This window comes from Roseovarius sp. MMSF_3350 (assembly GCF_030733425.1).
GTDB lineage: Bacteria > Pseudomonadota > Alphaproteobacteria > Rhodobacterales > Rhodobacteraceae > Roseovarius.
This window is the reverse complement of record NZ_JASHIZ010000010.1, coordinates 55819-148762: the sequence shown is the minus strand read 5'-3', so window position 1 is coordinate 148762 and position 92944 is coordinate 55819. Positions and strand designations below refer to the sequence as shown.

Here is a 92944-nt window from a genome sequence, read left to right as displayed (position 1 = left end):
CCCCCGACGTCGAAACGGTGTTTCGACGACCCCCGGGATATTTATGGCCAGAAGAAGAGGGGGACGGTTTGAACCGGGTCTACCTCGATTACAACGCGACGGCGCCCCTTCGGGCCGAGGCGCGGGAGGCGATGGTTGCGGCGATGGATGTCGTGGGCAATCCGTCGTCGGTGCATGGCGAGGGGCGCAGCGCCAAGGCGCTGGTGGAGCGGGCGCGGGCTCAGGTGGCGGCCGCCGTGGGGTGCAAGCCGCAGGAGGTGGTGTTCACCTCCGGCGCGACCGAGGCGGCGCGGGTTCTGGCGGGCTTTGATACCGTGGAGGTGCAGCCGACCGCGCATGACGCGCTCTGGGCGCATCACGCGCCGGGCGAGAGTGGGCCAATGGTGCGCGCCATGGGGCTGGCCAATTCCGAGACCGGGGTGGTGACGCAGCCCGAGACCGGCGAGAACCTGCTGCTTCTGGATATCACGCAGGCGGTGGGCCGCCTGCCGTTTTCGTTCGCCTGGTCGGGTGCGGATCTGGGCGTGATGTCGGCACACAAGCTGGGCGGGCCGAAGGGCGTGGGCGCGCTGATCGTTCGGCAGGGGGTGGATATTCCGGCGCTCAGCCCTGGCGGCGGGCAGGAGATGGGGCGCCGGTCGGGCACCGAGAACATCATCGGCATCGCCGGATTCGGCGCCGCGGCGGAGGCCGCGCAGCGGGATCTGGAGGCCGGAACTTGGGACGAGGTGAAAAAACTTAGAAGGATTCTAGAAAACGCTATTGAGGAATCCTCCCCAGTGACTATTTTTGTCGGGAAATCCGAAGAAAGGCTGCCGAACACATCCTGCTTCATCACGCCCGGCTGGAAGGGTGAAACGCAGGTTATGGCGATGGATCTCGCGGGGTTCGCGATATCGGCCGGTTCGGCCTGTTCCAGCGGCAAGGTCAAGGCAAGCCGCGTGCTGGCGGCGATGGGGTTCGACGAGGTGGAGGCGCAGAGCGCCGTCCGGGTCTCGCTGGGCCCCGCGAACACGGAAGACGAGGTGCTGGCCTTTGCGCGAGCCTGGGTGAAACAGCATGACAAGTTCCGCGCCCGCGCGGCGTGAAGAGAAAAACCGAGGAGGTGGCCCATGGCGGCACTGGATGAAACCCAAGTCAAGGAAGGCGTCGACAAGGAAACGGTCGACGCGGTGCGCGACATCAGCACGTACAAGTACGGCTGGAATACCGATATCGAGATGGAGTACGCGCCCAAGGGGCTGACGCCGGAGATCGTCAAGCTGATCTCGGAGAAGAATGGCGAGCCCGAGTGGATGACCGAGTGGCGTCTGCAGGCCTACGCGCGCTGGCTGCAGAAGGAAGAGCCGGACTGGGCGATGGTCGACTATCCCGAGATCGACTTTCAGAATCAGTACTACTATGCCCGGCCCAAGAGCATGGAGGTCAAACCCAAGTCGTTGGACGAGGTCGATCCCAAGCTGCTGGAAACCTACGAGAAACTGGGCATTCCGCTGAAGGAGCAGATGATCCTGGCCGGCGTCGAGGGCGCCGAGGAGGCGCCTGCCGAGGGCCGCAAGGTGGCCGTGGACGCGGTGTTCGATAGCGTCAGCGTCGGGACGACCTTTCAGGCGGAGTTGAAGAAGGCGGGCGTGATCTTCTGCTCGATCTCCGAGGCGATCCGCGAGCATCCCGAGCTGGTGAAGAAATACCTCGGGTCGGTCGTGCCGGTGAACGACAACTTCTACGCGACGCTCAACTCGGCCGTCTTTTCGGACGGCTCGTTCGTCTACGTGCCGCCGGGCGTGCGCTGCCCGATGGAGCTGTCGACCTATTTCCGCATCAACGCCGAGAATACCGGCCAGTTCGAGCGGACGCTGATCATCGCCGACAAGGGTTCTTATGTCAGCTACCTCGAAGGCTGCACCGCGCCGCAGCGCGACACTTCGCAGCTGCACGCCGCCGTGGTGGAAATCATCGTCGAGGAAGATGCCGAGGTGAAATATTCCACGGTGCAGAACTGGTTCCCGGGCGACGAAGAGGGCAAGGGCGGCATCTACAACTTCGTCACCAAGCGCGCCGATTGCCGGGGCGACCGGGCCAAGGTGATGTGGACGCAGGTCGAGACCGGCTCGGCCGTGACGTGGAAATACCCCAGCTGCATCCTGCGCGGCAATGAAAGCCAGGGCGAGTTCTATTCCATCGCCATCACCAACAACTGGCAACAGGCCGATACCGGCACGAAGATGATCCACCTTGGCAAGAACACCAAGAGCCGGATCGTGTCGAAAGGTATCAGTGCGGGCCACGCGCAGAACACCTATCGCGGTCTTGTCTCGATGCATCCCAAGGCCAAGGACAGCCGCAACTATACGCAATGCGACAGCCTGCTGATCGGCTCGGAATGCGGGGCGCACACGGTGCCTTATATCGAGGTCAAGAACAACTCGTCCCGGGTGGAGCACGAGGCGACCACGTCGAAGGTCGATGACGACCAGCTGTTCTATTGCCGCCAGCGCGGCATGGACGAGGAAGAGGCCGTGGCGCTGGTGGTGAACGGGTTCTGCAAGGACGTGCTGCAGGCACTGCCGATGGAGTTCGCCATGGAAGCGCAGCAGTTGGTGGCGATTTCGCTGGAAGGCAGCGTGGGATGACCGAAGGGTGCCGGACACCCGAGGCGCCCCGGAGCCGGCTGCCGAGGCTTGGCCATTCGGGGCGCCTGCGGTCCGGCACCCGGACCTTTACCATGCTGCTGCTTGGCCATTTCCTGGTCTTCGTTCTGGCGATGAGCCATGACGAGATCGCGCTGCAGGCGGTCGAAAGCGGCTGGATCCGGCCCGGTCAGGCAGAACTGGCCGAACTTGGCATGGGGCTGGTCCTGTTCATGATCTGGGGGTGGCTGAGCGTGCGCGTGGTCGGAATCCTGAATGCGGCGCGGGCGGCTTCGCACGACAAGACGGAGTGATACCATGATCATCACGACGACGAACACCATCGAAGGGCGCAAGATCATCGATTACCGCGGTATCGTGGTGGGCGAGGCGATCATGGGGGCCAATGTCTTTCGCGATTTCTTCGCACAGGTGACGGATATCGTCGGCGGGCGCTCGGGCGCTTACGAGACCAAGCTGCAGGATGCCCGCGACACCGCCATGCACGAGCTGGAAGAGCGGGCCAAGGCTGCGGGCGCGAATGCCGTGGTGGGGGTCGACCTGGACTACGAGGTGTTGGCGGATTCCATGCTGATGGTTTCGGCCAGCGGGACGGCGGTGGTGCTGGACTGAGATGAACCCGACCGCCACCATATCGCGGCCCGAGCTGACGCTGCCGGAGGCCGAGGCGGAGGTGCTGCGCGCGGCCTACGCGGGTGCCGACGTGATCCTGGAATACGGGTCGGGCGGGTCGACCGTGATGGCGGGCGAGATGCCGGGCAAGCGGGTCTTCTCGGTGGAGAGCGACAAGGACTGGGCGCTGATGATGCGTCGCTGGTTCGACGAGAACGCGCCCGCCAAAGGCACCGAGGTGGACGTGATCTGGTCCGACATAGGCCCGACGAAGGAGTGGGGCTATCCGACCGACGCGGAGCAGTACATGCGCTACCCGCGCTACACGCTGGAGGTCTGGGACCTGCCCGAGTTCCGCCAGCCCGACGTGGTGCTGGTGGATGGGCGGTTCCGGACGGGCTGCGTCCTGGCGACGGCGCTTCGCACCGAGCGGCCCGTGCAGCTGTTTATCGACGACTACAAGCGGCGCAAGCAGTACCACGTGGTCGAGAAATTCATTGGCGCCCCAAGGATGACGGGGCGCATGGCGGGGTTCGAGGTTCAGCCGCTGACCCTGCCGCGGAACGAGCTGTTGAACGTGATCGAGATGATGCTGCGCCCCTGAGGGGGCAGCGACAGGAAAAAGGAGAGAAAGATGTTGGAGATCAAAGGCCTGAAGGTCGATCTTGAAGACGAGGAAAAGACCATCCTGAAAGGCGTCGACCTGACCGTCGAGGCGGGCAAGGTGCACGCGATCATGGGGCCGAACGGCTCTGGCAAGTCGACGCTGAGCTATGTTCTGTCGGGCCGTGAGGGCTATAAAGTGACCGGCGGCACGGCCACGCTGGAAGGCGAGGACATCCTGGACATGGAGCCCGAAGAGCGTGCCGCGGCGGGGCTGTTCCTGGCGTTCCAGTACCCGGTCGAGATCCCCGGCGTGGGCAACATGACCTTCATGCGCACCGCACTGAATTCGCAGCGCAAGGCGCGGGGCGAAGAAGAGATGAGTGCGGCCGACTTCCTGAAGCTGGTGCGCGAGAAGGCCGCCACGCTGGAGATGAGCAACGACATGCTGAAGCGGCCCGTGAACGTGGGCTTCTCGGGCGGTGAGAAGAAGCGCAACGAAATCCTGCAGATGGCTGTTCTTGAACCGAAAATGTGCATTCTGGACGAGACGGACTCCGGCCTCGACGTGGACGCGATGAAGCTGGTGTCGCAGGGCGTGAACGCGCTGCGCGACGCGGGCCGCGGGTTCCTGGTGATCACGCACTACCAGCGCCTGCTGGACCATATCAAACCCGACGTGGTGCACATCATGTCCGAAGGCCGCATCGTGAAGACCGGCGGGCCGGAACTGGCGCTCGAGGTCGAGAAGAACGGGTATGCCGATATCAAGGCGGAGGTGGCGTAAATGGCCTTGCCCCAAGCGAAACAGGACGCCACCGAGGCGCGCCTTGCCGCGCTGAGCCTGCCCGACGCGGCTGGCTGGTCCAAGGTGGCACGCGAGGACGCGCTGGCACGGCTGCGGGCCGCGGGCCTGCCGCAACGGCGCGACGAGTATTGGAAGTTCACCCGCCCCGACACGCTGGTCGAGGCGGAGGCGCCCAAGGCCGCCGTGTTCGAGAGCGACGAGACCGAGATGTTCGACGATGTCGACCGCCTTAAGATCGTGTTCCGGGACGGTGTGTTCGATGCCGAGGCCAGCGATAACCTGAGCCTTGAGGGCGTGAAGATCGACCGTCTGGCCGAGGCGGGCCAGGCCGATATCCATTGGGCCAAGGACCTGTACGGCGCGCTGGAAACCAATGGCCAGACGCCCGTGGCGCGGCCTTTGGCGACGCTGAACACCGCCGCCGCGAGCGATGGCGTGCTGATCCATGTGACCGGCAAGGCCAGCAAACCGATCAACCTGATTTATCACCACGAATCAGAGACTTCGGACGCGATCCTGCACCACGTCATCAAGCTGGACGCGGGCGCGGATCTGACCGTTCTGGAAAACGGGCCCGCCGCCGCGCGGTTCAACAAGGTGATGGAGGTCGACGTGGCCGACACCGCCGCATTCCACCACGTGCGCACCCAAGGCCGCGACCACGAGCGCCGCGCGGTGACGCATATCTTCGCGCGGCTGGGCCGGGAAAGCGCCTTCAAGTCCTTCACCATGACTGCCAACGGCGTGCTGACGCGCAACGAGTGCGTGATCGAGCTGACCGGCGACGATGCCATCGCGCATGTTGCGGGCGCCTGCGTCGGCGACGGTGATTTTCACCATGACGACACCGTTTTCATCACCCATGACGCCGAGAATTGCGAAAGCCGGCAGGTGTTCAAGAAGGTCCTGCGCAACGGCGCGGTGGGCGTTTTCCAGGGCAAGATCCTGGTGAAGGAAGGCGCGCAGAAGACCGATGGCTACCAGATCAGCCAGTCGCTGCTGCTGGATGGCGACAGCGAATTCCTGGCGAAGCCGGAGCTGGAGATCTACGCCGACGATGTGGCCTGCTCGCACGGCTCGACCTCGGGCGCGATCGACGAGGAGGCGCTATTTTACCTGCGCGCGCGCGGCGTGCCCAGGTCCATCGCGACCGACCTTCTGACGCTGGCCTTCCTGGCCGAGGCGGTGGAAGAGATCGAGGACGAGGGCCTGCGCGACGGGATCGTCGCGCGCCTTGAAGGCTGGCTGGTGCGGCGGCGCGGCTGATGCCGGTCACCACCGATATCGTGGCCGCCTATCGCGGCCCGCGAACGGTGTTCCGTCGCCTGCTGGCGATGGGCGCGAACGAAGGGCGTGCGCTGGCCATCCTGATGGCGGGCTGCGCGCTCTTCTTCATTTCCGAGTGGCCGCGCCTTGCGCGCGAGGCGCACCTGACCGGGCAGGAGCTGAACCCGATGCTGGGCGGGGCGCTCTTGGGATGGATCTTCATCGCGCCGCTGATCTTCTACGGCATCGGCACGCTCACCCAGCTTGTGGTGCGCATCATGGGCGGCCGCGCCTCGGGCTATGCCACGCGGCTGGCGCTGTTCTGGGCATGGCTGGTGGCCAGTCCGATCAAGCTGCTGCATGGCCTTGTGGCGGGTTTCATCGGCCCCGGTCCGGGCTTGACGGCGGTGGGCGCGATATGGCTTGTGGCGTTCCTGTGGGTCTGGGTCTCGGACCTGCGCGAAGCGGGATGGGGACAGTCATGACCGAAACAGCACTCAAGCCCCTGTTCGTGACCACCGTGCGAGACCCGCGCAGCGGGGCGGCGCGGATCCTGGGGATGAACCTGCCCGTGCAGGCGCTCTGGATCGCGGTGTCGCTGATCTCCGTCGTGACCTCGGGCGTCGTGGCCGCACTGGTTCAGGCCGCGCCCATTCCCGAGGGCGAGCTTGGCGATCTTCTCAGGACGTCGCCGGTCTACAGTTCGCCGCTGATCTTTGCGGTCATGCAATGGGGCAGGGCGGTTCTGTCGGTCTTCATGCTGTATTGGGTCGGTCGCGGCCTGGGCGGGCGCGGCAGCTTGCCCGAGGTTCTGGCGGTCATCACCCTGCTGCAGGCGGTCAGCTTCGTGCTGGTGGCGGGCTTTGTCCTTCTGGGCCTCGTCATCCCGATCCTGTCGTCACTGGGTCTGCTGGTCTTTATCGTCTGGTGGATGTGGGCGGTGTCCAACATGCTCGATGTGGCGCATGGGCTAGGCAGCCCGCTCAAGGCGTTCGGCGTGATGTTGATTGCAATCTTCGGCGTATTGGTGGGGCTGTCCATCATCACGGGCATCATCGGCGGCCTTTTCGCCACAACGACAGGAGCAGTCTGAGATGTACGATATCGACGCGATCCGCCGCGACTTTCCCATTCTGTCGCGCGAGGTGAACGGCAAGCCGCTGGTCTATCTCGACAACGGCGCCAGCGCGCAGAAACCGCAGGTGGTGATCGATGCGATTACCACGGCCTACAGCCACGAATATGCCAACGTGCATCGCGGGTTGCATTACCTGTCGAACCTGGCGACCGAGAAATACGAGGCCGTGCGCGGCACCATCGCGCGCTTTCTTGGCGTGGCGAACGAAAACCAGATCGTGCTCAATTCCGGTACCACCGAGGGGATCAACATGGTCGCCCATGGCTGGGCCATGCCCCTGATGGAGGCGGGCGACGAGATCGTCCTGTCGGTGATGGAACACCATGCCAACATCGTGCCCTGGCATTTCCTGCGCGAACGGCAGGGCGTGGCGCTGAAATGGGTGGACACCGACAGCACCGGCGCGCTGGACCCGCAAAAGGTGATCGACGCGATCGGGCCGAAAACCAAACTGGTGGCGATCACGCACCTGTCGAACGTGCTGGGCACCAAGGTCGACGTCAAGACGATCATAGATGCCGCCCACGCCAAGGGCGTGCCCGTGCTGGTGGATGGCAGCCAGGCGGCGGTGCACATGCCGCTGAACCTGGATGAGCTGGGCGTGGATTTCTATGCCATCACCGGCCACAAGCTGTATGGTCCGTCGGGGTCGGGCGCGATTTTCGTGCACAAGGACCGGTTGGCCGAGATGCGGCCCTTCATGGGCGGTGGCGACATGATCCGCGAGGTCAGCAAGGACGAGGTGAGCTATGCCGCCGCGCCGATGAAGTTCGAGGCGGGCACGCCCGGGATCGTGCAGACCATCGGACTGGGCGTCGCGCTGGAGTACATGATGGGGCTGGGGATGGAAAACATCGCCGCCCACGAGGACCGGCTGCGCGACTATGCCGTGGGCAAGCTCGGCGGGCTTAACTGGTTGCAGGTGCAGGGACAGACGCCGGACAAGGCGGCGATCTTCTCGTTCACGCTGGACGGCGCGGCGCACGCGCATGACATCTCGACCATCCTCGACAAGAAGGGTGTGGCGGTGCGCGCGGGGCATCACTGCGCCGGGCCGCTGATGGATCATATCGGGCTGACGGCGACCTGCCGCGCCTCGTTCGGCCTTTACAATACCGAGGCCGAAGTCGACGCGCTGGTCGACGCGCTGGAACTGGCGCACGAGCTTTTCGCTTGACCGAAAAAAGATTGAACGGATCATCCTGGCGTACCGACCCATGGCCGGAACACCAAGGAGATCATCATGTTCACGCTTCGCACAACCGCCTTTGCCGCCCTCATGGGAGCCACCCTGTCGGCCTGCACCGAGACCCCCACGACCCAGAGCCGGGCCGCGATCACGCCCGACCCGATCATGACCAAGTATGACAGCGACGGGGGCGGCGGTGGCTGTCCCGGTGGCGGAGGGCAAACCAGCGCCGCCGGTCGTGGTGAGTGCCTGCCCGACTACGATCCGCAGACGCCCCGTATTCCGGGCCAGCCCCAGTCCGGCGGCGGCACCGGTGGCGGCGGGCAGCAGGGCGGACGCCCCTGACATCGCACGGCGGCCTGCGCTGTCCGAGCTCGGTTTTTCATCGTTGCGACGGGGAAACGAACCGGGTATAGCACGGAGCAGGCACCTGTAGCTCAGCTGGATAGAGCGCTGCCCTCCGAAGGCAGAGGCCAAAGGTTCGAATCCTTTCAGGTGCGCCACTTACCATTACGTTCAATACTCTGCGTCGCGTTCAAAGCGCGTCAGATGGTATCAAGGCCGCTAATTCACGTCGCTGAGCGATGCCTCAGATGATCCGCGAGGCGAAAGGCGAGGGCGACAATCATCAAGGTCGGGTTCGCATGGCCGCTTGTGGGAAATACCGACGCGCCTGCCACGTAGAGGCCTTTTATTCCATGCACTTTGCAGTTCCGATCGACGACGCCGTTTCCGGGATCATCGGACATCCGCGTGGTGCCCGCCGTATGCCCCATATCGATGATCGACGCCTTTTCGAAGTCGTTTTGCCTGACCCAGTCCTCGAGAACCGGTACAGGCAAACCGGCCTTCTCGAACTCGAGACACATGAGTTCCGCAAAACGCATGATGGTTCGTCGCTCCAGTTCGCCTAGCTTCCATCGCACCTCTGGATAGGGCACACCGAAACGATCGACATGGCTGGACAGGGTGACCCGGTTTTCCGGATCAGGCGCCTGCTCGCAGATCACTTCTATCGGGAGCCTCACCAGCTTGTGCGGGACACCGCCCGTCATAAATTCTTCCACTGCCATGTTCGGCCTGAAGCGAATGACCTGATCGACAATGAACCGGGACAGACCCTGCGGAAACCTTGGGTTCTGGATCGCGAGGCGCCCCATGCCCCGGACGATCAGGCCAGGGGATTTGGCGACGGTCATCCCATCCGAGAGATAGCTTTCGCTTCGCCGTTTAAGGATCCGTTTCAGGGCATCCCACGGATTGTCGGGCGCGCGTTCACCCGGCATGTAAGCTGCGCAATTCAGCAGGCCTTCGGCTTGCTGCACGCTCTCGCTTGGGGCGATGCCACGCATGTACATGTTGACGGCACCATGGGTCTTCAGCCCGAAAAAACCGAACAGCTGCGCCATTCTGTCGATGTCTTGGCTCTCGAACCCCGCCACGACCGCTCCGGCGTGATCCATGAGAAATCGACCGACCGTGTCATGGGAGTTGGCAAGTCCGTGTCGATCATGCGCCCTGGAGTTGAGCAGGATACGCGCGTTTTCAATGGCGCTCGCGGCAAGTACGACTGTTCCGGCTTTCGCGATGAACGGTTTGCCGGATCTGCTCGCACCGCGCACGCCGGTCGCCATTTTGCCTGTGGCGTTCGTGAGGATCTCGATGGCGGTCGCATCGGTCATGATCCGGCACCCACGGGCCGGCGCATTCACGAATTCTGTCCCGACATGCATCACTTCCATCGGCCTGATCGTCGAGCGTGAGAACTGCCAGAAGAACGAGCCGAGCACGGCAGGATCGGGGCGTGGTTCGGGCGGTCTTCGCTTCATCAACGTCCAAAGATGGTCATCATAGCAGTTTGCGCCCAGGTTGAGGCTTGCGGCCGCGCGGTCCAGGTGGGGGCCGAGGTCATGATGATCGATCGGCCAACCGCTGCCGGGCACCCAGTCCCGTCTTGCATAGTCAATCCCGCCAAAGGCTGCGGACTTGCCGGCCCAGGCAACGGTCGATCCTCCCAAGGTCCGGCACCTGACGCCGTATCCCTGCCGCTCGTGGCTCCAGAATTTTGTCTGAGGCGCATGGTATTTCGTTCGCCTTCGGGCTTGCGCCTCTGTCCAGGTCGCGGAATCCACGATCACATGGTTAAGCGCATCTGCATCCGGCGTTTCTTCAAGCTGCCCGCTTTCCAGCACCAGCACGTCCAGGCCCGATCCCTCGAGCCCCCTGGCGACGGTCAATCCGGCGGGGCCTCCGCCGATCACGAGCACATCGCAAGACAGGCGGTTTTCGGCATCACCATCGGCGATCTGGGAAATCTCTAGCCCAGGCACGATCCCAATCTCAGTACCGCCCCTGCCGCAAATCGCATTGCCTTCTCCAAGTCTGGTCGTCGGAATACCGAAAGGGTCTGATCAGCCCATCGCTGCGACGGGCGCCATCGGACGGCTCGCGATTGCCTTGCGAATAACCCGCTTGCGCATTCGCATGAACGGAACCGGGAACTGCGCACCCAGGGCGACCCTGCAGGTCCGTGCGAGTATATCCAATGTCGTCGAATAATCCTCTGCACGGTACTGGACGTCGCGGTGCGCCCAGTTATGCGGGTTCATCTTCGGATTGAAAGCGCGTTTCGACAGCACCGCGTCCCAGTTCGTGAACACGTGCCTGTCAGTGTCGATCAGCCGTTCCATCCCACGGGTTCGCGCCGCGGCCGCCGCGTCGTCGGGCGTATCGAAAATGACGCTCAACGCGACCGCGTTCTCGGGATCGTTGTGCGGGGACAAGCGGCAATGATCCAGGTTGTCAAAAGCTTCGGCGACGATCGGATACCGCACGCGCATCCGGTCGAGTAGCGGGTCCAGCCGGGGCAGTTGGGCATGAAGCACCGCTCCGGTCAGTTCGGATACTCTGAAATTCATGGCCGAGAACAGCGGTTCGTCGGTTTTGTCGTGGCCCCGGATGAAGCTGCCGGGATCGTGATACATCTGGGCCCGCACGAAATATCGATCGTCGTTGGTGAGCACCGCGCCACCCTCGCCGGAGGTCATATTCTTGAAGTGGTTGAAGCTGAAGGCCCCAAGGTCGCCGATGGTTCCCACCCGGTTTTGCTTGTAGCGCACACCAACGCCTTGGCAGGCATCTTCGATCACCAAGAGATCATGACGTTTCGCGATCTCCATGATCGCGTCCATGTCACAGACGAGGTTCAGCATATGCACTGGAATGATGGCCTTGGTGTGCGGCGTGATCCGGCGTTCAATGTCGCGCGGATCGATGGTCAGGCTTTCATCTATATCGACCAGGACGGGCACGGCCCCTACCGCGAGCGGCGCCAGTGCAGTGGCCACCCATGTGTAGGCCGGCACGAGCACCTCGTCACCGGGACCGATGCCAGCCGCTGCCAGCGCCGTGATCAGCGCGCTGGTTCCGCTGTTGACAGTGAGAACGTGCTTGATCCCGATCTGCTCTGCGAGTTGCGCTTCGAACCTGGCAGTGTAGCCTTGCTTGCCCCGCGCATAACGCAGCAATTGCCCGTTCGCGAGAGTGCGACCCAGAGTATAGAATTCCCGTAATCCAACTTTTGGCATGTTTTCCCCCAGCCAAATACTTGTTATGCAAACAAAGGAATTAATTGCGGCCGATGGCCGTTCGAAAATCGTATCCGAATATGTTGCGGCCTTTCAAGATTTTTGTGGGCCGGCACAGGCTGAGACCAAGTGCACCTCAGCGCCTCTCGCCCGGTGTCACCTTCGCAAGAGAGTAGCACGCCGCTTGTGCACATCTGTGGTCCTGACGTGCTTGTGACTGCGCCGGATGGTGGCTTTGAGTCGCGCCGACAGTGCCGGGCGTGCTATCATGAAGCCAATTATATCAAGTTCCATTCCGGCACCTGCCGGGGTCCTTTATCAGATTGGTGAGCCCGATGAATGTTTTGCGACCATTGCTTTTGACATCCATGATGATCGCGGGAGCCCAAGGCCGTGCCGAGGAAAATTTGCCGGAGTTCCGGCTCGGGGTACAGGCCCATTTCGAGCAGGGCTGGTCGACGCAGTTGATCGAGCGCGCGGCAGAGCTTGGTGCAGTCTCGGTGCGCGACGAAATCAGTTGGCGCGAGAGTGAGACCACGAAGGGCATCTACGATTTTTCGATCGCCGACCAGTACATGCAGCCTTTGATCGAGGCGGGGATCAAGCCTTTCATCGTGTTTACCGGAAGAAACCCGCTCTATGATGAGGGGCAAACACCCTATTCCGATGAAGGTATTGCCGGCGTGGCAAACTTCATCAGTGCGATTTACTCCCACTATGGTGCGGAGAACATTGCAATCGAGATAGGGAACGAAGTGAATTCGGATGACTTCGTGACTGGTCCGTTCGCCGAAGACAAGCCTGGGAACCTTGCCGCGGTCGTACGGGCCGTTGACGAAAAACTGGCCCGAGACAATCCCGGCGCCGAGATTGTCTGCGCGGGATTGAATACGATCGCGATGGAGTTCTATCGCGATTTCTTCCGGGCAGGGGGCTTGCTGGCCTGCGATGGCATCTCGTTTCACCCCTATCGCGATTATCCTTATACGCTGCGCGTCGAGATCGATCGCCTCAAGCAGCTGATGCAGCTTTTCGGGGGGGAAAAGCCGCTTTATGCGACGGAATTCGGTATCTGGCTGGAAGATCCGGAAGAGGCGCCGGACTACATGAGCAAGATGGTGATCGAACTTGCATCCGCAGGCGTACGTGAGGCGCATTGGTATGCGCTGACGGACGAGCCGTGGTGGCCGAATATGGGGTTGCTGGAAGAGGACGGCAAAACCGAAAAGCCTGCGGCAGACGCGTTTCGCTTCCTGCAGGAGAACCTGTTGCCGTTGGGCCGACCGGTTTCACGCAGTGATCTTCCGTCTGTCCGGGTTTTCGAGTTCGGTTCAGACGGCAAGGCCTACGCGGTTTGGGGGGCGGGCGGCAGGCTGAAGGTCGACGAGGCGGCGGAGTTCTACGACACGCGCGGACGGCGCATCGACAGGGTGGACGTGTTGTCGGACACTCCGGTCTACGTGATCGGGGAAGGCATCGACGTAACGGTGGAGTCCGCAGGGCTGGTGGCCGACAGTCTATATCAGTTCAATCAGCCGCCCTGGAGTTACCTGGTCCTACGCGCCGGCAGGTCGCTGAGACCGTTGGAGATCATTGACTGGAACTGGACCAGCTACCGCGGTTCGCCCGAGCTGGCACCGCTGGCCGTGCGCGACACCGGCATCACGACGGCGCGTTTTCACGACAAGCCATACCATGCCATAGAGCGGTTCACCGCAAACGAGGCGGGCGCGTATCTCGTCGGGGGGTGGTGGAGGACATCAGAGGATTCCGAACCGTCCCGCCTTATCATCCGGCACAATCGGAACATTCTGCTGGAGGTGCCGGAGTTGCAGGCGGATCCCTATGAACTCGATCAGTTCGAACTGGTTCTGGAAGCGGGCGATGTCGTCGATTTCGAACTGGCCCCCGCAGGACCGTCCGGCGACAGCTCGGTTCGGCGGCGGATCCAGGTTTTTCAGTTGCCGGCAGAAGAGTGACGCGGAGGAGGGTCCCAGCCTAGGCGACGAAACGCGGGTTATATCGGTAAGGCAGAATGCGTGGCACGCGGCGTCGCGCTCTTGTGCAATCAACCTGTGGATGTTTTTCGATCGTTCTGCTGGGCGTGGCGATGATGTCCGGTTCATTTCCGGTACTGTCGAGACATACACGTTCCGGGCGACGCGCGTTGGGTATGATCAAGCCCCGGCTCCAAAGCCGATCGAAGGCAGATACGTTTTTGTTTGTCGGCATTTGAACGGGCGGAAACCCATCAAGAACGGCTAAGGGCGCTTGAATTCTCTTGAAAATTGTTGATTCGGTCTGGATTTTACAGGTGAGTGTAAGCCCCTCGTTCTTTGCTTTTGTCGTACGACGCGAGGCAGACGATTTCGACGGATTGCTTCTGAACACGGGTGGAGGCGCAACCTTAGGATTAAATTGTTTCCGGTATGGAAACAGTGGCGCTAGGCTTCGTATATTGTTTCCTTATTGGGAAATTCTGTTACTTTGCAGCCACTTAAAGGGCAAAGGCGAGAAGGATCAATGCCCAGGTCATGGCGCATCCGACGACAACCGAAATTCTGAGAGTGCGCTTTCCGAACGGAACACACTGCCGCGCGGATCGATCCAAGACCTGATCCTCGGAAGCCCAATCTTTTGGCTGTGTGTGGTCCTGTGGGTGCATGACGTGTTGTAACTCGCTTAAGAAACAAAATAACTACTTTTCGTCTTGCCGGCCATTTACCGCAAGATTTGGCCGATGGCGTGCTTCACAAGACGTGTTGCATTGTGAACCTCATTCCTGGGGCATCTCGGGAACGGGAACTGCACGATGCTGTCCGTTCCTGATGGTGCGGCTGGCCCTAAAGAATATAGTACTCAATTTTAGGTTGCAAGGCTCAGGCCTTGGTGTTAGCGCCGCGGTCTTTGCTGAACTGACTGACCAGCATTCGCCTGATGGTTCCGTCAAGCAAAAGGATCACGGGGATGTACAGGGCAATCATGGTCAGACCCAGGATGGTGAAGCGCAGCAGGGCAGGGAGCTGATGCGCAATTTCCAACCTTACCGCGAAGATGTACCCGGCGATCGCCAGTCCCAGCGCCGGCAGGATACGCCAGCATCCTTTGAGAATTCGGGTCCAGCAGATGTTCGCATGACGTCTCAGAACATGGGCGTTGATAGCGAAAATGATCAGCGCCGCAACAAGCTCGGAAATCGCGATCGCCACGATGCCATAGCTTGCTGCGATCAGGATGCAGGACACGGTGATGATCGAGAAGACAAAGATTATGCGGGGGAGCAGATCGGTTCTTCCGGCCAGCGACAGGATCGGGATCGACGCATGGCCCGAGAGCCGGACGAGGCCGGTCAATGCCAGGATCTGCACCACCGGTCCCGCTGCGGCCCATTCGTCGCCCACCAGTCCGACGATCAGATCCTGACCGAGGATTGCTATGACAACGAACACCGGCGTGGCGCAGTACAGCTGGACGCGGAAGAAGATCTGCGAGAGTTCATCGAACTTCCCGGTCCGGCTGCCTTCGTCGCCCTCGCGCGCCTTTCGGAACAGCGACCACGAGAGCACTCGGACGGGCTCGCTGAATATCTCTTCAAAGCCGTTGATGATGCGTTGTGCAGCCCTGAACAGGCCGACGGCCGTCGGCCCGACGAACCCGCCGATGATGAATGTAGAGGCGTAGAGGCGCAAATTATAGAGTACCTTGGTCAGGATGATGTGCTTGGAAAAGCTTGCCATTTCCCTGACGAGGGAGAGGCCTGTCGGAAGCCGCGGTCGTACTCTGGCACTTATGCCCGTTGACAGCGCCCAAACAATTCCGTCGGCCACACGGCCCAGGGCGAGGGCCAGGATGCCGTAACCGGCAAAGAGGCCCCAGACCGCCACGACGAGGCTTGTGATTTCGCCCAGTACGGCGCAGACCGCGGCAGATTCCAGCCTGTCCTGCCAGTTCAGCAATCCAGCGTAGGCGGTTGCCGTGGCGGAAAATACAACGCGGATCGACATGAACACGCCGAGCAGGACCAGGTCGGGGGTATCGAAAAGCGGACCGGCAATGATCGCGATCGCGACGCCCGCTGCGGAGGCGAAGCATCCGCTGGCGACGGCGATGAATACCGCGCTGCCGTGTTCTTCCTCTGCGGTTTCGCTCTGCATGATGTATTCGGCCCAGCCCGCCATGGCCAGCTGCTCGAGGATCACCACGCAGGCTGCGACAAGTGCAAACAGCCCGAACGCTGCCGGGTCAACCCATCGCGCGACGACGAGAAATACCACGAACTGAATGGCTTGGATAATGACACGCGATACAAGAGTCCAAGTTCCGCCCCTGAATGCCGAAGCTGATGTGGCGCTTGTCTGGCTCGGCCTGCTCATGAGAAATTGTCTATCATGATTCCCGAATCTAAATTCTTGTTTTTATTTAATAGTGTGCAGCTATTAACACTGTTAACGTCCGAAGGTCTTACGAAAGTATCGGTGCAGGTGCAAAAGCCCAGAGTTAGCTGATGCAAGCCACTGGCATAGACAGATCAAGTTGCTATCATCAGTTTCTTTATGGTGGATTTAATGATTCGAAATGTGCTTTAAATTGGGACGCCCTGTATTTGCCAGCTCTTCCGGACCCGGAGTCCAGTGCCTGGTATGGCTTGTTGCACTCGCAATGCTTGTTCTGACGACAGGTGTATCGGCGGCGACACCTGAAGACTATCTGATAAATGTTGGCGACGAACTCGAGCTGGACGTGCTCGACGATGCCGATCCACCGGAGCGTTTCATCGTCGGCCGCAACGGGGCTGTGCAGCTTCCTTTCATCGGCAGTTTGGTCGTGTCATCCAAGACTGTTGGGGAAGCACGACTGCAGATCAAGGAAGCGTACATCGAACGAGAGATCTTCGTGAACCCCTCGATCGAATTGTCCATCGCAGCGTTTCGGCCGATCTCTGTTCTGGGCGACGTGCGTGAACCCGGCAACTACGACTACCAACCGTTCATGACTGCCGAACAGGGCGTCGGCCTGGCCGGCGGGCCGACGATCGCGGCCAACAATGAGGAAGCGCGCGTGCTGGAGCGTCGCAACCTCGAAGGGGCGCTGAACAATCACGAATTCGATCTGGCGCTCGCGGCGGCGCAGTATGCGCGTGTGCAGGCGCAATTGCAGGGGCAAGACAGCGCCTCATGGTCGAACCTGCCCGAGGACGCCAGGGCCGACATCAACCGCGAATTGTTCGATGAGCACAAGATCAAGGAGGATCAGATCATCGCCCTGTCCGCGGAGGATGTCTCGAAGAGGCGGAAACTGCTTACGGATGCGGCGGAGGAGGCGCGCAATCGTATCGCATTGCTGGAACAGCGCGAAGTCATTCAGGGGCAAATCCTGGAGGTCACGGAAGCGGACCTGGCCCGGGTCAAGGACATGGCCGAACGCGGATTGGTCAAGACTTCGAGCGTCAACGCGAGCGAACTGGGATTTGCCCAGGCGCAGAGCGACCTGCTGAGGCTGAAGGAGCAGAAATCGGATGCCCGCGGACAGCTTGCGGATATCGAGTCCGAACTGTCGCAATTCGACTCTGATCTGAAGAAGCAGCATCTGAATGAATCGCAGATGTTCTGGAGTGATATCAAGAAGCTGAAGGCAAGCAGGGCGTCTATCGAAGACCGGATTCGTCTGCTGGACCAATGGATGAGCGCGGCATCGGGCCTGGATACCGAATACCTGCTGGAGTACCAGGTGCGCCGGCGTGAGAACGGCCAGTTCGTGAACGAGGTCCTGGAACCCTATGACGAGCTGTTGCCGGGCGACCTGCTCGTGGTCGTCGTCAAATCGCCGGATACGCTCGAGACCGAGGGATGAAACCGACACCCCATACGCGCAGCTGGCGGGATACTGCCTTAGAGGCAGGCACGAGCAGGCTTCAGCAGCCTTTTCAGTCGATCGATCTGATGGGGATGTACTCGGTTCTGGAGCGGAACCTGCGACTGATCCTGGCGATCGTGGTTTCGTTCACTGTTCTCGGCTACATTTACCTGCAATCGCTACCACCTGAATACTCTGCGCGTGCGTCGGTCATCCTCGATACCCGAGAGGAGCAGATAACCCCTGCGCAAGAGGTGATTTCGAACCTCAACGTGACGAGTGCGGTGCTGGCTGGGGAAATCATAACCATACGCTCGAACGTCTTGATCGGTCGGGTCGTGGACAGGTTGGACCTGACCAACCATCCCGAATTCGATCCCCGTTTGCCGCGTTGGCCGGGTCTCTGGCCGTTCATCAAGCGTTTGGTCACGGGAAGCGAGCCCAGTCATGAGGTTGCCCAGAGGCTGCCCGACAGCGTGCTTCGGTCATGGGTCGTGGACGCGCTGCGCCAACGGATCGCCGTAGAGCAGGTGGGTGTGTCTTACGTGATCGCCATCAGGGTAGACAGCGCGGACCCGGAACTTGCCGCGGAAATCGCGAACGCAACGACGGAAGAGTATATCGAGAGTCTGCTCGATACGAAGGCCGTGGCCACACAACGCGTCAATTCCTGGCTTGCTGAAAGGCTGAACGAATTGAGCGTGCAGGTGGAGGAAGCCGACGACGCGGTCGTGGATTTCAAGGCCGAGATGATAGATGCAGCCGGGGGCAGCGAAGAGAGCATCAATCAACTGCTTGCAGAGCTGAACATCAGGTTGGTCGCGAGTACGACGGAAAGAGCGGATTCGGAAATTCGCCTGCGCCAGGTCGAAAATCTGTTGGAGGAAGGTGGCTTGGACGCAGTGGGCGATGTCCTGACCTCACCGTTGCTTGAAACTCTCCAGCAGGACCTGGCGGAGTTCGCGGCCACCCGGGCGCAATTGCAAAGCTCGCTGGGGCCGCGGCATCCGGACATGATCCGGATATCGGCGCAGATATCCGACATCGACAGAAGCATCGAGGGCGAGCTGCGCCGCAGGGTGGAGGAACTGCGCAGCAACGTGCGTATCACCGGAAACAGGGAAACCGCGCTGAGAGATCAGATCCAGATCGTATCGGAGCAGGCCGACAAGCTGTCGAAGGACTCCGTTCGGCTTGGACAGCTGGAGCGGAGCGCGGCGGCAACGAGGCTTGTTTACGAGAACTTCCTTACACGCTTCAAAGAAACCAAGGCTCAGGCTGATTTCCAGACGCCCGAGGCCCGTGTGATTGGTACGGCGGTCACGCCTGTCGTCCCGTCCGGGCCGAAGAAGACGCTCTTTTTGCTGTCCACGATGATAATGGGGCTGGCCGCCGCGATCGGGTTCGTCTTCCTGCGCAATCTGGTTCGCTCGCCTGTTTCGAACTCGTCGGAACTCAGGGCGCTGACGAACCTACCGAACCTGGCGGTTCTGCCCTATGTCCGCAGCGCGTTCAAAGACAAGAATGCTTGGCTGAGACACGAACTCGTTGCAGAGCAGGGGTCGCCCTACCTCGAGCGGGTCAAGGCCATTCGCACGGAACTCTTCAATGTCGATCACGGAGACCAGCCCAAGGTCATCATGATCACCTCATCGGTCCCGGATGAAGGCAAGACATCGCTGAGTTGCACCCTTGCGAAAGTGCTCATCCAGCCGAGGAAATCCGTTCTTCTTATCGATGCTGATCTGCGCCGTCCGGATATTCGCCAAGCTCTGGACATGCCGAAAGACGGCAGTTGTCTGGTTGACTTCCTCGAGGGCAAGATAAAGCAGCAAAATCTGATCCAGAGGTCCGAGTTACTCGGGATCGATGTCATTGCACCTTGCCGAAGCACGGACAAAGCCTCCGATCTGCTGTCTTCTCCGGCCTTGTCGGGGCTGATTACGCGCGTGTCGCAAAAGTACGACATGATCGTCATCAACGCGACCCCGATCCTCCATCTTTCCGATACGCTGCTTCTGGCCGGTTTGTCCGATGCCACTCTGTTGGCGGTGAAGTGTGACAGCACGTCCTCCAAAGTCGTCACAGAGTCGCTGCATCGCCTTGAGAAAGCGAAGGATGCCAATGTGGTCGGGACGGTTTTGACGATGGTGCGTCGTTCCCATTCAAAGGGAACGGAACTCGACATGTTCAATTACGAGTACTAGGGCACATTGAACGGTGAAGGTCGCTATCGTCCATTACTGGCTGGTTGGCATGCGCGGAGGCGAGCGGGTCCTCGAGGAACTCGTCCGCCTTTATCCGCAAGCCGATTTGTTTACCCATGTGGCGGACCGCGAGAAGTTGTCCGATCTTCTGGCGAACCAGAAAATCGTGGAAACGTTCGTTTCCCGACTGCCGTGGGCCAAACGGCACTATCAGAAGTACCTCGGCTTCATGCCGCGGGCCCTGGAAGAACTGGACCTGTCCGGGTACGACCTGGTCATTTCATCGGAAAGCGGGCCCGCCAAGGGCGTCATCGTACCCCCGGGGACACCGCATATCTGTTACATTCACTCGCCGATGCGGTACATCTGGGATCACTACCAACTGCACAAGTGGCAGCTGGGGCGGTTGGGCCGCATGTATTATTCCCGTCTTTGCCATCGGCTGCGCATCTGGGACGTAACGACAGCGGCGCGGGTCGATCATTTCGTCGCCAATTCGACGTTCGTCGGCGCGCGGGTCAAGCGCTACTATCGCCGAGACGCCAGCGTGGTGCACCCGCCGGTCGATCTCGAACAATTCGGGCTGCCCGACGCAGACGCGGAGCGCAAGGCCTACCTGTTCGTGTCACAACTGGTGCCCTACAAGCGTGCGGACCTCGTGATCGAGGCGTTCCGTGGCTTGGACCAACAGCTGATTGTCGTTGGCGATGGAAGCCAGCGCGCGCAACTTGAAAAGAACCTGCCCGCGAACGTGACGCTGCTTGGAAGCGTGCCCGCTTTGGACCTGCGCAACCTCTATCAGACGTCGCGCGCCCTCGTCTTTCCGGCGGAAGAGGATTTCGGGATCGTCCCGGTGGAGGCAATGGCCTGTGGAACTCCGATATTGGCCTATGGGCGTGGCGGGGCCCTGGACAGCGTCGTGGATGGCAAGACCGGCCTGTTCTTCGACGCGCAGACGCCGGAAGCCATCCGTGAAGTGATCCAAAGGTTCGAGGATCAAACCGAGATGTTTGACCCTTCGGTGATCCGTGCGCATGCTGAAACTTTCGGAGGAGACCGTTTTCGACGCGAATTCACTGAGATCGTCGATGGAGTGCTGGCAGCAGGCGCCGCGTGACCTGGCAAGTCCTGCTTGGTTCACGCAACGCTCGGCCAAGACAACGATGCCGTTTGCGAGCCGCACTTCATGACCTAGCCGGGACGCCACAATGACTTTTGCCCCATTCGCTGCCATTTTCATAATAGCTTGGTTGTGGGTGGTTCTGCGCAACCTGGAGAAGGGGATCACCTTTGTGATCGCCGTCCTGCCTTTCGGGATGTTCGCGGCGATTAGCCTGGCCGGGCTGTCTCTACTTCTTGCGAACTTTCTGGCGATGCTGACCATAGCTGCATTGGTCGTGCGTCGGATGGCATCCCGGACCTCGGGTACGACGGTGATGTTGCCGCCTGAGAGCAGGTACCTGGTCTTTTTCGCCGGGTACGCGCTGTTTTCGGCGTTTATCCTTGTGCGCCTGTTCGAGGGTGACTTCCTGGTCTTCCCGCTGAACCTCAACGCCGGGACAACTCAGGTCAGCATCTCTTATCCGTCCGCCATGTGGCTATTGCGACCGAGCGGTTCCAACCTTTCGCAGTCGTTCTATATCCTTTTGTCCTGCGGCTTTTTCCTTGCTGCGATCAGTGCGGCGAAACGCTGGGGCAGCCATGTCATAGAGTTTGGGCTCGTCTGCGCAGCGTGGATCAACATCATCCTGGGCATCCTGGATTTCCTGGCTCTGGATGACTTGCTGGCGATTATCCGGACAGCCGATTATAGCCTTGCCAATCAGCAGCAAATGGCGGGCTTTGCGCGGGTCATCGGCGGGTTCTCCGAGCCGGCGAGTTTCGCTGCGGCGTCGTCCACTCTTACAGCCTATTTCACGATGTCCGCATTGATAGGCCGGAAGTCGCGCGATGTCATTTTGGCCATTGGCAATATGGTGTGCACAGTGCTCGCGTTCTCCTCGACCGGCACAGTGGCGTTGCTGGGGGCTGGCGTGCTGATCCTTCTGCACGCCCGCGGTTTTCTGACAAACACATTGTCCCGGACGTTTGCGCATGCGCTCGTCATCCTGGCCGCGGCCGTTGTTTTCGCGACATGCCTGTTCGTGCTTCTGACACCCGCCACGGATCTGATCTCGGACATGATCGAACGCCTGATCCTCGAAAAGCGCAACTCGATGTCTGGCATAGAGCGCCGCGCGTGGGCCTACACTGCTTTCGTCGCCTTCTGGGAAACATGGGGGCTCGGGGCAGGGGCAGGTTCGCTCAGGGGGAACGGGTTGTTATCCGTCCTGATGGGGAGTGTTGGACTGCCGGGCGTGATCGCTTTCGCGGGGTTTCTGTACTATGCGGTTCTAAAGCCGATCGGACACCAGGACGCAGAAATCCAGCGGATGTTTTACGCAAGCAGGGTCAGCAGTCTCACCTTGCTTTGCTCGATGCTTTTGTCGGCCACTACGGCAGATCCGACGCTATTGCTGATGTCCGTGGCCGCACTGGCGGCCGTCTCGCGCGACGCATCTGTGCGTGTCTCCAACAATCTCGGCCGTGACGAAGAAACGGCCCATCAACCAGGCATGCCGCTGCAAGGCAGAGATATGCGGAGTTAGAGCGATCAAGGAATGACCGTCGATCTGAAAAAAGACGTATTTTCAACACATTCTACGAAAAAATTAACAAAAAAAACCTTTAACCTCTGGCGGTTATGCCTTCCTTCTGCCGCAATTTCTTAATTTTCGGTAAAGATTTGAGGCAAAAAGGGCAGTATGATCTATAATTGAACGTGTCCCGATTCTCTAATCGGTCCAATTCGTTTTGTCTTTCGTACGGTAACCATCATGCTAGTCCCATTTAAGTCAGTGTCTGTATTATGAGCTCAAGAGATCAAGTTCATGGGGAAACAGATCTAAGGGCACTTCACCAAGGATATGTCGGCTCCCAGTTCCTCGCCCCGAATAAGATCAGAAGTGACCGTGTTCTGCGATCGCTTTTCGACAAGTGTTTCGCATTACTGGCGCTCTTGTTCTTTGCACCGTTCATCGTGCTTATATCGCTGGTCATCCTGCTGAAAGAGGGCGGACCCGTATTTTATGAACACAAGCGCGTGGGTAAGAACGGGAAACAATTCAAATGCTTGAAGTTCAGAACGATGGTCGTGGACGCGGATGAGCAATTGCGAAAGCTGCTCGAAAGCGATCCCGAGGCACGTGCGCAATGGGCCGCAAACCAGAAGCTGGACGACGACCCTCGGGTGAGCTGCATCGGAGAGTTCTTCCGCAAAACGAGCCTGGATGAATTGCCCCAGTTCTGGAACGTGCTGAGAGGGGAAATGTCCATCGTTGGTCCGCGCCCCATCGTCGAGGACGAGCTGGTCCACTATGGCAGTCATTCCTACGAGTATCTTTCCGTCCGTCCGGGCATCACAGGTCTTTGGCAGGTGAGCGGTCGCAGCAATACCACCTACGAGGAGCGGGTCGCTATGGACGTCGAGTACGTACGTCACCGCACATTCTGGGGGGACGTGCGGATCATTCTAAAAACCGTGAAGGTCATTCTTACGGTGGATGGAGCGAAATAGACGTTCAAAAGCTTTGAAATCTATACCGCAACAGTTCCGATAACCGCGACCCAGAAAGTGCCGCAACCGAGAACGACGGCCAGCCTAAGTGTGTTGCCGGAAATCGATTGCACAATACCACGGCACGCCGAACGGCCGGCAAAAACATAGGTTTTCATTATTGTCTGCTCGTTTCTTATTGCTCTTTTCCAAATGGTGGCGGACAGTTCGTAGCGTGTCAATATATGCGTTGGATCGTTGGTATTTTTTTGTGGTTTAGTGCGATGAGAAAGCGTCTTGCGATATGCGGTTGATAGTCGCAATCCCGTCTACGAACCGGTGTTCGATCCTGACGCCAACGGTAAAGGATCTGGAACGGCAGACCCGCAAACCGGACCTGACCCTGCTTATCGTGGCCGACGAAGGGGACGTTTGTACCGACGCCGTTTCTGACTTGCCGTTTCAGGTCGCCGTCATCCAGACCGAGAGGGGGCTTACGACCCAGCGGAACGCGGCTCTGGCCATGCTGCGAGAAGACGATATCGTGCTCTTTCTGGATGATGACTTCCTTCTCGCACCCGACTACCTCGCCAATCTGGAACGGCTTTTCAAAAACAATCCAGAGGTCGCCATGTGCACCGGTCACGTCCTGGCGGACGGAATTCATGGACCGGGGCTGAGCCATGACTATGGCCGTACGCTTGTTTCGGAACCTGCTGATGCTGACGATTTTGCCCTGACACCCGTGTATAACTGCTACGGTTGCAACATGGCGCTCAGGGCCAGGCCTGTCGTGCAGAACAATCTGCGGTTCGATCAACGGCTGAAAGCCTATTGCTGGCTCGAGGACGTAGACTTTTCCCGCCAGGTCGCCAGCTATGGAAAGATCGTCACCTCCCGTTTGCTGAGGGGGGTGCATCTCGGCACGAAGACCGGTCGAGGCAGCGGTCAACGGTTTGGCTATTCCCAGATCGCAAATCCTCTGTACCTCGCCAGGAAAGGGACCATGTCCAGGACTCGCGCCTTGAACATCATGTCCCGAAACCTGATCAGCAATGTCGTTAAATCGTTGAAGCCCGAGCCGGAGGTCGATCGCAGGGGGCGGCTCATCGGTAATTTTCGTGCCTTCAAGGACTTGGCGCGCGGGCGCCTGAGTCCTGAACAGATACTCTCGTTCGAGTGATGCAGGTGCAACTCGACCGTGTCGTCATCCTGAGCGATTTCTCCACTGTCCAAGGAGGGGCGTCGAAGCTGGCGCTGCTTCACGCGCGGTCTCTGGCGGACCGGACGGTGCCGGTAACGTTCTTTTCGGGAGATTCCCATTGTCTGTCCGAAAAAGGCGTCGACGCGGTTGCGGCGGGGGGCAGCAGGTTGTTGGAGCAGGGTAAGGTCAAGGCCGCGCTTGGCGGGCTTTGGAACGCGAATTCACTTCGGTTGCTGTCGAACTGGGTGGATGCGAATGACAGCCCGGGTACCGTCTACCATGTTCACGGCTATCACCAAACGCTCTCACCTTCGGTACTTGCCGCCCTGCGGCCTGTCGCCTCGCGAACGGTCATGCATGCGCATGATTACTTTCTGGCGTGTCCCAACGGCGCTTTCTTCGATTTCAGATCGGGAGAAACCTGCAACCGCCGGGCGTTGTCCTCGGGGTGCGTGCTGAGGAATTGCGATAAGCGCAGCTATGCTCAGAAGCTCTGGCGTGTGGCGCGCCAGTCGTTGCAGAACCGCGCCCGGAGGCGGCTGTCGGCCGGTGTCACAACGATCCTGATCCACGAAGCAATGGAGGCCCGCCTGTTTCCAGATGGGGCGGAAGGGCCGGTGCGCACTATTCCAAACCCGGTCGATCCGCTGTTGCACGCACCACTCGCGGCGGAACGCAACCGGGATATTCTCTACATAGGAGACATCCATGCCTACAAGGGCGTGTTCCTGCTGGCGGAGGCAGGCCGGCAGGCAGGTGTGCGTGTGACCTTCGTCGGCGAAGGACGGGATAGGGCAAGGCTTCTCGATGAATACCCCGAGCATGTCTACAGCGGTTGGCAGGATAGGGCAGGGCTGCAGGCAGCCATGAAGAAAGCGCGGCTGCTGATCGCGCCTACGCTTGGTCCCGAGCCATTCGGCCTGGCACCGGTAGAGGCGCTTTTGTCAGGTGTGCCCGTGATCATATCGGACAGCATGCTGCTCAGCCAGGATATCAACAGGCTTGGCATGGGCCGAAGTTTCACGGCTGGCAACCAAGAGGCGCTGGCCGCCGTTCTGCGGGAACTGCGTGGCAATGATCGCGCCGTCGCTGACATGTCGCAGGCCGCGAGAACCAGTGGCCGACACTTGTCGCTGAGCGCGGAGCAGTGGTGCGATGCGCTGTGCGACCTCTACAGTAAACTGCTGAAAGATACCGTGGCAGGTCAGGCAAGAGCGCGCCTTACGCCACGAGAGAGGGCAAATGCCACGCGGCCTTAGCCGGGGAAGTTTCGGTTCCGCCAAATCGCAGACTCGGCCCGAAACCATTTGCTGAGCGTGTATGGGCCAGGCTCCTTCAAAACCTGGTCCGGGGACGTGCCTTGGACTTGCTGCCGGGCACTTTCGCTTGACACTGACGTGGTGCAGAGGGTCGAATTCGCATGTGCCGCTTCTGGTTTTCGTCAAGCTTGGGTTTGCATGGCAGTGGGATAGGTTTCTTTCCAAAGTTTGGTTCAACGTGTTTTTTTACGGGTGATAGTCCAATGTTTCTTCGGCACTGCGTGGCCCTGATTTCCGTCTGGTTTGCTTTTGATCCACGCGTCTCATGGTGCGCCCTTGACCATGCGTGACGCTGGCAAGCAAGCGTCGAAGCCGCTGAGGTTGGCTCTGGTTTACACGCCCGGCATGGCGCTGACCGATGCGCAGGCCATGCTGATTGACCGCCTGAGTGCCTCGGGAGAGTTCCGGCTTGTCGGAAAGCTTGCGGGTCAAAAGCCGACTGCGATGCAGCGGCCGCCTTTTCCGCTTCGCTGGGTGCTGGCGGCAGAGCGATATATCATGCGCCGCCGTATTGCAGCCTACGACACCGCGGCAGCGACCGATCGGCTGGCGGAGCTGTCCGAGATCAGTCACGATTCTGCCCGGCCCGCCTATGACGTGGCTCTCGCCCTGAGCGACAGCACGCTTGCTCGAGAGCAATTGCAACAGGCGCGCGTCGGCGAGGTTTCTGTCACCTACGAGGGATCGGCGACGCCTGACTGGATCGGGACGTGCCGCACGGTCTTCGCGGCGCCCAACGTCAGGGTGGATATCGTTCTTCGAGCGGCGGGCAAGAGCAGTGGGCGAACCCTGCGCCGCGCAGCTTACAATCCGAAGCCGGGGGCCGTTCTGACCGGGGCATTCGTCGCAGAGAAGACCGTCCTTTTGCTTCTACGGACATTGAAGGACCTGCAATCCAACCCAGATCTCGGCCAGGACGCGGCGGAACCACTGCCACCGCGCGCCCCGTCGGGTTATGCTGATCTTCTGCCCTATTTGGCCAGTTTTCTTTCGACTGCCTGTCAGAGGCTTGCCCGGCGCCTGCCCGGAAAGCTGGCGCGCCCGAATCCGACTTGGAGGATCATGAGCGGCGCCTCCGATCCGACGGATATCGCTCTGCGTGACGCCTGGGATCTTCCGAATAACGCGTATTTCATGGCGGACCCCTTTCTGTTCGAACACGATGGCGAGACATGGATCTTCTACGAGGCCATGGGCCCGAACGACAGCAACGGTTGGATCGAAGCGGCGCGGTTGGGGGAAGGAACATTGTCACCTTCGGTGGTGGCGCTGAAACGTCCTTACCATCTGTCGTATCCTTACGTGTTTCGAGACGGCGCCGACATTTTCATGCTTCCTGAAACACAGCAGCAAATGCGATTGGAAGTCTGGAAAGCCAAGACGTTTCCCACGGAATGGGAACTGCACGCGACTGCGTTCGAGGGCGAGTATCTTGCCGATAGCAGCTTGTTCCGGGCAGAGGATGGACAGTGCTGGCTCCTGACCAATCTTTCGGACCATTATGCCTTTCAGGATCATTCCAGCGAACTTTACCTCTTTGCGGTGGACGGTCCTGATCTCACGACCATCGTTCCGCATCCGCAAAATCCTGTGGTGATCGGCTCTGATGTTGCGCGGAACGCGGGGTCCGTGATCCGCACGGAGGCGCGCATTTACCGCCCATCCCAGAACAACAGCTTCGGCGTGTACGGGTACGGGCTGAATATCATGGAGATCACGCGGCTCGATCCCGTCGCATACGAAGAAAGGCTGGTGCGGACGTTTACGCCCAAGGACAAGCCGGGCAGCATCGGTCTGCATCACCTCGACATGCTGCGGGACCGGTATGTGATCGATTGGTGCACGACCTCACCTGACAAGTAGACGCTCTCAGTGAAGAAGGGGGCCGCATGGCCTGCCGCGTCAACTCGACCGCATCTTCTTGCGGCCAAGCAGCCTGAGCGTGGTATTCCGGCCGGCACGAAGCACGGGGTACAGCAGCCCGGCGCGGGTCTTTGAGCGAAATACCCAGGCATTGAATCGATTGAATGCACCTTCCGGCGAACTAAGCAGGGACAACGCATGAATGCAGTCTTGCCCGTGATACAGCTTGCCTGACATCTTCAGCACCATGCCTTCGTCAAGATCCATGTCATGGGTTTTGACTTCGTCGACTTCGGGCCCGCCGTCCCGCGCGTTGACAAGGCGCAACGGACCGACGGCGTCACGGATGCGAACAAGCTCTACATAGCGACTGCAAAACGGGCACTCACCGTCATACAGCAGCCAGTTATCCGCTTTGTCCGGCGGTGAGCCGGTCCCGGGATCCGCGCCTAGTGAAGACAATAGGATAAATCTCCTTTAAAGACCGGGCGGAAATACAGGGCTTTTTGCAAAAAGATCGACGGAGCCACATCGAGATCGGGGTCGGCTTCGTTGTTTTCGCCGCGTTTGAAAGTCCGCTGCTCGCCGTTACGGATATAGGTAATCTCCAGATCCGGATCTTCAACGTTCGCGACGCTTCGGCGAAGTTCGAAGTAATTCACATATACGTCGAACTCCTGCCCGACATAGCCGTAGCGCGCCGGATGTGTCTTCAGCTCTTCGATTTGCTCGTTGTTCGAATCAACGATTTCCACAAGGTCGTCCTGGATATGGAACAGGGGCACCCTGGGCATAAACAGGTGATTGTTCGTGCCGCCTTCGGTCCTCATGTTGCTGTACATGGCGACGCTGGTCGTTGTCTTTAACCCTATGTAGGGTGACAGGGAATTTATCACCACGAGCACGAAGAAGACCCACAGAAAACCTGGTTTCGAGGTCCACATCGGCGTAACGCCGGTCCCGGCGAACAAGCCGTGCCGGATATGCTCACGTATGGTGGCATAGAGCAGGGCCGTCGCGACGCCGAGCGTCCAGATAAGCCAGACCCAACTGGGTTTGATGACCAGGGCGCAGGCCAGAAGCAATCCGCTCACGCATGCAAAGCCCAGAGACGGCGACACCCACGGCACGAGTTTGTTGCGCAGGCCGTCCGCCCAGTCCGCCACCTCGCGCAGAACCTTCAGCAGGGCCGGTGCGGCGACGAGAATGTACAGGGAAATCATGAAGGCGGAGAACGGCCAGTGACCCATCAAGCCAAGCAAAACGTGGAATGGGACACCGAAATAGAACGCAAGAAGTCGCGTCTTGCGGATCGCCAGCATCAGCGGAAGAAGAGTTTCCGCGACCATGAAGAACCAGAAGTAGAATTCGACGCTCGCGATCGAAAGAAGGGGCGACAGGATCGGGCGCCTGTCATGCACCTCCTCGATCATTCCCTTGAGGCAGCTTATATCGAGGTTGAAAAAGCCGGTGTTCAGCTTTGAAACGATGATGGAAAAATAAATGAAAGCGAAGGCGGCGCCGCACACCGGAGCGAATTTGTCGAACCAGGCGTTCGCCAAATCTTGATCGAACGGAACGTGTCGACGCCTGAAATACACGACCATCCAGATCAGGGCCGCCAGCATGGTGACTGACAGGAAAGTGTCGGTGAGAATGTGATTCACGACATAGGGCCACTGCGAAACGAAATAGGCGATACTGGCGACGATCATGGCGCCGAAGAGCCAGACCCGGCCGGGAAACATGAAAACCAGGATTGCTAGCGCAGCGAAAATGTAGCCGAGGATCAAGCCTTCCTCGAACCACACGATGTAGAACACCAGTTGGACCAGGCTTTGCGCGGCCCATGCATGTGAAAAAATGGTTAAGCCGTTCAGCTTGGGTAAGGAGCGCTCGGAATTCATTTGTCGATCATTATAAAATATCAGCAGAGCCGAAACTAACTATTGGCTAGAGATGATTGCAAAAGAGAAGCCGTTCCCGCAAGCTTTTTGACGCTCGATCGGACAAAATCTGACGTCGGACACGGGCAGTCATCATTACTTGTCGGTCAAAACATGCTGAATTGGGCCGATCAGTCCACGACAGCGGCTCCGGCTCGGGTCTTCTGCACGCGCTCGCGATCTATTCGATGATCCACAGAATCTCTTTTTCCGCCCAACCCACCGTACTCAGGATCGAGAAAACCAGGCCGCGTACCGCGTTGGCAGGCCATTTTATGCCTTCGCCCATCAGGTTGTCCCAGTCCACTGGCTCGGTTTCCCCGTCAGCTGACACCATTACGAGGTCTGACATTCCCGCCCAGCGAAAGCTGGTCCAGGCGCGCGGGATGTGAAAGCGGTCGGTGACGACAGCAAGCTGGCCGCTTGCCGCTTCCCCAAGTAACTGGTGGGAGAACAAGGCGTTCTGAAGCGTGGATCCCGAGCGGCCCTCGACGATGATCTTGTCGGACGGCACGCCCAGATCGACGGCAAAGTCCCTCATATCCTCGGCCATGCTGGGGCTTTCAGGATGAATGATGCCGCCGGACAGGACGAGTTTCGGGTCGTGGCCCGCCTCGCGCTGCGTGAAATACAGCTCGACCCCGGCCCGTGTGCGCATACCGGTTCGCCCCTCCCGGTCGTCTCTCACAGGACCGGAAGACAGGACCACGATGGCACTGACCGGGCCCTGTACCGGATCCTGCCGGTAGGTTTCCACATACACCCGCATGGCGCCGACCAAGAGGAGGTAGGCGACCACCACGAACAACAGCAGCTTTCCGAGACGGCGCATCGGGTCACTCTCTACAGACTTGAAGCAGGCCAACCCTTGCAGCGATGCCGGTTCCTGCAGATGTCACCATGGTGGCTGCATGTCCAGGTTCGCGGCCAGCTCTTCAAGTCTTCTGGCGGTCTCTGGCTCGATCTCGATCCCCTCACGCGAATTTCTATCGAATGCGTCCCAGCGGGCTTCGCCGGGCAAGCGAACTGAACCGTCCGGGTTGGAAGACGCAATCATCGCGGCCATGGTGTCGAATCGATCGTAATACGCGTCCACGGGCATCCAGTGCTTGATGTCGAACGCCAGGACGAAATGCCCGCTGTTTCCGGCCTGCGGTGCGTCTGCATAGAGCGAGCCGACCTGTTTCGACATCGCAGAGCCGCTCAGGACGCCGGCAAGAACCTCCACGCAAAGCGACAGGCCGAAACCTTTGGCACCGGCTGCCGGCAGCAACGTGCCCTTCAGGGCGAGGGCCGGGTCGGTCACCGGATCACCTGCATCGTCGATCACGAGCCCCGTGGGCAAGTCCAGGCCTTGCCTGCGGTGCGCGCGCAGCGTCGACCCGGCAAGTCCGGCGGTCGACATGTCCACGAGGAGGGCGCGCCCGTTGCGGCGGGGCGCTCCGAAGGCGATCGGGTTTGTGCCCAGCACCGGCGTCACACCGCCATGCGCGGCCACCTTGGCGAAAGAGTTGCTCATGACGAGGGCGATCATGTCGGCCTTGGCGGCTTGGACAAGGAATGCCGCACCGGTGCCGAAAAAGTTGCTTCCGGACACGCTTACGCCGCCGATGCCGGCGGCGCTGGCTAGATCGATCGCATGTTTCATCGCGCGCTGCCCGGCTATCTGCCCGAACCCATCGCCGGCATCCAGAGACCCGACGCCTGACCCCAATTGTTTGAATTGCATGAGGGACGGTGACCGGATCGCGCCCGACCGGACTTTGCTGCAAAGGATGGACAGCCTTTCGCAGCCATGGTTCCTGCGGTCGACGAGGTCGTTCCAGATCAGGTTATCTGCGACGCAACCGGCATCCCTGGGGTCTGCACCGGAACGGACCAGTGCGTCGCGCATGAACTCCGTAAGCATCGCGGGAGAGATTCTGCAGAGCTTGTCTGTCATGTCTGAATCACGCCCATCTTCCGGCGGAACATCGTTTCGAGGATCCGGCTGGCTACGGGCACACCTTCGTCGCGGTTGGCGATAAGGTAATGGTGATGCAATCCCGGTCCGATGTTCACCTCGTGGAAATAGGCGCCATTTTCCTGCATCGGCGCCGTGTGATCGCGCACCATGACGTCCAGCCCCGCAAGGCTGACGTTCAGGTTCCTGACGAGTTGCCCGCCCGCCTCGATGATTCCCGGATTGACAGCGTCACGCACCGAACGATTGTCGCGCGCGGCGTTTTCGTTCACGACATTCTTGACCGCGATCCGCTGCCCCGCACCGGGACGGCCCTTCAGGTCTAGTTTCTGCCGCTGCAGGAAACTGCGGCAATCCACATCCATGTTCAAAGGGTTGAGGGCGACAATTGGTTTTCGGGTCAGCCGATTTCGCGTTTCGCCGTTGATAAGCTGACGCAAGGTGGAGCTTCCGTCTCCGATGACGGTAGGGCGGTCGCGCAGCACGGCATCAAGAAACATGCCATCCAGGTAGAGCAGGCGGAGGCTTGCGCCCTCGAGGATTGGTTCGGTGAGAAGTTTCGAATTGAAACTGGAGGCATGTCTGGCCGCCTGGTTCAACATCTCGTTCGAACGGATGCCCACGCTGACGCCGTTTCCGCCGCCGGTTCCACGCGCCGGCTTGACCACGATTCCGCCCGGATGACGCGCGAGGAACGAGCGCGCCTTGGCCATTTCGCCCAAGGAAAAGACACAGTGATCCGGTACCGGATGCCCCAGCTTCGCAATCAGTTCATAGGTCATGGCCTTGTCCGCCATGACCCGCGTCGTAATCGCGTCGTCCAGCATGAGGTCGGAATGATGCAGGTAGGTGCGAAGCGAACCGGCTGTGATCTGCGTCAGCTCACCGGTCTTTTCGAACCTGGCACCAACATCCTGAGCGGCTTCGGCCCAAAGACGATCATAGAATTCATCGCGCAGGCCTCGAAACTTTCGGCGCTTGAGGACCGCGTCCAGATCCCGCAACTTCAGAATGCGGCGCCTGAGCCTCTCGAAATGGTACTGCACGATCTTTGTAGCCTTGTTCGATTGCTACGCTGGCGTCATTCGTTGAATTGGCAACCCTCGGCGTTCAATTGATCATCAACCCAGGCATTCGAGAACCTGCCGCGCTTGACGTCCGCAACATACTGGCTCATCCGGTCTCGGTTTTCTCTCAGCCGTGCGAGCGTATCGGCGGCGGCCCAACTGGGCACGACGACCACGCCACTCCGATCAGCGCTCACGATGTCACCGGCTTGGACGACAACGCCTCCGAGGCTAATGGGGTAGTTTATCTCGCCCGGGCCGCGGTGAAGCGGGCCAAAAGGCGTGACGCCGATGGCATAGATCGGCAGGCCGCATTCCAGGATGCCGGGCAGGTCGCGAATGAAACCATCGATGACGAAGCCTGCAATTCCGCGGGATTTCGCCTTGTTGGCGATCAGGTCGCCCACAACTGCGGCTGTCTTGCTCTGGCTGGCATCCACGGCGATGATATCTCCCGGCTTGGCGATATCGAGGGCCTTGTGGACCATCAGGTTGTCGCCGGGAAAGACCTTTACGGTGACGACCGTGCCGACAAGGCTGTCTTGGTTCGCCAGGTTCTGAATGTCACTGCCGGTCGTGTACATCCGGTTCAAGGCGTCGGAGACATCCGTCGTCTCGAATTCACGGAAGCCTTCGATGACGTCATCGTCGACACGCGGGAAAGATTTCCTGACCATGAAGCCTGGGCCCGGATTCATCTCGGACGACTTCGGCTTAGCTACGGCACCGTCTCCGGTTTCGAAACAATCCTTTTCCAATTTTCACCAAACTCTCAATAACATACTTGAAGTAGTTCACTAACGTGTCCATCACTGGCACGTTCACCAAGCTTCACCACAATTGCAAATAAAGCAATCAAAATGACAAAAAAAATATCCATTAAAATCTGGCGAGGAGACCACGATTGACCGTACCCAAAGCTGGTGTCCTTTTACTTGGCGGTGGCGAGAACGGCGTTTCTGTCGCGCGGAACCTCTCGGCCCTTGGTATTCACGTCGCGGCGTCCGGCGAACATGGTGCCTGGGTGCTCAACTCCCGTTATTGCGCGAAACGCTATCCAGTGCCCAAGGGGGTTGAATCGGAAAGTTTCTGGAAGGACCTGCTGCAGTCCAACAGCGAACTGGAAGGCTCCGTCATCTTTCCGCTTTGCGACGATTCGATCGGTTTCGTCTGCCGCAACAAGGACTGGCTGGAGCAGCGATACCTTCTGGAGGATTTCGACCCAAAGCTTCGCCTGGCCATGCTGGACAAGAAGGAGACGTTGGAAATCGCAAGGGCCGCGGGGGTGCCGACCCCGAATTTCTGGACCATCAACACCGTCGAAGACCTCGATGCAATTCGGGACAAGATCACTTTTCCCGTCATGGTGAAGCCAATCCACTCGCATCTGTTCACGAGAGTGTTCGGATGCAAACTGTTCATCATCAAAAGCGATTTCAAAGAGGCGCGGGACAAGATCGCACTGGCTCAGTCGCATGGGCTGAACGTCATGCTTGTCGAGATGATACCGGGTCCGGACTCGCTGCTGAGCAGCTACTACACCTATATCGACCAGCACGGCGAAACGTTGTTCGATTACACGAAATGCGTCATCCGGCGCTATCCGATCAATCGCGGCGGCTGCTGCTACCACAAGTCCGTCTTTCTGCCCGAAACCGCAGAGATGGGACGCAAATTTTTCGGCTCCATGCCATGGCGCGGCACCGCGAACATAGAATTCAAAAGGGACGAGCGGGATGGTCAGCTCAAGGTCATCGAGTGCAATCCACGTTTCACCGGCGGCCATGCCCTTGTCACGGCATCTGGCATGAAGATTGATGAATTCATTTATGCGCACCTGACTGGCCAGGAAAAGCCAGAGATGTTCCAGTCCAGCGAAGACATAAGGCTGTGGAACCCCTTGCGCGATACGTTTGCCTCGATCGAGCTCTACCGGCGTGGTGAACTCAGCTTGCGGGATTGGTTTGCGAGCGTCAGGGCCGGCCGGAAGATCTATCCGATGTGGAGCGTGAAGGACCCGCGGCCCGAATTGGCACGTCTGAGATATGTCTCAGGGCGGGTGATTTCCCGAAAGCTCTCGCGTTCGGACGGATAATGCGACCACCACCATTCCTTGTCTCGGCGCGCCCACCAGAAAATTCGTACGAATTTTCTCTACCATGATTCTTCGTACGAAGAATCTCAGCGGCCCTCGGCGCGCCTCAAGGACGGTAGCGCCCGCTCTTGGGATCGACCGCCATCCACTCCGGCAGCCCGATGAAATGCTCCGCCGCCACGATCATCAGGCAGATCCCGATGATCGCGAAGACGAATTTCACCCGCCCCGCGCTTGGCGGGTTCTGCGCCCAGCGCGACATGCGAAACAGCCAGCGCGGGTTCATCGGGCAGGGGCCTTGCCCAGGCGGGCCATGACTTTTTCGCGCGGCATTCCGTGTTTTCCTTGCATTTCGCGGGCCAGTTTACGACACAGACCTGCACCGCCACAAGCCAACGGACCGATCTGCCCGCATGCCTTCCCATTCCGAAACCCGGACGCTGCCCTATACCGCGCAGCAGATGTACGACCTTGTCGCCGATGTCGGCTCCTACCCGGAATTCCTGCCCTGGACGGCCGCCGCCCGCGTGAACAGCGTCACGCCGCAGGATGATGGCAGCAAGGTGATGGAGGCCGATCTGGTGATCAGTTTCCGCGTCTTCCGCGAACGCTTCAGCAGCCGGGTGGTCCTGTGGCCCGAAAGGAAGCGGATCGAGACCGAGTATCTCGATGGCCCGTTCCACCACATGCGCTCGAACTGGGAGTTCCGCGATCTGGACGGGGGCGGTTGCGAGGTTGCCTTCGACGTGGATTTCAGGTTCAAGAACAGGCTGTTGCAGGGCGCGGCGGAGCTGTTCTTCTACGAGGCGATGAAGCGCATCGTGCGCGCCTTCGAGACGCGGGCGGAAAAGCTCTATGGACGGGGTTGAGATCTCCGAACGGCTGGCCGGGTTCGCCCTTGGCCCGGTGAGGGCGCCGGATGCGATGGAAATTCTGCGCCTGTCGCTGCTCGACTGGGCCGCGGTCGGTATCGCCGGACGGGATGAGCCCGTGGCGGGTATCCTGCGCGCGCAGGCAGAGAACGAAGGCGGCCACCCCCAAGCCGGCCTGATCGGCAGCGATCTGCGCGTGCCCGCCCGCATGGCCGCGCTGGTCAACGGCACCATTTCCCACGCGCTTGACTATGACGACACGCATTTTGCCCATATCGGTCACCCGTCCGTGGCCGTCATCCCCGCAGCATTGGCCGTGGGGCAGGCCGTAGGCGCCGCCGGCCCCGCCATGCAGGAGGCCGCGCTGCTCGGTGTCGAGGCGTCCATCCGTGTGGGTATTTGGCTGGGCCGGGCGCATTACCAGGTGGGCTATCACCAGACCGCCACCGCTGGCGCCTTTGGCGCGACACTGGCCGCCGGACGGCTGATGGGGCTGACCGAGGACCAGATGCAGCACGCCATCGGCCTTGTCACTACCCGCGCGTCGGGCATCAAGGCGCAGTTCGGCACCATGGGAAAGCCGATGAACGCGGGCCTTGGCGCCTCGAACGGCGTCGAGGCGGCACAGCTGGCGGCCCGAGGGTTCGTCAGCGCACCGGGCGCGATGGACGGGCAGAACGGGTTTGGGCCCACGCATCACGGCGAAGGGCAGGGCGCGGCGTTCGATACGCTGGGGCAGGACTGGCTGTTCGAAAGCGTTCAGCACAAGTTCCACGCCTGCTGCCACGGTCTGCACGCCACGCTGGAAGCGCTGCGCGACCTCGATGCCGGGGCCGAGGCGGTCGAGCGGGTCGAGATCGCCACCCACCCCCGCTGGCTGAGCGTCTGCAACATCGCCTCGCCCAAAAGCGGGCTTCAGTCCAAATTCAGCTACCGGATGGTTGCCGCCATGGCGCTGTCCGGGCACGACACCGCGCGGCTCGAAAGCTTCGACGACGCGCTGAGCAGGGACGGTGATCTCGCCGTTTTGCGCGAACGGGTCACGGTACAGAGCGACGACAGCCTGACCGAGATGCAGGCGCGCCTGCGTGTCACGCTCAAGGACGGCTCGGTTCAGGACCTTTTCCACGATCTCGACGCCGATCCCGGCCTTGCCGCGCGCCAGAAACGCGTGCGCACCAAGGCCGCGGCCCTGCTGGGCGACGGGCGTGCCGAGGCGATCTGGCAGGCGATCGAGGCCGACGCCCCGCCCGACGAATTCGCCGCGCTTCTGGTCCGATAAGCCGCGCCGCTCAGTCCTTGGGAGAAATCACCGCGCCTTCGGGCAGGTCGACCACGCTGCCATCATATTTGGGCAGGTCGTCGTCGAGCGTCAGCCATGGCAAACGGCGGCTGTAATGCACGTGAAAGGCCGGTCGCACCGCGCCCGGATCCTCCAGCGAGGCCGCATAGACATGCATGTCGCCCGGGTAGTGATCCGCCTCGAAGGCCATCGGCGTGCCGCAGGCGGCGCAGAAATGCCGGTAGGCGCCGGGCGAGCTTTCGCGGGTCGCGGGCGCCGCGCCGGTCCAGCGAAACGCCGCCACCGGCAAGCCCAGCCACGCCACCACCGGAGCGCCGCAATTGCGGCGGCAGTCGTCGCAGTGGCAATAGCACGCCCAGTCGGGCGCGCCCGCGAACTCCCAGCGCGTCGCGCCGCAATGGCAATGGCCGCGTGTCGTCATATCGGAATTCCTGTCCTGAACGCTCGCTGCAGTTTCTATCGCCAGGGCAGGGATCGGGGCAAGATGCTCAGCCCAGCCCCTTGAGCAGCAGCGCCAGCGCATGGTCCCGCGCGGCGGCGCGCACCTCGGCCCGGCCCAAGGCACCGAAATCCACCGTTTCCACCTGCGTCACGCGCCCTACGCGGGCCAGCCCGAAGCAGACGCGCCCCTCGGGCTTGTGTTCCGATCCGCCGGGGCCGGCTATGCCGGTGATCGACACCGCCACGTCCGCCTCGGAATGGTCCAGCGCGCCTTCGGCCATTTCGCGCGCGACCGCTTCGGACACCGCGCCGTGTGCCTGCAGCGTGTCGGCCCGCACGCCCAGCAACTGGCGCTTGGCGGCATTGGAATAGGTGACGAAGCCGCGTTCGACCACGGCCGACGAGCCTGCGATATCCGTCAGCGCGGCCGCCACCATGCCCCCGGTGCAGGACTCGGCCGTGGCGACCATGAGCCCCGCCGCCTTGGCGGCGTTCAGGACGTCCTCGGCGCTCATAGCCCCAGCACCCCGTGCGAGAGCCAGGCGAAGAACATGACGCCCAGCGCCGCGATGAACCCCGCGATCAGGTCGTCCAGCATCACCCCCATCGGCCCGGCCTGCCGGTCGGCCCAGCCCACTGGCCCGGGTTTCCAAATATCGAAGAGGCGGAACAGCAGAAAGGCGGTCACGAACCCCGGCCAGAGCGCCCACAGCGCCGCCCCGGCATGGGTGGCGCCGATCGATACCGGCAGGAAGGCAAGCCATTGCCCGGCCACCTCGTCGATCACGATCTCGCTGGGGTCGTGATTGTCTTTTCCCTTTGTTTCCTGCGCAGTAGCCCACCATCCTAATGCAAACGAGACCACGACTCCCAGGCCCAGCAGCACCGGCCCGCCAATGACATGCAAAAGCGCCGCCACCGCAAGTGCGGCCAGCGAGCCCCAGGTCCCCGGCGCCGGGCGCAGATAACCCACGCCGCCGAAGGTCGCGATGATCTGCGCCGCCCTCATGTGCGCACCAGAGTGGCGACGGCCTGCGCCGCGATGCCTTCGCCCCGGCCGGTAAAGCCCAGCCGCTCGGTCGTGGTGGCCTTTACCGACACGCGGTCCACCTCCAGCCCCATGATCTCGGACACCCGCGCCTGCATCGCTGCGGCGTGCGGGCCGATCTTGGGCGTCTCGCAGATCAGCGTCAGGTCCACGTTGGTGATGCGAAAGCCCTTTTCGGCGGCCAGGCTGGCCGCGTGGGACAGGAAGACATGGCTTTCCGCGCCCTTCCATTGCGGATCGGTGGGCGGAAAGTGCCGGCCTATGTCGCCCTCGGCCATCGCGCCATAGATCGCGTCGGCCAGCGTGTGCAGCCCCACATCGGCGTCCGAATGCCCTTGCAGACCCCGGTCATGCGGGACCGCGACGCCGCACAGCATCACGTGGTCGCCGGGGCCGAAACGGTGCACGTCAAAGCCGGTTCCGGTACGTATGTCCATGGGTCCTCTCAGGATGGTCTCGGCCCGGGCGAAATCCTCGGGCGTGGTGATCTTCAGGTTGCTTTCGCGCCCCGGTAGGATGCGCACCGGAATGCCTGCGGCGCGGGCGACCTCGACATCGTCGGCGGCGCCTTCGGGCGCGGTGGCATGGGCGGCGGCGATCACGTCGCGGGCAAAGCCCTGCGGGGTCTGCGCGCGGTAGAGCCCGGCGCGGGTCTGGGTGCCGGTCACCAGACCGTCCTCGCCCAACCACAGCGCGTCGCTGACCGGCAGGGCCGGGGCCGCCGCCGGGCAGTCGGGCCCGAGTGCCGCGATGACCTCGGCGATCTGGTCCGGGGATACGCAGCACCGCGCCGCGTCGTGGATCAGCACGTGGGTCACGCCCACGCCCTCCAGCGCCGCCAGACCGTTGCAGACCGAGCCCGCCCGCGTGGCCGCACCCTCGGTGACCGTGATCCCGGTCTCGCCACCCAGTTCGCCCGTGTCGTCGGGATGCACCACCACCACGATCCGCTCGACCTCCGGCACCGCGCGGAACGCCGCGAGCGTCCAGTCGATCACCCGTTTGCCGGCCACGTTCTGCCATTGCTTGGGCCGCTCGCCCCCGGCGCGGGTGCCGCGTCCGGCGGCGACGATGATGGCTGCGATGCTCATAAGCTTTGCTTACGCAAGCGGACAGGGGCATGCAATGGCCGCGTCACCGGGGGCTTATGCCTAATTTTTAATCACTCGCAACTTTTTGATTTTAATTTGAGCATGCATAAATTGTGCTTTGTCACGCGTGGCCATAGAACGTCCACATGCTCAATCGTTAGGCACCCATGCTGAACATCGGCCCTCGAAACCTACATCCCCCGGTCCTTCTCGCCCCGCTCGCGGGCATCACCGACCTGCCATTTCGCAGCCTGGTCAGCCGGTTCGGCGCGGGGCTCGTCGTCAGCGAGATGGTCGCGAGCCAGGAAATGGTGCAGTCGAAACCCGGCGTGCGCGAGAAGGCGGAGCTTGGGTTCGACGCCGCCGACACTTCCGTCCAGCTGGCGGGGCGCGAGGCGCATTGGATGGCCGAGGCCGCCCGCCAGGTCGAGGGCAATGGCGCAAGCCTCATCGACATCAACATGGGCTGCCCTGCCAAGAAGGTCACCAGCGCCAGCGGCTCGGGCGCCAGCGGCTCGGCCCTGATGAAGGACCTCGATCATGCGCTTTCGCTGATCGAGGCGGTGGTCGGCGCGGTCTCGATCCCCGTGACGCTGAAAACCCGGCTTGGCTGGGACGACACCAACCTGAACGCGCCGGAGCTGGCCGCGCGCGCGGAAGGGGCAGGGGTGCAGATGATCACCATCCACGGTCGCACGCGCTGTCAGTTCTACAAGGGATATGCCGACTGGGACGCGATCCGCGCGGTGAAGGACGCGGTCAGCATCCCGGTCATCGCCAATGGCGACATCACCGGCACTCCCGCCGCCCGCGACGCGCTGATGAAATCCGGCGCGGATGGCGTCATGATCGGGCGCGGCGCGCAGGGCCGTCCGTGGCTGCTGGCGCAGGTGGCGCACGAGTTGCACGGCACGCCCGCGCCGGAAATCCCGCAAGGCGGCGACCTCGCGCGGCTGGTGCAGGACCATTACGACGCCATGCTGTCCTTTTACGGGCGCGATCTCGGCATCCGCGTCGCCCGCAAGCACCTGGGCTGGTACATGGACGGGCGCGACACGCCCCAGGACTTGCGCAAGCGCATCCTGACCGAGCGTGACCCGGCCAACGTCAACCGCCTGCTCGAGGATGCCATGACCGCCCCGGAAAGGACCGCCGCATGACCGGGATGGACGAAATGGTCTGGACCTCGCTGCCGGTGCCGGGGCTGATCCTCGACGGACAGGACCGCATCGTGCAGATCAACCCCGCCGCCGAAGGCTTCCTGATGACCTCGGCGCGGTCGATCGTCGGTCAGCCGGTATGGGACAAGCTGGCCGTCGACGCCCCCATCGAAGAAGCGCTGGAACGCGCCCGCGAGAAATCCGCGCCGCTGTTCGTCAATGACGTGGACGTGGGCACAGGTGATCGCGCGCCGATGCAGTGCAACCTGCAGATCGCGCCGGTCTCGGGCTGGGACGATCACATGATCCTGCTCATTTCGCCCCGCGAACTGGCGGGCCGCGTGACGCAAAGCCAATCGGTCAAATCCGCCGCCAAGTCCGCCATCGGCATGGCCGAGATGCTGGCCCATGAAATCAAGAACCCGCTGGCGGGCATCACCGGGGCGGCCCAGCTTCTGTCGATGAACCTCGACCAGGACGATCTGGAACTCACCGACCTCATCGTATCGGAAAGCCGCCGTATCGTCGGCCTGCTGGAACAGGTCGAGCAATTCGGCAACGTGAGCCTGCCCAAGCTTCAGGCGGTCAACCTGCATGACGTGCTGGACCGCGCCCGGCGCTCGGCGCTTGTGGGCTTTGCCGCGCACATGACCATTGTCGAGGATTACGACCCCTCGCTGCCGCTGGCGCTGGCCGATCCCGACCAGCTGTTGCAGGTGATCCAGAACCTGTTGAAGAACGCCGCCCAGGCCGCGGGCGACAAGGGCGGAACGATCACCCTGCACAGCTATTACGAGCAATCCCTGCGCGTGCGCCGCGACGGCGGTGGACCCGGCAAGTCGCTGCCTTTGCAGATCGAGGTCATCGACGACGGCCCCGGCCTGCCGCCCGAGATTGCCGGCAATGTGTTCGAGCCGTTCGTCTCGGGCCGCGAGAACGGCACCGGCCTGGGCCTCGCGCTGGCCGCCAAGATCGTCTCGGAACTCGACGGCTGGCTCTCGGTCAACTCGGTGCCGGGACGCACTGTATTCAGGATATCGCTGCCGCGCGCCGGCAAGGACATGGAGGAAAGCTAGATGGATGGCACGGTACTGGTCGCCGATGACGACCGCACGATCCGCACGGTTCTGACACAGGCCCTGACGCGGGCGGGATGCCGGGTGCATGCCACCTCGTCGCTGACCACGCTGATGCGGTGGGTGGGCGAGGGCAAGGGCGACGCGGTGATCACCGATGTCATGATGCCCGATGGCAACGGCCTCGAGATGCTGCCCAAGATCAACCAGGACCGTCCCGGTATGCCGGTCATCGTGATCTCGGCCCAGAACACGATCATGACCGCCATCCAGGCCGAAGAGGCCGCGGCCTTCGACTATCTGCCCAAGCCCTTCGACCTGCCCGACCTGATGAAGCGCACCGCCCGCGCGCTCGATGCACGGACCAAGCGCGCGCCGGCCGAGGTCAAGTCCGAGGACCGCCCCGACGAGTTGCCGCTGGTCGGGCGGACGGCGGCGATGCAGGGGCTCTACCGCGTCGTCGCGCGGCTGATGAATACCGATCTTCCGGTGTTGATTACCGGCGAATCCGGCACCGGCAAGACGCTCATCGCCCGTGCCATCCACGACTTTTCCGACCGGCGCACCCTGCCTTTCGTCACCGTCACGCCGTCGGACCTGGCCGATCTGGAAGGCCCAGCGCGGGTCATGGCCCGTGCCAAGGGCGGCACCATCGTTCTGGACGGGGTCGGCGACCTCAGCACCGATGCGCAGGCGCGCGTGGTGCGGATGATGGACGCGCCCGGCGATCACGTGCCACGCTTCATGGCCACCTCGCTGGGCCGGCTCGCCGACCGGCTGGAAGAGGGCAAGCTGCGCGAGGACCTCTACTATCGCCTCTCCGGCGCCGTGGTCGAGGTGCCGAGCCTGCGCGCCCGGGTCGACGACATTCCGCTGCTGGTGCATCACTTCCTGCTCAAGGCCGAGCGCGAGGGCCATCCGCCCCGCACATTGTCGGAGGACGCGATGGAACTGATGCGCGCCTACAGCTGGCCCGGCAACGTGCGCCAGCTTGAGAACGCGGTCCAGCGCCTGGGGCTGACCGCGCGATCGTCCGAGATCACCCGCTCCGAGGTCGAGGCGGTGCTGGGCAATCAACCAGAGGCCGCCCCGGTGGTGGGCGGCGGCGGAGGCGAGAGCCTCTCGACCTCGATCTCGCGCCACCTGCGCCGCTACTTCGATCTGCACGGCAACACCCTGCCGCCACCGGGCCTTTACGCGCGAATCCTCAAGGAGATGGAGATGCCCCTGATCGAGATCGCGCTCGATGCGACGGGCGGGAATCAGGCCAAATGTGCCGATCTTCTCGGCATTAACCGCAATACATTGCGCAAGAAAATCACCGACCTTGATATTCGCGTGACACGGCGCCGCAAGTTGATGTAAAACTGCAACATCACTGTGGCCCTTTGGAAGCCCTGCCTGGGTCCAAGCCACATCTGGAGGTGCGGCGCATCTCGCGCCACAACCTGATGGGGGGATTGCGTGGCTGCAAAAGCACGCGGACTGACGTGGGAAAAGCTCGGGCGTCTCCGGCGCATGAAGCGGGTGCGCAATGCCGCCGCCTTCAGCCTCGTCGTGCTGGGTCCGGTGCTGGCGCTTCTGACCTACCTCGTCATGGGGCCGCTCGATCAGGGCAGCTCGTCCAACATCCTGCGCATCGTCCTGCTGGCGGACATGGTCTATATCATCATGGTCGCCGCGCTGGTTCTGCAACGCGTGGTCCAGATGGTCGCCGCCCGCCGCCGCAAATCCGCGGGCTCGCGCCTGCACCTGCGCCTGACCGGGGTCTTCGCGCTGATGGCGCTTCTGCCCACGATCACCGTCGCCGTCTTTGCCACGCTGTCCGTGAACATGGGGCTCGAGGCGTGGTTTTCCGACAGGGTGGGGCGCGTGGTGGACAACTCGGTCGCAGCCGCGCAGGCCTACGAGGACGAGCACCGCCGCGACCTGCTGGTCGACGCCCGCGCGCTGGCCTCGCTGATCAACGCCACCAAGCGTGCCGCGGTCTTCCTCGACGATGGCGACATCCGCCAGATCCTGTCGCGCGGCCAGCGCGAGATTCAGCGCGGCCTGCGCGAGGCCTTCGTCATCGACGGCACCGGAGACATCCGTTCGCGCGGCGAACGCTCGTACCTCTTCGACTACGAGGAACCTTCGCGCGAGATGTTCGAGGAGGCCAACGAAGAAGGCGTCGTCATCATCCGCGATTGGGACAACAACGAGTTCCGCGCCCTGTTGCCGCTGGAGGAAATCCCTGACCGCTATCTCTATGTCAGCCGCAATGTCGACGGGGACATCCTAAGCCTTCTGGACGACACGCAGGAAACCGCGCGCTTCTACCAGCAGCGCGAGGACGAGCGCGACCGTGTGCTGTTCGAGTTCGGCGTGCTCTACCTCGGGTTCGCTCTGATCCTGATCCTTGCCGCCGTCTGGCTGGGCATGTGGTTCGCCGAGCGCCTCAGCCGCCCCGTGGGCCGCCTGACCAGCGCCGCGCAGCGCGTCGGCGAGGGGGATCTGGACACGCAGGTGCGCGAAGAGGATGCCGACGACGAGATCGGGATGCTCTCGACCTACTTCAACCAGATGACGCGCCAACTGAAGCAGCAGCGCGACACGCTGCTGACCAACACCGAGCAGATCGAACGCCGCCGGCGGCTCTTCGATTCGGTGCTGGGCTCGGTCTCTTCGGGTGTCGTGGGGCTTGACGCCAAGGGCCGCGTCACCTTCGTCAACCGCGCCGCCGAACGCCTGCTTGATTGGCAAGAGGACCAGCAATCGCTGGCACTCGCCGTTGCCATCCCCGAATTCGGCGCGCTCTTCGAACGGCTGAAGGACAGCAATACCGGCTTCGTGCAGGAAGAGATCAAGGTCAGCCGCACGGGCCGGATGGAGAACCTGCTGGTGCGCATGTCCACCCGCAGCAACGAGGGCGGCCGGCGCGAGGGCTACGTGGTCGCCTTCGACGACGTGACCGACCTGGTGACCGCCCAGCGGATGGCCGCCTGGGGCGACGTCGCCCGCCGCATCGCGCATGAAATCAAGAACCCGCTGACACCGATCCAGCTGTCGGCGGAACGCATCAAGCGCAAGTTCACCCGCGTGCTGGATGACGAACAGGCCGCGAGCCTGGAACAGCTGACCGACGTGGTCGTGCGGCAAACCAACGACCTGCGCCGCATCGTCGACGAGTTTTCCAAGTTCGCCCGCATGCCCGAGCCGCAGACCAAGGTCGAAAGCCTGACGAAGCTGTTGCGCGAGGCCGTCCTGCTGCAGGAGGCCGGCCAGCCCGACGTCACCTTCGAGTCCACGTTCACCGAAGACGCGCTGATGGCCGAGGTCGACGGCACCATGCTGCACCAGGCGCTAACCAACCTGATCAAGAACGCCGGCGAAGCCATTGAAAGCCTTTACGAAAAGGAAGGCGCCGAGGGGCACGTGCCGCAGATCCGCGTCACCAGCACGCGCGAGGACGACACCGCGGTGATCCGCATCTCCGACAACGGCATCGGCCTGCCCGAGGATCGCTCGCGCCTGTTCGAGCCTTACGTGACCACGCGCGAAAAGGGCACCGGCCTCGGCCTGCCCATCGTCAAGAAGATCATCGAGGAACATGGCGGCAGCCTTGCCCTGGAAGACGCCGAACCCTTCGCGCCCGAGGCCCGCCCCGGCGCCATGGCCGTGATCCGCCTTCCCCTGACCCGGGCCGAGGCCGCGCCGGACGCGGACGGCGACTCCGATTTGAACGAATATGACCAACGACAGGCCGTATGAGGTGACCCATGAGTGACATTCTTATTGTCGACGACGAACGCGATATCCGTGAACTGATTTCCGACATCCTGCAGGACGAAGGGTTCACCACGCGCCTCGCCGGCAATTCCGACGAGGCGATGAGCGAGATCCGCGAGCAGCCGCCGGGCCTGCTGATCCTCGATATCTGGCTGAAAGACAGCAACATGGACGGGATCGACATCCTCAAGGCGGTCAAGCGCGACTACCCCGAGGTGCCGGTCGTCATCATCTCGGGCCACGGCAATATCGAGATCGCGGTGGCGGCGATCAAGCAGGGCGCCTACGACTTCATCGAGAAACCCTTCAACATCGACCAGCTGATGGTGGTGATCCGCCGCGGCATGGAAACCAGCCGCCTGCGCCGCGAGAACCTCGCGCTCAAGCGGCAGGGCAGCGGCCCCGCCGACATGCTGGGCGAAAGCCCCGCCTTCCGCACCCTGGTGGGCCAGCTCGACAAGGTCACACGCTCCAACGGTCGGGTCATGCTGTCGGGTCCCGCCGGCTCGGGCAAGGAACTGGCCGCGCGCTACATCCACGCCAATTCCGACCGTGCGGCCGGGCCCTTCGTCTGCGCCGGCTGCGCCTCGATCGAGCCCGACCGGATGGAAGAGGTGCTCTTCGGACGCGAGGCCGAGGACGGCACCGTCACCCCGGGCCTTCTGGAAGAGGCCAATACCGGCGTGATCTATTTCGACGAGGTCGCCGACCTGCCGCTGGGCACGCAAGGCAAGATCCTGCGCGTGCTGGTCGACCAGACCTTCCTGCGGGTGGGCGGCAGCGACAAGGTTCAGGTCGATCTGCGCGTCATCTCCTCCACCTCCCGCAACCTCGAGGCCGAGATCCAGGCCGAACGGTTCCGCCGCGAGCTCTATCACCGTCTCAACGTGGTGCCCATCGCCGTGCCCAGCCTCGAGGACCGGCGCGAGGACATCCCCGTGCTGGCCGGCTACTTTATCGAGAAACTCAACGGCGAACAGGGCCTGCCGATCCGCGCCCTGGGCGACGAGGCGGCGGCCCTCCTGCAGACCATGCGCTGGCCCGGCAACGTGCGCCAGCTGCGCAACGTGATCGAACGCATCCTCATCCTCGGCGACAGCGCGGGCGACATCTCCGCCCGCGAGATCCCCGGCGACAGCGCCACGCCCAGCGACGACGGCCGGGTGGTCCTCTCGGGCACCGTGGCCACCATGCCCCTGCGCGAGGCCCGCGAGGCGTTCGAGCGCGAATATCTGATGACCCAGATCAACCGCTTCGGCGGCAATATCAGTCGCACAGCGGAGTTCGTCGGCATGGAACGCAGCGCGCTGCACCGCAAGCTGAAATCGCTGGGCGTGGTCACCGGCGCCAAGGGCGCGCGCCTCTCGGACGAGGAAGACGAGGGCCATCACGCCGCCACCGGCTGATGCGGTCAGGAGGCCTGCTTCTTCTGGCCATAAATATCCCCGCCGGAGGCATCCCCGAGGCGGCCCCGCCGCCGAGACATCAAGCGCGCCGCAGGCGCTCCTTCAGGTCACGTCGCCCTATTCCGGGTTCACGATCTGGTATTTCCCGCCCCGGATGCGGATCGCACAGGAATTTTCCGTGAGCGGCGGCTGCACCCGCGTCGCGGTGATCACCGTCGCCTCCACCACCTCGGGCGGGCAGGGCTTCAGGCTGACCTTCTGGTACCCCTGGTCGGCCATGCACTGCCTGGCCACCCGCGCCCGCAACCCCTCGTTGGCGTCATAGCTTTCCCACCGTCCCGGCGACAGCAGAACCCGGACCGTCCGGCACTTGCCGGCGCCGTTGCAGATCGGGCGATAGCTGTAGGTCGGCGGGATGAACCGCGTCAGGGTCCGGACCGGCACCTGCCGAAGGGCCGCCACGTCGCATTGCGTGCGGTCGCGCTCGACCCCGCTTACGGGCGCGCCTTCGCGGTAATAGACATTTGTCGGCAGACAGCCCGAAAGCGTCAGGACCACGCAGATCAGAAACGGGACTCGGTACAGGTTCATGGCCACACTCTATGCCGTTTTTCGCGCAGGACAAAGCAATTGACCGTTACCGCCCCATCTGTCATGCAAAGCCCTCGATTGGGTCAAAAAAGGCACCGCCCATGAAGGTCATCATCTGCGGGGCAGGGCAGGTCGGTTGGCAGATCGCACGCCACCTGTCGGGCGAGCGCAACGACGTCACCGTGGTCGACAGCAACCCCGACCTGGTGCGCCGCGCCACCGAGACGCTGGACGTGCAGGGCATCAACGGCTTTGCCAGCTATCCCAACGTGCTCGACCAGGCCGGCGCGCGCGATGCCGACATGATCATCGCCGCCACCCATTCGGACGAGGTCAACATGGTCACCTGCCAGGTGGCGCACTCGGTCTTTTCCATCAACCGAAAGATCGCCCGCCTGCGGTCGCAATCCTATCTCGACGCCATCTACTCGGACCTCTACCGCCGCGACCACATGCCCATTGACGTCGTGATCTCGCCAGAGCGCGAGGTGGCCGAGGCCGCGCTGCAACGCCTTGCCGCCCCCGCCGCCTTCGACACCGAAACATTCATGGAAGGCCGCGCCCAGCTTCTGGGCCTGCGGATCGACGAGGATTGCCCGATCGTCAACACGCCCCTGCGGCAGTTGACCGATCTTTTCTCGACGCTCGAGGTGGTGGTGCTGGCCATCCGCCGCGACGGCAAGCTTTTCGCGCCCGAGGCCGAGGACCAGCTTTTCGTCGGCGACGACGCCTATGTCTTTGCCCCCACCGAGGACGTGCCGCGCACGATGGAGGTGTTCGGCAAGACCTCGCAGACCCAGGAACGGCTGGTCATCATCGGCGGCGGCAATATCGGCCTCAGCGTCGCCAAGCGGATCGAGAAGCGCGGCAAGCGCACCCGCGTCAAGGTGATCGAGCGCGACCGCAAGGTGGCCGAACGCGCCGCCGACGCGCTGGAACGCACCATCGTGCTCAACGGCGACGGTCTCGACGCGCAACTGCTGGCCGAGGCCAACATCTCGCGCACCGATGCGGTGCTGGCCGTCACCGACGACGACAAGACCAACATGCTGGCCGCCGTGCGCGCCAAGGCCGAGGGCTGCCCCTTTGCCATCGCCCTGATCAACGACCCTACATTGCTGCCGATGATGGAGCCCCTGGGCATCGACGCCTACATCAACCCGCGCTCCACCACCGTCAGTTCGATCCTGCGCCATGTCCGGCACGGGCGGGTGCGCTCGGTCTATTCCATCGGCGATGCCGAGGCCGAGGTGATCGAGGCCGAGGTCATGTCCACCTCAAACATCGCCGGGGCCGCCATCCGCGAGATCGACTTTCCCGAAGGCGTGCTCGTCGGGGGTGTGTTGCGCGAGGACAAGGTGCTGAAACCCTCCGGCACCATGCGGATCGAAGCCGGTGACGTGGTGGTGATCTTCGCGCTGGCGTCCGACGTGAACCGGGTGGAACAGCTCCTGCAGGTCTCGATTGATTTCTTCTGAGACATCGTCGCCGGGCCTGACGGCCCGCATCCTGCGGTTCCCGCTCATTCTCGTGCTGACCGGAATCGCCAGCATCGCCATGCTGGGCCCTGCGCTTCATGCGTTTTGGCAGGACGATCATTCCGTCGCCCGCGCGTTTCTCTATTCCAGCGTGCTGGGCGTCACCTTTCTCGTGCTGGTGGGTCTTGCGATCGCGGGCCGCCGAAGCCAGGACAATTCGGACATCCAGAACCTGGCCTCGCTGGCGCTGGCCTATACCGCTTTGCCGGTGTTTCTGGCGCTGCCCTTTTACGAGGGGCTGGAGACCACGCGCTTTCTCAACGCCTATGTCGAGATGGTGTCGTGCCTGACCACCACCGGCGCCACGCTTTTCGACAATCCTGCCCGCCTGGTCGACAGCCTGCATCTGTGGCGCGGCATGGTCGGCTGGTTCGGCGGGCTTCTGATCTGGATCGCGGCCTCGGCCGTGCTGGCGCCGATGAACCTCGGCGGGTTCGAGATTACCGTCTCCGCCGAACCGGGGCAGGGCGAGGACGCGCTCAGCCGCTTTCGGCGCGCCAGTTCCGCCCGGCGAATCGCACAAAGCACGAAGGTGCTTGCGCCGGTCTATATCGGGCTGACCGGCGTGCTCTGGCTGATGCTGATGCTGGGCGGCGACCGACCGCTTGTGGCGGCCGTGCACGCCATGTCCACCCTCGCCACCAGCGGCATCTCCGCCGTCGGCGGGGTCGAGAACGCCGGCAGCGGCTACGGCGGCGAGATCGTGATCTTTCTCTTCATGTTCTTCGCCCTGTCACGCCTGACGTTTTCGTCCGACACCCTGACAAGCCGCTCCACCAGCGTCTTGCACGACCCCGAGTTCCGCATCGGCACCGCGCTGGTTCTCGGGGTGCCGCTCATCCTCTTTTCGCGCCACTGGCTGGGCGCCTTCGACGTCGACCAGGTCGAGGATTTCGGCCAGGCGCTTCAGGCGCTCTGGGGCGGCACCTTCACCGTCATGTCGTTCCTGTCGACCACCGGCTTTCAAAGTGCGGCGTGGGAAGCTGCGCAATCCTGGTCGGGGCTCGGCACGCCGGGCCTGCTGCTCATGGGGCTGGCGATGTTCGGCGGCGGCGTGGCCACCACGGCGGGGGGCGTGAAACTCCTGCGGATCTACGCGCTCTACCTGCACGGCCAGCGCGAGATGGAGCGGCTGATCCACCCCTCGTCGGTAGGGCGCGCCGGCGTCCACACCCGCCGCATGCGCCGCGAGGGCGCGTTCGTCGCTTGGATCTTCTTCATGCTCTTCGCCCTGTCGCTGGCGCTGGTGACCGTCCTTATGGCGGCCGTCGGGGAAGACCTGCAAAACGCGATCGTGCTGTCGACCGCGGCGCTGGCCACCGCGGGCCCGCTCACCCAGGTCGGCGCCGACGCGCCCATCGGCCTGCTGGAGATGCGCCCGGCGGCCAAGCTGGTCTTTTCCGCCGCGATGGTGCTGGGGCGGATGGAAACCCTGGCCCTCATCGCGCTTTTCAACCCCAGCCTGTGGCGCCGCTGACGCCCGGCAATATCGGCGCCGCGGGGCCGTGGTGTCACAGGCCTGAAACATCGCCCGGGCAAGACACCGCAACGAATTGATTTTTGGGCTGGAAACTCGGAAACGCGCACTCCATACTCGCCGCTGAGGGAGAAAGGGGCGAGTGAAGGCCCCTCGCAAGAACAAAGGCTATAAAAACAATGGCAACAGACCGACAAAACCTGCAAGACGCATTTCTGAATCAGGTTCGCAAGACCAAGATCCCGGTCACCGTTTTCCTGATCAATGGCGTCAAGCTGCAAGGTGTCATCACCTGGTTCGACAATTTCTGCATCCTGCTGCGCCGCGACGGGCAGTCACAGCTTGTCTACAAGCATGCCGTGTCCACCATCATGCCGTCCCAGCCGGTCAGCCTTTATGAGGGCGACGACGCGTCTTGACGCTCACCGAACGCTCGGACACCCGCGCCTGGGTCCTGCACCCGGACATTCCCAGTTCAGACCGAGACCGTGACCCGGCGCTCGCGCTCGAAGAAGCCGTGTCTCTGGGCCATGCCCTGCCGGGGCTCGAGGTTCTGGGCGGCTCGGTTGTGCGCCTGCGCGACCCGCATCCCGGCATGCTCTTCGGCAAGGGCAAGCTGGCCGAGCTGCAGGCGCTGGTAGAGGAAAACGAGGTCGAGCTGGTTCTGATCGACGGGCCCGTTTCGCCTGTGCAGCAGCGCAACCTGGAAAAGAAGCTGGGCGTCAAACTGCTCGACCGCACCGGACTGATCCTCGAGATCTTCTCGGACCGCGCCGCCACCCGCGAAGGCGTGTTACAGGTCGAAATGGCCGCCCTCAGCTATCAGCGCACCCGTCTTGTCCGAGCCTGGACCCACCTGGAACGCCAGCGCGGGGGATTGGGCTTTGTCGGCGGGCCGGGCGAGACCCAGATCGAGGCGGACAGGCGGGCCATCGACGAACAACTCGTCCGCCTGCGCCGCCAGCTGGAAAAGGTCGTGAAAACCCGCACCCTGCACCGTGCGGCGCGCGCCAAGGTGCCGTTTCCGATCGTGGCGCTGGTGGGCTACACCAACGCCGGCAAGTCCACGCTCTTCAACCACCTCACGGGGGCCGAGGTCATGGCCAAGGACATGCTCTTTGCCACGCTCGACCCCACGATGCGCAAAATCGCCCTGCCGGGCGGCGGCCCCGAGGTGATCCTGTCCGATACCGTGGGCTTCATCTCCGATCTGCCCACGGAACTGGTCGCCGCCTTCCGCGCCACACTCGAGGAGGTGCTGGCCGCCGACCTGATCGTCCATGTCCGCGACATCTCGCACCCCGAGACCGAGGACCAGGCCGGCGACGTGCGCGAGATCCTCATCAGCCTCGGCGTGCTCGAGACCACGCCACAGATCGAGGTCTGGAACAAGATCGACCGCCTGACGCCGGAGGACCGCACCCTGGTCGAGAACCGCGCCGCGCGGCTTGAAAACGTGCAGCTTCTGTCGGCCATCACCGGAGAAGGCATGGATGCGCTCAGCGACACGATCATCACCCGGCTGGCGGGCACCACACGTGTCGAGACGGTCACGCTGGGCTTCGACGCGGGGCGCAAACGCGCCTGGCTCTTCGAGAAGGGGCTGGTCGAGGACGAGGTGCAGGACGAGGACGGCTATACCCTGACCGTGCGCTGGAACGAGACGCAGAAGTCGCAGTTCGACGGTCTGTGATCCCCGCACCGATGCTGTGCGCCGCCGCGCGTCCCTCGCACTGTCGTGATTTGCGAAACCTGGGCGCGCGCCCGATCTAGGACGCGTATCAGGCCCGACAAAGGATGCAGACCATGGCGAAAACCTTCCACCAACTGGCATTCACCGACGCCGTCCGCGCCATGCAGGAAAAGCAGGGCTCTGCCGCGATGTATGCCCGCAGCCTTGGTCCCGACGCCCCCGCCGACGACCGTCTCGGCCCGAACGAGGCACAGTTCATCGCCCTGCGCGACGGGTTCTACCAGGCCACGGTCAGCGCCACGGGCTGGCCCTATGTCCAGTTCCGCGGCGGCCCGCGCGGTTTTCTCAAGGTGCTGGACGACAAGACGCTGGGCTATGCGGATTATCGCGGCAACCGGCAGTATATCTCCACCGGCAACCTGGCGGAGAACGACCGTATCTCTCTTATCCTGATGGATTATCCCAACCAGGCGCGGCTCAAAATCCTGGGGCGCGTGCAACTCAGCGACGACCCCGATCTGATCTCGCGGTTGACGGATGACGGCTACAAGGCGCGCCCCGAGCGGGCCGTCGTCATCACCGTCGAAGGGTTCGACTGGAACTGCCCGCAGCATATTCCGGTCCGCCTGACGGTCGAGGAACTGGGCCCGATCCTCGAACCCTTTCAACAGGAGCTGGCCAGCCTGCGCGCAGAGAACGCCGCACTCAAGGCCCGGCTGGAGGCAGCTCAGTCACTGTGAACCAGCCGCAGGTAGGGCCGCTCGCTGGGATGTGACAGCGGCGCGGGCCGCTCGCGCCGCGGCGCCGGGGCAGGGGGCGACAACGGCGCCTGGTCTTCCGCTAACCCGGTGGCTTCGGGTTCGGTCAGGTCCACCGGCGTCACCTTGCACGCAACGATGCGGAACCGGCGCGGCGTGTTGCCGATCGGCCCCGAGGACACCAAACAGCCCAGCGCGCGCGAGATATCCCCCAGGTCGCTGCGCAGCGGCAGGACGATCAGCGTCGCGGCCATCGCCGCGCGGCGGAGGCCGCCGGGCGCGCTCAGGTCCAGGCGCAGCGTCGCGGGCCGCTCGAACAGGTCCACCATCGCGTCGGCCAGTTGTCCCCGGTCTTCGGGTGCGATCAGCGACGACAGGGGCATGCCGCGCACTTCCATGCCCATCACGTCCGACAGATGCGTGCCGGCGATGCGCAGCCGCGCGATGCCGGGCGCGACCTTTTCCGCAATGAACGCGTTACTCAGCAGGCTCTCGATGCCGCGCGGGTCGATCTCGGTGCGCAGCGGCACGTCGCCGCCCCGGCGCATCCCCGACCAGTAGCTTACGAATTTCCGCAGGTCGGCCTCGCGGTCCGCCCGCCGTGGCCCGCTGCCGGAGCGCCAAAGGTCGGTGCTCTTGTCCGGAAACGAGCTTCCAGAATCATCCTTCATCGATCTTCCCCATCCGGCGCGCGGCCGGTTTCACCACCGTAATTCGGATCCGGACACGGGCGCTGCCCGCCCGGATCGTTCGGTCGAGCCCCACGCCTGGTCCCCCGGTACCAACCCGCGGTCCGATCAACTTGAATCAGAAGCGGCCCGACCTGGAGCAATTGTGCCATATTTCTGCCTGATTTGTTTATTTTTCTTACCGATTGGTTAATTCCTCGCTGCGCGTACCGCTTGCGAAGGGGGCGCCGACGCACTAGGAAACCTTCGCAGGAACGGGCATTTCATGGCCCCGCCGCAAAGGACCAACACCCGTGACACATGCGCCCCCTCAGCTCAATTCCATGACCGGCTTTGCTGCGGGGCAGGGCGCGCAGGGGCGCTTCGGCTGGACATGGGACCTGCGCGCGGTCAACGGGCGCGGGCTCGACCTGCGCTTGCGCGTGCCCGATTGGATCGAGGGGCTCGAGGCCGGCCTGCGCGCGCGGCTGACTGCGACGCTCGGGCGCGGCAACGTCACCCTGTCGCTGAAGCTTCAGGCCCAGGACGGCGGCTCCAGCGCCCGGCTCGACGAGGCACAGCTCGGCGTGGTGCTGACCGCCATGACCCGGATCGAGGCGCGAGCCATGGAAATGGGCCTGTCGCTCGCGCCGGCCAACGCCGCCGACGTGCTGGCCCTCCGCGGCGTCTTCGAGCCCGGCACCCAGGACGAGGATACCGCCGCACTCGGCAAGGCGCTACTGGCCGATTTCGAAACCGTTCTCAGCAGCTTCCTGACCATGCGCCGCCGCGAAGGCGCGGCGCTGGCCGAGGTGCTGACCGGCCAGTTGACCCGCATTGCCGAGCTGACAGACGCCGCCGCCGCCGCCGCCGAGGCCCGCCGCCCCGAGACCGAGGCGAATTTCCGCGCCGCGCTTCAGCGCGTGATGGACAATGCCGACGGCGTCGACGAGGCCCGCATCGCCCAGGAACTGGCGGTACTGGCCGTGAAGACCGACGTCACCGAGGAAATCGACCGCCTGCGCAGCCACGTCGCCGCCGCCCGCGACCTGATCGCCGGCGGCAGCCCCGCGGGCCGCAAGCTCGACTTTCTCGCGCAGGAGTTCAACCGCGAGGCCAACACGCTGTGTTCCAAGGCACAGAACAGCGAGTTGACGAGCGTGGGGCTGGAACTGAAAAGCGTGATCGAACAGATGCGCGAACAGGTGCAGAATGTGGAGTGACCTGCAAAACAGCGTTTTGCAGGTCATCCCGGACTTGATCCGGGATCTCCCGGCAATTTCGCACCACCCCGTCCCGGGCTTGACCCTGCCTGCCCCGGGCCTGATCCGGAGGGACCTCATGGCCCCTCGCACACTCTCCCCCAAAGGTTTTGCGCCGCCTTCGGCGTCGCCGCAGCGCGCCTTCGGCGCTTGCATGAGTATTTTCGGCAAGAAAAAGCCGGGCGAACTGCCCGGATCGGAGGCCGCATGAAACACCGCCGCGGCCTTCTGATCATCCTGTCCTCGCCCTCGGGCGCGGGCAAATCCACGCTGTCACGCCGCCTGCGCGACTGGGACGAGACGATCTCGTTCTCGGTATCGGCCACCACGCGGCCCCCGCGCGCGGGCGAGCTGGACGGGCAGGATTATCATTTCCTCGACGACGCCACCTTCCGCCGGCAGGTGGCGGCCGGCGAGATGCTGGAACACGCCCATGTCTTCGGCAATTTCTACGGCTCGCCCAAAGCACCGGTGCAGGCCGCCATCGACGAGGGCCGCGACGTTCTGTTCGACATCGACTGGCAGGGCGCGCAGCAGATCCAGAACTCGGCGCTCGGGCCCCATACCCTCTCGATCTTCATCCTGCCGCCCAGCATCACCGAGTTGCACCGCCGGCTGGAAACCCGCGGCCAGGACAGCCCCGACACGATCGCCAAGCGGATGCAGAAAAGCTGGGACGAGATCAGCCATTGGGGCGAATACGATTACGTGCTGGTCAATGACGATCTCGACACCACCGATGCCGCGCTCAAGACCATCGTGTCCGCCGCCCGCCTGCGCCGCCTGCAACAGCCCGACCTGAATGCCCACGTGCAACGCCTTCAGGCCGAATTCGAGGAGAGATGAATGCCCATTTACGCGCTTGACGACGTGATCCCGCAGTTGGAGGACGGCGCCTGGGTCGCGCCCGACGCCAACATCATCGGCAAGGTGGTGCTGGAAGAGAACGCCTCGGTCTGGTTCGGCTGCACCCTGCGCGGCGACAACGAGCCCATCGTCGTGGGGCAGGGCAGCAACGTGCAGGAAAACGTGGTCATGCACACCGATCCCGGCTTTCCGCTGAGTATCGGGCGCGGCTGCACCATCGGGCACAAGGCGATGCTGCACGGCTGCACGCTGGGGGAAAACACGCTGATCGGCATGGGCGCCACGGTGCTGAATGGCGCCAGGATCGGCAAGAACTGCCTGATCGGGGCCTGCGCGCTGATTACCGAGGGCAAGGAGATCCCCGACAACAGCCTGGTGATGGGCGCGCCGGGCAAGGTCGTGCGCGAGCTGGACGACAAGGCCATCGCGGCCTTCAAGGCCACCGCGCTGCACTACCAGAAGAACGCCGCCCGCTACCGGGCGGGACTGCGCGCCCTCGACCTCGAATGAACCAGGGCAATATCGCCACGCTCCTGCAGGCGATCCCCTTGGCCGCTGTCCTGATCGGGCGGGGCGAGCGTATCCTTGGCGTGAACGACCGCGCCACGGCCTTGCTCGGGCCGGGGCTGACCGGGCGCCATTTCATCACCGCCATCCGTCAGCCCACCGTGCTCGACGCGGTCGAGGCGTCTTTGCGCGACCGCGAGATGCGCCAGACGCGCTATCTCTCCAGCGCCGGGGCGCAGGACACCACGTTCGCCGTCACCTGCAGCCCGGTCGAAACCGACGCAGGCTCCGGCGTGCTTTTGTGTTTCGAGGATGTCACCCATCTCGAGCAGGTGGGCCAGATGCGCCGCGATTTCGTCGCCAATGTCAGCCACGAGTTGCGCACGCCGCTGACCGCGCTTCTGGGCTTCATCGAAACCCTGCGTGGCCCGGCCCGCAATGACCCTGCCGCGACCGAGCGTTTCCTTGGGACCATGCAGGTCGAGGCCAGCCGGATGGAACGTCTGGTGAAGGACCTGCTGTCGCTCAGCCGGGTCGAGGCCCAGGAACGCGTGCGCCCCACGGACCGGGTCGATCTTGTCCGGCTGATCCACGCCGTGATCCATGCCACCCGTCCCATCGCCGAGGAAGCCGACGTGACGGTGGCGTTCCAGCCCGAGCTGGCCGATATCACCGTGCCGGGCGATGCGGACCAGCTTCAGCAGGTCTTCACCAATCTCATCGAGAACGCCATCAAGTATGGCGGACCGGGCAAGACCGTTACCCTGGACCTTGCCGCGCATTCCGATCATCCCGCCTTGCGGGGCCCCTCGGCGGTGGTGTCCGTGGCCGACCAGGGGCCGGGCATCGAGGAAGTGCACATCCCGCGACTGACGGAACGCTTCTACCGCATCGACAGCCACCGCTCTCGCGAGATGGGCGGCACCGGGCTGGGGCTGGCCATCGTCAAGCACATCGTCAACCGCCATCGCGGGCGACTGAAGGTCGAATCGCAGCTGGGGCAGGGCACCCGATTCGACGTTATTCTGCCCTCGCGCCCTACCGCGCGGCAGACCTGACGCGTCCCCTGTCCGTGTGCCCCGAGGTCAACCACAATTAATTCGTGGTTAACCTTTATAAAAAGCGGCCTGTCATAAAACCGTTACAAAACTGTAACAGAAGCGTCGTGCTGAGTACGTAGCAGGACACCGAGGTCACCTGCTGCAAGGTGATCGGGATACATGGATATCAGGAGCTTTATATGTCCTTCATGAAAATGACCGCCTCTACCCTGGCGATCGCGGCCGTTTCGGCCACCGCTGCCGCTGCACGTGACAACGTCCAGGTTGCCGGTTCCTCGACGGTTCTGCCCTACGCCTCGATCGTGGCCGAACTGTTCGGCGAAAACACCGACTTCCCGACCCCGGTCGTGGAATCGGGTGGCTCGTCGGCCGGCCTCAAGCGTTTCTGCGAAGGCGTTGGCGAAAACACCATCGACGTGGCGAACGCATCGCGCGCCATCCGCGAAAAAGAGATCCAGGCCTGCGCCGACAACGGCGTGACCGACATCATCGAAGTGCGCATCGGCTATGACGGCATCGTCTTCGCCAGCCAGCAGTCGGGCCCCGAGTTCACCGCGTTCGAGCCCACCGACATCTTCAACGCCATCGGCGCCACCGTCCTGAAAGACGGCGAACTGGTCGAGAACACCCACGAGACGTGGTCCGAGTTCAACAGCGAGCTGCCCGACGCCGAAATCGCGATGTTCATTCCCGGCACCAAGCACGGCACCCGCGAAGTCTTCGAAGAGAAGGTTCTGCTGGTCGGCTGCGAGGAAACCGGCGCGATGCAGGCCATGCTGGACAGCGGCATGAGCGAGGACGAGGCCGAGGATTCGTGCCTCGACGTCCGTCAGGACGGCAAGTCGGTCGACATCGACGGCGACTACACCGAGACCCTGGCGCGTATTGACGCCAACACCAACGGCATCGGCGTGTTCGGCCTGGCGTTCTACGAGAACAACACCGACAAGCTGAAGGTCGCCACCATGAGCGGCGTCGCACCCTCGACCGAGACCATCGCCTCGGGCGAATACCCGGTTTCGCGTCCGCTGTTCTTCTACGTCAAGAAAGCGCATATCGGCGTGATCCCCGGCCTGAAAGAATACGCCCAGTTCTTCGTCGCCGACGAGATCGCAGGCCCCGGCGGCCCGCTGTCGAACTACGGCCTGGTCGCGGACCCGGAACTGGCCGAGACCCAAGCAAAGGTCGAATCCGAAGAAACCATGGGCAGCGGCTCCTGATAGCCACTGACCACCGGGGGCGGCATATTCCGCCGCCCCCACACCCCTTTTAGGTAATTTTTCCAGACAGACGGATGGGGGGCTCATGCCGACACTCTGGCTATTCCTGATCGTGCTTGGCATCGCGGCGGTGGGCTATGTGCTGGGCCGTCAGCGCGCGCTCGGCACCGTGGGGGGCGACAACCGGCGCCTCCACTCCCTGCCGTCCTATTACGGCTCGAACGTCCTGATAAAGGTGGTCGTTCCCGCCTTCCTGCTGATGGTCGCCTGGCTGCTGATCCAGCCGATCGTGGTCGGCAACACGATCTCGGGCATGATCCCGGATCGCTCGGTCGACGCCAAGGGCTCGCTCGGCCTCGTGATGGCCGAGGTGCGCCGCACCGCCGATGGGCTCGACAACGCCGTGGCCCAGGGCCTGATGGACGAGGATTTCGTCACCGGCGCCCGCGCCGACCTGGCCGATGTCACGCAGCGTCTCAGGGACGCCGGGCAGATCGTCACCTCCGAAGTGACCCAGCCCATCCTGAACGCAGCGCAGCGCTACCGGGTGATGAACGCCACCGGCAACCTGATGATGACCATCGCCGTGCTGGTCGTCGCTGTTTTGGGCGCGCTCTGGGGCCTGCGCGAATCCCACGGCGATTTCCGCGCCCGCAACACGGTCGAGCGCAGCATCCGCGCCCTGCTGATCGGCGCCGCCTCCATCGCCATCCTGACCACGGTGGGCATCATCCTGTCGCTGGTGTTCAACACCATCGAGTTCTTCCGTCTCTACCCCGCTGCCGACTTCTTCTTCGGCACCAACTGGGCGCCCAGCTTCTCGGGCCGGGGCGGCAGTTCCGACCTCGGCGTGCTGCCGCTTTTGTGGGGCACGTTCTACATCTCAATCGTGGCGTTGGCCGTGGCCGTGCCCATCGGCCTCTTTGCCGCCATCTACCTGTCGGAATATGCCTCGCCCAAGGTTCGCTCGGTCGCCAAGCCATTGCTCGAGGTGCTGGCCGGCATCCCCACCATCGTCTACGGCCTCTTCGCCCTGCTGACGGTCGGCCCGCTGCTGCTCAAGGTCTTCGGTGATGACGGGCTTGGCATCATGCAGGCCGGCACCGCCGTGATGACCGCCGGCCTCGTGATGGGCATCATGCTCATCCCCTTCGTCAGCTCGCTTTCCGACGACATCATCAACGCCGTACCGCAGGCCATGCGTGACGGCTCCTACGGCCTTGGCGCCACACAATCGGAAACCATCCGCCAGGTCGTGCTGCCCGCCGCCCTGCCGGGTATCGTGGGCGCCATCCTTCTGGCCGCCAGCCGCGCCATCGGCGAGACGATGATCGTGGTGCTGGGGGCAGGGGCCGCCGCCCGGCTCGACCTCAACCCGTTCGAGGCCATGACCACCGTCACCGCCAAGATCGTCAGCCAGCTGACGGGTGACGCCGACTTCGCCTCGCCCGAGGCGTTGGTGGCCTTCGCCCTCGGGATGACGCTCTTCGTCATCACGCTTTGCCTCAACGTCTTCGCCCTCTACATCGTGCGCAAATACCGGGAGCAGTACGAATGACCGACGCAACGCTCAGCGGCGGCCACGGCCGCTCCTCGCTCACCACGACCGACGCCAACACCAAGCGGCGCAACGCCGCCGAGAAACGCTTCCGCGCCTACGGGCTGACGGCGATCGTGATCGGCCTCTTCTTCCTTGTCGTGCTGTTCGTCTCGATCATCCGCTCGGGCCTTCCGGCCTTCACTCACACAGTGGTGGAAATGGAGTTCACTCTGACGCAGGCTCAATATGACGAGGCCGAGGACCAACTCTTCAAGACCAAGGCCTATTCCAACCTCTTCATCGCCCAGCTTCAGGCGCAACTGGAGGAGCGCGGGATGGAGGTCGAATTCGACGAGGCCGCGATCGAACGCTTGCTGGGCAAGGTCGGCGGCAATCTGCGCGAATACTATTCCGCCAACCAGAACCGCCTGGGCGAGCCGGTGCAATTTTCCCTGTCCGCCTCGTCGCGCGTCGACGGCTATTTCAATGGCCGCGTCACCCGCGAGGCGCTGCAGGACAGCCGGTTTCTGATGGCCTCGGACCTCGACCTGGTGGATGCGCTGCGCAACGCCGGCATCATCAGGTCCGAATTCAACTGGAACTTCATCACCGGCGCCGACTCGGGCGTCGACAACCCCGGCGGGGCTGGCATCGGCGCCTCGGTCATCGGTTCGTTCTTCATGATGCTGGTGGTGCTGGTCCTGTCGCTGCCCATCGGCGTCGCCGCCTCGATCTACCTCGAGGAATTCGCACCGCAGAACCGCTTCACCGATCTGATCGAGGTCAATATCTCGAACCTCGCCGCCGTGCCCTCGATCGTCTTCGGCATTCTTGGCCTTGCCGTCTTCATCCAGTTCATGCACCTGCCGCAATCGGCACCGCTGGTGGGGGGCCTCGTGCTGACGCTGATGACCCTGCCGACGATCATCATCTCGACCCGCGCCTCGCTCAAATCCGTGCCGCCCTCGATCCGGGACGCGGCCCTCGGGGTAGGGGCCTCCAAGATGCAGGCGGTCTTCCACCACGTGCTGCCGCTCGCCATGCCCGGCATCCTGACCGGCACCATCATCGGTCTCGCGCAGGCCCTGGGCGAAACCGCGCCGCTTCTGCTGATCGGCATGGTCGGCTTCGTCGCCCGCGGCTACCCCGACGGCTTCGTCGCCGGCTTCACCGAGCCGAACTCGGCCATGCCCGCCCAGATCTACACCTGGGCCGCCCGCGCCGACGCCAGCTTCTATGAAAAAGCCTGGGGCGGAATCATCATCCTCCTGGTTTTCCTGCTGACCATGAACATCATCGCCATCATCCTGCGCCGGCGCTTCGAGCGCCGCTGGTAGAAAGGGACCTCCCCATGTACGATACGCCAAATACGGAGAGAGCCGTGGATCAGAAAGACATCAAATTCTCGGCCAGGGGCGTGCAGGTCTATTACGGCGACACCCATGCCATCAAAGACGTGGACGTGGCGCTGGAAGACAAAACCGTCACCGCCTTCATCGGCCCCTCGGGCTGTGGCAAGTCCACCTTCCTGCGGTGCCTCAACCGGATGAACGACACGATCGACATCTGCCGGGTCGAGGGCGACATCCTGCTGGATGGCGAGGATATCTACGACCGCAAGGTCGATCCTGTGCAACTGCGCGCCAAGGTCGGCATGGTGTTCCAGAAACCCAACCCGTTCCCCAAGTCGATCTACGACAACATCGCCTACGGCCCCCGCATCCACGGCATGGCAAAGTCCAAGGCCGACCTCGACGAGATCGTCGAGCGCGCCCTGCGTCGCGGCGCCATCTGGGACGAGGTCAAGGACCGCCTGCAAGCCTCCGGCACGGGCCTCTCGGGCGGCCAGCAACAGCGCCTGTGCATCGCCCGCGCCGTGGCGACCGAACCCGAGGTTCTGCTGATGGACGAGCCCTGTTCGGCGCTCGACCCCATCGCCACCGCCCAGGTCGAGGAACTGATCGACGAGCTGCGCACCGAATATTCCGTCGTGATCGTGACCCACTCGATGCAGCAGGCCGCGCGCGTCAGCCAGAAGACCGCCTTCTTCCACCTCGGCAACCTGGTGGAATTCGGCGAAACCGGCAAGATCTTCACCAATCCCGAAGATCCCCGCACCGAAAGCTATATCACCGGCCGGATCGGCTAAGGAGGCTCTGCAATGTCCGACGAACACATCTCCTCGGCTTTCGACCGAGACCTCGAAACCGTCCAGGCGCTGATCATGAAGATGGGCGGTCTGGTGGAAGAGGCGATCATGAACGCCGCCATCTCGCTCGACACCCGCGACGAGGAACTGGCCGAAAAGGTCCGCTCCGGCGACCGGGCGATCGACGACCTCGAAGAACAGATCGACGAGGAAACCGCCCGCACCATCGCCCTGCGCGCGCCCACCGCCATCGACCTGCGTGTCATCCTCACGGTGATGAAGATCGCCTCGAACCTCGAACGTATCGGCGACTATGCCAAGAACATGGCCAAGCGAACGACCGTGCTGTCGCAGATGACCCCGATCACCGGGGCCACCGCCTCGCTGCGCCGCATGGCCCGCGAAACCGAGCGCATGCTGCGCGACGTTCTGGACGCCTATATTCAGCGCGATGCGGCACTCGCCCGCGAGGTGATCCAGCGCGACCACGATGTCGACCAGATGTACAACGCGCTGTTCCGCGAATTCCTGACCTTCATGATGGAAGACCCTCGCAACATCACGCCCTGCATGCACCTGCACTTCATCGCCAAGAACACCGAGCGCATGGGCGACCATGTCACCAACATCGCCGAACAGGTGGTCTATCTCGTGACCGGCACAATGCCCGAAGACAACCGCCCCAAAAGCGACAAGACCTCGCTGGACCCCAAGGTCTCGCCCCAGGTCGGCGCATAACGAAGGACAACAGACGTCATGGCAAGCGATCAGCCCAGCGTACTTCTGGTCGAGGATGAACCCGCGCAGCGCGAAGTGCTGGCCTACAACCTCGAGGCCGACGGCTTTGCCGTGACCCGTGCCGAAAACGGCGAAGAGGCCCTGATGCTGGTCGACGAGGCCGCACCGGACCTCATCCTCCTGGACTGGATGCTGCCCAACGTGTCGGGCATCGAGGTCTGCCGCCAGCTCAAGACCCGCTCCGAGACGCGCAACGTGCCCATCATCATGCTCTCGGCCCGCTCCGAGGAGGTGGACCGCGTGCGGGGCCTGGAAACCGGCGCCGACGACTACGTGATCAAGCCCTATTCGGTGATCGAACTCATGGCCCGCGTCCGCGCCCAACTGCGCCGCACCCGGCCCTCGACCGTGGGCGAACGGCTGGAATACGAGGATATCATCCTCGATTCCGAAACCCACCGCGTCACGCGTCAGGGCGAGGGGCTGAAGCTCGGGCCGACCGAGTTCCGCCTGCTGTCGACCTTCATGGAAAAACCGGGCCGCGTCTGGAGCCGCGAGCAACTGCTCGACCGGGTCTGGGGCCGCGACATCTATGTCGACACCCGCACCGTCGACGTCCATATCGGCCGGCTGCGCAAGGCGCTCTGCCAGCACGGCGGCGACGACCCGCTGCGCACGGTACGCGGGGCAGGGTACTCGCTGGGCTGACGGCGCCGCGACTGGCGTTCACTGTTCTTCAAATACTCAAATCAAACAAATAAAGCGTGGCGCAGCCACTCGATATGGATGGTTGCGCTTTGGCCGAGCTCGTCTACTCTGTCGCACGGGACCGGACTGCAAAGGGCGCAGATCATGCTACCACTTCACGGCAAGGTCGCCCTCGTCACAGGCACCTCCGCCCCCAACGGAATCGGACAGGCCATCGCCCGCAGGCTGGCAGAGGACGGCGCGCATGTGGTCGTCACCGATCTCGGCGGCACCATGCAGATCGACGGCGTCGCCACCCCGCGCCTCTCGCTGCTGGAAACGCTCGCCGCCGAGCTCGATCCCTCGGGCACGGCGCTTGAACTGGACGTCACCGATGCCGCGCAGATCGACGCGGTCATCGCACAGGTACAGCGCACGCTCGGACGCGTGGACATCCTCGTCAACAACGCCGGCAGCCTCGCGGGCGCGGATAATTTCATGTCCACCACACCCGCCCAGTGGACCAGCAGTTTCAACGTCAACCTTCTGGCCCCGATGATGCTGACGCGCGCCGTGATCCCGGGCATGCAGGCCGCCGGGGGCGGGCGGATCATCAATATCGGCTCCACCGGCAGCCTGGGCGCCGAACCCGGGTTCGGCGCGTACACGGCGATGAAACACGGGCTGGTGGGCCTGACCAAGACCATCGCCGCCGAGTTCGGCCCCGACAACATCCTGTGCAACATCGTCTGTCCCGGCTATATCGCCACCGATATGCATATGGCCGCCAACACGCGGATCGCCGGCGAACGCGGGCTGAGCGTGGAGGAGGTCAAGGCGCAGCGGTATGCCAGCGTGGCCCAGCGCGACGCGGGCCGACCCGCCGACGTGGCCGATGCCGTGGCCTATCTGGCCGGACCGCAATCGCGCTATGTCACGGGAATCACGCTGCCGGTTTCGGGCGGCGTGCCTTACGGGATCTGACATCGGCATGTCACCGGGGCAGGGGGTCTTCATCCTCCGCCTGCGGCGCAAGCCAGTCGCGGAACTTCATCACCGCGCTGTCCCGTGCCTTTTCCTCCGGCCAGACCAGGTGATAGGCACCGGGGCTGTCGGTGCGCCCGCCCCAGACGGTGACCAGCTTGCCGGTCGCCAGATCCTGCTCGGCCAGGTAATCCGGCAACAGCGCCACGCCCAGCCCGTGCAAGGCGGCCTGCGTGATGGTCGAGAACTGGTCGTATATCGTGCCCGCCACCGTGCCGGTCTCGACCCCGTGCGCCGCGAACCACGCGCGCCACGCCTCGGGCCGGGTTTCGATATGCAGCAAGGGCAGGGACGTCACGTCCCGCGCCCGCGTCACCGCCGTCCGCTCTAAAAGCGCGGGCGCGGCCACCGCCACCACCGCCTCGCTTTTCAGCCGCAGGCTTTGCGTGCCAGGCCAACCGCCACTTCCGAAAAGAATAGCCGCATCAAAAGGTTCTGCGGCAAAGTTGAACGGTTTCAGCCGGGTCGACAGGTTCAGCGTCACCTCCGGGTGCGCCGCGGCAAACTCCGGCAGGCGCGGCACCAGCCAGCGCATCCCGAAGGTCGGCAATATCGCCAGGTTCAGGCTGCCGCCCCCGGGGTTCAGCGCCAGCTTCAGCGAGGCCTGGCTGATCCGGTTCAGCGCCGCGCGCGTCTCGCCGGCGTATTCCCGCGTCTCGGGTGTCAGCCGCACGCGCCGCCCTTCGCGCAGGAACAGCGGCACGCCCAGCTGGCTTTCCAGCGTCTGCAACTGCCGGCTCACCGCGCTCTGGCTCAGGCTCAGCTCGTCTGCCACCGCCGTCAGGCTGCCCAGCCGTTCGAGCGCTTCCAGCGCGCGCAGGGCGCCAAGCGATGGCAGAAAGCGACGGGGCAGGGACATCTATGCAGTTTCCTCATGAACCTATACAGAATTGCCGCTTTTTATTGCGCTTATCTCAGGATAAATTCAACCCGAACCGAATTTCCCCTGCAAAGGAGCCCGCCATGAGCCTCGACGCCCCGAAACTTCGTGACAAGGACAAGCCCGACCTCGCCGGGTTCGACTGGGCCGATCCGTTCCTGCTGAACGCCCAACTTGAAGAAGACGAGCGCATGATCGCCGACAGCGCCCGCAGCTTCGCGCAGGAAACCCTGCAACCCAAGGTCAAGGACGCCTACGCGTCGGAAACCTCCGATCCCGGCATCTTTCGCGAGATGGGCCAGATGGGCCTTCTGGGCACCACCATCCCCGAGGAATACGGCGGCCTTGGCGCCAATTACACCACCTACGGCCTCGTCGCGCGCGAGATCGAGCGGGTGGATTCCGGCTATCGCTCGATGATGTCGGTGCAGTCCAGCCTCGTGATGTATCCCATCTATGCCTATGGCAGCGAGGAGCAGCGCCAGAAATACCTGCCGGGCCTGGCCTCGGGCGAACTGATCGGCTGTTTCGGCCTGACCGAGCCCGACGCGGGCTCCGATCCCGCCGCAATGAAGACCCGCGCCGAAAAGACTGACGCAGGCTACAAGATCTCCGGCTCCAAGATGTGGATCTCGAACGCGCCCATCGCCGACGTCTTCGTCGTCTGGGCAAAGTCCGACGCCCATGACGGCAAGATCCGCGGCTTCGTGCTCGACAAGGGCATGAAGGGTCTTTCCGCGCCCAAGATCGGCGGCAAGCAGAGCTTGCGCGCCTCGATCACCGGCGAGATCGTCATGGACGGCGTCGAGGTGGGCGAAGACGCTCTTTTGCCGAATGTTCAAGGGCTTAAAGGCCCCTTTGGATGTCTCAACCGCGCGCGCTACGGCATCGCCTGGGGCGTCATGGGGTCGGCCGAGTTCTGCTGGCACGCGGCACGGCAATACGGCCTTGACCGCAAGCAGTTCAAACGACCGCTAGCGCAGACACAACTTTTCCAGAAGAAACTCGCCGACATGCAGACCGAGATCACCCTTGGCCTTCAGGCCGCTTTGCGCGTCGGTCGCCTCATGGACGCGGCCCAGGCCGCGCCCGAGATGATCAGCCTCATCAAGCGCAACAATTGCGGCAAGGCGCTCGATATCGCACGCATGGCCCGCGACATGCATGGCGGCAACGGCATTTCCGAGGAATTCCACGTCATCCGCCACATGATGAACCTGGAAACGGTCAACACCTACGAAGGCACGCACGACGTGCACGCGCTGATCCTCGGGCGCGCGCAGACCGGCCTTCAGGCGTTCTTTTAAGTCGCCACGGAACGCCGGGGCAGGGGGCGCCTGCCCCGGCGCTAACCGAACCGCCGCGCGTGATCGCTCAGCACCAGAAGCCCGCCGGCAATCGCCCAGTTCTTCACGAAGATCGACATCTGCCAGCCATCCTCGGGCTGAAAGTGAAAGACGCTGGTCACCATGCAATAGACGCTCAGCGCCAGCGCGACCCATCGCGTGGCAAAGCCCAGGAGCAGCGCCAGACCGGTCACTGCGGTGAACACCAGTGCCGGCCAGATCAACCAGCCCGGCAGGCCAAGGCCGGTCAGTAGCGCCATGGCTTGCTCCGGCGCCACGGCTTTCTGCACCGCGCCCGCAAGGAACAACATAGCCATCAGTGCGCGACCGATGCGCAAGGTCCACGAGATGTGCGTCAGCTCGGACAAAGATCTCTCCATCGGCAGGGGCCGCGAGCGCATGGACCCGAGGCAATCCGTATCGCATTCACGCAAGGCCGGTCAGTGAAGTTTCACGCTAGCTCTTTCAAGCATAGCCCATAAACGCATAATCAGTATTATGTTAAATAAACTGACGCTACATAAGCCGCCGCCAAGCTCACAAAATCCCGATCCATCAATGTCTTGCACCAGAGGCTTCAGGTCAACACCACGGGCATCCTCCCATATGCCACACTCAACCGGAACCTGTCACGCCCTACAGCTCTCTCTCGACAGCACCATACGGTACGGTCTATGACGGATGCGCAAAGGACGCTGGTGAAATGACTTCCATTCTGATCCTCAACGGGCCCAACCTGAACCTCCTCGGCACCCGCCAGCCCGAGGTCTATGGCACCACCACGCTTGCCGATATCGAGGTGCAGTGCACCGAAGCGGCCCAGACGCTCGGCCTCGACATCACCTTCGCGCAGTCCAATTCCGAAGGTGCGCTGGTCGACATGATCCACGAAGCCCGCGGCACGCATGACGGTCTCATCCTTAACGCCGGCGCCTATACCCACACCTCCATCGCCCTGATGGACGCGATCTCCAGCGCCGAGATCCCCACGGTCGAACTGCATCTCAGCAATATCCACGCCCGCGAAGAGTTTCGCCACACCTCCTACATCGCCAAGGTGGCGGTCGGCGTGATCTGCGGCTTCGGCGCGCATGGTTACACGCTGGCACTGCACGCCATGGCACGTCACCTGGAGGATGGACGATGATCACCACGGCCCATCTGAACGCGCTCCTGAACGCGCCCAGCATCGAAGAGCTGTGGGACATGCACGTGGCACAGATGGCCGAGTACGGTTTCGACAGGCTGATCTATGGCTTCACCCGCTACCGCACGTCCACATCCCTGGGCGATCCGGATGATTTCGTCCTGCTCAGCAACCACACGCCCGAATACATGAACGTCTTCATCGGCGAAGGGCTTTACCATCACGCGCCGATGGTCCGCTGGGCGCTCGACAACGAAGGCGCCTGTTCTTGGCGTGTCATGGCCGAGATGCTGGAAACCGAAACGCTCACCGCGCAGGAGCGCAAGGTCGTGGAATTCAACGCGTCCATGGGCGTGACCTGCGGCTACTCGATCAGCTTCAAGTCCATGTCGCCGCGCACCAAGGGCGCCATTGCGCTCACCGCCCATGCCGACCGTGATCAGGCCGCCTGCGACGCGCTTTGGCAAGACCATGGCGACGACATCATCCTGCTCAACAACATCGTCCATCTGCGCATCCTCACCCTGCCCTACGAGGCACCGGGCCGCTCGCTGACCCGCCGTCAGAAAGAGGTGCTGGGCTGGGTCGGCGACGGCAAGACGATCCAGGACATCGCGCTGCTGATGGAGTTGACCCCGGCCACCGTGGAAAAACACCTGCGCCTCGCCCGCGAGGCACTCAGCGTCGAGACCACGGCCCAAGCGGTGCTCAAGGCCGCGTTCCAGAACCAGATTTTCGTGCTCCACACTTGAAGGCACGCGCCCGCGCCTCGATAGATCGTAACAAAATTTCGTCCCTGCCCGAAAGAATTTTACCTTTCGGTAAGGATTCCCTTACTTTCATAAATTGACGTTACGTCGCACAGTGGTCGTGTTCCGTGAGTGGTGGCTTTCAAGCCTGGGAACATGGGTCGGCGTCTCCTGCGATTTCAGGTGAGTACCCGGCCTGCCGGTTTTGCCGGGGGCCGGTCGGTTTGCCTATTCATCGGTTGACCGACCGGATTTGCCTGCACCGTCTCATCCCGTTTCAGGTGCCGGGGAATTACGGTGTCGTCCGCCCGGACGGCACCGTTTTTCTTGGCGTCCTACGCGTCCAGATGCGGGAAATAATCCTCGCAGCCGCCCTCTCGGTACACATCCGCGGTGCAGCAATGCAGGCCCCCGCCGAACGCATAGGCGTCGCGCAGTTCCACCTCCACCACCTCCAGGCCCAGCCGGTCCATCTGCTCGGCCTGGTAGACCTCGGATTTCTCGACACAAACCGTCTTCGGATCCAGCACCAGAACGTTCATGCTCAGCCACACCGACGAATAACACAGCGGCGGCGGCGCGTTATGCGCGGGCTGCGCCGCATCCAGGATCTCCCAGCCGTTCGTCGCGAACATCTTGCGCTGGTCCTCGGGCAATCGCCGCTGCGGGTTGTTGAGGATCAACCCGGGACGAAGCGGCGTGAAGGTCGCGTCGATATGCATCGGATACGGATCGCCCGGAAAGTTCACCGCGTGCACGCGATGCTCGGGGAAATGCCGCCGCAGCCACTCGATGCCCTTCAGGTTGGTTGTGAACCCGTGCTGCACCACCAGGTCCCGGCCGAACCGCAGTACGTCGGCGGCATCGAACAGCGGCTCTTCCTCGGTGGTGACAAAGAACTTCTCGGCGGCCCATCGCAGGCGCTTCTCAACGCCGATCCTGTCGCTCAGGTAATCGGGACGATAATCCGCATCGGTCAGCCGCGGCTTCGGCGCTGCCTCATGCCGGAAATTCGGGTCCTCCTCCCAGTATTCCTGCATCAACGGCCGATAATTCAGGTACTCGAACCAGCGGCAGCGATAGGACATCGTCGCCTCCAGGATTTCATGTCCCACGGTCAAAAGAACGTCGCGCGGCGGCATACAGCCGAACTGGCTGCCGGTGTGAAAGTCCGGCGTGGTCACGGGCAGGGAATGGTCGATCGGCGTGGGCCGGTCCACCCGGATACCCCGCGCCTCCAGTTGCCCGGCGAAGCGGTCCAGCAATTCGTTCGCCCGGTCGATCGTCTCCTGCGGGCGGCGGCCCCGTTGCCCGCGCATGTCGCTGTCCTCGGGCACCTTGGCGTCCAGCGCCGGTTCCTCTGGCGGGATATGACACGCATCCGCCCGGCCCACGATCACGTGTCTCAGCGGGTCCCACTCGTTCCAGGAATTCACGATCGTCTTCTGCGCCATACCGGTCTCCTTTATGACGGGAAGACCGCGGCTGCCGATCTTCCGACTGCCCCGGCGTACAGGATGTGAGGAAAGGACAGGGCCATCCGGCCCGGCGACGCCATCGCCTCTGCCCGGACCCGATCTAGCAACAACGCTTGCGTCGGTCCAAGCAAAAAGCGCGTCCCGCTATACCGGAACGCGCCCCATCTTCCTCTGGCCGTAAATATCCCGGGGAGCCCGAGGGGCTGGCCCCTCGGTCCCGCTATCAAGGCAAACTCAGCCCTGCGCCGCCTTGGCGACTTCCTCGGCGAAGTTCTCTTCCTTCTTCTCGATCCCCTCGCCCACTTCCATGCGGATGAAGCCGGTGATCTCGGCGCCCGCCTCGGCGGCGGCCGCGCCGACGGTGACGTCGGGGTTGATGACGAAGGACTGGTTCACCAGCGTGATCTCGGACATGTATTTCTTCATGCGGCCTTCGATCATCTTCTCGATCACCTGCTCCGGCTTGCCGGATTCGCGGGCGATGTCGATCTGCACCTGGCGTTCCTTGTCGACCACGGCCTGATCCAGTTCCGCCTCGTTCAGCGCGGCGGGGTTGGTGGCGGCGATATGCATCGCGACCTGGCGGCCGAACGCCTCGTCACCACCTTTCATGGCGACAAGCACGCCGATCTTGCCCATGCCGTCGGTGGCGGCGTTGTGGATGTAGCTCACCACGGTGTCGCCCTCGATCTTCTCCATGCGGCGCAGGCCCATGTTCTCGCCGATCGTGGCGATCTTGTCGGTGATGATGTCGGCCACGGCCTTGCCGCCGATCTCGGCCTTCTGCAGCGCGTCGAGATTGGCCACACCCACTGCGGCGCCGGCGATGTCGCCCACCATCTTCTGGAACTCGGCGTTCTTGGCGACGAAATCGGTCTCGGCGTTCACCTCGACGGCGACACCCGTGCCGCCGGTCACGCTGACGGCCACCAGGCCCTCTGCGGCGGTGCGGCCCGATTTCTTGGCGGCTTTCGCCAGGCCCTTGGTGCGCAGCCAGTCAACGGCGGCGTCCATGTCGCCATCGGTCTCGGTCAGCGCTTTCTTCGCGTCCATCATGCCCGCGCCGGTCTTGTCGCGCAGTTCCTTCACACTTGCAGCTGTGATCGCCATCTCGGCTCTCCTCGAATATTTGGGCTGTCATGGGCGCAGTCCGACCCGCGCCCAGTTATATCAACAAGCTATAGGTTTCGTGACAGGCTTAGCTGTCAGCGGCCTCTTTCTTGACCTCTTCGGCGGACTCGATGTCCAGCGGCGCGTCTTTCGAAATGGCGTCGTCATGCATCGCCTCGTCGCTCGGTGCCTGGGTCGCATCGGTTGCCGGCGTTTCGCTCACGGCTTCTTCTGCCGGGGCCTCTTCCATAGCACCCAGGTCGATCCCTGCCGCGCCCATCTGCGCCGACATGCCGTCAAGCGCCGCGCGGGACACCAGGTCACAGTAAAGCGAGATCGCCCGCGCGGCGTCGTCGTTGCCGGGGATGATGTAATCCACACCATCGGGCGAGCAGTTGGTGTCGACCACTGCCACCACGGGGATGCCCAGCTTGTTGGCTTCGGCCACGGCCAGCGACTCTTTCTTGACGTCGATCACGAACAGCAGGTCGGGCACGCCGCCCATCTGGCGGATACCGCCCAGCGACGCGTTCAGCTTCTCCTGGTCGCGCTCAAGGCCCAGACGCTCTTTCTTGGTCAGGCCCTCGGCGCCGCCTTCCATGATCTCGTCGATCTCGTTCAGGCGCTTGATCGACTGGCTCACGGTCTGCCAGTTGGTCAGCGTGCCGCCCAGCCAGCGGTGGTTCATGTAATATTGCGCGCATTTTTCAGCCGCCTCGGCGATCGGCGCGCTGGCCTGCCGCTTGGTGCCCACGAACAGCACGCGGCCGTTCTTGGCCACGGTCTCGCGAATGACGTTCAGCGCCGCGTCGAGCATCGGCACGGTCTGCGTCAGGTCCATGATGTGGATGCCATTGCGCGCGCCATAGATGAACTCGCCCATACGGGGGTTCCAACGCTGCGTCTGGTGGCCGAAGTGAACGCCAGCTTCAAGCAGCTGACGCATGGAGAACTCTGGAAGAGCCATGGTCTTTTTCCTTTCCGGTTTGCGCCTCGGTACGGGAATGAGAAGCGGATGCTTCAACCGGTGGACCTTCGGGGATGTCTCCCCCGAGAGGCCCGCCCATACCTGCGGGATTGAATGGCGCGCGTATAACGGGCTATTTTGCGCGGCGCAAGCCCTCATCTGCACAGGTGGGTACACCGGGCGCGCCGAAATCTTTCAAAGATTTCGACCCGTTTTCTTTGCAAGAAAACGCCCGCCTCACCCGTCGCATCCGCCCGAAAGCGCGCGCGTCACGTCCCGAAGCTCCGGCGCCGCCTCCGCCAGCATCTCGTTCAGCGCCTCCGTCCCAACAGGCGCATAAAACCAGTCCGCCTCGTCCCAGACCACAAGCCATCGCGCGCACCAGCCCAACGACGCCTTCTCGGGCGACAGGTCCTGCGCCCCGCTGGCCGCAAGCCCCCAGTGCCACGGCGCTTCCACACCATGCCGGGCAAACTCCGGCCCGGTGACCTCGAACGCCGAGATATCGAACGGATGTGCGTAATCGGGGTCCAGCACCGCATCCCGCAGCCAGCCCACGGGCATGTCGATCCGCCCCGCATAGGCCTCCAGCAGCCGCGGCAGCACATGCGCCCGCCGGTCTTGGCGCACCCGCGCCTCCTGCCCCGACAAATCCGACACCGTGCCGAGAAAGGCAAACGCCCCCTCCCCCGGTGCCGCACTCAGGTTGGCGAAGGCGGAAAACACCTCCGCCCGCCGGTCCTCGGGCGTCTCGTTGGCAAACCACGACGCCGGCAGGTTCACCGCCACAGCCGCCGCCACCAGCAGCGCCAGCACGGGTTTGAGCGGAATGCGAAAGCGGCGGGTCTCGTCCATGCCGCCACCCTACGCCGCGTCACCGCGCCTCGCAAACCGCTTGCTCTCACCGTTCTGGGCGGTGCAAATGACCGCATGACGCCTCCGCCCGACATCCTCTGCATCGGCTCCGTCCTGTGGGACATCATCGGCCGCTCGGCCAGCGCCATGCGGCAGGGCTCGGACGTGCCCGGCCGCATCGCTCGCGGCCCCGGCGGCGTGGCGCTCAACATCGCGCTGACCCTGCTGCGCTTCGGTCTGCGCCCGGCCCTGCTCAGCGCCGTGGGCCGCGATGCTCCGGGCGAGGAATTGCTGGCGCTTTGCGCGTCGCGCGGCATCGACATCTCCCATGTCTGGCGCTCGTCCGAGTTGCCGACCGATCAATACATGGCCATCGAGGGCGCGAACGGCCTGATCGCCGCCATCGCCGACGCCCATTCGCTGGAGGCTGCGGGCGACCGAATTCTCGCACCCTTGCGAGACGGTACATTGGGCAGGCCCACCCATCCCCATGCCGGCCCCATCGCGCTCGACGGCAACCTGACCACGGCACTGCTGACGCAAATCGCGCACGATCCGGCCTTTTCCGCCGCCGACCTGCGCGTCGCCCCCGCCTCGCCCGGCAAGGCCGAGCGTCTGCTGCCCTTCCTGCAAATCGGGCGCGGCATCCTTTACGGCAATCTAGAAGAGGCCGGCATCCTGTGCGGTCGCCCTTTCGCCTCTGCCGCCGATGCGGGCTCGGCCCTGTGCGACCGTGGCGCCGCCCGCGCCATCGTCACCAACGGGGCCGAGGCCGCCGCCGATGCCGGTCCGGACGGTGTTCTGACCGGCCAGCCGCCGCCCGTCCTCGTCACCCGCGTCACGGGCGCGGGCGACACCTTCATGGCCGCGCACATCGCCGCCGAAACACGCGGCGCGGACCGCGCCACCGCCCTCGACCGCGCGCTTCAGGCCGCCGCCACACACATTTCCGGGGATATCGCCACATGACCACCCTGCCCCTGCATTTCTCGCCCGAGGTTGCCGCCGCCCGCGCCAAGGCGCGCCCCATCGTGGCGCTCGAAAGCACCATCATCACCCACGGAATGCCCTATCCGCAGAACCTGGACACCGCACAGCGGGTCGAGAATGCGGTGCGCGATGCAGGCGCCATCCCTGCCACCATCGCGGTGCTGGACGGGCAACTGCATGTCGGCCTTGACGAGGCCCGTCTCGAAACCCTTGCCCGTGCACAAAACGTCGCCAAGCTCAGCCGCGCCGATCTCGCGGTTTGCCTGGCCACCGGCGGCACCGGCGCCACCACCGTCGCCGCCACCATGATCGCCGCCCACGCCGCCGGCATCGCCATCTTCGCCACGGGCGGCATCGGCGGCGTGCATCGCGGGGCCGAACACAGCTTCGACATCTCCGCCGACCTTCAGGAACTGGCGCAAACCCCCGTCACGGTGGTCTGCGCCGGGGCCAAGGCCATCCTCGACCTGCCCAAGACTCTGGAGGTGCTGGAAACCCTTGGCGTACCGGTCATCGCCTATGGTCAGGACAGCCTGCCCGCCTTCTGGTCCGCCAGCTCTGACCTGTCCGCGCCGCTGCGCCTCGACGATGCGCAATCCATCGCCCGCGCGCACATCGCCCGCGCGGCCCTCGGCTTGCCGGGCGGTCAGCTTGTCGCCAATCCCATTCCGGCCGAGGCCGAGATCCCCGCCGCCGAGATCACCCCGATCATCGAGAACGCCACGCGCGAAGCCGCAGCCAAGGGCATCAAGGGCAAGGCCGTGACACCCTTCCTGCTCGACCGGATCTACACCCTCACCGAGGGCCGCTCGCTCGACGCCAATATCGCGCTGGTTGTCAACAACGCCCGGCTTGCCGCGAAAATCGCCATCTGCCTCGATAAAGAACGTCAAAGCGGCGCTCGGCGCTGAAATCCGTTGTAGCGCCCCGGTGAAGCGCCTAGATATCGCCAGACAGAACCCCCCGAAGGCGCCAATGAACACCCCTTTCGATGAAGATCCCCCGCCGCCGCCCAAGAAACCCGGCCGGTTCGCGGGGCTGCGCGCCAGCTTCCTGACCGGCATTGTCGTAATTGCGCCCGTCGGCCTGACCGTCTGGCTGATCTGGACGCTGGTGGGCTGGGTCGACGGGGTCGTGCTGCCCTTTGTGCCCGACATCTACCAGCCGGAATACCTGATTAACCGCTTCATTCTGGGCCACACGCGCCCTGACGATGCCGAGTGGATCCACTTCAACATCCGCGGCGTCGGCGTGATCGTCTTCCTGCTCTTCACGCTGTTCGTCGGCTGGGTCGCCAAGGGCCTCATCGGCCGCTCGCTGATCCGCTATGGCGAAAGTCTGGTCGACCGGATGCCGGTGGTCCGCTCGATTTATTCCGGCGTCAAGCAGATCGCCGAAACGGTCTTTGCCCAGTCCGAGCGCAGCTTCGAGAAGGCCTGCCTCATTCAGTACCCGCGCAAGGGCATCTGGGCCGTCGGCTTCATCTCGACCCAGGCCAAGGGCGAGGTCGCCGACAAGGCGCAGATATCCGAGGACATGCTCAGCGTCTTCGTGCCCACCACGCCGAACCCGACCTCTGGCTTCCTGCTGTTCTTTCCTCGCTCGGACGTGATCGAACTCGACATGACGATCGAGGACGCGGCCAAGCTGGTGATCTCCGCCGGTCTGGTCTATCCGGGCCAGAACGGAAAGGCGATCACGCCTGACAGTGAAGGCTGAAAAGGTTGGCCCTCGGTTAATCCGGCGGGCGGGGTGTTGATCCGGACCGCCGGTCACTGGCACCGACGCGATACCGACGCGGATTTCCGCCCTCCGGCCCTGTTAACCTTGGAGTCGCCCTCAGCCGAACATTGACGCCAGGTCCACGCTGTCGCGCGTCCCCACATCCTCGAAATCCCTCTCCAGGAACCGCTCAGCCGCCGCCCGCCCGGCCCGTTTCAGCCGGTCCAGCACCAGCGGGCTCGGCACCAGTTTCGTGGCCACCGACAGCTCCCGCATCAGGTCGTCATCGGCGATCATGTGCACCCTGACCCGCTTCATCGCGCCCTCCGCGATGGTGCCGGCATCAATCAGGCCCTGCACGAAATGAACCGCCCGCAATTCCCGCAAGAGTGCGGCGTTAAAGCTGATCTCGTTGATCCGGTTCTGGATCTCCTGCGGTGATTTCGGCACCTCGTCGCGCACCAGCGGGTTGATGTTGACGACCACGATGTCGTCCGGCAACTCCCTGCGGTATAAAGGAAAAAGCGCCGGATTGCCGCTGTATCCCCCGTCCCAGTAATACGCGCCGTCAATCTCCACCGCCTGAAACAGCGTGGGCAGGCAGGCCGAGGCCAGCAGGCTGTCCGAGGTGATCGCATCGCCCTCGAACACCCGGATCTTGCCGGTATGCACGTTGGTGGCGCCGACAAAGAATTGCGGCTCGCAGATCCTGCAGACCTTGTCAAAGGCGAACCTGTCGACCACCCGGCGCAGCGGGTTCACGTAGAACGGACCATAGACATAGGGCGAGATCGCGCGGCTGGCCGCATCGGCCAGGGTATAGACCGGCGACAATTCCAGCATATCGCTGAACGTGCCGATCCCGGGCACCCGGCCTGACATCCACGCAGGCAGACGCAGGTCCTGCACGGCACCCATCTGCGCCCAGAGCCAGTCCAGGTTCTCCCGCGCCCCGTCCCGGCCCCCGGCCAGCAATCCGGCCTTCAGCGCGGCCCCGTTCAGCGCCCCGGCGGACGTGCCGGAAATCCCCGCGATTTCAATCGCTTCTTCCTCGAGGAGCCGATCCAACACACCCCAGGTGAAGGCCCCATGCGCGCCCCCGCCCTGCAAAGCCAGGTTGATCCGTTTCCCGCTCACGTCACGCGCTCTTCTTCTGGCCATAAATATCCCGGGGAGCCCGAGGGGCCGGCCCCTCGGCCCGGTCCATCACAGCGCCGTCCAGCCGCCATCCACGCTGATCGTCGTGCCGGTGATCTGCTCGGCCGAGGGCGAACACAGAAAGACAGTCGTGCCGCCCATCTGCTCCACCGTCGCCATCTGCTTCGACGGCTGGCGTTCCAGGATCACTTCGCGGATCACCTCCTCGCGGCCCATGCCGTATTTCTCCATCGTGTCCGGGATCTGCTTTTCCACCAGTGGTGTCATCACATAGCCCGGGCAGATCGCATTGCAGGTGATCGGCTCCTCCGCTGTCTCCAGCGCCGTCACCTTGGTCAGCCCCACCAGGCCGTGCTTTGCCGCCACATAGGCCGATTTGAACGGGCTCGCCGTCAACCCATGGGCGCTGGCGATGTTGATCACACGGCCCCAGCCCCGTTCGCGCATCACCGGCAGGGCGGCGGCGGTGGTGTGAAAGGCCGAGCTCAGGTTCACGGCGATGATCTGGTCCCACTTCTCGACCGGGAAGTCGGGGATGCCCGCCACGTGCTGCACGCCCGCGTTGTTCACCAGGATGTCACAGCCTCCGGCGTCCTCGATCAGCCCACGGCAGGCCTCCGGATCGGCCATGTCCGCGGCGACGAAATCCACCTCCGCGCCGGTGTCTTTACGAATTCTTTCCGCAATTTCGTAATTCTCGTCCCGCGCGGCCCGTCCGTTCAGCACGATCCGTGCGCCGGCCTCGGCCAGAGAGACGGCGATTCCACGACCGATTCCCGAGGTCGATCCTGTGACAATGGCGGTTTTTCCAGACAGAGACATGATGCAGCACCCTTTGTTAACCTTCGTGACTGACCTAGCGCGTTTCGAAACGGTTTGAAAACCCGTCGTACACGGGCTTTCGCCGCAATTCGCGCGTGTCGCGGGGCGCTTGCAAAAAACAGCCGGCTCGACCAAAAAAAACGCCGGCACAAGGCCGGCGTTAAGTTATTGAGGCAGGTTTCATACAGGCAAGAAACCTATCGAGCAGTGCCCCCTTTATACGCAATTCACCGTGATGATCCAAGCTAAAAGTTTGAAAAGACGTAAATCCGCCTTTAACGTCCATGGTCAGACAAATAAGGCCTGAGCAGGATTGTTGCCCGAATGGGACCAGATTTTTTCCACCGCGCGCTGCGCGCAATCGCGATTCTCGCCGCCGGTTTTGCCGCCGAACCGGGCGTGGCCGAGCCGTCGCATGGCATAGCTATGTACGGCGACCCCGCCCTGCCCCCAGATTTCGTGTCCCTGCCCTATGCCAACCCCGACGCGCCCAAGGGCGGCCGGCTGGTCAGCGGCAATGTCGGCAGCTTCGACAGCCTCAATCCGTTCGTCCAGAAAGGCGAGCCGCCCTGGCAGTTGCGGCACCTCACGCACGAGTCGCTGATGGGCCGATCCTACGATGAGCCGTTCTCGCTTTACGGCCTTCTGGCCGAATCGGTCGAGACCGGGCCGGACCGCGACTGGGTCGAATTCACGCTGCGAGAGGAGGCGCGATTCTCCGATGGCACCCCGGTGACCGTCGACGACGTGATCTGGTCCTACCAGACCATCGGCACCGAAGGGCACGGGCGCTATCGCGGATTCTGGCAGAAGGTCGACAAGATCGAGGCCACCGGCCCGCGCAGCGTCCGTCTGACCTTCAACACCGAAGACCGCGAACTCGCTCTCATCGCCGGACTGCGCCCGATCCTGAAAAAGGCCCAGTGGGAGGGCAAGGATTTCTCGGAGGCCGCGCTGGCGGACGTGCCGATCGGCTCGGCGCCCTACGTGGTCGAGAATTACGAGGTCGGGCGTCATGTCACCCTGAAACGCAATCCGGACTATTGGGGCAACGACCTGCCCTTCCGGCGCGGCACCAACAATTTCGACGAGATCCGCATCGAGTTCTACGGCGACGATGCCGTCCTGAAAGAGGCGTTCAAGGCGCAGGCCATCTCCTACGTACGCGAGTTGAACGCCGAGAAATGGGCAACGCAATACGACTTTCCCGCTGTCCAGTCCGGCGCCGTCACGTTGTCCGAGATCCCGCAGGGCACGCCCTCTGGCATGACCGGATTCGTCTTCAACACCCGCCGCGCGCCACTGGATGACTGGCGCGTGCGCGAGGCGCTGATCCTGGCCTTCAATTTCGAGTATATCAACGACACGCTGACCGGCGGGCGACAGCCGCGCATCACCTCGTATTTCTCGGGTTCCGAACTGGGCATGCGCGAGGGCCCTGCCGAGGGGCGTGTGCGCGAACTCTTGGAGCCCTACGCGGACGAGCTTCTGCCCGGCGCGCTGGACGGCTACACCGTGCCCCAGGGCGACGGCACCAAGCGCAACCGCGGCAATATCCGCAAGGCGATGAACCTGCTGAACGAGGCCGGTTGGAACGTCGTGGACGGCGAGTTGCGCAACGCCCACGGCGAGCCGCTGAGCCTGACCGTGCTTTTGCAGCAGGACGGGCTGCTGCAACAGGCGTCGACCTACATGAAAATCTACGCTCAGGCACTGGAGCGGCTGGGCATTGACCTGACAATCGAGACCACCGATCCCGCGCAATACAACGAGCGCGAGCAGAATTTCGATTTTGACCTCACCTTCTTTCGCCGTGCCTTCTCGCTTAGTCCCGGCAACGAACAGATCTACTACTGGGGCGCCGAATATGCCGACATCCCCGGCAGCCGGAACGTCATGGGCATGAAGTCCCCCGCGGCCGAGGCGATGATAGACACGATGCTGAACGCCACCAGCCACGAAGACTTCGTCGCCGCGGTCCGCGCTCTGGACAGGGTGTTGATTTCAGGTCGCTATGTCATCCCGATCCACGCCTATGCCGTCGGCAGGATTGCGCATCTCAGCCACTTGAAATATCCTGACGACCGATTGCCGGTCTACGGGGACGGGATTTGGTTCCTCCCCGAGGTCTGGTGGTCCGAGGCAAGTGAAAAATAAAAGAACGACAGTAGAATCGAGCAGGTAACATGAGGAAAATCGCTGTTTTCGCGCTGGTCGCTGCGGCCCTGTCGGGCTGCGCCACGATCGAAGGTGTCGGCCGGGACATTTCCGGCGCATCGCGCGGCGTGCAAAGCTGGTTCTGAGACCGCACTGACGCGGCCAGGCAGTATTGTTGAACGTCTTCGGTAGCGACGGCGAATGGTTGCTTGCGACCGTCCCTACGATGCTTCACGAATTAAGGCCGACGCCACTGCGCCGGCCTTTTCGATGTCTCTAATTAAGCGTTTAGCCGACCTTCTGGGCCTCCCGGCTCTCGCGCAGGTCCGACAGTTCCTGCGCCACGAGAAAGGCCAGTTCCAGCGCCTGCGATGCGTTCAGCCGCGGATCGCACGCCGTGTGGTACCGGTCCGACAGGTCCTCCTCGGTCACCGCCCGCACGCCACCGGTGCATTCGGTCACGTCCTGGCCGGTCATCTCGAAATGCACCCCGCCCGGGGTGGTGCCCTCGGCCCGGTGCACGCCGAAGAACTCCTGAACCTCGCGCAGCACGCTCTCGAAGGGCCGCGTCTTGTAACCCGAGGCCGACTTGATCGTGTTGCCATGCATCGGGTCGCAAACCCAGGTCACGTTGGCCCCCTCCTCGCGCACGGTCTTGATCAGGCGGGGCAGATGCTCGCCTGCCTTGCCCGCGCCGAACCGCGCGATCAGCGTCAGGCGCCCGGCCTCGTTGTCGGGGTTCAGCGTCGCCATCAGCTTTTTCAGGTCGTCCTCTTCCATGGTCGGCCCGCACTTCAGCCCGATCGGGTTCAGCACGCCGCGCAGGAATTCCACATGCGCGCCGTCAGGCTGTCGCGTGCGGTCGCCGATCCACAGCATGTGCCCCGACCCCGCCAGCCAGTTGCCCGAGGTCGAGTCGACGCGAGCCAGCGCTTCCTCGTATTCCAGCAGCAGGCTTTCGTGCGAGGTGTAGAACTCCACCGTGTGCAGCGTGTGGGCGCTGGCACTGTCGACGCCCGCCGCGCGCATGAAATCCAGCGTGTCGGAAATGCGCGAGGCCATTTCGCGGTAGCGTTCCGCCTTTTCCCCATCGGTAAAGCCCAGTGTCCAGGCATGCACCTGGTTCACGTCGGCATAGCCGCCGGTCGAAAAGGCCCGCAGAAGGTTCAGCGTGGCTGCCGCCTGGGTGTAGGCGTGCAGCATCTTGTTCGGGTCGGGAATGCGCGCCTCTGGCGTGAAGGCCAGCTCGTTGATGATGTCTCCGCGATAGCTGGGCAGCTCCACGCCATTGACCACCTCGGTCGGCGCCGAGCGCGGCTTGGCAAACTGTCCTGCCATGCGGCCGACCTTAATCACCGGCACCTTGGCGCCGTAGGTCAGCACCATCGCCATTTGCAGCATCACCTTGAACGTGTCGCGGATTGCGTCGGCCGAGAACTGGTCGAACGCCTCTGCGCAGTCGCCGCCCTGCAACAGGAACGCCTCGCCGCGCGATGCCGCGCCCAGCTGTTTCTTCAGGCGCCGGGCTTCTCCTGCAAACACCAGCGGCGGATACTTGGACAGCTTTGACTCGACCGACTGCAGGGCCTCTGCATCGGTATAGTCGGGCATCTGGATCCGCGGCTTGCTGCGCCAGTCAGATTTCTGCCAATTGCTCATCGTTCTTCTCCGCTCATCGAATTTCGAGACCCGTCTATACTAAAGCCCGACTGCCGACACCATACGACTTCGACGGAATATGTCGTAAATCGACCCTCGGTCCCCTTGCCAATCTTGCGGTTTTCGTGAAAGACCTGACCGATACGCCACTGCGCAGGGAGTAGCGAACATGCGCGCGGAAACGAAAAAATCAAGCGGGGGCCCCGCGTCCGGTCCGAAACGTTTCGTTTTCGTATTGCTCGATAATTTCACGCTGCTGAGTTTTGCCTCGGCGCTGGATTGCTTGCGTATCGCCAACCGCATGTCGGGCGAGACCCTTTACGAATGGGTGATGTCGGGCGAAGCCGATGCAGAAGGTACGGTGTCGTGCTCTGCAGGGTCTCGGTTCAAGGTGGATATCGATCTCGATGAGTTGCGCCGCGAGGATGTCGTGCTGCTGTGCGGTGGGGCCGATATCCAGAAGGCTGCAACCAAGAAAATGCTGAACTGGCTGCGCCGCGAAGCGCGCCGGGGTCCGCGCATCGGCGGGCTGTGTACCGCGTCTTATGTCATGGCCAAGGCCGGTCTGCTGGATGGAAAGCGCGCGACGATCCACTGGGAAAACCACGACAGCTTTACCGAGGAATTCGACGAGGTGGAGCTGACCAAGTCGGTCTTCGTGGTAGACGGCAACCGCATGTCCACGGCGGGCGGCACCTCGTCCATTGATCTGATGCTGAAACTCATCGCCGACGACCATGGCGAGCAGTTGGCCAATGCTGTGGCCGACCAGATGATCTATTCCTCGATCCGCACCGATCAGGACACGCAGCGCCTGTCGGTCCCCACGCGGATCGGCGTGCGGCATCCCAAGCTGAGCCAGGTCATTCAGATGATGGAAAACAACATCGAGGAACCGATCAGCCCTGCTATCCTGGCAAGGGAAGTGGCGATGTCGACCCGCCAGTTGGAGCGCCTCTTCCGGCGCTACCTGAACCGCTCGCCCAAGCGATATTACATGGAATTGCGGCTGCAAAAGGCGCGCAACCTGCTGATGCAGACCGACATGACGGTGATCAACGTGGCACTGGCCTGCGGCTTTGCCTCGCCGTCGCATTTCTCGAAATGCTATCGCTCGCATTACAGCACCACGCCCTATCGTGAGCGTGGCAGCCAAGCCGCGCGGCTGTCGGTGTAATCCGCACCGCCGGGCCGGTTTCGGAAGGACGGCGCCCACACAAAGCTGGTTGAAATAAGGCGCACGGCACCGACGGTCGTTTTTCCCGAGCGTGCTGTGTCTGGTGCCGAAACCTTATTTACACAGGCCTCGTGCAGAATCCGGCAGGCCAAACCCGACCGCCGACGAGGCGCAAATTTTAAAAAATTGATTCGTATAATGCGGCAATGCATGGGCAATTCGCTGTCTGTCCCCTATTCACTGTTTCGATGCGCTAAACGATTTCAGGAATAAGCGGCCATTGAACGCGTCAATTCGCAAAAAGAGGCATGAATTTGCCGAAAGAAAAGGTTAACACCCCGCTTTCGCCCCATTTGCCACATTTCCGCCCTATTTCACACCGACCCTGAGCGCCAATGACGCGCGGCGACGTTGCTCTCGCGGCGCGGCGACACTGGACGACCAAAATGACCACAAGGGCCAAAGGACAGATGCTCGACCACCTACGAAACTTCCTGACCGGCGACTCGGGCGTCGTGAGCGTGGATTGGATCGTATTGGCAGTCAGCGTGATCTGCCTTGGATGCCTGACGGTCGGAACGGCCCGCGATGGCACCTTCGGGCTGGCCGACTCGATCAAGACATCCGTGGAAACCAAGTCGGTCGATGGGGTCGATCCCTGAACAAAACCCGCGCCGGCAGGCCTTCGCCCGCCGGCTCCGCAAGAAAAGAAGGAAACACACTGCCATGTTTTCCGCACTAAACACGTTCATCGCCGAGGAAGACGGCGCCGTCACCGTGGACTGGGTCGTGACGACCGCGGCCGTGACATGGCTCTGCCTCGGTGCAATTGAAACCGCCAAAGGCGGCGTTGACAACCTTGCCTCGGCGCTCGAGCAGGGCATCTCGGTCAAGTATAACGAAGAAAACTGAGCCAGGCCCGCACCGGCAGGGCCCGCCCGACATTCCAGACGCAAGCGGGTCGCTCAGGCCCGTTTTCCCGCGATCTGCCCGACGCCCAGCACATCCAGGACCTTAGCCTCGATCTGGGCTGCATTGAGCCCGGCCACGGCGTACATGTCGGCCGGGCTGGCCTGGTCGATGAAGCTATCCGGCAGGACCATCGAACGGAACCGGAAGCCTGTGTCGAAGACGCCCTGCTCGGCCAGGTGCTGGGCCACGTGACTGCCGAATCCGCCGATGGCCCCTTCCTCGATGGTGATTAGAGCCTCGTGCTTGGCGGCCAGCCGGTCGATCAGATCCGTGTCCAAAGGCTTGGAGAAGCGCGCATCCGCGACGGTCGGCGTGATACCGCGCGCGCCCAGCCCCTCGCAGGCCTTCATCACCTCGCCCAGGCGCGTGCCGAAGGACAGGATGGCCACACGTGAGCCTTCGCGGATCATCCGGCCCTTGCCGATCTCCAGCACCTCGCCGCGCTCGGGCATGGTGACGCCCTCGCCTTCGCCCCGCGGATAGCGGAACGCAATGGGCCCGGTGTCATGCGCCGCGGCGGTTGCAACCATGTGCACCAGCTCGGCCTCGTCGGCGGCGGCCATGACGGTGAAGCCAGGTAAGTTCGACAGGTACGCCACGTCGAAGCTGCCCGCATGGGTGGCGCCGTCGGCCCCCACCAACCCCGCGCGATCGATGGCGAAACGCACCGGCAGGCGCTGGATTGCGACATCGTGCACGACCTGATCGAACCCGCGTTGCAGAAAGGTGGAATAGATCGCGCAGAAGGGTCGCATCCCACCCGCAGCAAGCCCGGCCGAGAAGGTCACGGCATGCTGTTCGGCGATACCGACGTCAAAGCAGCGCGAAGGATAGCGTTTTTCCAGCAGGTCCAGCCCGGTGCCGTCCGGCATCGCGGCGGTCACGCCGCAGATCCGGTCGTCTTCGGCCGCGTGTTTCAGCAGCGCCTCGGCAAAGACCTTGGTGTAGCTGGGGGCGTTCGAGGGTGATTTCTTCTGCTCGCCGGTGGCGATGTCGAACTTGGCGGTCGCGTGCCCGCCGTCGCGACGGCTTTCCGCCGGGGCGTAGCCCTTGCCCTTCTTCGTGATCATGTGGATCAGGATCGGCCCGTTCGCACGGGCCTTGACGGTGCGCAGCACGGGCAAAAGCTGGTCCATGTCGTGCCCGTCGATAGGGCCTAGATAGCTGAAGCCCAACTGCTCGAACAGCGTTCCGCCCACGGCCATGCCCTTGAGCATTTCCTTGGCCCGCTTCGCGCCCATTTGGAAAGGCTCTGGCAGAAGAGATACCGCGCCCTTCGCGGCGGCCTTGAATTCCTGAAACGGCTCGCCCGCGTAAAGACGCGACAGGTAGGACGAGAGCGCACCCACGGGCGGCGCGATGGACATCTCGTTGTCGTTCAGGATGACGATCAGGCGCTTGCCAAGGTGGCCTGCGTGGTTCATCGCCTCGAAGGCCATGCCTGCCGACATCGCGCCGTCGCCGATGACCGCGATGGCATCGCCATGGCCGGTCTCGCTGGCCCCGCCGAGGTCGCGCGCCACGGCAAAGCCCAGGGCGGCGGAAATCGAGGTGGAACTGTGGGCGGCGCCGAACGGGTCGTACGGGCTTTCAGAGCGCTTGGTGAAACCGCTCAGCCCCCCCTCCTGCCGGATCGTGCGCATACGGTCGCGGCGACCTGTCAGGATCTTGTGGGGATAGCACTGGTGACTGACGTCCCAGATGATCTTGTCGCGCGGGGCGTCGAAGGTGTGATGTAGCGCCACTGTCAGTTCGACCACGCCGAGGCCGGCGCCGAGGTGTCCGCCGGTTTCGGAAACCGCCGAGATGGTCTCGCTGCGCAGCTCGTCTGCCAGCTGGCGCAACTCGGCATCGGAGAGACGCTTTAGGTCGGCGGGGCTGGAAACCGTATCCAGCAAGGGGGTCTGGGGGCGTGTCACGCGTCGCCGCTCCTTGAAGTTTGGCAGCCACTCAGGGCCGGTTCGGGCCGGGCGGCTAGCTTTGCCGCGAGATAACGAAGCGCGCCAGGTCGCGCAAGCGTTCGGCCCGCCTCCCATAAGCAGATAAGCTGTCACAGGCAGTGTCAACAAGAGCGGCCGCGCGGCGTTTCGCCTCTTCCAGTCCCAGAAGCGACACGAACGTCGCCTTCCCGGCCGCCGCGTCCTTGCCCACGGCCTTGCCCACGGCGGCGGCGTCGCCGGTCTGGTCGATGACGTCGTCCTGGATCTGGAACGCGAGGCCGAGCGCCTGCGCATAGTCCACAAGCGGGCCAGTGTCGGCGCGGGCCATGACGGCCCCGGCACTGGCGGCCCAGCCGAACAGCGCGCCGGTCTTGCCGTCCTGCAACGCGATGATCTGCTCGAGGGTCAGCGGATCCGCAGCCGTTTCCGCCGCGATATCAAGGGCCTGGCCCAGAACCATGCCGTCCTTGCCCGCCGCGCGCGCCAGGCTGAGCGCCAGGTCGGCGCGGGCCTCGGGCGTGGCGGCGCCATCAAGATGTGCGGCCATCTCGAACGCCAGCGAGTGCAGCGCGTCGCCCACCAGAACGGCGGTGCCTTCGTCCCATTTGACGTGTACGGTGGGCTGGCCGCGGCGCAGATCGTCGTCGTCCATGCAGGGCAGATCGTCATGCACCAGGCTGTAGGCGTGCATCGCCTCGATCGCGGATGCGGGAAAGACTGCCCGCGAAGGGTTAACATCGTGCAAACGGGCCGTTTCCATCACCAGAAAGCCGCGCAGGGCCTTGCCGCCAAAGAGCGCGTGGCGCATGGCAGCGTGCAATGGCAGATCGCCGGTGATCTGCGCCTCGAGGCAGGTCCGGATTGCCGCCGCGTCCGCCGCGAGCGCGGACTGAAGCATCAAAGCCCCTCGACCGGCGTGGTTCCCGTGGGCGTGCCGTCGCCGTCCAGCGTGATCGCGGCCACTTTTTCTTCGGCCTCTTTCAGCTTGGTTTCACAGCGTTTTTTCAACTTGGCCCCCTGCTCGTACAGGGCGATGGATTCGTCGAGCGGTACGTCGCCGCGTTCCAGCCGGGTGACGACGTCCTCGAGCGCCTTCATTGCCTGTTCGAAAGACATGGTGTTGATCGCGTCATCGTCCATTTCAGCGGCCTCTTGCATGGGTTTTCCGCAGGCACCATAGCGGTGCGAGGCCAGGGCTTCAATTCGGTTGACGCCCTGCGGGGCATGGGAAAAAATACCGGCCATGACATCCTTTTCCACGTCCGATGCCGCACCCTCGGCCGACCCTGACTTGTCCGGCCTCGTGGCTCGGAGACTGGAAGAAGCAGCGGCGGAAGATGCCGCGTTTTCAACGGCTCAGGCAACGGAGCTCATCCGCGAGGTCGCGGGCAAGCGGGTCGTGCTGCGCGGCCGGATCGGGGAGCAACCGGCTGTATTCCGGCTCTACCTCGACCGGGTCGAGGATTGTGCGCGGGACTGGAACGAGCTGTGCCGGATCTGGCCGAAGATGCGTGAAGGCGAACTGCGGGTCTGCGCGCCGCTGGGATACGCGCCCGAGGCCGGGATCATGGCGGTGTCGGAGGTCGAGGGAACGCCCTTGCTGCAATGGATATACGGCGCGCCGGAGGCCGAGCGGGCGCGGTATCTGGAACCCGCGGCGCGGTGGTTGCGGGCCTATACGGAATGTACCGAAACCGATGCCGCCGCCCAGCCGGCGGGGTGGGCCAAGCGGGCCGAGCGGGCGGCGAAAACCCAGGCGTTCAACCGGCTGAAGCGGGTTGAAAAGCCGATCCTTAAAGAGATCCTGCGCCTGGTACCGCTGTTGGAAGACGGCCAGTGGCGGTTTGCCGTGTCGCATGGGGATTTTCACCCCAACAACTTGATCGTGAACGGCAATATGGTGACCGGGATTGATTGTGGCGGGTCACGCCCGGCGCCTGTTTACAAGGACATGGCGCGGTTTCTGATGCATATGGGACGCCGCGCGATGATCCCCTCGGGTGAGGTCTATCTTGGCGTAGACCGGCAGGGGTTCATCGCCTTCTGCGACGCCTTCCAGCTGTCGGCGCATGAGCGGGAAGTGACCCTGCCCTTCTTCATCGCGGTCGAGGCGCTGTTGCGGGCCGAGACCCGGAACCTGCCGCAAAGCCGGGTGCGGCGGGCGCGGCAGATGTCCGAGGCGCTGCTGACCGACCTGGAGCGGATCGGGCGCTAGGGCGAATCGAAGGTTAACGTCATCCGTTGCCGGAGAATTGGCATGTCGGTATCGCGTCGGTATTTGCTCGGCATCGCGACGGTGCCAGCTTCGCGATTTCAGGGGTTGCGCGACCGCGCGGTCTCGATGCCGTGCCGGTTCGGCGGGCGCGTGGGTTTTCACCCACCCTACGGGCCGTCGCGGGCATCCGCTCAGCGTCCTTTGAAAAAGCCGCCGAGAATGCCGCGCACGATCCGGCGGCCGGTGGTGCCACCCAGTTCCTTGACCACGGCGTTCATCACCGCGTCGCCGATGCCGCCGCTTTGCGTGCGGCTGCGCGAGGACGAGCGGTCGACGCGGGAGCCAGAGTAGCGGCGTCCGGCGTTGAACTCGCGTTCGGCGGCGGATTGCTCTTCGGCGGCGGTCTCGGCCTCTTCGGCGCCTTGCGCGGCCGCCTCGGCGCGTTTTGCCAGGATCTCGTAGGCGGACTCGCGGTCCAGGACGGTTTCGTACTTTCCCGCCACGGGCGAGGCGGCGATGACACCGGCCCGCGCGGCGGCGTCGATCGGACCCAGGCGCGAGGATGGCGGGCGGATGAGCGTGCGCTCGACTATGCCGGGCACGCCCTTGTCTTGCAGCATCGAGGTCACCGCCTCGCCGGTGCCCACGTCGCGGATGGCATCGGCGGTGTCGAAGCGGTCATTGGGGCGATAGGTCTCGGCCGCGCGTTCCAGCGCCTTGCGGTCGCGGGCGGTAAAGGCGCGCAGGGCGTGCTGCACCCGGTTGCCGAGCTGGCCCAGGATATCCTCGGGCACGTCATCGGGGTTCTGGGTGATGAAATAGACGCCGACGCCCTTGGAGCGGATCAGGCGGGCGACCTGTTCGACCTTGTCGATCAGCGCCTTGGGGGCGTCCTCGAACAGAAGATGCGCCTCGTCGAAGAAGAAGACCAGCTTGGGCTTGTCGGGGTCGCCCACCTCGGGAAGCGTCTCGAAAAGCTCGCTGAGAAGCCACAGCAAGAAGGTGGCGTAGAGGCGCGGGGCGCCCATCAGCTTGTCGGCGGCGAGGATGTTGACCTGGCCCCGCCCGTCCGGGGCGGTGGTCATCAGGTCCGACAGCTCCAGCGCGGGTTCGGCAAAGAACTGGGCGCCGCCCTGGTTTTCCAGCACCAAAAGGGAGCGCTGGATCGCACCGACGGATTGGCGCGAGACGTTGCCGTACCGCAGGGAAAGCTCGCTGGAGTTCTCGCCGACCCACACGAGCAGCGCCTGAAGGTCCTTGAGATCCAGCAGAGGCAGGCCCTGTTCGTCGGCCACACGGAAGGCGATGTTCATCACCCCTTCCTGCGCGTCGGTCAGTTGCATCAGGCGCGAAAGCAAAAGCGGCCCCATCTCGGCCACGGTGGCGCGGACGGGATGGCCCTGTTCGCCGAAAAGATCCCAGAAGGTGACCGGGAAGCTGTCATAGCTGTAGTCGGAAAAGCCGATGGTCTCGGCGCGGCTCATGAAAGCCTCGTGCAGCTTGAAATCGGCGGTGCCGGCGGCGGCGAGGCCCGAGAGGTCGCCCTTCACGTCCGACAGGAAGACCGGGACACCGGCCGCGGAAAAGCCCTCTGCCAGGATTTGCAAGGTGACGGTCTTGCCGGTGCCGGTTGCCCCGGCAATAAGACCGTGACGGTTGGCGTATTTGAGGGCAAGGCCCTGCTTTTCGGCGTAATCGACACCGCCACCACCCAGGAATACCGTGTTTTCCAAGCCCCTGCCCCCTCGTCCACGTTTTTTTCACGATGCGAACATACAAAATTAAGGATTGTCTGCCAGTGTTTATCTAGCCCCGGGACTCATGTCCTCTTGGTCCGGGGCGACTTCCTCCCTGTCAGACTGGCCGCGCCTTCGGGTGCGGCCTTTTTTCACGAGCCTGCCCGGAACGGGTATTTCGGGCGCTCTGGACGGAGGTACAACCCTTGCGGGTATCCTCTTGTAATGGCTCGATAAGTTTTTTTGATGATTGCCTGTTGACGGCTCGTCGGAACTGCCCTAGCGTCGGGTCAATAGATAAGTCGGCCAGTCCGGCAGGGAGAATTGGGAAAGAGGCCTTTCGGGTCTCTTTTCCTTTTTGGCGAGATGCGTTCTTGTGTCTTTTCAACGAGATAGCCATGTCGCGCCAAGGCAGGACGGCGGCGAAAATCCGCCTTGCACCGAAAGGGGCGTTACGGTTTTATCCTGACACTTGCAATCACCCATGTTAGAGCGCACGCAGCTTGATTTCAGACAAGACAACGGGGTCCACATGACCAGACTTTTGCACACCCTTCCCTTTCTCGTTCTGCTGGGCGTCGGCTCGGCGCTGAGCGCGCAGGAAACGGAAGAAATCGAAGGCGCGACGGACGGCGCCGAAGCGGCCGAGACGGAAGCAACGGAAACGGAAACCACCGAGACGGAAACCGGGACCGAGACAGAAGCGCAGGCCGAAACCGACGGCGCGGAGGAACCCGCCGCCGACACCGCGGGCGAGAGCGACGCGGCGAGCGGGCTGGATCTGGGCCGCGAAGCGCAGGAAGATCCCTCCTATATCAAGGAGACCTTCGGCGACTGGCAGCTTCAGTGCTTCCGCAGCGAGGCCGGTGAGGACCCCTGCCAGATGTACCAGCTTCTGCGCGAGGAAGGCGGCAACCCGGTGGCCGAGTTCAGCCTGTTCAAGCTGCCCAGTGACGGCCAGGCCGTGGCGGGTGCCACGATCGCGGTGCCGCTGGGCACGCTGTTGCCGCAGGGCCTGAAGATCTCGGTCGATGGCGGCAAGGCCAAGAACTACAACTACTCGTTTTGCTCGATGGGCGGCTGTTTCGCCCGCATCGGATTTACCCAGGCCGACATCAACGCGTTCCAGGCCGGCGCTGCCGCGCGCCTGACGCTGGTGCCGGCGCAGGCGCCGGACCAGGTGGTCGAGATCGAGGCGTCGTTGTCTGGCTTTACCGCAGCCTACAACGAGGTGTCGGTGCTGGACGAGTAAGCCGCATCAGTCACAAACGAGATTGAGATGCGCCGCTCCTGACCTGGGGCGGCGCTTTTTTTTCTGCTTGTGACGGCCTGACCTTGACCAAGGGCAAGCGCGGGGCACCGTGTCCGCTAAGACCCTTAATTACCACAGTCACGAAGCGCCTGCGCGGAACGAGGGCGAAGCCCGCCGCGCATCGCCGGGCCGTCCCCCGGCACGGCGATCTGGCAGGTGGAGTGCCACGCTCTCGGGTTGGATGTGCTTTGCAGGCATAAACTGCCCATCACCATCGCCGGTTCGCCGCACCACGGCCCGTCGATGCGCGTCTCCTCACCGTCTGAAAATAATGGCCGTTCCGTCCGCAAAAACTGACCCTGAACACCAATTGCGGCCGTCAGGCGAACCGCTTGAGTGCCAGCACCGCGTTCAAACCACCGAAGGCGAAGGCGTTCGACAGCGCCACGTCGACCTTTGCCTCGCGCGCCTCGTTGGGGACCACGTCGAGCGCACATTCGGGGTCGGGTTCTTCATAGTTGATGGTGGGCGCAACGATGCCGTCGCGCAGGGCCATGATGCAGGCCAGAAGTTCGACCGCGCCGGTGCCGCCGATGAGGTGGCCGTGCATCGACTTGGTCGAAGAGATCATCAGCCGGTCGGCATGGGCGCCGAAGACATCGGCGACGGCAGCGCTTTCGGTCTTGTCATTGGCGGCGGTGCCGGTGCCGTGGGCGTTGATATAGCCTACCTCGGTGGCGTTGATGCGGGCGTCCTGCAAGGCGCCGGCGATGGCGCGGGAGGCGCCATTCTTCGACGGCATGACGATATCGGCGGCGTCCGAGGACATGGCGAAGCCCGCGACCTCGGCGTGGATCTCTGCGCCGCGGGCCTTGGCATGTTCCAGTTCCTCGAAGACGAAGATGCCGGCGCCCTCGCCCTGCACCATGCCGTTGCGGTTGGCCGAGAACGGGCGGCAGCCGTCCTTGGACATGACGCGCAGGCCCTCCCACGCTTTCACACCCCCGAAGCAGAGCATGGATTCCGAGCCGCCCGCAATCATCACCGGCGTCAGGCCGCCATGGACCATCTGGAAGGCCTGCGCCATGGCGTGGTTCGAGGACGCGCAGGCGGTGGAAACGGTAAAGGACGGGCCCTTGAGGTTGAATTCCATCGACACGTGGCTGGCCGCGGCGTTGTTCATCAGCTTGGGCACGACGAAGGGGTGAACGCGGTTCTTGCCCTCTTCGTAGACCGAGCGGTAATTTTCGTCGAGCGTGGTCATGCCGCCGCCCGAGTTGCCCAGCACCACGCCCGAACGCGCGGCCAGCTCGCCGTCGAATTTCAGGCCCGACTGCGCGATGGCCTCGCGCGCGGCGAGCAGGGTGAACTGGGTGAAGCGATCGTAAAGCGCAAGCTCCTGACGGTTGAAGCGCGCCTCGGGCTCGTACTCCTTGACCTGGCCCCCGATCTTGATCGCAAGGCGGTCGACGTCGCGGATATCAAGCTCGGAAATGCCCGAGCGTCCCTCGCGCATGGCCTCCAGCGTTTCCGCAACGTTTGCCCCGAGCGCGTTGATCGTGCCCGCGCCTGTTATGACGACCCGCTTCACGCCTTCTGTTCCGCCACCAGCTTCTCGATTCCCGCCACGATGGAGGCGACCGACGAAATGTCGAAATCGCTTTCCTGCGGCGCGTTG

At 63.2% G+C, this 92944-nt stretch carries 88 protein-coding genes and 1 tRNA gene (1 of these 89 cut by a window edge); 58 read left to right on the top strand and 31 right to left on the bottom strand.

Annotated elements, in window-relative coordinates:
* The first annotated feature begins 68 nt into the window (after window positions 1–68).
* From RBB31_RS11610 to RBB31_RS11555, 12 genes are all read left to right on the top strand, one after another.
* A complete protein-coding gene (locus tag RBB31_RS11610; RefSeq protein WP_306129456.1) occupies window positions 69–1088 on the top strand; it encodes a cysteine desulfurase family protein in 1020 nt (339 codons plus the stop codon).
* Window positions 1089–1112: 24 nt separating this feature from the next.
* Window positions 1113–2633 (top strand): Fe-S cluster assembly protein SufB, encoded by a 1521-nt coding sequence (gene sufB / locus RBB31_RS11605; protein WP_306129455.1) that lies wholly within the window; start codon window positions 1113–1115, stop codon window positions 2631–2633.
* Between the two features lie 92 nt (window positions 2634–2725).
* On the top strand, window positions 2726–2944 hold the full coding sequence (locus tag RBB31_RS11600; RefSeq protein WP_306129454.1) for a hypothetical protein: 219 nt from the start codon (window positions 2726–2728) through the stop codon (window positions 2942–2944).
* A gap of 4 nt (window positions 2945–2948) precedes the next feature.
* A complete protein-coding gene (locus RBB31_RS11595; RefSeq protein ID WP_306129453.1) occupies window positions 2949–3263 on the top strand; it encodes a heavy metal-binding domain-containing protein in 315 nt (104 codons plus the stop codon).
* Window position 3264: 1 nt separating this feature from the next.
* Complete coding sequence (locus RBB31_RS11590) at window positions 3265–3867, top strand: hypothetical protein (protein WP_306129452.1); 603 nt, start codon at window positions 3265–3267, stop codon at window positions 3865–3867.
* Between the two features lie 30 nt (window positions 3868–3897).
* On the top strand, window positions 3898–4653 hold the full coding sequence (sufC, locus tag RBB31_RS11585; RefSeq protein ID WP_306129451.1) for a Fe-S cluster assembly ATPase SufC: 756 nt from the start codon (window positions 3898–3900) through the stop codon (window positions 4651–4653).
* Window positions 4654–5940 carry a Fe-S cluster assembly protein SufD gene (gene sufD, locus RBB31_RS11580; RefSeq protein ID WP_306129450.1) on the top strand — a complete coding sequence of 429 codons (1287 nt, stop codon included), beginning with the start codon at window positions 4654–4656 and terminating at the stop codon, window positions 5938–5940.
* Entirely contained in the window at window positions 5940–6425 is a 486-nt protein-coding gene (locus tag RBB31_RS11575; protein ID WP_306129449.1) for a YIP1 family protein, read from the top strand. The genes sufD and RBB31_RS11575 overlap by 1 nt, the downstream gene beginning before the upstream one ends.
* Window positions 6422–7033, top strand: a complete 612-nt coding sequence (locus RBB31_RS11570) for a YIP1 family protein (protein WP_306129448.1) — start codon at window positions 6422–6424, stop codon at window positions 7031–7033. Before RBB31_RS11575 ends, RBB31_RS11570 begins: the two co-directional genes overlap by 4 nt.
* A gap of 1 nt (window position 7034) precedes the next feature.
* Complete coding sequence (locus RBB31_RS11565; RefSeq protein WP_306129447.1) at window positions 7035–8255, top strand: cysteine desulfurase; 1221 nt, start codon at window positions 7035–7037, stop codon at window positions 8253–8255.
* Window positions 8256–8321: 66 nt separating this feature from the next.
* Window positions 8322–8612, top strand: a complete 291-nt coding sequence (locus RBB31_RS11560; protein WP_306129446.1) for a hypothetical protein — start codon at window positions 8322–8324, stop codon at window positions 8610–8612.
* 81 nt (window positions 8613–8693) lie between these two features.
* A tRNA-Arg gene (locus RBB31_RS11555) sits at window positions 8694–8770 on the top strand.
* A 66-nt stretch (window positions 8771–8836) separates the two neighbouring features.
* Here RBB31_RS11555 and RBB31_RS11550 read toward each other — a convergent pair.
* Window positions 8837–10597 (bottom strand): GMC oxidoreductase, encoded by a 1761-nt coding sequence (locus tag RBB31_RS11550; RefSeq protein WP_306129445.1) that lies wholly within the window; start codon window positions 10595–10597, stop codon window positions 8837–8839.
* 81 nt (window positions 10598–10678) lie between these two features.
* On the bottom strand, window positions 10679–11794 hold the full coding sequence (locus tag RBB31_RS11545) for a DegT/DnrJ/EryC1/StrS aminotransferase family protein (RefSeq protein ID WP_306129444.1): 1116 nt from the start codon (window positions 11792–11794) through the stop codon (window positions 10679–10681).
* Between the two features lie 428 nt (window positions 11795–12222).
* Here RBB31_RS11545 and RBB31_RS11540 point away from each other — a divergent pair, with 428 nt between their 5' ends.
* The gene (locus RBB31_RS11540; RefSeq protein ID WP_306129443.1) at window positions 12223–13833 is read left to right on the top strand and encodes a hypothetical protein; all 1611 of its coding nucleotides are present in this window, start codon (window positions 12223–12225) and stop codon (window positions 13831–13833) included.
* 900 nt (window positions 13834–14733) lie between these two features.
* Here RBB31_RS11540 and RBB31_RS11535 read toward each other — a convergent pair.
* Window positions 14734–16227, bottom strand: coding sequence for an oligosaccharide flippase family protein (locus tag RBB31_RS11535; protein WP_306129442.1), 1494 nt, complete (start codon window positions 16225–16227; stop codon window positions 14734–14736).
* Window positions 16228–16513: 286 nt separating this feature from the next.
* Here RBB31_RS11535 and RBB31_RS11530 point away from each other — a divergent pair, with 286 nt between their 5' ends.
* The 8 genes from RBB31_RS11530 (at window position 16514) to RBB31_RS11495 (ending at window position 27895) form a co-directional block, all read left to right on the top strand.
* Window positions 16514–17704 carry a polysaccharide biosynthesis/export family protein gene (locus tag RBB31_RS11530; protein ID WP_306129441.1) on the top strand — a complete coding sequence of 397 codons (1191 nt, stop codon included), beginning with the start codon at window positions 16514–16516 and terminating at the stop codon, window positions 17702–17704.
* Window positions 17701–19914, top strand: a complete 2214-nt coding sequence (locus tag RBB31_RS11525; protein WP_306129440.1) for a polysaccharide biosynthesis tyrosine autokinase — start codon at window positions 17701–17703, stop codon at window positions 19912–19914. The genes RBB31_RS11530 and RBB31_RS11525 overlap by 4 nt, the downstream gene beginning before the upstream one ends.
* 49 nt (window positions 19915–19963) lie before the next feature.
* Window positions 19964–21031, top strand: a complete 1068-nt coding sequence (locus RBB31_RS11520; protein ID WP_306129461.1) for a glycosyltransferase — start codon at window positions 19964–19966, stop codon at window positions 21029–21031.
* Between the two features lie 133 nt (window positions 21032–21164).
* On the top strand, window positions 21165–22562 hold the full coding sequence (locus RBB31_RS11515; RefSeq protein WP_306129439.1) for a hypothetical protein: 1398 nt from the start codon (window positions 21165–21167) through the stop codon (window positions 22560–22562).
* A 350-nt stretch (window positions 22563–22912) separates the two neighbouring features.
* A complete protein-coding gene (locus tag RBB31_RS11510; protein ID WP_371931322.1) occupies window positions 22913–23530 on the top strand; it encodes a sugar transferase in 618 nt (205 codons plus the stop codon).
* Between the two features lie 283 nt (window positions 23531–23813).
* Complete coding sequence (locus RBB31_RS11505) at window positions 23814–24692, top strand: glycosyltransferase family 2 protein (protein ID WP_306129437.1); 879 nt, start codon at window positions 23814–23816, stop codon at window positions 24690–24692.
* Window positions 24692–25972, top strand: a complete 1281-nt coding sequence (locus tag RBB31_RS11500) for a glycosyltransferase family 4 protein (RefSeq protein ID WP_306129436.1) — start codon at window positions 24692–24694, stop codon at window positions 25970–25972. The genes RBB31_RS11505 and RBB31_RS11500 overlap by 1 nt, the downstream gene beginning before the upstream one ends.
* Window positions 25973–26314: 342 nt before the next feature.
* Window positions 26315–27895, top strand: a complete 1581-nt coding sequence (locus tag RBB31_RS11495) for a hypothetical protein (protein ID WP_306129435.1) — start codon at window positions 26315–26317, stop codon at window positions 27893–27895.
* 39 nt (window positions 27896–27934) lie between these two features.
* Here the strand turns inward: RBB31_RS11495 and RBB31_RS11490 are convergent, their stop codons facing one another.
* The 6 genes from RBB31_RS11490 to RBB31_RS11465 all read right to left on the bottom strand — a co-directional run bounded on the left by RBB31_RS11490 (window position 27935) and on the right by RBB31_RS11465 (window position 33548).
* Entirely contained in the window at window positions 27935–28357 is a 423-nt protein-coding gene (locus RBB31_RS11490; protein ID WP_306129434.1) for a DCC1-like thiol-disulfide oxidoreductase family protein, read from the bottom strand.
* A complete protein-coding gene (locus RBB31_RS11485) occupies window positions 28345–29802 on the bottom strand; it encodes a hypothetical protein (RefSeq protein ID WP_306129433.1) in 1458 nt (485 codons plus the stop codon). The genes RBB31_RS11490 and RBB31_RS11485 overlap by 13 nt, the downstream gene beginning before the upstream one ends.
* Before the next feature lie 220 nt (window positions 29803–30022).
* A complete protein-coding gene (locus RBB31_RS11480) occupies window positions 30023–30673 on the bottom strand; it encodes a YdcF family protein (RefSeq protein ID WP_306129432.1) in 651 nt (216 codons plus the stop codon).
* A 63-nt stretch (window positions 30674–30736) separates the two neighbouring features.
* On the bottom strand, window positions 30737–31750 hold the full coding sequence (locus RBB31_RS11475; protein ID WP_306129460.1) for an Ldh family oxidoreductase: 1014 nt from the start codon (window positions 31748–31750) through the stop codon (window positions 30737–30739).
* Window positions 31751–31779: 29 nt separating this feature from the next.
* Window positions 31780–32850: a hypothetical protein gene (locus RBB31_RS11470; RefSeq protein ID WP_306129431.1), complete on the bottom strand. Its 1071-nt coding sequence runs from the start codon at window positions 32848–32850 to the stop codon at window positions 31780–31782.
* A 35-nt stretch (window positions 32851–32885) separates the two neighbouring features.
* Window positions 32886–33548, bottom strand: a complete 663-nt coding sequence (locus tag RBB31_RS11465; RefSeq protein ID WP_306129430.1) for an RraA family protein — start codon at window positions 33546–33548, stop codon at window positions 32886–32888.
* 227 nt (window positions 33549–33775) lie between these two features.
* On the opposite strand from RBB31_RS11465, the gene RBB31_RS11460 reads away from it, so the two are divergent.
* Entirely contained in the window at window positions 33776–34966 is a 1191-nt protein-coding gene (locus RBB31_RS11460; protein WP_306129429.1) for a hypothetical protein, read from the top strand.
* Between the two features lie 106 nt (window positions 34967–35072).
* Here the strand turns inward: RBB31_RS11460 and RBB31_RS11455 are convergent, their stop codons facing one another.
* A complete protein-coding gene (locus RBB31_RS11455) occupies window positions 35073–35252 on the bottom strand; it encodes a hypothetical protein (RefSeq protein ID WP_306129428.1) in 180 nt (59 codons plus the stop codon).
* 127 nt (window positions 35253–35379) lie between these two features.
* Here RBB31_RS11455 and RBB31_RS11450 point away from each other — a divergent pair, with 127 nt between their 5' ends.
* Both RBB31_RS11450 and RBB31_RS11445 read left to right on the top strand, forming a co-directional pair.
* Complete coding sequence (locus tag RBB31_RS11450; protein ID WP_306129427.1) at window positions 35380–35835, top strand: type II toxin-antitoxin system RatA family toxin; 456 nt, start codon at window positions 35380–35382, stop codon at window positions 35833–35835.
* Window positions 35822–37120: an MmgE/PrpD family protein gene (locus tag RBB31_RS11445; protein ID WP_306129426.1), complete on the top strand. Its 1299-nt coding sequence runs from the start codon at window positions 35822–35824 to the stop codon at window positions 37118–37120. Before RBB31_RS11450 ends, RBB31_RS11445 begins: the two co-directional genes overlap by 14 nt.
* A 10-nt stretch (window positions 37121–37130) precedes the next feature.
* On the opposite strand, the gene RBB31_RS11440 is transcribed toward RBB31_RS11445, so the two are convergent.
* The 4 genes from RBB31_RS11440 to RBB31_RS11425 form a co-directional block, all read right to left on the bottom strand.
* Complete coding sequence (locus RBB31_RS11440) at window positions 37131–37562, bottom strand: GFA family protein (RefSeq protein WP_306129425.1); 432 nt, start codon at window positions 37560–37562, stop codon at window positions 37131–37133.
* 67 nt (window positions 37563–37629) lie between these two features.
* Window positions 37630–38097 (bottom strand): CinA family protein, encoded by a 468-nt coding sequence (locus RBB31_RS11435; protein ID WP_306129424.1) that lies wholly within the window; start codon window positions 38095–38097, stop codon window positions 37630–37632.
* Window positions 38094–38591, bottom strand: coding sequence for a phosphatidylglycerophosphatase A (locus RBB31_RS11430; protein WP_306129423.1), 498 nt, complete (start codon window positions 38589–38591; stop codon window positions 38094–38096). The genes RBB31_RS11435 and RBB31_RS11430 overlap by 4 nt, the downstream gene beginning before the upstream one ends.
* Window positions 38588–39721, bottom strand: a complete 1134-nt coding sequence (locus RBB31_RS11425) for a bifunctional 2-C-methyl-D-erythritol 4-phosphate cytidylyltransferase/2-C-methyl-D-erythritol 2,4-cyclodiphosphate synthase (RefSeq protein WP_306129422.1) — start codon at window positions 39719–39721, stop codon at window positions 38588–38590. The genes RBB31_RS11430 and RBB31_RS11425 overlap by 4 nt, the downstream gene beginning before the upstream one ends.
* A 167-nt stretch (window positions 39722–39888) precedes the next feature.
* Between RBB31_RS11425 and dusB the strand changes: the two genes are divergently transcribed.
* The 5 genes from dusB to RBB31_RS11400 all read left to right on the top strand — a co-directional run bounded on the left by dusB (window position 39889) and on the right by RBB31_RS11400 (window position 47134).
* The gene (dusB, locus tag RBB31_RS11420) at window positions 39889–40881 is read left to right on the top strand and encodes a tRNA dihydrouridine synthase DusB (RefSeq protein WP_306129421.1); all 993 of its coding nucleotides are present in this window, start codon (window positions 39889–39891) and stop codon (window positions 40879–40881) included.
* Complete coding sequence (locus tag RBB31_RS11415) at window positions 40878–41957, top strand: nitrogen regulation protein NR(II) (RefSeq protein WP_306129420.1); 1080 nt, start codon at window positions 40878–40880, stop codon at window positions 41955–41957. The genes dusB and RBB31_RS11415 overlap by 4 nt, the downstream gene beginning before the upstream one ends.
* Window positions 41958–43322: a response regulator gene (locus tag RBB31_RS11410; protein WP_306129419.1), complete on the top strand. Its 1365-nt coding sequence runs from the start codon at window positions 41958–41960 to the stop codon at window positions 43320–43322.
* Window positions 43323–43475: 153 nt separating this feature from the next.
* Entirely contained in the window at window positions 43476–45710 is a 2235-nt protein-coding gene (locus RBB31_RS11405; protein ID WP_306129459.1) for a PAS domain-containing sensor histidine kinase, read from the top strand.
* Window positions 45711–45718: 8 nt separating this feature from the next.
* Complete coding sequence (locus tag RBB31_RS11400) at window positions 45719–47134, top strand: sigma-54 dependent transcriptional regulator (RefSeq protein ID WP_306129418.1); 1416 nt, start codon at window positions 45719–45721, stop codon at window positions 47132–47134.
* Window positions 47135–47251: 117 nt separating this feature from the next.
* Here RBB31_RS11400 and RBB31_RS11395 read toward each other — a convergent pair whose 3' ends face one another.
* The gene (locus RBB31_RS11395; RefSeq protein ID WP_306129417.1) at window positions 47252–47725 is read right to left on the bottom strand and encodes a hypothetical protein; all 474 of its coding nucleotides are present in this window, start codon (window positions 47723–47725) and stop codon (window positions 47252–47254) included.
* 101 nt (window positions 47726–47826) lie between these two features.
* Between RBB31_RS11395 and trkA the strand changes: the two genes are divergently transcribed.
* The 5 genes from trkA to RBB31_RS11370 all read left to right on the top strand — a co-directional run bounded on the left by trkA (window position 47827) and on the right by RBB31_RS11370 (window position 53173).
* Window positions 47827–49203, top strand: a complete 1377-nt coding sequence (gene trkA / locus RBB31_RS11390) for a Trk system potassium transporter TrkA (RefSeq protein WP_306129416.1) — start codon at window positions 47827–47829, stop codon at window positions 49201–49203.
* Between the two features lie 16 nt (window positions 49204–49219).
* Window positions 49220–50740 (top strand): TrkH family potassium uptake protein, encoded by a 1521-nt coding sequence (locus RBB31_RS11385; protein WP_306129458.1) that lies wholly within the window; start codon window positions 49220–49222, stop codon window positions 50738–50740.
* A 179-nt stretch (window positions 50741–50919) separates the two neighbouring features.
* Window positions 50920–51159 (top strand): RNA chaperone Hfq, encoded by a 240-nt coding sequence (gene hfq / locus RBB31_RS11380; RefSeq protein ID WP_306129415.1) that lies wholly within the window; start codon window positions 50920–50922, stop codon window positions 51157–51159.
* A complete protein-coding gene (gene hflX / locus RBB31_RS11375; protein ID WP_306129414.1) occupies window positions 51156–52433 on the top strand; it encodes a GTPase HflX in 1278 nt (425 codons plus the stop codon). Before hfq ends, hflX begins: the two co-directional genes overlap by 4 nt.
* A gap of 113 nt (window positions 52434–52546) precedes the next feature.
* Window positions 52547–53173: a pyridoxamine 5'-phosphate oxidase family protein gene (locus RBB31_RS11370; protein ID WP_306129413.1), complete on the top strand. Its 627-nt coding sequence runs from the start codon at window positions 52547–52549 to the stop codon at window positions 53171–53173.
* On the opposite strand, the gene RBB31_RS11365 is transcribed toward RBB31_RS11370, so the two are convergent.
* Window positions 53161–53862: a PAS domain-containing protein gene (locus tag RBB31_RS11365; RefSeq protein ID WP_306129412.1), complete on the bottom strand. Its 702-nt coding sequence runs from the start codon at window positions 53860–53862 to the stop codon at window positions 53161–53163. The genes RBB31_RS11370 and RBB31_RS11365 overlap by 13 nt on opposite strands.
* A 341-nt stretch (window positions 53863–54203) precedes the next feature.
* On the opposite strand from RBB31_RS11365, the gene RBB31_RS11360 reads away from it, so the two are divergent.
* From RBB31_RS11360 to RBB31_RS11310, 11 genes are all read left to right on the top strand, one after another.
* Window positions 54204–55082, top strand: a complete 879-nt coding sequence (locus tag RBB31_RS11360) for a YicC/YloC family endoribonuclease (protein ID WP_306129457.1) — start codon at window positions 54204–54206, stop codon at window positions 55080–55082.
* Between the two features lie 246 nt (window positions 55083–55328).
* Entirely contained in the window at window positions 55329–55967 is a 639-nt protein-coding gene (gene gmk, locus RBB31_RS11355; protein ID WP_306129411.1) for a guanylate kinase, read from the top strand.
* Window positions 55968–56498 carry a gamma carbonic anhydrase family protein gene (locus RBB31_RS11350; protein WP_306129410.1) on the top strand — a complete coding sequence of 177 codons (531 nt, stop codon included), beginning with the start codon at window positions 55968–55970 and terminating at the stop codon, window positions 56496–56498. It begins immediately after the preceding gene.
* The gene (locus RBB31_RS11345) at window positions 56495–57553 is read left to right on the top strand and encodes an ATP-binding protein (protein ID WP_306129409.1); all 1059 of its coding nucleotides are present in this window, start codon (window positions 56495–56497) and stop codon (window positions 57551–57553) included. Before RBB31_RS11350 ends, RBB31_RS11345 begins: the two co-directional genes overlap by 4 nt.
* A gap of 182 nt (window positions 57554–57735) precedes the next feature.
* Entirely contained in the window at window positions 57736–58776 is a 1041-nt protein-coding gene (locus tag RBB31_RS11340) for a substrate-binding domain-containing protein (RefSeq protein WP_306129408.1), read from the top strand.
* A gap of 85 nt (window positions 58777–58861) precedes the next feature.
* Window positions 58862–60334, top strand: coding sequence for a phosphate ABC transporter permease subunit PstC (pstC, locus tag RBB31_RS11335; RefSeq protein ID WP_306129407.1), 1473 nt, complete (start codon window positions 58862–58864; stop codon window positions 60332–60334).
* Window positions 60331–61653, top strand: a complete 1323-nt coding sequence (gene pstA, locus RBB31_RS11330) for a phosphate ABC transporter permease PstA (RefSeq protein ID WP_306129406.1) — start codon at window positions 60331–60333, stop codon at window positions 61651–61653. Before pstC ends, pstA begins: the two co-directional genes overlap by 4 nt.
* Before the next feature lie 14 nt (window positions 61654–61667).
* Complete coding sequence (gene pstB, locus RBB31_RS11325) at window positions 61668–62465, top strand: phosphate ABC transporter ATP-binding protein PstB (protein WP_306129405.1); 798 nt, start codon at window positions 61668–61670, stop codon at window positions 62463–62465.
* A gap of 12 nt (window positions 62466–62477) precedes the next feature.
* Window positions 62478–63203, top strand: coding sequence for a phosphate signaling complex protein PhoU (phoU, locus tag RBB31_RS11320; RefSeq protein WP_306129404.1), 726 nt, complete (start codon window positions 62478–62480; stop codon window positions 63201–63203).
* A gap of 18 nt (window positions 63204–63221) precedes the next feature.
* Entirely contained in the window at window positions 63222–63911 is a 690-nt protein-coding gene (gene phoB, locus RBB31_RS11315; protein WP_306129403.1) for a phosphate regulon transcriptional regulator PhoB, read from the top strand.
* Window positions 63912–64055: 144 nt separating this feature from the next.
* Entirely contained in the window at window positions 64056–64874 is an 819-nt protein-coding gene (locus tag RBB31_RS11310) for an SDR family NAD(P)-dependent oxidoreductase (protein WP_306129402.1), read from the top strand.
* A 10-nt stretch (window positions 64875–64884) separates the two neighbouring features.
* On the opposite strand, the gene RBB31_RS11305 is transcribed toward RBB31_RS11310, so the two are convergent.
* Window positions 64885–65793, bottom strand: coding sequence for a LysR substrate-binding domain-containing protein (locus tag RBB31_RS11305; RefSeq protein ID WP_306129401.1), 909 nt, complete (start codon window positions 65791–65793; stop codon window positions 64885–64887).
* 104 nt (window positions 65794–65897) lie between these two features.
* Between RBB31_RS11305 and RBB31_RS11300 the strand changes: the two genes are divergently transcribed.
* Window positions 65898–67121, top strand: a complete 1224-nt coding sequence (locus RBB31_RS11300; RefSeq protein ID WP_306129400.1) for an acyl-CoA dehydrogenase — start codon at window positions 65898–65900, stop codon at window positions 67119–67121.
* A 41-nt stretch (window positions 67122–67162) separates the two neighbouring features.
* Here the strand turns inward: RBB31_RS11300 and RBB31_RS11295 are convergent, their stop codons facing one another.
* A complete protein-coding gene (locus RBB31_RS11295) occupies window positions 67163–67528 on the bottom strand; it encodes a DoxX family protein (RefSeq protein ID WP_306129399.1) in 366 nt (121 codons plus the stop codon).
* 335 nt (window positions 67529–67863) lie between these two features.
* Between RBB31_RS11295 and aroQ the strand changes: the two genes are divergently transcribed.
* Together aroQ and RBB31_RS11285 are read left to right on the top strand one after the other, a co-directional pair.
* On the top strand, window positions 67864–68307 hold the full coding sequence (aroQ, locus tag RBB31_RS11290) for a type II 3-dehydroquinate dehydratase (RefSeq protein ID WP_306129398.1): 444 nt from the start codon (window positions 67864–67866) through the stop codon (window positions 68305–68307).
* Window positions 68304–69059, top strand: a complete 756-nt coding sequence (locus RBB31_RS11285) for a LuxR family transcriptional regulator (protein WP_306129397.1) — start codon at window positions 68304–68306, stop codon at window positions 69057–69059. The genes aroQ and RBB31_RS11285 overlap by 4 nt, the downstream gene beginning before the upstream one ends.
* A gap of 332 nt (window positions 69060–69391) precedes the next feature.
* Here the strand turns inward: RBB31_RS11285 and RBB31_RS11280 are convergent, their stop codons facing one another.
* The 4 genes from RBB31_RS11280 to RBB31_RS11265 all read right to left on the bottom strand — a co-directional run bounded on the left by RBB31_RS11280 (window position 69392) and on the right by RBB31_RS11265 (window position 73466).
* Window positions 69392–70510, bottom strand: coding sequence for a serine/threonine protein kinase (locus RBB31_RS11280; protein WP_306129396.1), 1119 nt, complete (start codon window positions 70508–70510; stop codon window positions 69392–69394).
* 258 nt (window positions 70511–70768) lie between these two features.
* On the bottom strand, window positions 70769–71644 hold the full coding sequence (gene tsf, locus RBB31_RS11275; RefSeq protein WP_306129395.1) for a translation elongation factor Ts: 876 nt from the start codon (window positions 71642–71644) through the stop codon (window positions 70769–70771).
* A gap of 88 nt (window positions 71645–71732) precedes the next feature.
* Window positions 71733–72611: a 30S ribosomal protein S2 gene (rpsB, locus tag RBB31_RS11270; protein ID WP_306129394.1), complete on the bottom strand. Its 879-nt coding sequence runs from the start codon at window positions 72609–72611 to the stop codon at window positions 71733–71735.
* Between the two features lie 237 nt (window positions 72612–72848).
* Entirely contained in the window at window positions 72849–73466 is a 618-nt protein-coding gene (locus RBB31_RS11265) for a hypothetical protein (RefSeq protein ID WP_306129393.1), read from the bottom strand.
* Between the two features lie 75 nt (window positions 73467–73541).
* Here RBB31_RS11265 and RBB31_RS11260 point away from each other — a divergent pair, with 75 nt between their 5' ends.
* The 3 genes from RBB31_RS11260 to RBB31_RS11250 all read left to right on the top strand — a co-directional run bounded on the left by RBB31_RS11260 (window position 73542) and on the right by RBB31_RS11250 (window position 76175).
* Window positions 73542–74435: a PfkB family carbohydrate kinase gene (locus RBB31_RS11260; RefSeq protein WP_306129392.1), complete on the top strand. Its 894-nt coding sequence runs from the start codon at window positions 73542–73544 to the stop codon at window positions 74433–74435.
* Entirely contained in the window at window positions 74432–75367 is a 936-nt protein-coding gene (locus RBB31_RS11255) for a pseudouridine-5'-phosphate glycosidase (protein ID WP_306129391.1), read from the top strand. The genes RBB31_RS11260 and RBB31_RS11255 overlap by 4 nt, the downstream gene beginning before the upstream one ends.
* Before the next feature lie 64 nt (window positions 75368–75431).
* Complete coding sequence (locus RBB31_RS11250; protein WP_306129390.1) at window positions 75432–76175, top strand: DUF502 domain-containing protein; 744 nt, start codon at window positions 75432–75434, stop codon at window positions 76173–76175.
* A gap of 120 nt (window positions 76176–76295) precedes the next feature.
* Here RBB31_RS11250 and RBB31_RS11245 read toward each other — a convergent pair whose 3' ends face one another.
* A complete protein-coding gene (locus RBB31_RS11245) occupies window positions 76296–77315 on the bottom strand; it encodes a patatin-like phospholipase family protein (RefSeq protein ID WP_371931321.1) in 1020 nt (339 codons plus the stop codon).
* 69 nt (window positions 77316–77384) lie between these two features.
* The gene (locus RBB31_RS11240; RefSeq protein ID WP_306129388.1) at window positions 77385–78158 is read right to left on the bottom strand and encodes a 3-hydroxybutyrate dehydrogenase; all 774 of its coding nucleotides are present in this window, start codon (window positions 78156–78158) and stop codon (window positions 77385–77387) included.
* 324 nt (window positions 78159–78482) lie between these two features.
* Here RBB31_RS11240 and RBB31_RS11235 point away from each other — a divergent pair, with 324 nt between their 5' ends.
* Together RBB31_RS11235 and RBB31_RS11230 are read left to right on the top strand one after the other, a co-directional pair.
* Window positions 78483–80315, top strand: coding sequence for an extracellular solute-binding protein (locus tag RBB31_RS11235; protein ID WP_306129387.1), 1833 nt, complete (start codon window positions 78483–78485; stop codon window positions 80313–80315).
* Window positions 80316–80344: 29 nt separating this feature from the next.
* Entirely contained in the window at window positions 80345–80461 is a 117-nt protein-coding gene (locus RBB31_RS11230; RefSeq protein WP_306129386.1) for an entericidin EcnA/B family protein, read from the top strand.
* A 142-nt stretch (window positions 80462–80603) separates the two neighbouring features.
* Here RBB31_RS11230 and RBB31_RS11225 read toward each other — a convergent pair whose 3' ends face one another.
* Window positions 80604–81974 (bottom strand): class II 3-deoxy-7-phosphoheptulonate synthase, encoded by a 1371-nt coding sequence (locus RBB31_RS11225; protein WP_306129385.1) that lies wholly within the window; start codon window positions 81972–81974, stop codon window positions 80604–80606.
* Window positions 81975–82143: 169 nt separating this feature from the next.
* Here RBB31_RS11225 and RBB31_RS11220 point away from each other — a divergent pair, with 169 nt between their 5' ends.
* From RBB31_RS11220 to RBB31_RS11210, 3 genes are all read left to right on the top strand, one after another.
* Window positions 82144–83151 (top strand): GlxA family transcriptional regulator, encoded by a 1008-nt coding sequence (locus RBB31_RS11220; RefSeq protein WP_306129384.1) that lies wholly within the window; start codon window positions 82144–82146, stop codon window positions 83149–83151.
* 446 nt (window positions 83152–83597) lie between these two features.
* Window positions 83598–83813, top strand: a complete 216-nt coding sequence (locus RBB31_RS11215; RefSeq protein WP_306129383.1) for a hypothetical protein — start codon at window positions 83598–83600, stop codon at window positions 83811–83813.
* A 64-nt stretch (window positions 83814–83877) separates the two neighbouring features.
* On the top strand, window positions 83878–84063 hold the full coding sequence (locus tag RBB31_RS11210) for a hypothetical protein (RefSeq protein WP_306129382.1): 186 nt from the start codon (window positions 83878–83880) through the stop codon (window positions 84061–84063).
* 53 nt (window positions 84064–84116) lie between these two features.
* Here the strand turns inward: RBB31_RS11210 and dxs are convergent, their stop codons facing one another.
* The 3 genes from dxs to RBB31_RS11195 are packed head-to-tail and all read right to left on the bottom strand — an operon-like array spanning window position 84117 to window position 87221.
* Window positions 84117–86042, bottom strand: coding sequence for a 1-deoxy-D-xylulose-5-phosphate synthase (gene dxs, locus RBB31_RS11205; protein ID WP_306129381.1), 1926 nt, complete (start codon window positions 86040–86042; stop codon window positions 84117–84119).
* Window positions 86043–86097: 55 nt separating this feature from the next.
* The gene (locus RBB31_RS11200; protein WP_306129380.1) at window positions 86098–86961 is read right to left on the bottom strand and encodes a polyprenyl synthetase family protein; all 864 of its coding nucleotides are present in this window, start codon (window positions 86959–86961) and stop codon (window positions 86098–86100) included.
* Window positions 86961–87221, bottom strand: coding sequence for an exodeoxyribonuclease VII small subunit (locus RBB31_RS11195; RefSeq protein ID WP_306129379.1), 261 nt, complete (start codon window positions 87219–87221; stop codon window positions 86961–86963). Before RBB31_RS11195 ends, RBB31_RS11200 begins: the two co-directional genes overlap by 1 nt.
* Before the next feature lie 85 nt (window positions 87222–87306).
* On the opposite strand from RBB31_RS11195, the gene RBB31_RS11190 reads away from it, so the two are divergent.
* A complete protein-coding gene (locus tag RBB31_RS11190) occupies window positions 87307–88278 on the top strand; it encodes a phosphotransferase (protein WP_306129378.1) in 972 nt (323 codons plus the stop codon).
* Between the two features lie 191 nt (window positions 88279–88469).
* Here the strand turns inward: RBB31_RS11190 and RBB31_RS11185 are convergent, their stop codons facing one another.
* On the bottom strand, window positions 88470–90011 hold the full coding sequence (locus RBB31_RS11185; RefSeq protein ID WP_306129377.1) for a helicase HerA-like domain-containing protein: 1542 nt from the start codon (window positions 90009–90011) through the stop codon (window positions 88470–88472).
* A gap of 535 nt (window positions 90012–90546) precedes the next feature.
* Here RBB31_RS11185 and RBB31_RS11180 point away from each other — a divergent pair.
* Entirely contained in the window at window positions 90547–91266 is a 720-nt protein-coding gene (locus RBB31_RS11180; protein ID WP_306129376.1) for an invasion associated locus B family protein, read from the top strand.
* A 379-nt stretch (window positions 91267–91645) separates the two neighbouring features.
* On the opposite strand, the gene RBB31_RS11175 is transcribed toward RBB31_RS11180, so the two are convergent.
* Together RBB31_RS11175 and RBB31_RS11170 are read right to left on the bottom strand one after the other, a co-directional pair.
* Window positions 91646–92857, bottom strand: a complete 1212-nt coding sequence (locus RBB31_RS11175) for a beta-ketoacyl synthase (protein WP_306129375.1) — start codon at window positions 92855–92857, stop codon at window positions 91646–91648.
* Window positions 92854–92944, bottom strand: partial view of an acyl carrier protein gene (locus tag RBB31_RS11170; RefSeq protein WP_306129374.1) — the 3' portion only. 170 nt of this gene lie beyond the right edge of the window; 91 of the gene's 261 nt are visible here — the last part of the coding sequence; its start codon lies beyond the right edge, outside the window; its stop codon occupies window positions 92854–92856. Before RBB31_RS11170 ends, RBB31_RS11175 begins: the two co-directional genes overlap by 4 nt.

Bases quoted from the DNA above. Each gene is read 5' to 3' on its own strand.
- RBB31_RS11345 (WP_306129409.1), top strand. From the start codon at position 56,495: ATGAACCAGGGCAATATCGCCACGCTCCTGCAGGCGATCCCCTTGGCC.
- hfq (WP_306129415.1), top strand. From the start codon at position 50,920: ATGGCAACAGACCGACAAAACCTGCAAGACGCATTTCTGAATCAGGTT.
- RBB31_RS11450 (WP_306129427.1), top strand. From the start codon at position 35,380: ATGCCTTCCCATTCCGAAACCCGGACGCTGCCCTATACCGCGCAGCAG.
- RBB31_RS11210 (WP_306129382.1), top strand. From the start codon at position 83,878: ATGTTTTCCGCACTAAACACGTTCATCGCCGAGGAAGACGGCGCCGTC.
- RBB31_RS11570 (WP_306129448.1), top strand. From the start codon at position 6,422: ATGACCGAAACAGCACTCAAGCCCCTGTTCGTGACCACCGTGCGAGAC.
- RBB31_RS11235 (WP_306129387.1), top strand. From the start codon at position 78,483: ATGGGACCAGATTTTTTCCACCGCGCGCTGCGCGCAATCGCGATTCTC.
- RBB31_RS11300 (WP_306129400.1), top strand. From the start codon at position 65,898: ATGAGCCTCGACGCCCCGAAACTTCGTGACAAGGACAAGCCCGACCTC.
- pstC (WP_306129407.1), top strand. From the start codon at position 58,862: ATGCCGACACTCTGGCTATTCCTGATCGTGCTTGGCATCGCGGCGGTG.
- RBB31_RS11265 (WP_306129393.1), bottom strand. From the start codon at position 73,466: ATGGACGAGACCCGCCGCTTTCGCATTCCGCTCAAACCCGTGCTGGCG.
- RBB31_RS11255 (WP_306129391.1), top strand. From the start codon at position 74,432: ATGACCACCCTGCCCCTGCATTTCTCGCCCGAGGTTGCCGCCGCCCGC.
- RBB31_RS11445 (WP_306129426.1), top strand. From the start codon at position 35,822: ATGGACGGGGTTGAGATCTCCGAACGGCTGGCCGGGTTCGCCCTTGGC.
- RBB31_RS11405 (WP_306129459.1), top strand. From the start codon at position 43,476: ATGAAGCGGGTGCGCAATGCCGCCGCCTTCAGCCTCGTCGTGCTGGGT.
- rpsB (WP_306129394.1), bottom strand. From the start codon at position 72,611: ATGGCTCTTCCAGAGTTCTCCATGCGTCAGCTGCTTGAAGCTGGCGTT.
- phoB (WP_306129403.1), top strand. From the start codon at position 63,222: ATGGCAAGCGATCAGCCCAGCGTACTTCTGGTCGAGGATGAACCCGCG.
- RBB31_RS11600 (WP_306129454.1), top strand. From the start codon at position 2,726: ATGCTGCTGCTTGGCCATTTCCTGGTCTTCGTTCTGGCGATGAGCCAT.
- trkA (WP_306129416.1), top strand. From the start codon at position 47,827: ATGAAGGTCATCATCTGCGGGGCAGGGCAGGTCGGTTGGCAGATCGCA.
- RBB31_RS11305 (WP_306129401.1), bottom strand. From the start codon at position 65,793: ATGTCCCTGCCCCGTCGCTTTCTGCCATCGCTTGGCGCCCTGCGCGCG.
- RBB31_RS11535 (WP_306129442.1), bottom strand. From the start codon at position 16,227: ATGAGCAGGCCGAGCCAGACAAGCGCCACATCAGCTTCGGCATTCAGG.
- RBB31_RS11435 (WP_306129424.1), bottom strand. From the start codon at position 38,097: ATGAGCGCCGAGGACGTCCTGAACGCCGCCAAGGCGGCGGGGCTCATG.
- gmk (WP_306129411.1), top strand. From the start codon at position 55,329: ATGAAACACCGCCGCGGCCTTCTGATCATCCTGTCCTCGCCCTCGGGC.
- RBB31_RS11440 (WP_306129425.1), bottom strand. From the start codon at position 37,562: ATGACGACACGCGGCCATTGCCATTGCGGCGCGACGCGCTGGGAGTTC.
- RBB31_RS11560 (WP_306129446.1), top strand. From the start codon at position 8,322: ATGTTCACGCTTCGCACAACCGCCTTTGCCGCCCTCATGGGAGCCACC.
- RBB31_RS11230 (WP_306129386.1), top strand. From the start codon at position 80,345: ATGAGGAAAATCGCTGTTTTCGCGCTGGTCGCTGCGGCCCTGTCGGGC.
- RBB31_RS11595 (WP_306129453.1), top strand. From the start codon at position 2,949: ATGATCATCACGACGACGAACACCATCGAAGGGCGCAAGATCATCGAT.
- RBB31_RS11485 (WP_306129433.1), bottom strand. From the start codon at position 29,802: ATGAATTCCGAGCGCTCCTTACCCAAGCTGAACGGCTTAACCATTTTT.
- RBB31_RS11505 (WP_306129437.1), top strand. From the start codon at position 23,814: ATGCGGTTGATAGTCGCAATCCCGTCTACGAACCGGTGTTCGATCCTG.
- aroQ (WP_306129398.1), top strand. From the start codon at position 67,864: ATGACTTCCATTCTGATCCTCAACGGGCCCAACCTGAACCTCCTCGGC.
- RBB31_RS11400 (WP_306129418.1), top strand. From the start codon at position 45,719: ATGAGTGACATTCTTATTGTCGACGACGAACGCGATATCCGTGAACTG.
- tsf (WP_306129395.1), bottom strand. From the start codon at position 71,644: ATGGCGATCACAGCTGCAAGTGTGAAGGAACTGCGCGACAAGACCGGC.
- RBB31_RS11195 (WP_306129379.1), bottom strand. From the start codon at position 87,221: ATGCAAGAGGCCGCTGAAATGGACGATGACGCGATCAACACCATGTCT.
- sufB (WP_306129455.1), top strand. From the start codon at position 1,113: ATGGCGGCACTGGATGAAACCCAAGTCAAGGAAGGCGTCGACAAGGAA.
- RBB31_RS11360 (WP_306129457.1), top strand. From the start codon at position 54,204: ATGACCGGCTTTGCTGCGGGGCAGGGCGCGCAGGGGCGCTTCGGCTGG.
- RBB31_RS11280 (WP_306129396.1), bottom strand. From the start codon at position 70,510: ATGGCGCAGAAGACGATCGTGAATTCCTGGAACGAGTGGGACCCGCTG.
- RBB31_RS11590 (WP_306129452.1), top strand. From the start codon at position 3,265: ATGAACCCGACCGCCACCATATCGCGGCCCGAGCTGACGCTGCCGGAG.
- RBB31_RS11370 (WP_306129413.1), top strand. From the start codon at position 52,547: ATGGCGAAAACCTTCCACCAACTGGCATTCACCGACGCCGTCCGCGCC.
- phoU (WP_306129404.1), top strand. From the start codon at position 62,478: ATGTCCGACGAACACATCTCCTCGGCTTTCGACCGAGACCTCGAAACC.
- RBB31_RS11465 (WP_306129430.1), bottom strand. From the start codon at position 33,548: ATGGTCAGGAAATCTTTCCCGCGTGTCGACGATGACGTCATCGAAGGC.
- sufC (WP_306129451.1), top strand. From the start codon at position 3,898: ATGTTGGAGATCAAAGGCCTGAAGGTCGATCTTGAAGACGAGGAAAAG.
- RBB31_RS11540 (WP_306129443.1), top strand. From the start codon at position 12,223: ATGATGATCGCGGGAGCCCAAGGCCGTGCCGAGGAAAATTTGCCGGAG.
- RBB31_RS11215 (WP_306129383.1), top strand. From the start codon at position 83,598: ATGACCACAAGGGCCAAAGGACAGATGCTCGACCACCTACGAAACTTC.
- RBB31_RS11430 (WP_306129423.1), bottom strand. From the start codon at position 38,591: ATGAGGGCGGCGCAGATCATCGCGACCTTCGGCGGCGTGGGTTATCTG.
- RBB31_RS11250 (WP_306129390.1), top strand. From the start codon at position 75,432: ATGAACACCCCTTTCGATGAAGATCCCCCGCCGCCGCCCAAGAAACCC.
- RBB31_RS11415 (WP_306129420.1), top strand. From the start codon at position 40,878: ATGACCGGGATGGACGAAATGGTCTGGACCTCGCTGCCGGTGCCGGGG.
- RBB31_RS11225 (WP_306129385.1), bottom strand. From the start codon at position 81,974: ATGAGCAATTGGCAGAAATCTGACTGGCGCAGCAAGCCGCGGATCCAG.
- dusB (WP_306129421.1), top strand. From the start codon at position 39,889: ATGCTGAACATCGGCCCTCGAAACCTACATCCCCCGGTCCTTCTCGCC.
- RBB31_RS11260 (WP_306129392.1), top strand. From the start codon at position 73,542: ATGACGCCTCCGCCCGACATCCTCTGCATCGGCTCCGTCCTGTGGGAC.
- RBB31_RS11565 (WP_306129447.1), top strand. From the start codon at position 7,035: ATGTACGATATCGACGCGATCCGCCGCGACTTTCCCATTCTGTCGCGC.
- pstB (WP_306129405.1), top strand. From the start codon at position 61,668: ATGTACGATACGCCAAATACGGAGAGAGCCGTGGATCAGAAAGACATC.
- RBB31_RS11220 (WP_306129384.1), top strand. From the start codon at position 82,144: ATGCGCGCGGAAACGAAAAAATCAAGCGGGGGCCCCGCGTCCGGTCCG.
- RBB31_RS11395 (WP_306129417.1), bottom strand. From the start codon at position 47,725: ATGAACCTGTACCGAGTCCCGTTTCTGATCTGCGTGGTCCTGACGCTT.
- RBB31_RS11285 (WP_306129397.1), top strand. From the start codon at position 68,304: ATGATCACCACGGCCCATCTGAACGCGCTCCTGAACGCGCCCAGCATC.
- RBB31_RS11575 (WP_306129449.1), top strand. From the start codon at position 5,940: ATGCCGGTCACCACCGATATCGTGGCCGCCTATCGCGGCCCGCGAACG.
- RBB31_RS11455 (WP_306129428.1), bottom strand. From the start codon at position 35,252: ATGAACCCGCGCTGGCTGTTTCGCATGTCGCGCTGGGCGCAGAACCCG.
- RBB31_RS11190 (WP_306129378.1), top strand. From the start codon at position 87,307: ATGACATCCTTTTCCACGTCCGATGCCGCACCCTCGGCCGACCCTGAC.
- RBB31_RS11525 (WP_306129440.1), top strand. From the start codon at position 17,701: ATGAAACCGACACCCCATACGCGCAGCTGGCGGGATACTGCCTTAGAG.
- pstA (WP_306129406.1), top strand. From the start codon at position 60,331: ATGACCGACGCAACGCTCAGCGGCGGCCACGGCCGCTCCTCGCTCACC.
- RBB31_RS11495 (WP_306129435.1), top strand. From the start codon at position 26,315: ATGCGTGACGCTGGCAAGCAAGCGTCGAAGCCGCTGAGGTTGGCTCTG.
- RBB31_RS11240 (WP_306129388.1), bottom strand. From the start codon at position 78,158: ATGTCTCTGTCTGGAAAAACCGCCATTGTCACAGGATCGACCTCGGGA.
- RBB31_RS11180 (WP_306129376.1), top strand. From the start codon at position 90,547: ATGACCAGACTTTTGCACACCCTTCCCTTTCTCGTTCTGCTGGGCGTC.
- RBB31_RS11310 (WP_306129402.1), top strand. From the start codon at position 64,056: ATGCTACCACTTCACGGCAAGGTCGCCCTCGTCACAGGCACCTCCGCC.
- RBB31_RS11480 (WP_306129432.1), bottom strand. From the start codon at position 30,673: ATGCGCCGTCTCGGAAAGCTGCTGTTGTTCGTGGTGGTCGCCTACCTC.
- RBB31_RS11475 (WP_306129460.1), bottom strand. From the start codon at position 31,750: ATGCTTACGGAGTTCATGCGCGACGCACTGGTCCGTTCCGGTGCAGAC.
- RBB31_RS11500 (WP_306129436.1), top strand. From the start codon at position 24,692: ATGCAGGTGCAACTCGACCGTGTCGTCATCCTGAGCGATTTCTCCACT.
- RBB31_RS11350 (WP_306129410.1), top strand. From the start codon at position 55,968: ATGCCCATTTACGCGCTTGACGACGTGATCCCGCAGTTGGAGGACGGC.
- RBB31_RS11530 (WP_306129441.1), top strand. From the start codon at position 16,514: ATGCTTGTTCTGACGACAGGTGTATCGGCGGCGACACCTGAAGACTAT.
- RBB31_RS11410 (WP_306129419.1), top strand. From the start codon at position 41,958: ATGGATGGCACGGTACTGGTCGCCGATGACGACCGCACGATCCGCACG.
- RBB31_RS11340 (WP_306129408.1), top strand. From the start codon at position 57,736: ATGTCCTTCATGAAAATGACCGCCTCTACCCTGGCGATCGCGGCCGTT.
- RBB31_RS11200 (WP_306129380.1), bottom strand. From the start codon at position 86,961: ATGCTTCAGTCCGCGCTCGCGGCGGACGCGGCGGCAATCCGGACCTGC.
- RBB31_RS11520 (WP_306129461.1), top strand. From the start codon at position 19,964: ATGCGCGGAGGCGAGCGGGTCCTCGAGGAACTCGTCCGCCTTTATCCG.
- sufD (WP_306129450.1), top strand. From the start codon at position 4,654: ATGGCCTTGCCCCAAGCGAAACAGGACGCCACCGAGGCGCGCCTTGCC.
- RBB31_RS11425 (WP_306129422.1), bottom strand. From the start codon at position 39,721: ATGAGCATCGCAGCCATCATCGTCGCCGCCGGACGCGGCACCCGCGCC.
- RBB31_RS11365 (WP_306129412.1), bottom strand. From the start codon at position 53,862: ATGAAGGATGATTCTGGAAGCTCGTTTCCGGACAAGAGCACCGACCTT.